The following is a 115,343-nucleotide window of genomic DNA, read 5'->3' on the forward strand; positions in this document are numbered from 1 at the left end:
ACGCAACCTGTTAACACCAACGGTTATTACAACGTGATGGCATTCCTGGCCATCGGTCGGCGCATCCAGCCCCTCAAAGCCAATGTGAATCTGACGAGCAACATCAACTTCAACCGGGGCGTCAGTCTGGTCAATAGCCAGACCAACCGGTCGCAAAACTGGACGTTCAGTCAGAGCGCCCGCATCAACTCGAATTTCGATGAAAAGCTCGAATTCGGGCTAAGCGGCAACCTCAGTTACCAGACGGCTTTATATTCCCTGCAAACGAACCAGAATACCGAGTATTTTAACAAATCGCTCAGTGGTGATCTGTATTACCAACTGCCTTTCCGGCTGGTTGTTACGACGGATGTTACGTACAATAACTACTCGGGAAAATCGGCCGGATCGGTTCAGAATTTTACGCTCTGGAACGTGGCCTTAACCCGCCAATTTTTCAAAAACCGACAGGGGGAATTAAAATTACAGGTATACGATTTATTGAATCAGAACCGCAGCATCAGCCGGAATGTGACGGAAACGTACACCGAAGAAACGCAAAGCCGGGTGCTGAACCGGTATTTTATGCTCAGCTTTACGTACAACCTGCGGAGATTTGGCAGCGGCCCCCAGCCCCGAACCGACCGGCAAAACCGGGATCAGAGTTTCCCGCAACGGGGGATGCAACGACCGGGGCGAATGAATTAATTTGGATTTCGCATTCCCCGGATGACGAATTACCGACATTCCAAATTTCCCGTTTTTGTATTACCAATACTCCACATTCCCCGCATTGCATCCGGGGCTAAGCTATTTCAGCCTTTCAGGCTGATTAGGGGTATTCATTCGGTTGATTGAAATGTAGTAAAAATGTCCCGCTCCCGGCTTTGTAGCATGGGGTGGGATTTAGGCATTTCCGCAGAATCAGGGTTATTGAATAGCAAAACCCTTGATTCTGTGTTATTTTAGCGTATAGGACAACAGGTTGATCTGTTAATTCAGCCCGCCTAAAAACCGTATGATGGTAATTCGTGTGGTAGTCTCTTTCGTATGAAAACGATTCACTTCTTTCTGTTTGTTGCGGTACTGGGTCTGGTGGGCTGTCAATCCGCTCAACTGCCCGAAGCGGTGGCGTTGGCATTGGAAAAAACGCCTGAAACGGTGGACTACAACCTGCACGTCAAACCCATCATTTCGGACCGGTGTTTCAAATGCCACGGCCCCGACAAGGCCAAAATCGAAGCGGATTTGCAGTTGGCAAACTTTGAAGGGGCCACGCAGGAAAACAAGGAAGGACGCCGGGCGATTGTGCCGGGTGACGCCGGAAAAAGTGAGTTGGTGAAGCGGATTCTGAGCCACGATCCGGAAGAAGTGATGCCCACGCCCCAGTCGAACCTGACGCTGACGGCGGAGGAAAAAGCCGTGTTGATCAAGTGGATCGAACAGGGCGCGGAATACAAGGAACACTGGTCGTTGACGAAAATCGAAAAACCGGCGGTCCCAAAAGTAGGGCAAAGTTTTCTGTCTCGCTGGGGCATTACCTCCGACGAAGAAACCGCCTGGGTTCGCAATGAAATCGATCGGTTTACGCTGGCAACAATGAAGGAGCTGGGCTTAAAACCGTCGCCCAAAGCCGAAAAAGCAACCCTGCTCCGGCGCGTATATATGGATTTGACGGGCCTCCCGCCCACACCCGCCGTGGTTGAAGCATTCCAAAACAATACCGCCCCTAACGCCTATGAACAGGTGGTGGACATGCTACTGGCATCTCCGCAGTATGGTGAACAACAAGCGGTTAGCTGGCTGGATCTGGCCCGGTTTGCCGACTCGCAGGGGTATCAGGACGACCCCATGCGGAACGCGTATCCCTACCGTGACTGGGTCATCCAATCGTTCAACCAGAACAAACCCTTCGACCAGTTTGTGAAAGAACAGCTTGCGGGGGATCTCATGCCCAAATCGGCCAATCCGACGACACAACGCGAGCGGGAACTGGCCACCGCTTTCAACCGCTTGCATTCGCAAAGTGGTGAAAACGGCATTGTGCCCGAAGAATACCGCATCGAATACGTGGCCGACCGCGCCAACACTTTTGGCAAAGCTTTTCTGGGCCTGACGATGGAGTGTGCTCGTTGCCACGACCACAAATACGATCCGATCAGCCAGAAAGACTATTATTCGCTATTTGCGTTTTTCAACCAGAACAAAGAAACCGGCCAAATTACGCACAACGGCGAAGCCTGCCCGACGGTGATGCTCCCGTCTCCGCAGGTCGATCAAACGCTGAAGTTCATCCGAACCAAAATCCAGCGACTGGAAACCCGCCTGCAACCGCAGCTTTACGAAAAAGCATTTGCCAACTGGGCCGTGAATCCGGTGCTTACCTCCACGCTCAACCGCGGTTTGCTGGTGCATTTGCCGCTGGATGCCGAGGTGAACGGCACCTACGAAAACCGGGCCGACCCTTCTTTTGTCGCTTTCTTAAGCGGTGATAAGGAGCGAAAACCGTTGCCAACCGCCGGAAAAGTCGGTCAGGCGATGGCGTTGCGGGGTGAATGCGGGATTGGCATTCTGTCGGAGACGATTGACCGTGTGAACGGAAAAATCGTGGAATCGCCGAAGCGGTTTGGCAAGGGACTCAATTTTGAACGGAATCAGGAATTTTCAGTCAGCATCTGGGTCAATCCGGCCGAAAAAGGCGTTGAAGGGGCGATTTTCCGCCGGACTAACTACGCCAATGAAGGTTATCGCGGTTATTCGGTCAAACTGAATCCGGACCAAACGCTGACGGTTTTGCTGAGTTACGTCTGGCCCGCCAATTGCATTGAACTGAAGACTGTCGATAAACTCCTGCTCCACCGCTGGCAAAATCTGACGCTCACGTATGACGGCGGAGCCAAAGCCGCCGGTGTGCGGTTTTTTGTGGATGGCAAACCCGCCCGCATGAATGTCGTTACCGATAACCTGACCAAAGGTCTGTTGCACGGGGAATTCAACTCCAACAAGCAGGGCAAATTTTTCGGGTTTGAACTTGGTCACGACTCCCAGGAAAAGACACTCCACGGGGTTGCCGTCGACGAACTCCGGATTTACAACCGGCGGCTTTCAGCCCTGGAAGTTGAGTCGCTGGCGGGTGGTTCCAATTCCGTAGCCGATCTGGTGCGCATCCCTGAAAGCCAGCGAACAGCCCGGCAACGGCAGCATCTGCTCGAACATTATCTGCTCACGGCCGATTCAACCTTCGCTCAGACGAACCGGCAACTGTCGGTCGTGCGCGGGCAGGAAGTGGCGGTTTTGTCCGACATTCCCGAAGTCATGGTGATGCAGGAATTGCCCGCCAGTCAGCAGCGGAAGAGTTTCATCCTGAACCGGGGCGTCTACGATGCGCCCGGTGCAGCCGTGTCTTCCCAGACGCCACTTCGCCTGGGGAAACTGCCCGCCGACTATCCGCAAAACCGTCTGGGCCTGGCGCAATGGTTGCTGGCGGACGATCATCCGTTGTTCGCCCGCGTGATGGTCAACCGGCTCTGGCAGAATTACTTCGGCAACGGCATTGTCAAAACGCAGGAAGATTTTGGTAGCCAGGGCGATTTGCCATCGCACCCCGAATTGCTGGACTGGCTGGCGGTTCAGTTCCGGGAGGAAGGCTGGGATACGAAGCGGTTTATCAAACGAATGGTGTTGTCGGCCACCTACCAGCAATCGTCCAAAGCCACGCCGGAAGAAATTGAACGCGATCCCGACAACAAGTGGCTGGCCCGGGGCAGCAGCTACCGGCTTTCTGCCGAACAGGTGCGCGACAATGCACTGGCGGCCAGTGGTTTGTTGGTTCGAAAAATTGGCGGACCGAGCGTATACCCGTATCAGCCTGCCGGTATCTGGGAAGCCCTGGCGACCCGCAATACGATCAGCTACCGCCAGCAACACGGCGACAGTTTATACCGGCGCAGCATGTATACGATCTGGAAACGGACCAGTCCCCCGCCGATGATGCTCAATTTTGACTCGCCCGACCGGAGTTTGTGTACGGTTCGGCGGCAGAAAACCGCCACGCCGTTGCAGGCACTGGTCACGCTCAATGACCCACAATTTGTGGAAGCCGCCCGGGTGCTGGCCCAGCGAACGATGCGGGCCAAACCGTCGGCGGACGAGCGAATCCGGTATTTTTTTCAGGCCATTGTTTCCCGAAACCCGCGTCCCCGCGAGTTGGCCTTGATGAAAGCGCTATACGCTGAAGCCTATCAGGGCTTCGCGAAAGCTCCGCAACGGGCCGAGTCGCTCCTGAAAACCGGTGAATACGAACGTGACCCGACGTTGAAAGGCCCGGAACTGGCGGCTTACACGATGGTTGCCAACACCATTCTGAATTACGACGAAGCGACGATCAAACGATAAAGTGCCATGACCAACGAATTGCAAGACCGCATCCACGATGAGATGAGCCGCCGGACGTTTCTGCAAAGCAGCGGTCTGGGTCTCGGCGCGGCCGCACTTTCTTCCCTGTTGCCCCAAAATGCCGTAGCCCGTTCGGGTTCCGGTCTGGATTTACCCAATTTTCCGGCCAAAATCAAACGGGTGATTTACCTGCTGCAAAGCGGGGCACCGTCGCAATTGGAAACCTTCGATTACAAACCGAAACTCGAACAGATGTGGGGGCAAAACCTGCCCGAATCGGTGCGGCAGGGCCAACGGCTCACGGGCATGTCGGCGGGCCAAAGTTCGTTTCCGCTGGCGGCATCGGTGTATAAATTTGCACAATACGGGAAAAGCCGGGCCTGGGTCAGTGAACTGCTGCCGCACCACAGTACGATGGTGGACGACCTGTGTTTCATCAAATCCATGCATACCGAACACATCAACCACGACCCCGCCGTGACCTTTATCCAGACGGGCAACCAGATCGGCGGACGGCCGTCGATGGGTTCGTGGGTGAGTTACGGACTCGGTTCAGAAAACAAAAACATGCCCGCTTTCGTCGTGCTGCTGTCGCGGGCGCGGAGTGGCGACCAACCGCTTTATGCCAAATTGTGGAGCAACGGTTTTATCCCTTCCACGCACCAGGGAGTGGTATTCCGGTCGGGTCCCGATCCGATTTTTTACCTGAACAATCCGGATGGCGTCGACAAAACCTCCCGGCGGACGATGCTGAACTACCTCGCCAAATTGACGGAGGATCAGTACAAACACGTCCTCGACCCCGAACTCAACAGCCGGATGCAGCAGTACGAAATGGCGTACCGAATGCAAACCTCCGTTCCCGAAACGCTCGATCTTTCCAAAGAACCGGATTACATTTTTGATCTGTACGGCCCCGAAAGCCGAAAACCGGGGACGTATGCGGCCAACTGTCTGCTGGCCCGAAAATTAGCCGAGAAAGATGTACGGTTTATTCAGTTGTATCACCAGGGCTGGGACCAGCACGGGAATTTACCGAAAGACATCAAAATCATGGCCGATTCGGTCGATCAGCCGACGGCCGCGCTGGTGAAGGACCTGAAACAACGGGGCTTGCTGGACGATACACTGGTGATTTTTGGCGGTGAATTTGGCCGAACCAATTATTCGCAGGGCAAGCTCACCAAAGACAATTACGGCCGCGACCACCACCCGCGCTGCTTCACCGTCTGGATGACCGGGGGCGGTATAAAAAAAGGAATGACGTACGGACAGACCGACGATTTCAGTTACAACATTGTGAAAGAGCCGGTCCACGTCCACGACTTGCAGGCCACGATTCTGCACCTGCTGGGCCTTGACCACGAAAAACTGGTATACAAATTCCAGGGGCGTCGCTACCGCCTGACCGATGTGGCCGGGAAAGTGGTCAAGCCGATTCTGGCCTAGACCGTTCATCTGCTTCCAAACAAACAAAAACGGACAACCGATCAGATCCGGTTGTCCGTATACAATTATCCCCACAGAATCAACTAAACTTAAGGCAGCAACACCCGGTCGATTACGTGAACCACGCCGTTGGTAGCCACATTGTCAGCAGAAACCACGTTCGAAGCCTGATTGGCGTTTCCAGTTCCCAGAAAACTCACTCCGGAAGAGGTTACGTTGCTTCGAACGGTGGTTCCCTGTGCCGTCGTCACGGCGGCTCCATCGGTTAGGTTAGTTGAAAAGGCCCGGGCGGCAATAACGTGATAGGTCAATATGTTGGTCAGCGTGGCAACCGGCGCAGCATTGATGGCAGCCGCATCCGCAAAACCGGCCGCCTGGAAAGCGGCATTGGTCGGAGCCAGCACCGTCAGCGGCCCCGCAGCCGTCAGGGCATTCAGAACCGGCGCACCTCCGCGAGTGACCGCAGCCACCAGCAAACTCAGGTTCGGATTCCCCTGCGCCAGTTGCACAATGTTCTGGGTGGGCGGCATCAGAACTTTATTGATGACGTGAATGACACCATTGGACGCGGAAACGTCGGCCTGCGTCACCCGTGCGCCATTGACGGAAACGCCCGAAGCGGTTTTGGTAATGTATACATTGCTGTTGCCCAGCGTCTGCACCGCCGTGTTGGCCGCTGTCGGAATATCAGCCGCAGCCGTCCGCTGTCCGATGACGTGGTATTGTAGAACCGCCTGAAGGGTTGCCACCGGCGCAGCATTGATCGCGGCTACATCCGCAAAACCAGCCGCCTGAAAAGCCGCATCCGTCGGCGCAAATACCGTCAGCGATCCCGTTCTCAGTGCTTCGGCCAGCCCGGCGCGCACGACGGCGGCTTCCAGCAGGGAAAAATCAGCCGTGTTGACAACGATATCAGTGATGGTCTGGGGAGCCGGTGTTTCGTCGTCGTCGTCCTTGTTGCAGGACGTCATTGAAAGTAACGTTGAACTTACCAACAGGGCTACCACAAACTTCAGGCGGGTGAATTTTCGAAAAATGGATGGATTACGTTTCATAAACAGTTTAAAAGTTGTGTGTTGAAAAATTCCGCAATCGACTTTTGGAGGTGTTTGGATTGCTTTCGAACCATAGTGCGGAGGCAAGTAGCTTTCTCACAAAACTTTTAGATTTTTTTTGAAAAATTTTCGTTCTGCCTTCAGCGTGGGACTTCCGCAGCCAACATTTTAGTTCATCAATCCGTTACAACCCGTAATCAATTCCCTGCAAACCGTTCTGCCGTATGCCCAGTCCTGTACCGGAAATTACACCATCGCTTTGGGAGGGTCTTCGCAACCGCGATGATTCCAGCCTGAGCGAGCTGTACCGGTTGACTTACAACGACTTACTGAATTTTGGCATCTACTTTGGTTTCACAGCCACCGAGGCCAAAGATGCCATCAACCAGGTGTATCTGGAATTGTGGGAACGCGGGGAGAAACTGCCGGTGGTGGGCAACATCCGGTCGTACCTCATCACGGCCCTGCGTCGGAAGCTGTTGAAAGATTTTAACCGGGAAAATCATTTTACGGAGCTGACCGGACGCGAACCCGGCTACGAACCACCTTATGAAGAGGTCATCGTGCAGGCGCAGGAACAGCAGCATCTTCAGGACACGCTCCAGCAGGCACTCAGTCAATTGACACCCCGGCAGCGGCAACTCATCGAACTGCGGTTTTTCCGAAATCAGGGAAATGAGGAAATTGCCGAAGCCACCGGCATGCACATCAATACGGTCTACAACACGCTGTCTTCAGCCCTGAAACTGTTGCGACAGACGCTGAATCGAAAAGAAAAACGGAGTCTGGTACCGCTATGGCTGCTCATTTTTTCCCTGCTGGGTTTGTGAGATTTCGCTACTTCGACGTACTATTACCTGAACTTAACACGCCCGGTCCTCTTTCGGGATGTGGATGAACCCAATGAAACACGACCTATACACGGCCGACGACTTTTTGCTGGACGATAGTTTTGTTGCCTACCGACAGGGTACTGACCCGGCGGCAATAGCTTACTGGACGGAATGGCAGCGTCGAAAACCGGACAACCTCCCGGCGTTTCGGGAAGCCGAACGGCTGCACAGTGTGCTCAGTGGCCACAAACCGGGTCTGGAAGCGTCCTTGCAGGAATTGAAAACCCTGCTGGCCGACCGCCAATCGGACACCGCCCCCACTGTCGTCGATTTTCAACCCGTACGAACCCGTTTCCAAACCGGCTGGTGGGTCGCAGCGGCTTCGGTTCTGGTTATGCTGGGATTGGGTGGTTACTGGCTCTGGCAGAACCAGACGGTTTCGTATCGCACCGACTACGGCCAGCAAAAAACGATTACCCTGCCCGATGGTTCGACCGTTACACTCAACAGCCATTCGGAACTCAGCCACCGACGACATTGGGCATCCGGCGAAAACCGGGACGTCACACTCACCGGCGAAGGCTATTTTTCCGTCCGCCATCTGGAAGCCCATGTGCCGTTTCGGGTACACAGCCAAGGCGCGTTCACGGTTCAGGTTCTGGGTACGGAATTTACCATGACCAGCCGCAGCGACCTCAACCGCGTGGTGTTGAACCGGGGCAAAGTACAGGTCAGTGGTTCAGACCGCAGTCCGGTGTTGACGCTGATGCCGGGGCAACTGGCCGAGCTTGACACCGCCACCGGCCAGCTACTCCGTCGGGAGGTATCGGCGGAACGCTACAATGGCTGGCTTCGAAATCAGATCATTTTCGACGAGGTCACCCTTCCGGAAGCCGTTCGGCAGGTGGAGGAGCAGTTTGGGATTGACGTTCAATTCGATCCGGCGGAGGCCGGTAGTCGGCGGTTTTCGGGCATTTTACCGCTGAAAGATCCCGAAAAAGTATTGAATACACTGGCGGTTTACCATCAGTTGAAAGTAAATAAAAAGGGAGATGCCTATTTGCTGAACCGGTGAAGGTGCTGCGACAGATTTTCAGGTTGGCCCACAAACCGTTCCGGGTTGGGCTATGCGGTATGTTGATCGGGTCACTGCTGACCGGAACGCAGACCCGTGCCCAGTCGGCGCAGACCCTGGAAGAGTTATTGAAGACCCTGAACCAGAAGCGCGGGACGTATTTTTTATACGATGAAAAGCTGCTGAAAACCATCCGGGTAACGGCCCCGATCCCGTGGAAAGCCGACACCCGAACCCTGCTGGAAAACGCCCTGTCGGGAACCGGCCTGACCTTCCGGCGGGTCGACGACTGTTACCTGATCGAACCCGCAACGCGCCCGTTGCCCCGCCCCCAGCCCACTGGCCAGACGCCTGTGCGACGGTTTACGATTAGCGGATTTGTGCGGGAAAAAGGGAGCCGGGAGCAGGTAAACGGCGCCAGCGTTTACGTCGACAAAACCGTCGCCACCACCAATCCGTATGGATATTACTCCCTCACGATCACAGAACGCGACACCGTGGATCTGGTGGTTTCGATGGTAGGCTACCGGCGATTTTACCGGCAACTGCCCCTATCCGGCTCGGTTTCACTCGATATTGAACTGACGGCCAACACCTTGCTGGACGAAGTGGTTTTGACCAATACGGCCGGAGCGCGGGCGTTCAGTTCGTCGCAAACGGGCCAATTGACGCTCCCGGCCCTCCAGATTCGGAACACCCCGGCTTTGCTGGGTGAAAAAGATGTCCTGAAAACGCTGCAATTCGTGGCGGGTATTCAGCCGGGACTGAGTGGTCAGGTCGGCCTGCACGTTCGCGGGGGTGGTGCCGATCAGAACCTGCTCCTGCTGGACGAGGCCCCGGTTTACAATGCCAATCACCTGTTCGGTTTTTTTTCGGCTTTCAACGCCGACGCGCTGCAAACCGTCACGCTGCAAAAGGGCGGGTTTTCGTCCCGGTATGGGGGCCGACTGTCGTCGGTAGTCGACATGTCCATGCGGGAAGGCAACAAACAGCAATGGCATGGCGCAGTCGGAACGGGCATCGTGGCCTCCCGGCTTTTGCTCGAAGGCCCGCTGATCCGTGAGAAAGCGTCGTTTCTGCTCGCGGCCCGGCGCTCCAACCTCAGCCCAATTCTGGGCGACTTCGTCGCGTCGGTCATTGAAGATTATTCCGGAACCAACTGGCGAGCCAACTTCTACGACCTCAACGCGAAAATAAATTTCGATCTAAACCGGCGTAACAAGCTCTATCTCAGCGGCTATTTCGGGCGAAACTACTTTGGCGGTGGCGACAGCCTGAACCGGTCACAACGCTGGGTGAACGTGTTGACCTGGCAGAACCAGACCGGGAATCTGCGCTGGAATCACCTCTTCTCCGAAAAATTATTCAGCAATACCGCGCTGGTTTTCAGCCGGTACAACTTTGAAACGCACCGGAAAAACATCAGCACCGAAGGCGAAACGTCCGGACAACTGACGGATTTGTGGCGGTATTTTGATGGCATCACGGATCTGACCCTGAAAACCGACTTTGACTATTTTCCCTCCGCCAACCACCACCTTCAGTTTGGTCTGATCAACACCGTTCGGGCCTACCGGCTCAATGGTGTTCAGGTTGTCACGCTCTCGGCCCTCGGCAATCAGTCGGGTCTGGAAAAAACCGAATCGGTCGAAACAGCCGCCTACGCCGAAGACCACTGGACCTTCGGCAAACGCATCAAACTCAGCGCCGGGGGGCGCATCATCCGCTACCACATCCGGCAAAAGGCCTTCCTGCGGGCCGAACCGCGCGTTTCTGCGGCCGTACAGATTCGGGAAAAGCAGGCAGTTCGGGCTTCCTTTTCCGACATGAACCAGTTCATTCATTTGCTGTCCAACACGGGCCTGGGCTTACCAACGGATTTGTGGGTACCGGCCACCGACCTCATCAAACCGCAGCAGTCACGGCAGGTCGTGCTCGGGTTCATCCACGATTTCAACCCGCGCTGGCAACTGACCGTGGAAGGCTACCGCAAGTGGATGCGCCACGTCATCAGTTACCAGGAAGGCGCGGACTTCATCGGCATCACCAGTGCCGTTCGGGCCAGTGAGGTCAGTTGGGAGCGCAACATCACCGCCGGCAATGGCCAGGCATCCGGCCTAGAAACAACGTTGCAATCCCGCTCGGGACGCCTGACCGGATCGCTCAACTATACCTGGTCCGTAACGCGCTGGCAGTTTCCCGAACTCAACAACGGCAACGCGTTTTATCCCCTGCACGACCGCCGTCACAGCGTTTCCGTCACGGGTTTGTATACCTTCAGCCCCCGGCTTCGGTTGTCGGCGGCCTGGACGTTCAGCTCCGGCAACCCGTTTTCGGTACCGGTTTCGGGCGTTCCCAGTTTCGGTCATCTGGGACTCGGCAAGGCGGATCTGGTCATTACCCCAACGGAACAACTGTTCGGCACCGAATCACCACTGGTGCAGGTCAGGACTTCGTTCAGCAACTTCCGGGCCGAAGCCAACCACCGGCTGGACGTGAATCTCCAGGCCGATTTAGGGCGTCGGCGGTTTAAACACCGGGTGGAATTGGGAGCCGTCAACGCCTACGGACGCCGAAATCCGTTTTCGTACAACCTGATGATCAATCCCGCCGGGCAGCTTTCGCTCCGTCGGGTGGCTTTGTTTACGTTTGTTCCATCGCTCAACTACCTGATTTCATTCTAAGCCGATGCGCACGCTCCTCTCCCTGGTTCTGATCATTTTGACGGGTAGCTGCATTCGCTCGGTCGATGAATTGTCCGTGGACGCCCTGCCCATCGACCGGGTGACCAAACCCAACATAATCTGTTTTATCTCCCCGCAAGACACGGTTTTGGCGGCCAAAATTGCGATGTCGGAACCCCAGATTGTGTCCTCCTTTGCGCCATCGCTGGTGGTGAAAGATGCGGTGGTGTTCCTGAGCGACAGCACCCGAACCATTCAGTTGATCTATGACGACAAGCTGAACTATTACCGTGCCTTACCGCAGGGCCGGTTTTCTATCCGGCCGGGTGTGACCTACCGGCTGACGGTGAGCATGACCGGAAACCGCCGGGTGACGGCAGAAGCCACCGTCCCCCACGCCGTTCCCGTCAGCCGGATCGCCCTCGACTCGGTGGTTACCCGGAACAGCGCCAATGCCGCTCTGACCAACTACACCACGACGATTTTCTGGAATTCTCCGGATAAAAAAACCGCTGAAAATCAAACCAATTATTACCGGGGCTGGGCGGAAATCGATCAATCAATTTGCGAAGAAGGCACCGGCCGTGTTCTGGAAAACCGGCTGGGTCGGCCCACGTTCTTTGTAGACCGCGAAACCGGCCGCGCTGGCGTTGAGCGACTGATGACGGGTTCGCATTCGCTGCTCACCGCGCCGAACACGATCACCCGGACCAACCGGATTCGGGTGGGTCTGCTGACCACGGACGAAAATTATTACCGCTACCACACCACGCTGCGGGAGCAGTTTACCAACCAGGGGCAGTATTTTGTGGAACCGACGGTGTTGTTTTCCAACATTGCCGGTGGCTACGGTGTGTTTGCCGCCTACAATGGCGCGTATGTCACCCTGAATGATCCCGCCAGTATCATCAACTAAAACAAAGTCGGCCGATCAGATTTACCCAACCGGCCGACTGTCTCGATGGCATTCTTATTTCAAATACCGGAAGTCCTCGTTTCCTTTTACTGCCAGCAGCGTTTCGTAGATCAGCTTGATCACCGCCTGAACGTCGTCCATATGAACGGTTTCAACCGTGGTGTGCATGTATTTGAGCGGCAAAGAAATTAGGGCAGAAGCACTGCCTTCGGCGGCATAGGCAAACGAGTCGGTATCGGTTCCGGTGGAACGGCTAACTGCCTGACGCTGAAAGGCAATCTCCTTGTCCTGTGCCACCTGAATGATAAAATCCCGCACCTTGTTCTGAACTGCCGGGCCGTAGCAAATCACCGGGCCACCACCGGCTTTCAGGTCGCCCTGCTCCTTTTTGTCGTATTTGGGCGACTGTGTGTCGTGCGTCACATCCGTAATAATCGCCAGGTCGGGCTTCAGCCGCCGGGCAATCATTTCGGCCCCCCGAAGGCCAATTTCTTCCTGTACGGCGTTCACAATGTAGAGGGTAAAAGGCAGTTGCACGCCGTTTTCCTTCAACTGGCGGGCCACCTCGGCAATCATGAAACCGCCCATCCGGTTGTCGAGTGCCCGACCGACGTAATACCGGTTGTTCAGCTCGAAAAGTCCTTCGGCAAAGGTGCAAACCGTCCCGACGTGAATGCCCATTGCGAGTACTTCGTCTTTCGTCAGGGCACCCACGTCGATGAACAGATCCGTCACTTTCGGAGCCACGTCTTTCGCCAGATCACGCACGTGAATGGCCGGCCAGCCAAATACACCCTGCACCTGACCGTTGGCTGTGTGCAGATTCACCCGCATCGACGGCGCAATCAGCGCGTCGGAACCGCCGTTGCGCCGGACGTAGATGTAACCGTCGTCGGAAATAAAATTAACAAACCACGAAATTTCGTCGGAATGCGCTTCGATTACCACTTTGTAAGGCGTCTGATCGGCGGGCGTTGTGCCATTGATCACCCCAACGACGGTTCCGTACGTATCGACAATGTACTCATCAATATACGGTTTGAGGTAATCCAGCCAGATTTGCTGTCCCGACGATTCGAAGCCCGTGGGCGAGGCATTGTTGAGGTAGGTATAAAGAAAATTTTTACTGGATTCGGTCATTCGATTTGAAACAAGTTAAGTGCTATTTTTCAAACCAAACAAAAACGGTCGACAATTCCCACCTTGCCGACCGTTTTTTAAAGGGGTATTTTCTAAAATGCCACCCGGTAACTCAAAACCGGAATCAGGGGCGTCATGTAACTGGTTTTGATTAAGCCGGTGCGGGGTTCGAAATACTGCCCGAAAATGTTCTGCCGGTTGGTCGCATTCTGAAGGTCCAGCGACAGCGTGCGGGTCGAATGCGGGCGGTTTCGCTTCCAGCTCAGCCGCACATCGGTCCTGAAATAATTGGGTAACTTTTGGGTATACGACTGACTGTCCACATACACCGTCTCCTGTTTACGAATGGACTCGGCGATGTCGATGGGTGTGGTCCGGTAACCGCCGTAATAAGTCAATTTCAGGTTCAGCCCCAACACATTCCGGCCCGATTCGCCCAGTACCCACTCCTTTCCGCCCTGAAAACTAAAGGCGTATTTGCCGTTAAACCGGGTGTCGCGCCAGACCCCGTCCGACCCCCGATACCGCGAATCGTAGAGCGAAGACGACAGCAGAAAATAGACGTTGTTGTGTAAAAACTGTTCCAGCGTCAGTTCCAGGCCGTAATTTTTGCCAACGCCTTTGTTCACAAGCCGGTCGGTGGTCAGGCCATCGATGCTGTTCACCATCGCGAAAGCATCCTTCGTGTCGGCACTGATCGGAATATTGAACAACGACTGGTAATACGATTCGGCTTTCACGCGGAGGTGGTCGTTGAGCAACCAGTCGTAGGCCAGCACCAGATGGTGCGAGCGCGTAAAGCCCAGATTCCGGTTGGTCGGTGCACCATTTTCCGTCGGTTGGGCCGCAAAATAGGTCGCCAGGTTCTGAATCTGACTGTGTAGCCCGTAGCCCAAACTCACCGAATGGCCCGGCACAAATGCCCAGCGCACCGATCCGCGGGGTTCCAGCGCATCCGTCTTATTGAGCATCAGCCGGAGGTAATGCAGCCCGGCGTTGAACGTCAGTTTTTCGGTCATGCGGTAATTCCACTGCCCGTAAGCCTGTACCGTAGCCGTCTCGTCGTCCGTCTGAATTTGCGTGGTGAGCGCGTTTTGCCCTTCCAGTCGCTCCTTCCGCTCCAAATTGAAACCCAGAACCGAACCCGTCACACCGGCGCGCAGCGTGTGTTGGGCGTTGAATTTATAGGTCAGGGTTGAGGAAGCGATCTGTTTCCGGATGCGGTAGGCTTCGCGCATTTGCAGCAGCGGCACATATCCGGTTTCCAGTGATTCATTTTCGTAACCGGTTTGGTAGCCCGAGAAAAGCGTAACGGTTTTCAGAAAGGCTTTTTTGCTGAGACTGATCGAATGCGTGGCACCCACGGCACCGGTTTTGGCAAAAAAATGGTCGTTGTAACGTTCATAATCATTTTCCCACTTTGTGGAATCTTTCACCGCGTCCATGTCACTGTTGCTCAGACCGCCAAAGCCGAAGACCGTAAAATTGCCCGCTTTCCCCGCCGGAAGGTACAGATTAAAGGATAAGTCCTGAAAAACATTGGCTGCTCCGCCAATATTGACCCCTATTTTTGACAACAAACCCAGGGTCGAATACCGGTAATTGAAGAGGTACGACCCTTTGTAGTTTTTGGAAAACGGCCCTTCACTCGCCACATCGAGCCCCAGAACACCCGCCTGAATGGTGTGTTCGCGTTTGGCATTGTTGCCTTTTCGCAGTCGCAAATCGAACACGCCGGAGAGTGCATTGCCGTATTCGGCCGGGAAAGCGCCCGTCATGAAGTCCGAATTGGCCAGAAGTTGGGCACTCAGGATGGAAATGCCGCCCCCGGCTGACCCCAGGTTGGCAAAGTGGTTCGGGTTCGGAATTTCGACGCCTTCCATGCGCCAGAGCAAACCCGTCGGAGCGTTGCCACGAATCACGATCAGGTTACTGCCATCGTCGGCACTGACCACCCCGGCGTAGGCCGTCGCCATCCGGGCCGGGTCGTTGACGGCGGCCGCAAACTTCTGGGTTTCTTCCACCGAGAACGTCCGGGCACTCACGGCGGCCATCTCGTTCAGCGGTTTGTCCTTCTCGATTTGCGGCCGAACCGTTACTTCGTTCACCGTCACAATGGCTTCTTCGAGGGCCACGTTGAGCACCAGTTCTTTCCCGGCATCGACCACGATGTTCGATAAAATCAGTTCTTTATAGCCCAGACTGGTGATTTTCAAACTGTGTCGCCCCACCGGGATTTGCGTCAACCGAAACGATCCGTCGGCGTCGGTGGTGATGCCTTTGATCGGATTGGCGTTTAACATAAGAACCGTTGCGCCGGGCAGGGCGGTTTGCAGGCTTTGGTCGACGACGGTTCCCCGAATGGTTTGTGTGTAAATTTGTGCGTGGGCATTTTGCAGGAAAACGCCTGTCATTAGCGCAAGAATCAGTGTCCGAACGTGCATGAGTAGTTGTTGTTGTAGGTATGCCGTCATGACAGTTACCTTGTCCACAACCCCTATTCAGTTGCTGTTTTTTTATTTCACCTGAAACCGTATTTCTTTCTCCATTAAATGCTTATTCTTTCCGAACCCGATCCCTTTCGTCCATCGATCCGGCATTTCGTTGGCTCTTTTTATTCGCATGTATATCGCCAAACGACCGGGAATACGTGAGTTTTAGGATAGGCGATTGGGTGGATTCCGTATTGACCTGAACGTGGTTTTTAATTGAGAAGGCTTCCTGCGTTAGCGTTCCGTAATAAGGATTGATTTGAAGGGTTCTTAAAATATCCGAAATCGACAATTGAAAGCTTCCGGCATCGTTTTTTAGCTCCTTTTTAACACCCACATTTAAAGCACCAAATCCGGTCACTTTTATAGACCCATTATAAGCGGTTGAGTTATACCATCCTGATAATTCAGCCGAAAAACGAGCGGGCAGTTTAAACGTTTGGCTAAAATTGACTGAACACCCGAAATACGATTTTTCGACCGGTATCCGGGTGTGTTCGACGCGAAATTGCCGCAAACCGCCTACAAAACCAGCATTCATCGTCCACCAGTTGCTAACCTTCCAGGGAAGACTGGTTTGAAACGTCAGGTTATTCTGCCAGGCCAGGTTTTGCGGGGAAACATACAGCAAATTCCGGGCTTCCCGTTCGGTGATTTGATAGCGGGCAATGGGATGCTTGTCGCGGCTGAAAAGCAGGGAAAACGAATAGCCCCGGAACGTATACCCAAGTTTCAGGTTGCTGGTAATCGTCGGTTTTAAAGCCGGATTTCCGGTGTATACGGCAGTAGGATCGCTATACAACACGAAGGATGCCAGATCATTATATGAGGGGCGGCTGATTCGTTTGGTATACGAAAGCTGCCATTCCGCGTTTGGATTGACTTTTTTGGTAAGCAACACCGTGGGAAACCAGGCTCCTAACCGCCGATTGATTGTATTTTCGCCGGTTTTCAGGTCATCCATCCGCGTATGTGAATATTCGTACCGAATCCCAGCGGCCAGTTGAATCGAGGCATTGAGTGGGGTATTGACCGATGCGTAAGCCGCCCCGATTCGCTCCTTCATCCCAATCGTAGTGGCCGTTTCAGACCGACCGATCCATACCCCATCAACCTGACTCTCGATCCCCGAAACGCTGGAACCGCCGGAATAGGTCGCTTTCAAACCGGTTTCAATTCTTAGTTTTGGAGTTATTGGTTTGGTATAATCGACTTTCAAAACGCCCACGCGGAATAATGTATGAGCGAAACTTTTCTGACGGGGAGAAAACAGACTATTATCCGTACCAACCGGTGTTCCGTCCCGGTTTTGAAATGTATTTTTCACCTCAGAAGGATTATCGTTTTTGAAATATAAATAATCCAGATCGGTCGTAAATTTTTCACCCGGTCGCAATTCCCGTTCCACATAAATCGTAGAGGTAAACGTATTCCACCGGTTAACACCTTTCACCTCGCCCTTAAACAGCAGAAGCGAATCGGGTAAAATGGTGTAGGTAGCTCCGGCATGTCGATTGGAAGATGTGGTATTCCGGTTGAAATTACTACTCCCCCCGACGCCGGTTTTTGCGTTGATTTTATAATCGATTCCTACGGTTGCATTGTGGTTATTTTGCACCGCCGTTGTGGTGTCCCAGGCCACGACATCCAGTCGTCCGCTGAACACCGGCATGTCCTGCGAACTCAGAATAAACAGGTCCGTATGCGTCCGGTCGTGGGAAAATAAATACGAGCCGTACAGACCCAGTTTTTCGGTATGATGAGAAAGCGAAACACTGCCACTTCCTTTTTCCCCCCAGCCATATCCGCCCGTTACGGCCCCGGAACCGTTCATGCCGCGTTGTTTATTTTTCCTGGTAACGATGTTGATCAAACCGGCGTTTCCTTCCGCGTCATACCGCGACGGGGGCGTGGTCAATAACTCGATCGTTGAAATCTCATTGGCACTCATGCCATTCAGCAAAGAGACCACCTGCGCCAGCGGGAGTCGCATCAATTTCCCATTCAGCATCACCATCACCCCGTTTTTCCCGTTCAGCATCAGGCTGTTGTTCTGGTAATCGATCACCACGCCGGGCGACCGCTCCAAAACGCTTAAAACCGAACTTCCTTTGCTCATCAGGCTACTTTCCACGTTGACGATGGTGCCGGCAACCTGCTGTTCGAACAGCGGTTTTTCCGCCCGAACCACCACTTCGCCCAGTTGCCGGGTATCTTCCCGCATCATTAGGGTTCCAAAATCTTTGCCCAATTGTGAAGCTGTCAGTTCAAAAACCGTCGAATGCCAGGTCTGGTATCCCACGCTCGTAAACCGCAGGAGGTAGGTTCCGGGCGTACTGTCATCCATTCGAAACACGCCCTGTTCGTCCGTTAACGAGCCTTTGACCAGGGTGGAATCGACCGGATTTAAGAGGAGAATGTTGGCAAATGGAATGGGTTGCCCCGAGGAGGTTGTGAATTGGCCGGACAGTTGACCAAAACCGTTCGCCACCAGGCAACCGGTGAACAGGCAGGAGAAAAAAAATCGCATCATCGGTAGCTGCTGTTTTCAGGGTGATCGATTTTCACCGCAACACCGTACAAACCGGGTTACCGCTTCAATCGACCGACAAGAAAGCTGTTGCAGAAACCATTCAGAAACCCCGTTGACAACCCGAAGAATCGGATTGACGAACGACAACATTTCCGGCAAAATGAATAGAAAGGCACAATTAAATGAAGCGGAAAGCCTTTCATATAGCCACGCCACCCCTTTGTCAATTAGTTCAGGCGTTTCGTATCGAAATTGACTAAATCCGCAGCGAATTGGGTATTTTGGGTATGGGTTAATCATTTCTGAAATGAACGCACTGGCACTCGGCATATCAAACCAGCACTGGTTTTTTAAATACAGACTCTACCACATTCCGTTCTGGTTTCTCTACAATTATCTCTGGTGGGCCATTGCCTTGGGCAATCCGTACAAAGCCGCTGCCAATATTTTTTTTACACCCTTTTCCGTAAAGTTTCTTTTCTACTTCATTTTTCAGGCGCTGGCAGCCTATTTCAACCTCTATTTTCTGATCCCGAAATACCTGGAGAAAAACCGGCTTCTGGCGTATATTACATTGCTGTTGCTGACCATCGTGGCTGCCTCAATATGCATCATTCCGGGGTATTATCTAAGTGCTCATCTGTCCGAAAAAACGTTAAACGAATTATACGGAGGTGGCTCCGAAGCGGACTGTTTTTACCGATTTCTGAACAATGCTTTCTCGTCTACCGTGGCGAGTATGACGCTGGCGATGAGTATAAAATTGACCAAAAACTGGGTGGAAACCCGGCAACGGCAGCAACTGCTCGAAAAGGAGAAACTGGAGACGGAACTGAAGTTTTTAAAATACCAGTTCAATCCCCATTTCCTGTTTAACACCATCAACTCCATCTTTTTTCTGATTCATAAAAATCCGGATATGGCGTCGGATTCGCTGGCTAAATTTTCGGAATTATTGCGGCATCAACTATACGAATGCAATGACCAGAAAATACCATTGGCCAAAGAAATTACGTATCTGGAGAATTTTATCGAACTGGAAAAACTCCGTCAGAACAACAACATCGAGGTCACTTTTCAGACGGATTTTCAACAAAATGAACCCCTGGAAATTGCCCCGTTCATTCTGATGAATTTTGTAGAAAATGCGTTTAAACACGTTTCGAAACAGGCCGACCAACCCAACTGGATTCGGATCGATCTCCGGCTTGAAGAACGCAGGCTATCTTTTGCGGTTTCCAACAGCACCTCTCCCGGTAGCGCCGACGATGTGCTGAACTACGGCGGTATTGGCATTAAAAATGTGCAGCGAAGACTGGATTTAATCTATCCGGATCATTACGTTCTCTCTATTCTGAACCGGGATAACCGATTCGATGTGCAACTCCAACTAACCTTATCAGAACTGGAAATCCGTCACGTTCTGGAAACGGCGACCTGAAGATACAAAAGGTGATGATAAAAGAACGATGTTTTAAAAACCGCATCCCATGATGAATTGCGTAATTATTGATGATGAACCGTTGGCCCGGGAAGGCATTGCCAATTATGTGCGGGAGATTGATTTTCTGAATCTGGTCCAGACCTGTCAAAATCCCGTTGAGCTGATTAAGCTGCTGGACGAACACCGGATCGATTTGCTTTTTCTGGATATTCAAATGCCGAAAATGAACGGGATTGATTTCCTGAAAATCGCGCAAAATCCGCCGATTGTGATCATCACGACGGCCTTTCCGAGCTACGCCCTGGAAAGTTTTCAGTTGAACGTGCTGGATTATTTACTGAAACCCATCACTTTCGACCGGTTTTTTAAAGCGGCCAACAAGGCCAAAGAATACTTTCAGCTTGTCACAAAATCAGCCTATACCGACCTTCAAAAAGCGGATCAAAATGCTGATTATTTCTTTATTAAATGTGAAAATAAATACGAAAAAATCCAGCTTGATGACATTCATTATATTCAGGGACTTCAGAATTACGTCACCATCTATACCCGAAAAGGGAAGTATGTAACGTTGCTTTACCTGAAAAATCTAGAGCAGAATTTAGACTCGAAATCATTTATCCGGGTGCATAAATCCTACATTGTTTCCATCGATAAAATTGATGCCATCGATGGAAATGAGATTGTCATTCAATCGCACCGCATTCCCATCAGCCGACATTACCGGGAGCAGATTCTACAGCAGGTCGTGAAAACGAAGCTTTGGATAAAATAGACGTTACCGGTTGCAAAACCGCAAAGCCGCCTGAAAACCGACCCAGCCCGTCGAAAACGTATTCACCAGGTTGCTGGAATTGTTGAAGAGTGGCACATCGAAGCGGGTGGCCGGTTTGGCGCGGGTGTAGTCACTCAGGTATAAATTGACGGAAGGCCCAACGGCGAGAGCAATGCCCCGGGTCAGTTTTTTCTCGATTCCCATGTTCAGGCGAACCAGTGTGTTCCACTCGCCCCAATTGAACTGATCATCCGCGCTCAGCACGTTTCCGGTCAGGTCAAAATTCAGCATCCAGCCGCGTTTCAGGTCCACCGCCGTTCCCAGGCCGTAGCCCAGACTCCAGAGCGGTTTTCCAGTCATGCCCAGATTCGAGCCGCCGGTGAAGATGTTGTAGAACCGCTGAACGCCGGTTTTGAAAGTCAGGTTGGTGGTCATTACCTCGTCCGTCGAAATCTCCAGCCGCCGGTAGCCGTTTTGGTGAACGTAACTGAACAGACCAAAAGGTGTCGTTTCCGACGAACCAGCAATGTTGACCAGGGCAATCTGGTGACCCCGAACCACCTTCGTTGCGTAGTTCAGAAAACCGCTGAGTTGCCAGCCCGCCAGTTCGCCCACAGCAATGTTGGTGAAGCCCGCCAGCTGAAAACCCGCCATGTTTCCACCGGCTATGTTTCCGTACCCCGACAACTGAAAACCGGTCATCGAGCGGGCGGCAATGTTGGTGAAGCCCGCCAGTTGAAAACCGCTCATGTCGTCGACAGCGATGTTGCCAAAACCGGCGGCCTGAATGCTTTCGGACATTTTGCCCATTGTCATGTTGTAAAAACCGGCCGCCTGAATGCCCTGCACGTTTCCAATCACGGTGTTGCCAAAACCGGCGGCCTGAATGCCCAGCACCTCGCCCCGTACCCCATTGAAGAAACCGGCCGCCTGTACCCCACTCAGGTTTTCGCCCACGACATTGGCAAAACCGGCGACCTGAACCCCACCGACATCGCCCCGAACCAGGTTCATAAATCCACCCACTTCCAGGGCCGTAACACCCAGCGAGTATCCGGCAACCAGGTTCAATGAGTACTGGTTGATGACCCGCCCGCTCAGTGTGTGGTTGGTGCCTACAAACGGGAAGAGCGAAAACTGAATGTCGCGGTAAATGGTGTCACCTGCCAGGTTGGCGTCGTGAACGGCCTGTCGGGTCGATTTAAACCAGTCGGCAAAATCGTTTGTGGTTTCTTCCAGCACCGACTTGCTGCGGTCCCAGATGGTGGGACCGGGCGTGTTGGTGCGGGGTGCGGGCGTCGAATCGACCGGAATGGTCACGGCGACCGGCTGCGCCAGGATGGGCGTCGGTCGCGTGGTGTCGATCGACGTCCGGACGGTCATGGGTTGCAGAGCCGTTTGCGAAGGCAGGGGCGTCATCCCAATGTCGAGTTTATGGGTCTGCCGGGCGTTGATGGAGACGGTTTCGGAGAAATAATATTTCCGGCGAACCTCCAGCCGCACCGATGGAATTTCGGTCGACAATTTAATACGGTAGTAGCCGTACGGGTTCGAAACGGTAGACGCCAGCGTTGTTTTTTCGTAAATACTGACCTGACTGACCCGTTGCCCGGTTTGGCGGTCGGTGATATACCCGTCCAGAATGAAACTTTTGGGTGCTTCGGCGGGCGGTTCTGCTTTTTGCAGGATGATGTGGTTCCCGCGCGATTTGTAGGTGATGGTTCCCCGAAAAATCTGGTTCAGCAAAGCCCGGACGGAGTTGGTGGTCCGCAAACTCAAGGTACTGTTGGGATTGATGAGGGCGGCATTGTAGGCAAAGGAAAATTGACCTTTGTTACTGATTATTTTCAGGGCATTATCGATTCGCTCGTTGGTAAAATCGACCGAAACAACGCGCTCCAGGGGTGGAGTCGACTGGGCAACGGTTTTATGCAGTAAACCACAGGAAATCAGCAGGAAGAGGAAGATACGGATTGGGTACATCGTCAATGGTACGTTTGGGTTGAAGACACCCTGAAAAGTCGTTACCCCTATGCAGGCAAGCATTCTTTGACTCATTCCTTGCACTCGTAGCCCGCTTTACCCTCTAAAGTAATGCGGTTGCCCTCCCGTTTAATGAGTAAACCCATCGCTTCCGCCGTAATTGACAGGACATTATCCAGTTTTTCATTCTCGAAAGCCAGGGTAGATGTAAATTCGCAACGGCCTAACCGTTCGTTTGCCAGATGAATATCAGCATGATACACCTCGTTGAGTGTCTCCACAATTTTGCTCAGGGGTTCTCTGTCAAACACCAGCCGCCCGGTTTTGAAGGCCATGGAATTGGCGTCGAACCGGAGTGCTTTGATGAGGGTGTCTTTCTTCGCGTCAAAAACCGCCTGTTCATCTTTGACCAGCGTAACTTCTTTGGTTTTGGTAGAAAATTTCACTTTTCCGGTACGAACCGCCACCCGCACGTCCGCCGTATACGCCCGAATGCTGAATGACGTTCCCAACACCTGAACGGTCGTGTTGCGAACCTGAATCCGGAAGGGTTTGGTCGGGTCGGGTTTGATATCGAAAAAGGCTTCGCCGGTCAGTTGAACCTCGCGGCTATCGTCGGCAAATGATTCGGGATAGGTGAGCTTACTGTCGCGGTTCAGCAAAACCCGGCTGCCATCAGGCAGAACTTTCTCAATTTTCTGATCGGCGGTCACGGCAGCCACCTGAGCTACCGGAACGGTTTCGGTTTCTTTCGTGAAAAACCACAGCAATCCCGACAACAAAACCACCGTTGCGGCCACGGCCCACACCGGCGATTGCCACCAGCTACGGGTCCGGTTGCTCCGAACCGGCGTAACAGGCAACGGTTTTATGACGGATTCCGGCGGGGCTTCTACCGGTTTTGTCGGGCTGAGTTTATCTTCGGTTTCGGACGAAGACCGCATTTTGCCCCGCATTTTCTGCCAGGCCGCATCGGTATTGACCGGAATCGACGGCGATTGGGCTTTCTGGCTCAGCTTCCCGGCCGTATCCCAAATCCGCTCGAAGCGGTCGAATTCCTGACGCTCGGAGTTGTCCTGATCCAGCCAGCGCTGTACCCGTTCCGACTCGGCAGCATCGGTCTCCCCGGCCAGGAATTTCCCCAGCAGGTCGTCGTCGATTCGGTTTTCGGGTTGATCAGGCATTTATTTTTTAGAGTAAAGATTCAAGACATGAGATTAGAGATAAAATGATTTTCAGTGAAATACCTGTTTTTTTAGTCTATATTCTCTTGTCTCTCCTCTACCTTCTTAATTTAAAAAAAGTACCATCAAAAGCGGCAGATAATCCGCCAGTTCGGTTCGTAAAATGCGCAGGGCTTTCCCGATCTGGTTTTCCACGGTTTTGATGGAAAGCCCGAGTTGATCGGCAATCTCCTGGTACTTCATCTCTTCAAACCGGCTCATCGCAAAAATCAGCCGGCATTGTTCCGGCAACCGCTGAATGGCCACCTGCAAACGTTCCGACAACTCGTCGGCAATCAACGTCTGCATGGGCGCTTCCGCCGACGACTGGAACATCTCGACCTCGTAAGCCGCCTGCTCGCGGTGTTCCGACTGCACCGACAAATGCCGGATGCGGTTCAGGCAGCGGTTGTGTACTGAACGATACAAATACGACTTCAGCGAAACCGTAATTTCCAGGGTGTCGCGTTTTTCCCAAACCGCCAGAAAAACCGCCTGCACCGCTTCTTCGGCATCATCCCAATCGTGCAGGAACGTGCGGGCATACTGGCACAACGATGCGTAATGGTGCCGGAACACGGCCTCAAACGCGGGTTCGTCGCCCAGTCGTATCGCATGAATTAATTCCTGATCGGTCCGTTGCACGTAGTTGCGTCCGTTTTTTCGTGGCAAATCTACTACTCTTTTTTGAACCCGTATCTACTGCAACTACCGGTATGACACCCAAATGGTTGATTCCCCCCATGAATGGTAGATTTTTTTTTCTAAACGGTAGTGAATTTTAACCCGCCAAACCCCAAAGTGCGCTAAGCGAGCCTGGGAACAGGAAAAGTGGGATTACTGGCAGGCGTTGTGTGGGTGTTGAGCGAATGAGATGCTGGAAGCAACCAGGTAAATGCCATTACAGAGCCCCGGCAAAAAACGGGTCTAAAAAGTCTTTCAGGGGTTTTAAGACAGGATTAATTGGATCAATATTCCAGTGTCTTACTTCACGATAATCTCTTTTTCGCTCTTTAATTTTCTCTTTTTGCGAATCAGAATCGTCCAGCAAGGCTTCCAGATAGGCGTAAATTTTAGTTTTTCGGGCTGGGGTGGTGAATTTGCCGGTATTTGTCATCGCGGTTTCTTTGGATTTCAAACAATCTTCATACGCTTGCCAGCAATCAAAAATCACTTGATTTCCGGGATGAATCAACGACTCAAGCAAGGTCTCTAAATCGCCATCCAACTCATTATTGGGAAACAAGAAAAATCTAAAACCGTGAATTTGACTATGTGCAAGCAAATTGGCGTGATTGACAGAAAACTCGTCCGCATCAAAAATGACCAAAGCTGATTTACCGGTTATCGCTAATGTTTGAAATATAGGGATGAGTCTTTTCAATTTATTGGCGCTATCGAATGCATCTTTACCTTCCAGTTCTAAAATGTCACCGGCTTTGTACATGCTTCCAAGAGCCATTTCCACTCCATACCATTCAAAAATCAAGTCCTGCAAAAACTTTTGATCAGCAACTCCCTCTACAAAAATCTGTACCGGACTCATAATTTTCCTCCACGGGTGTTAAAGCCAATGTTTATTGCATATTCGAATTGCTCAAAGTCATAGGTAATTGCTTTCACCTGCCCTTCTGTATCTTCAATCATTGTAATGTTGCGAGCATCAGACTGAAATTGCTTCATGTCGTCATCCTGCAAAGCTTCAATGAAAGCTTGCTGGCATTCCAGGCTATGAGTTGTGGCAAAAAGTTGGACACTATATTTGCTATGAGCATTTATTACAGCTTTCCAAAAATCTTTCAATTTACTAAAATGAATACCGTCTCCAATCTCGTCAATCATTAAACGGTGCCCCTGCGCAACTATAATTTCTAAAAATATTCTTGTTGCTTTTACAGTTCCATCACCAAACATTGATAATGGACGAATCGTATTATCATTCTTTAAACTAACGCCTAACACTTCGTGAGAGCTCGATAATTTGTGTGGTCTAAATTCCTCAAGATCAACTATAAAAAAACTAACTTCCCTTTCCAATTCTTTCCGAAGAGCTTTATTTGAATTATAAAATTTATAGTACACATCCAATACATCTCCTTTATATCCTATATTTGCCGGAATATAAGGCAAATAATTTTTCTCATTTGGCTTTAAATTAATAGATAATCCTTCAAAATACGCAGGCATTATTGATTGATCTTTTATAACATAATTATCGGAATCATAAGTACCTATCAACCAATTGTCTGGAACAATATTAATCACTCCATTTTTTAGCAAATACTTTTCATCGTCATCCAATTCACGATGAGGCTTCAACAAAAAAGTTAGATGAAAATCTTCATAGCCTTTAATAATTATCCTTACTGGCTTATTAATATCTTTATAAATAAATTGCCAGAAATCAGTTTGTTGAATATCTTGATAAGTTATATTCTTACTTTCAAGCTCAAAAGTCCCCCTAAAAGAAAAGGAATTATAGTAGTTTATGGCATGCTTAAAAATATCATTTGCATCAAACGTCAACGCTTCCAAAACCGACGTCTTCCCCACATTATTATCCCCGACAATCAAATTAAATTGCCCCAGATTGGACATTTCAAACGAATCGAACCGTTTGAAATTCTCAATCTTGAAGTAGGTTAAATGCTGCTTTTCCATTTCGCTACGTGATTCGGTTTACAACGGAATATTCCCGTGTTTTTTCTTCGGCAAGGTCGCCACTTTGTTTTCCAGCATCTGAAACGCCCGGATCAGTTTCTGGCGGGTTTGCTCGGGGTAAATCACCTCGTCGATGTAGCCCCGGTGTGCCGCCCGGTAGGGGTTGGCAAACTTGGTGGTGTAGTCCAGCACCTTCTCCTGCAAACGGGCCTGCGGATCGGCGGCTTCGGCAATTTCGCGTTTGAAAATGATCTCGGCGGCCCCGCTTGCTCCCATGACGGCGATTTCGGCAGTCGGCCAGGCGTAGTTCATGTCGGCCCCGATGTGCTTGGAATTCATCACGTCATAAGCTCCGCCGTAGGCTTTGCGGGTAATGACCGTCACGCGCGGAACCGTCGCTTCGCAGAAAGCGTAGAGCAGTTTCGCGCCATTCGTAATGATCGCGTTCCACTCCTGGTCGGTGCCGGGCAAAAAACCGGGGACATCTTCCAGCACCAGCAGCGGAATGTTGAAACTATCGCAAAACCGCACAAACCGGGCGGCTTTGGTGCTGGCGTCGATGTCCAGAACCCCCGCCAGAATCGCCGGTTGATTCCCAACGACGCCAATGCTGCGCCCCGCCAAGCGGGCAAAACCAACGACGATGTTTTCGGCAAACGCCTTATGGACTTCAAAAAAGCTGCCGACATCCACAATTTCCTCGATCACCTCGCGCATGTCGTACGGCTGATTCGGGTTTTCGGGAATGATCGCGTTCAGTTTCGGGCGGTTTTCGTCCGCCGGTTCATACGGCAGCCGAATCGGGTCGTCCTCACAGTTTTGCGGAACGTAGCTCAACAGTTTTTTGATGTATTGGATACATTCCAGTTCGTTGGCGCAGGCGAAATGCGTGACTCCGGATTTGGTGCTGTGCGTGCTGGCCCCACCCAGTTCTTCCGCCGTCACGTTTTCGTGCGTCACGGTTTTCACCACGTTCGGCCCGGTCACGAACATGTAGGACGTGTTTTCAACCATCAGAATGAAATCCGTGATGGCCGGCGAATAAACCGCCCCGCCCGCGCACGGCCCCATCACCGCCGAAATCTGCGGGACGACGCCGGAAGCCAGCGTGTTGCGGTAAAAAATATCGGCATATCCGGCCAGCGACAATACGCCCTCCTGAATCCGGGCGCCCCCCGAATCGTTCAAACCGACCACCGGCGCGCCGTTTTTCATGGCCAGATCCATGATCTTGCAAATCTTCTCAGCATGGGTTTCGGACAGAGCCCCCCCGAAAACCGTAAAATCCTGCGCAAAAACGTAGGTCAGTCGCCCGTGGATGGTGCCGTAACCCGTCACCACACCGTCACCGAGGTAGTGTTCCTTGTCGAGTCCGAAATCGCGGGTGCGGTGCATGACGAACTTGCCGATTTCCTCGAACGAACCTTCGTCGACCAGCAGGGCAATGCGCTCGCGGGCGGTCAGTTTCCCCTTTTTATGCTGAGCGTCGATGCGCTTCTGACCTCCGCCCAGTTCGGCTTCAGCATTTTTATGATCAAGAATTTCGGTTTTGGCTGACTTAATTTCTGCGTCCATGCAAGGGCTGAATTGAATGTATAGCGACAAAAATAATTTTTATTACGGAATCCAACGTTTTTATACGAATTTGAATCCTTGTTGCAAAAACCTGCACCTTCCCATGAAACAACTCTTCTGTCCTCTCTGCCTTCGCCCATTGCTGAGCCCGCTACTGCTGCTGGCGGTATTCGGCTGCGAGTTCAACCGCGAAATTGACTCCGAACAAACGTTTCAGGGCCTTCGCCCGGTGTATGCCACCTACGAAGAAATCCGCACGATCCAGACCCTGGCGCCCCAACCGCTGAAAAATCCCGGCAAAATTTACGTCAAAGGCGGATATTTGTTCATCAACGAACCGGGAAAAGGAATTCACGTTGTCGACAACAGCGATCCGGCGGCTCCTAAAAAGCTGTCTTTCGTTTCGGTTCCCGCCAATGTCGACATGGCCGTGAAGGAAAACGTGCTCTATGTCGATAACGCCGTTGATCTGGTTGCCCTCGACATCACCGATCCCCGGAAAGTAACGGTTTTAAAACGAATAAAAGACGCTTACCCCTATCCGTCCTATCCACAGCAACGCGGGGTGCAATTTGAATGCGCCAATCCCGAAAAAGGGGTGGTCGTTCGTTGGGAAACCGCCCAGCTCACCGATCCGAAATGCTACCGCTAAGCTCCTGCACCATGAAAAATCCTCTACTTTTTATCTTAATCGGACTGACTACACTGGCGGGTTGTTCCGAAATGGGAAGTAAAGACGGCGCTTCCGTCAATCCCAACGGCGGCAGCGGAACGGGCGGTTCCATGGCGCGATTTGCCGTTGCGGGCAATTTCCTGTACGTCGTCAATCAACATAGCTTGCAGGTATACGATGTGCAAAAAAGTGCCGATCCCAACAGTTTGAGCAAGGTATCGCTCGGTTTTGGCGTCGAAACGATTTTTCCGTACAACAACCACCTGTTTATCGGAACGCAAACCGGGATGTACATCATGAACCTGGAAAATCCGGCCAAACCGCAACAAACCGCTTTGTACCGGCATATTTTCAGTTGCGATCCGGTGGTGGCGCAGGGGAATTACGCGTATGTTACCCTCCGCAGCGGAACCGCCTGCAACACCGGCCCCAACCGCCTGGAGGTGGTGGACATCTCGAATCTGGCAAACCCCGTGCAGGTGAATGAGATTTCGATGACGAACCCGCACGGCCTGGGCATCGACGGCAATCTGCTGTTCGTTTGCGAAGGCGATGCCGGTTTGAAAGTCTTCGACGTCAGCGATCCGGTCAAGCTGAAACTCATCAAAACTTTCGAGGATATTCGTTCCTACGACGTGATCCCGAACCGCTCGGTGCTGATCGTCACCGGTAAAGACGGTATTTTTCAATACCGCTATAATGCGTCCCAACAACTGACGCTGCTCAGCAAATTACCGATTGAGAACTGATGAAATACCGTTTTCTGCCTGTTCTCGTCGGGTTGTGCTGGCTTCCGCTGAACGCGCTGGCTCAGTCGTTGCTATTGCCCGATACGCTCACACCGGTCCTGAATCACCCTCCGCGCTGGGTGGTCAAGTTTGCGCCATTGGCGTTGTTCGACCTGGACAATACGATTCAGTTCGGTGCCGAGCGGCTTTTTGGCGGACGACACACCGTTCAGGCGGAGTTTGGCTACGGCTGGCGGGGCATCAATCTGTATCCGGATCGTCGGAACGACTTCGAAAATTTTGAAGTCTGGCGCGGCCGCGCCGAATGGCGACGGTATTCCGGACGGTATCGCGGCTACCGCCGACCGCATTTCGCCACTCCACCCATCGGCCGGTATTTTGCGATCGAAACGTTTTTCAAACAACGGACGGTTCTGGAAAACACATCCGTCGGCCGGGAGTGCGTTGACGGCACCTGTGCCTATTTCGAACGCGGCACATTCCCGATGTACCGAACGGTTTGGGGCGTTCACTGCAAGTTCGGGCGTCAGTATGTGCTCACCATGCCGGGCGACAACCGTCTGCTGCTGGATTTTTTTGTCGGTTTGGGCTTCCGGGATGTCAGTCCGTATCGCTTTACGAATTCAGCCAACGACGATGTCATTACGCCCAACACGTTCAGCACCTGGAACACCCGCCAGGGCGGCCTGTTCCCGAGTGCAACGATGGGTATAAAACTAGGATATGTTTTGTAAGGTTTATTTGAGGGAATACGCTTTTACGGTATTGTGGAAAAACGTAGGAACAAACAGCGTTTTGGTTGCTGGATTATACCCAATGTCAGCCGAGTTGATTTTCTCTTTTGACGTGTCCAACTTCAGTTCGGTCGATCCATCCGCCTGAACGTGCCAAATTTTTCCACCCCACTCGGTGACGATATACTGCTTGTTTCCCAAAGCCACAATGCCATCGATACCACCCGATACTTTGGCGATCGTGCTCAGTTCCTTGGTTGTTGGATTCATGCTCAACAAAGAACCGTCACCGTTGCCGATCAGCACCTGACCATTTTCCACGAGAAGACCATTGGTGCCTTTGAGCGGAGCCCCTTCCAGAACCAGACTGGTTTTTCCCCCGGTCAAAGCCCACACTTTGCCGTTGCCCGAATCCGTGATGTAGACCACTCCCTTTTTGGCATCGACGGCAATATCATTGAGAAATTTGGCACCTTCGACGGGATAGCGGTTGAGAATTTTGCCGGTTGCCAGCGCGATTTCAACAACCTGGGTCATTTCAGTTACATACAGTTTATTCCCCAAAACGCCCATGCCTTTGGTTGAATTCAGGTTTTCGGTAAATTTCAACTGCATCACCTTTCCATCCAGGCCCACTTTGGCGATGTAGCTGCCTTTGTTTTCCAGTGACGGACCGCCATTGATGCAGGCAACGTACAATACTTTTTTGCCGGGTTCAAAGAAAACGCTCTCGGGTGTCCGCAGCGTCGTATCCGTTTCCCAGACGGGTGTCAGTTCGATTTTTTGCGCCTGAACAGACGACGCGGTACGGAATACCAGACCAATCAGTGCGATGACAACTATTTTTTTCATACGGGATAAGATTAAAATTAAAAACTGGCTGTTCAGCTTGACTTGCTATACCCGGCCAATGTAAATAATTTCTGGCAATTATTCTTAGGACGCTCGCTTTTTGCCCTGTACCCTGAAGGCCGGTGCCGGACCTGGACACAGCTTAGTCCGGATGCTAAAACCCCGTACCAACGTCCCTACCTTATTGATTTGAACCAAATAACCGCCGAAATCAATCTTTATTAGCAGATGACTTTAGCGGTGGGCTGATAAGCCAAAAATGTGAATCCGGCCATTCTTTGGTTAAACTATTGAGGCCGGGCCGCGATACGGGAACGGGACGATTTTGCTTGATCCCGTAAGAATTGTATTTTAGCAATCCGACGTTCAAGCGGTTCGTGAACTAAAGAATAGCCTTTGAAATCGCTTTTCCTGATTTTCTTCCTTCTGATTGGAGTCACTGCCGTAGCCCAGCCACCCGGCGGGCAGGCGGGTTTCGTTTTTCTAAACGTTCCGACACACGCCCGCGTGGCCGCTCTGGGCGGACTGGCAGCATCGAATACACAACCCGGTGCAGTGTTTTTTCTCCAAAACCCGGCTTTGCTCGATTCGTCGGGTCGCAACCAACTGGCGATGACTTTTGTCCCTTACTTTGCTGACACCCGGTTTATCACGCTGCACTACGGTTTGCCCATCAAAACCAAAGGCCAGTGGGCGGCCGGTTTGCAGTATTTAACCTACGGCACGTTCGACCAGACGGATTTGCTGGGCAACCCAACCGGAACCTTCACCTCCAGCGATTACGCCCTGAGCCTGACACACGCCCGCACGGAAGGCAATTTCACGCTGGGCGCAACCCTCAAAGCCGTTGGTTCGTCCATCGAAACCTATTCAGCTTTTGCGGTTTTGTTCGACGTGGGTGGAACCTGGCGTCACCCGAAAAAAGAACTCATTTTTGGGTTAGTGGCTAAAAATGCCGGTTTTCGACTCAAAACATATTTACCCGGACAATCGCCGGATTTACCGTTCGATTTACAGGCGGGCTTCACCGTCAAACCGGAGCATTTGCCCATTCGCGCAACCCTGACGGCCCACCATCTCCACCAGCTCGACATTGTTTACAACGACCCGGCCCTGAATGTGACCTATGACCTGAACGGTAATCCGGTTCCGCAGAAAACCGCCCTTCCCGAAAAAATCCTGCGGCACCTGGCCGTTGGGCTGGAGTTTCTGATTCACCGGAATGTCAACCTGCTGGCGGGCTACAATCACATGCGCCGACAGGAAGCGAAGTTGGCGACGGGTTCGGGAGCCGCCGGGTTGTCGTTTGGTGTTGCGGTTCAGGCCAAAGGGTTTCAGTTGACTTACGCCCGGGCCCTGGCAACGCCAGCGGTGGGCGGTAGTAGCCATTTGTCGTTTTCGGTAAACTTAAATCGAATAATGCCAAAAAAATGACCAAATCCCGGTACAAATTGCAGTTTCCTACGTTTCTTTGCAAGAACAGAGGGCATGGGATACCGGGCAAAGGGCAATGAACAATCGACATCCTTTACCCCGTACCCCATGCCCTCTGCATCATGCAACTACCTTACGAATGACGACACAGGAACTGAAAGATTTAACCCCCCGGCAGATTGTTGCGGAACTGGATCAATACATTATTGGTCAGCACGATGCGAAACGGTATGTTTCCATTGCCCTCCGCAACCGCTGGCGACGCATGAACAGCACGCCCGAAATGCAGCAGGAAATTACACCCAATAATATCCTGATGATTGGGGCCACGGGCGTCGGAAAGACCGAGATTGCCCGGCGGCTGGCCAAGATCGCCGATGCGCCGTTTACCAAAGTAGAAGCCTCGAAATTTACCGAAGTGGGCTACGTGGGTCGCGACGTCGAGAGCATGGTGCGCGACCTGGTCGAACAGTCGGTCAACATGGTGAAAGCTGCCAAAAAAGAGCAGGTGAAAACCCGTGCGCTGCAAATTGTCGAAGACATGATCCTCGACATTCTGATTCCGCCCATCAAACAACCGTCCGGTTTTATGCTGGACGAGCCGAATGATAAAAATGATGTTCCCGACACCGACGCCGAATTGAATGAACGGACCCGCGAACGGTTCCGCGAAAAAATCCGCAAGGGCGAGATGGACGAGCGGAAAATCGAGATCGACGTACAGCAGAATGCGGCCCCCAACATCGGCATGATTGGTGGCACGGTGGATGAACTGTCGATGATGAACATCCAGGAAATGATTGGCGGCATGATGCCCCGGCGCGGCAAAAAACGCAAGGTGACCATTGCCGAAGCCAAGAAAATCATGCTGGAAGAGGAAGCCGCCAAGCTCATCGACATGGACGAGGTGAAAGACGAAGCCATCCGCAAAGCCGAAAATACCGGGATCATTTTCATCGACGAAATCGACAAAATTGCCACCAGCCGGGGCAGCGGTTCGGGCGGGCCGGATGTGAGCCGCGAGGGCGTGCAGCGCGACATGCTGCCGATTGTGGAAGGAACAACCGTCAACACCAAATACGGCAGCATCAACACCGACCACATTCTGTTCGTGGCCGCCGGGGCGTTTCACGTTTCGAAACCGTCGGATCTGATTCCGGAGTTACAGGGGCGTTTCCCGATTCGGGTGGAGTTGCAGAGTTTGTCGGAGGATGATTTTTTCCAGATTCTGAAGGCTCCGAAAAATGCGTTGACGAAGCAATACGTCGCCATGATGGAATCGGAGCAGGTCGAGCTGACCTTTGACGAAGATTCGCTGCGCGAAATTGCCCGGATCGCGTTTCAGGTCAATTCCGAAGTCGAAAACATTGGCGCCCGCCGTCTCCAAACCGTCATGAGCCATTTGCTCAACGATTTTATGTTCGACATTCCGGACGTCATCGGCGCGGGTTCTAAAGTAGTCATTACGAAAGAAATGGTTTCTGAAAAACTAAACGAACTGGTGAAAAACCGGGATTTGAGCCAGTTTATTTTGTAAGTTTTTCGGAATCAAGTGCGTTGGTACGTAAAACCGCCATTTTCACTACTCGTGGGGATGGCGGTTTTATCGTTTACGCCGGGGTGGGTGCAAACAATTCATTCACCCGAATCGCAAAATCGGGCAATACCGGAGCGGCTGAACAGACATCACTTTCCAGACAAATGGTGACGTTTTTGCGGGTGTGTAGACGTAGACGACCTCAGATTCCGGAAAGATGTTCCAGACCACCTGCACACCTGCTTTGAAGTATTCGGCAATTTTTTCCTCAATTCGATACGCCTGGTCTGTTTCAGACAGCACCTCGACGACAAAAGCCGGGATTACATCTTCGCCTTTCCGACCCTGTTCAACTTGCGAATCCGTAAAATAAGCGATATCGGGTCGGCGCATTTGAATAGCTGTAAGCATGACATCAGGTTCAGCTATAAATGTTCCTGTCTGATGATATCCTTTTTCATAGAAAAGTCTACTAAGGATGTTATAGATAAATACTGCTTTTGCTTCAAACCCGAGAATCGGATCATTTCCCCATCTTTCCATTCATATTTGTAACCATCGACGGGTTCCCAGGTCAGGAATTCATCGAATGTCTGAGGAAATGCCGGAGCCGTAGTGTGTTGCATGGCGATTTTCATTTGAGCGAATATAATCAAAACGCCAAAAATCCGCCCGGCCTTTTTTACTTTTGTTCATACAACATCACATCCACCTTCCCACAGGCCCAGCTTCCGCGATGAAAACCGATCGATTAACGCTTGTTTCACTCGGTTATCTGTATGTCCCGGTTTGCCTGTTTCTACTCTTCTGGATTATTCCCCTGCTTGCCATTCCACTTTCGGTTCTGCTTGCACTGGGCGTCTGGCAATTTGTCCGCCAACCGGTTTCTTCAGCCGAAGCACCGGCACCTTTTTCCCGAACCGAGTGGCTGATTCTGGCATCGGGTGCCTTGTTCTGGACGTGGGTGAGCGGCATCGGAGCTTTCGTGCCGCAGTATGCCGATTACGACAAACACAATCTGCTTTTCCACGACCTCATCACCCGTCCCTGGCCGGTTTTGTACCAGAATTCGCGTCTCGACAATCCCTTCCTGTGTTATTACATCGCTTATTATTTGCCAACCGCAGCCATTGCCAAAGCGGCCCATCTGTCATTTCAATCGGCGGAATGGATTTCTTTCCTTTGGGGCTGGCTGGGCGTACTCCTGGCGTTTGGCTGGGCGGCCCGGTTGAGCAAACCGCTCAGGACCTGGATTGCCGTGGGATTGCCGTTTCTGTCCGGCGTCGAGGTGGCTTTTCGGTTAGTCTGGTCGTTGTTCATTGATTTTAACTGGGATGCTGCCCGCTGGCTCACCGCCATTTTTACCAACCAGATTCCGGGCTACACCCGCTACGAAACGCCACGACTGGCTTTCAGCAACCACAACTGGTCGCAGAGCCTCGACCCCTCCCCCCTCGTCATGCAGCTACAGGCGGTTCCGCAACATGCCCTCGGCGGCTGGATTGCTACGGGTCTGATCGTTCATTGGCAACGCCGGAACGCATCGCCCGTCGCGCTGGCTTTTGTCGTTGCGGCCACGCTGTTGTGGTCGCCATTTGTCAGCATTGGTCTGGGTGTGTGGCTGCTGTTTACGCAACGCAACGTGTTTACGATTTCGGCCTGGTGGCAACCGGTTTTTCTGGGCAATTGTCTGGCAATGTGCGCGCTGCTGGGCTGCTTTTACCAGGCTCATGAGCCGATACCGTATGCCGGTTTTCTGGTCGAAGCTTTCAATACACCAGCCGATGTGCTTTTGTACGTCTTGTTCTGGGGATTGCAACTCTGGGTGGGCGTCTTCCTCTACCGCTGGTATAACCGGCAAACGAACGAAAACACGGTTTGGGTAAAAGTGGCTTTCACAGCCGCCCTCGCCATTCAACTCCTCAGTTTGATCTATATGGGTCGCTGGAACGACTTCCAGAACCGCACGATCATCCCGGCGCAATTCGTTTACTATCTGGCCCTTGCCAACGGACTGGTGCATTGGTACCGGTCTTCAAAACACCCAACGGCCGGTTGGTTTTTTGCGGTGTGGGTCATGATCGGGCTGTATGTGCCACTGCGGGTTCTGGCCTACAAAGTCTGGTCTGTTCACGTTCCGCAGCCCATCGAACGTTCGATGGCCAATGCCACCACTAATTTCGGAGAAGCAGACATGAGCCGCATGAAGCCCCATGAAACTTTCGATGCCGATGCGGATTATGCACTTCAGTATGTCGGCAAACGGGAATCATTTTTTTACCGGTATTTGCTCCGGAAGTAACGGGTTACCGCTTTCTGCCGAAGCGTTTCCAGTAGCCGCCTTCCTGTGGGGGAAAATAACAGTCGGTCGGATTTTTGGGTCCCCGGCGAAAGAGTGGAATGGTGGCACCGGCGTAAAAATTCGCCCCGCGCGGATTGCCGATGTTCGCCAGCCCACCCAGGTGATCGGTACCGGCAAATACCGGCCCCGCCCGCAACGCCAGCCCTATCGTCGGCATCGAATAATTGTCCTGCAAGGCCACCGGCATCGACACCTCGGCCCAGCGGCTCTCCCACCGGGGAACCACGGCCACCATCGAGGGCGCAATCATGGCGACAGCGTTGGACGGCACCAGACTCTGGGTCCACAAAAGGCCGACATACAGGTTGTTTTTCACCTGATAATCAGCACTCACATTGAGGGCCGTTGGCAATCCGGAGCGATACGACGTCGTCTTTTCCATCAGCGGTAACATCAGCGTATTCACAATCCGTTCGTTGATGGCATCGGGTGATTTGGCCCCCTCGAAGGTCGTACTGGTGATGAGCTTGTTGGTTACCGAAACCGGGTACAGATTAACCATTTCCGGGTTTTTGAACCGGATGCCCCCCAGATCGACCAGTGAAGCCGAGATGCGATAGAGGTATTTGTTTTTGGTTGGGTCCCGGCGAAGTTCCCCTTTTTCCCGGTACGTATATTTGCGGAAGTTCGGGCGGTATTCGTAGGTCATGCCGAGGTCGAACCCCCAGCCACCACCCGCCGACTGTTTCCCGAATAGCCAGCCCGGCGAAAAGCCCGCGCGTTGAAAGGCCAGCTCACTGGTATAGCCATAAGTGCCGTTGAACTGGCGAATGCGCAGGGCCTGAAACCCGGAGAGACTGGGGTCCCGAACAATCTGGTGGGCACCGTCGTCGACCCGAACGTGGGCGTTGTAGAATCCGACTTCCCGTTTAATGGTCACCCCTGCTTTTAAAAACCGGTCGTCGTTGTCGAAAATAACCGCTCCGAACGTCGCGGCCAGTTCGCCATAGCCGTTGACATTGGCCATGCCGTGCTGGTTTTCATTCAGAACCCGTTGAAGTTCAACAATCTGTGTACCGTATAACATCAGCCGGGCGGTGGCCTCCGACGTGTTCCGGTAGGTGACGGCCGTTCTAACGCGCGTCGAAAGGGCAATCCCAAACCGGTCGTTCAGGGTGATGAGTGCCGACGGTCCCCGGACTTCCCCCCCAAATGATAAGCGCTTGTCGCGGCCATTTAACTGCTCTTTCAGGTAACCGGTTCGGCCCAGGCTCTTCCCGCGCTCACTCCGGTATTGGTCCGGAATTTGTCCGGTCATGTACCGCACCACCGAAAAAGGGGCCACCCAACGTACGTGATTATTGGAAGCATACATATCGACGGATGCCAGATTCAGGTAAAACCGGTATCGGGAATCGGCAGCCTCCGACGGATGCCGATAGATGGACTGGGTTCCGCCGTAATTGCTGTTGGCAATTCCCATCAGGTATTGGCTGTTGCCCGGAACCGAAATTCCCAGAATTGCCAACGTTGCGAGTAGTCGACCGTATCTCTCTCTCATTCAACTAGTAATAGACATGATTCAAATTTTTTATGCGTTGTTGAGCCTTTAAAGATACAGGATGTTTACGGAAATGAAGAGACAGTTACTGAACGGTAAATCCGGAATTGATTCACCGAAATAAATAATAAACTATTTCCTTTCAACGCCAACCATATATAATTTTGTATATTATTGCAATTTTAAGGGTTTATTCGCCAAAATCACCAGCCCACCTATGCAATTTCAATCGCAGTCACAAGGAAACCAAACACAGTCGCAAGCACAGGGAAATTCTTTCTCATTCACTGACTATCAGACGGATAATTTTTTTGATGAAATGTTTACGGCCGACGGTCAGGTTCGTTCCGGCTACGAACAGTTTAAACAGCGGGTGGAGCAGTTGAGCCGTGAAGATGTCATTTCCCGCCAACATGCTGCCGAGCGGGCGCTGATGTCGATGGGGATTACTTTCAACGTTTATTCGGAAGGCGAAGGAACCGAACGCATCATGCCCATCGACATCATTCCGCGGGTGATTCCGTCGGAAGAATGGAACCGGGTGGAACGCGGGTTGATTCAGCGCATCCAGGCGATTAACATGTTCATTCACGATGTCTACAACGATCAGCATATTCTGAACGATAACGTGGTGCCGCGCGACCTGATCGAGTCGAGTAAGTGTTTTCTCCCGGCCTGCATGGGCCTCAAACCGCCGAAAGACATTTGGTGTCACATTACCGGGACCGACCTGATTCGGGGTGAAGACGGGGAATTCATGGTACTGGAAGACAACCTCCGCTGTCCGTCGGGCGTGTCGTATATGCTTGAAAACCGCGAATTGTCGAAGCAGACGTTTCCCGAAGTGCTGGCCCGCACGGGCGTCCGGCCGGTTTCCGATTATCCAACGCGCCTGCTACAATTGCTGCAACACATTGCCGACCGGCCCGATCCCACGGTGGTGGTGCTGACGCCCGGTATTTATAATTCCGCTTATTTCGAGCATTCCTACCTGGCCCAGCAAATGGGCGTCGAACTGGTCGACTCCCGTGATCTGGTCGTTTCGGGCGGTTATGTCAAGATGCGCACCACCAAAGGCTTCCAGACGGTGGATGTGATCTACCGCCGGATCGACGACACCTTCCTGGATCCGCACGTTTTCAATCCCGAATCACTGATTGGCATACCGGGCATTTTCGAAGTGTACAAAAAAGGGCGGGTGGCGCTGGCCAATGCGCCCGGTACCGGCGTCGCCGATGACAAGGTGATCTACGCGTATGTGCCACGCATCATCAAATACTACCTGGGCGAAGAAGCCATTATCCCGAATGTGAAAACCTACATTTGCCGGGAGGAGGAAGATTGCAAATATGTCATGGAAAACATCGAGCAACTGGTGGTGAAAGAAGCCAATGAAGCCGGTGGCTATGGGATGTTGATTGGCCCAAAAGCAACGAAAGCCGACCACAAGCTGTTCCGGAAAAAGATCAAGGAAAATCCCCGCAACTACATTGCCCAGCCAACGATTTCGCTTTCCCGCGTTCCGACCATCGTCGGCGACCACACGGAAGGCCGCCACGTCGATTTCCGGCCTTACATCCTCTACGGCGACGGCATTAACGTGATTCCCGGTGGACTGACCCGCGTAGCCCTGCGCAAAGGTTCGCTGGTGGTCAACTCCTCGCAAGGCGGAGGTGGAAAGGATACGTGGGTGTTGTATTAGTCAAGAATAAAACCGTAAGAGTGATGCGTTAAGAATGTAGAGTTTATGGCTAACTCACCACTCTTAACGCATAACTCTTACCTTTGCATCCTGTATGCAAGCACCTACGACGCCCATTCTCTCCATCATCCTGGTCAATTACAAAACCCCGCACCTCATTGTCGACTGCCTTCATTCGGTTGAAAAACACACTTCCGGACTTTCTTACGAGGTTCTGGTCGTCAATAATGACCCGGACCCTTCCGGTCAGGCGGTCGTGTTGAACGCCTTCCCCAACACCCGCTGGATCGAAATGGGGTACAACGCCGGTTTCTCCCGCGCCAACAACCGGGGCATCGCCGAGTCGAAAGGCCGATTGATCCTGTTGCTCAATTCGGATACGTTGCTGATCGACAATGTGCTGAAACGCTGTGCCGACCTGCTCGACAACCGCCCGGAAGTGGCCGCCGTGGGCCCCATGCAGATTACGCGCGATGGTCAGGTGCATACCGAAGCCTACGACGGTTTTTCCCAACTGCGCCGGTACTTTTACATTGTACCCGGTTCCGGCTTTTTCAAAACACTACTCCACCGTCTGCTGCCCGACAACCATTATACCGATCCGAACGAAGTGGACTGGCTAATTGGCTCGTTCATTATGACCCGCCGGGAAACGATTCAGAAAGCCGGGATGCTGGACGACAACTTTTTCATGTATGCCGAAGACGTGGAATGGTGTTACCGGCTGGGCAAACAGGGCAAAATGCTGCTCCTCCGCGATGCGTTCTACATTCACCTCGAATACGGCAGCAGCACCGATTATCAGGAACGCAAGGTGACGCACATCAACCGATTCAAACCGCAAATGCACGTTTCCAATTTGCTCTGGGTACGGAAGCAATACGGCGTGGGGGCTTACCTGATCCTGATTCTGCACTACCTCACCCTGATCCCCGTGATTTTTGGCTGGAAAATCGGCGTTAACCTCCTCAAACTACGCGCGCCCTTTTCGGAGTTGGAAAATCAGCGGGAATTTGCCCGGCATGTGGGTATTTTCCTGCGTTTTTTCTGGAAAACCGTCTTCAACCAAAAGGGATTTTATAAAATTTAAAAGCCCCTCAATCCTCTGAAAGAGACCTGGACACCGTCACAATGGCTGGATAAAGTCCCCTTCAGGAGGTTCAGGGATAAAGCGGTCGCATCGAAACCCTTCAACTCCCAAACTTTATTGCTATAATTGTCCCCAGTGGCCGAAAACCGTATACACAACCCAAGCACTTGTACGTTCTTGTAGGTATAGAAATTAATTGGTTATGAAAACATATTTCCTCACGTTTTTGTGGGTCTTGTTGCTGGGAATCCTGGCAATCTCCGAAACGCAGGCTACGCACTTGCGGGCCGGTGAAATTACCACCCGGCGTATTTCCAGTACTTCCCTGACCTATGAGGTTACGATGACCACTTACCACGACGAAATCGGGGGACGAACGGCCAGTGACCAGCAGGACCCCTCTTACTTTTGTTTTGGAATCGGAAATGCCGTGGCCGTTCCCCGCCGGAGCCGGACGGTCATCAACCGGGCCACCACCGCCAATACCTACGTTGCGACCTTTACCTATCCGGGCCCCGGTACTTACCGCATTACCTGTACGATTACCAACCGAAACGAAAACGTCCGCAATATTCCATCTTCGATTCAAACCAGCTTTCAACTCCAGACGACCATCGTCGTCAATGCCGCTTTGGGGCTGAACAGTACGCCGGTTCTGTTGAACCCGCCACTGGATTCTGCCCGCATCGGCCAGAAATGGTGCCATAACCCGGCGGCTTTCGATGCCGACGGGGATAGCCTGGCTTACCGGCTTTACGTTCCTTCCGGAAGAATTGCCGATGAACAGGGGAACTGTACGCTTAGAAGTGTAGCCGGTTACTCCGACCCAACGGCCATAGGTGTCAACCGAATCAACGAAGCCGGAACCGGTCCGGCCACGCTGACCGTCAATGCCATTACCGGTGATGTCTGCTGGGATGCGCCCGCCGAACAGGGCCAGTACAACATCGCTTTTATTGTGGAGGAATGGCGTGATGGGGTCAAAATTGGGGAAATCATCCGCGATATGCAGATCATCGTTACCCCCTCTACCAACAGACGACCGGCCATCGTGGTACCTCCCGATCTGTGCGTCGAAGCCGGAACGCTCATCCAGCAAGCCATAACCGCCACCGATCCCGACAACAACCGTCTGGAGCTTTCGGCCTACGGTGGACCCTTCAATGTGGGTCCTGACGGAACAACCCCGATCAATATCATATCTCCCCAATACGCGACTTTCGCGCCCAAAACCGCCCAGAACTCACCGGCTTCCGGTACGTTCCGCTGGCAAACCAATTGTGCCCACGTCCGCGCCGAACCCTATGATGTCGTTTTTCGAGTGGTCGATCTACCCCGAACCGCCGGACAAACCCAGTTGGCCACCCTCGAGTCGTTCCGCATCAAGATCTATGCGCCCCAACCCCAGAACCTTACGGCCAGGCCAGCCGCCAATGCGGCCGGACGAGCCATTCTGCTCAACTGGGCCGCATACTCCTGTGCGGCTCAGTTGCCTGCCAGCACGAAGATGGCCATTTACCGCAAGATAGGCTGTGAAGACACCCCATTCGATCCGTGCAGCGACCCCGGTCAACTGGAAGCCAATGGCTATGTCCGGGTCGATACCGTAGGCATCAACCAGACTTCTTATACCGATAACAACAACAACCAGGGACTACAGCGGGGTGTGCAGTACAGCTACCGAATCATTGTCTTGCTGCCCCGCCCCAACAACGGGCAAAGCGTCATTTCTCAACAGGTTTGTGTGAATTTACCGCAGCAGGTACCGCTGATTACGCACGTCACCGTCGACAGCACATTCGATACGCGGGGTGTGATCACCGTCCGCTGGACCCGCCCTCCCGGCATCAACCCCAACGACGGTACCGGTCCGTTCCAATACCGCCTGTTCCGGGCTACCGGCCTGAACGGCACCGATTTTACCCAGATTGCCGCCATCAACACCACCCTGCAATCCACGGTTGCGGATACGGTTTATACCGATCGCGGAATCAATACCGTCGCCAACGCCTACCGGTATCGCATTGAGTTTTACTTCACCGATCCCGGTACGGGACAATTGCAACGGCTCGACGCAACCGAAAACGCCAGCTCGGTTCGACTCACGGCCACCCCCGGTGTTCGACGCGTCCAGCTTACCTGGCAGGCCAATGTGCCCTGGAGCAATGACAACAAGCAGCACCGGGTGTATCGCAGCAAAACCGGTCCCAACGGCCCGTTCAACCTGGTGGCCGTCGTTCCGGTTACCACGGCCAATACGTATGCCTACCTCGATCAGGGAGCCGATACGTTTGCGGGCGACGGCGTTCAGCCGGTCACGATGTCGGTGGACAGCAGCTATTGCTACCGGGTCGAAACCGTCGGACAGTATGCACCTCCGCTCACGACGATTCTGCTGAACAACTTCTCGCAGGGCGTTTGTGCGTCGCCGATCGACACCACCCGCCCCTGTCCGCCCCAACTGGCTGTCGATACGCTCAACTGTTCTACGCTGACACCCACCTCATTCTGCAACCAGACGACGTTTGCCAACAACCTGACCTGGCAAAATCCGACCACGGGCGATTGCGACCGCAACGTGGTGAAATACCGCATTTACTATAGTCCCTGCGAAGGCCAGGATCTCGTTCTGATCGACTCCGTCAGTGCCCCTCAACTGACGTATCGGCATCAAAATCTGACCTCATTTGCGGGCTGCTACGAAGTTCGGGCGGTGAGTCGGAGTGGTCGGGAAAGCGCGGCTTCCAACCGGGTTTGTAAGGACAATTGCCCCTATTTGATGATGCCAAATGTATTTACGCCCAACGGCGATGGCAAAAATGATATTTTTCAGCCCGCCCAATGCCCCCGGTTTATTGAGTCGGCGGAACTGACGGTGGTCAACCGCTGGGGGGTTAAAGTCTACCAAAGCAGCGACCTCTCCCTCCAATGGAACGGCAAGAACAACCAGGGGAAAGACGTACCGGGTGGCCTGTATCTGTATCAGGTAACCGTCAAATACAAACGGCTGAATTGTGCCGCACCCGCCGAAATTGTCAAAGGCTGGGTAGAGCTACTGCGCGAATCAGGGGCGAATTAAGAAATGGACAAGAGACGTTAGACAAGAGACCATAGACGCTTCCCGCTGTCCTCTCTTGTCTATCTTCTTTCATCTACACAAGATCTATGTGGTACTTCACCATTCGGAAGAACGATTTATCCAACCAGCAGTACCAATTGCTACAACAGAAAGCGGTTTTGACGGAGGTGGAGCTTTTTAATGAGCCGTATGAGAATATCTGCCTGTTCGAAGTGGAAGGCGATCACTACCGACATTTTGTGGATGCCCTGGATTTGGAAGGATTGGACTATGAAGTGGTCAGCGAGCGCCCCACCCGAACGCAATTGTTAAACAAGATGCGGTAAGTGGTTTTGAGGTCGCTTACCGCATCGCTTTTTGATTACCGCATGTTGTGGAAGACGTTCAGAACATCTTCGTCTTCTTCGATCTTCTCCAACAGTTTTTCCAGATCGGCAGATTCTTCTTCGGTCAGTTCCTTGGTATCGTTCGGAATGCGTTCGAATTCCGCTTGTTTGAGTTCATATCCCTTCTCTTCCAGGTGCTTCTGAATCGCTCCGAAAGCCGTGAATTCGCCGTAGATCACCAGCTGCCCGGCTTCTTCATCCAGTGAGATTTCGTCCGCACCAAAGTCGATCATTTCCAGTTCCAGTTCATCCAGATCGATGTCGCCGGCCGGAATGCGGAAGACGGATTTGCGGTCGAACATGAAGTCGAGCATCCCGGAAGTTCCGAGGGCACCCCCGCATTTGCTGAAGTAACTCCGCAGGTTGGCTACCGTCCGGTTGATGTTGTCCGTGGCGGTTTCCACCACGATGGCAATGCCGTGCGGGCCATAGCCTTCGTAGGTGATTTCCTTGTAATCCTCCTGTTCTTTCGAAACCGCCCGTTTGATCGCCCGATCAACGTTTTCTTTCGGCATGTTGGCCGCCCGGGCATTCTGGATAATGGCCCGCAGTCGTCCGTTCGTTGTTGGATCAGGACCACCACTTTTCACTGCGAGGGCAATGTCTTTTCCAATTTTGGTGAAGGTCTTGGCCATCATCCCCCACCGCTTGAATTTTCTGGCTTTCCGGTATTCGTATGCGCGTCCCATCGTAAAGAGTGATGAGTGAAGAGTGAAGAGTGAAGAGTTGGCTGACGCATTTAACTCTTCACTTTTCACTCTTCACTCTTAATTATTTTTAATGGTTATTTCTTCTTCAAAATCCACTTCAATCTGATTCCGCACCAGGTCTTCGAAGGTTTCGCGCCGGCGGATTAGGTGTGGTTTTCCGTCGTACACCAGCACTTCAGCGGGCCTGACCCGCGAGTTGTAGTTGGAACTCATGCTAAAACCGTAGGCTCCCGCATTTTTCAGCGCCAGCACATCGCCGGGGCGAACCTCGTTCAGCGAACGATCCCAACCCAGGGTGTCGGTTTCGCAAATATACCCCACGATGCTGTACGTCTGTTTTTCACCCGTCGGATTCGAAACATTGACAATTTCGTGGTAGGCATCGTACATCATCGGCCGGATCAGGTGATTTAATCCCGAATCGACGCCCACAAACGTCCGGTTGGGGTTCTCCTTCACCACGTTGACATTCACCAGCAGCACACCGCTTTCGCTCACTAAAAACTTGCCGGGCTCAAAACACAGTTCGATTTCCCGCCCGTACTGCTGACAGAATTTCTGAAAGGCCGCCGTCACTTTCCGCCCCAGATCCACCACATCCGTGCTGTGATCCCCTTCTTTGTAGGCCACCTTAAAACCGCTGCCAAAATCGAGAAACTGCAGATTGGGGTAGTCATTAGCCAGCTCAAAAAGCACTTCTGCTCCTTTGAGAAACGCATCGGCATTCTTGAAATCCGAGCCGGTATGAATGTGGAGACCGACCACCGGAATGGCATATTGCTCGACCAGCGCCCGAATCTGGCTCCGCTGCTCCATCGAAATGCCAAACTTGGAATCGGCGTGACCGGTCTGAATTTTGATGTTGCCGCCTTCCGCAATGTGGGGGTTGATCCGGATACCGACCGGTTTGCGGCTGCCATACTGCTGCCCCATGAATTCCAGCAAGGGCAGACTATCGACGTTCAGCCGCACGCCCAGCGCGAGTGCTTCCTGAATTTCAGCAAAGGAAACGCCACTCGGCGTATACATGATTTGTTCGGGATCGAAACCGGCCAGCAACGCCATCCGGATTTCATTCACCGAAACCACTTCCACATCGATTCCCCGGCTGCGCATCAACTTCAGAATCGACACGTTGGTCAATGCTTTGGCGGCATACTTGATTTTCAGATTGACGCCCTGAAAAGCCGACTGGAGCGTGCCTATTTTTTCAATAATTTTGTCGGCATCATACACATACAAGGGAAGGCCAAACGCTTCGGCCATCTCCAGAACGTTGATGCCCTGAATTTGATAACGGTTTTGATCGAGCTGCATACGCAGGGGTGTCTGCCAATTTTGAGGTGCAAATATAAACGATTTTATGCCATTTCTGGCAACGCTTCCCGACCCCAATCGGGCGCTGAATCTACTTTTTCCGAAAACAAGAGAATCCGAAATCCATGCGCTTAGCGGGAGCCCATCGAACAATTCGCCGGGATTCGGGTTAAATCCTTACTCAACGCTGATCTAAACGGTTATGAAAAAAATAGCTCTTTTTACTGCCGCCCTGCTCTGGATTGCCAGTCACGGACAAGCCCAGACACCTTCACCCAACACCCACGCGCCGGAGCAGGCAGCCCAGTCGTTCCCGCAGGGTGAACCGACGGCTAAACAGGATTCGCTGAAAAGCAAACTGATCAAAGGCACCCAATCGAGCCGGAATGCCCGGCGGTCGGAGGATGCCGTGACGACCAAAAGCACAACGGTTCGAAAGAAAACGACCAAAACCGTAAAAACGAAAAAACCAGTTGATTAGCCTTCGGGAAAATGCAGGCCTGGTTTCGAAAAAAAAGCTATTTCTGGATGAAGGAAATGGCTTTTTTTTTGAAATTCAGGACTAAATACGCATTCATTTGTTTGCCCGCATCATTTTATTCGTATTTTTGACACTGACCCTTTTGGTTACTGAATTACTCCATTACCTTGAAGCGTTCAAACCTCCCATTTACGGAAGACGTACTGGTCAAAAAGCTCCAGCAGCGAGAGGAACAGGCATTTCACTTGCTCTACGACCAGTATTCACCGGCTTTGTACGGCGTAATTCTGAAGGTCGTTCGTGATGAAGAAGCCGCCCGTGACGTTTTACAGGACTCTTTTGTAAAGATCTGGCGGAACATTCCCTCTTACGATTCTCAGAAAGGCCGTCTTTTTACATGGTTACTGAACATTGCCCGAAATACCGCCATCGACGCCATCCGCACCCGCCATTCAGGTCAGTCAATCCAAACCAGCACCGATATCGTAGATATTGTCGATCAGCATCAGCAAACCTATCAGCCCGCTGTGGAGACACTTGATTTACCCGACAAGGTCAATCAATTAAACCCGGATCGACGAATGGTCATTGATCTTGTCTACTTCTATGGATACACCCATGAAGAAGTAGCGGAGAAATTGAATTTGCCGCTCGGAACGGTCAAAACGCGGGTTCGGTCTGCTTTACAGGAATTGAAGAAGTTATTCGGCACATGAACACGAAAGAATACATAGAGTCCGGAATACTGGAAGAGTATGTGCTCGGCACCGTCAGCCCGCAGGAAAAGCGGGAGGTAGAGTGTCTGTCGAGCATTTACCCTGAGATCCGCCAGGAGCTCGACACGCTGTCGGCTGCGGTGGAACAGTATGCCCAGACCCTGCGCCGTGATCCGCCTACCGATATCAAAGATTGGCTTCTGAAAGAGCTGGAATTTGGCCCTCCGGAAGCCGAAACGGTTGAGGAAGTTTCCCCAACGCCCCCACTCACCAGCGAAGAAAGTACTGAAACGCCCATTCGTTCATTAAATTCCAGAGAAGACGCATTCGATTCAAGACCCACCTTTCGCGTTACCTGGCTGGTAGCCGCTTCCCTGGGTCTGGTTGTGTTGTTTTTTGCCTACTTCCTGTACTCCCAATTGCAGGGAAGCCAGCAAACGCTCAGTTCGCTCCGCAATTCGAATGAAGCCTTGACCGAAGAAGTTCGGGTGCTGCGGGCGCAACAGTTGCAGGCCGACCAAACGCTGGCCATCCTGAAAGAACCGGGTACGCGGGTAATCCGGCTGAATCCTACCGACACCACAACCGCCAACCTCGCAACCATCTACTGGAATGCCAGCACGGGCCAGGTTAATCTCGAAATTGATTCGCTGGTTCGTCCGCCCGAAACCCAGCAATACCAGCTTTGGGCCATTGTCGACGGAAAACCGGTCGATGCCGGGGTCTTCGATGTGGGCGACAACACCCGGGTGGTGCAGCAGGCTAAAAAATTCCTGAAAGCCGATGCCTTTGCCATTACGCTCGAACGCCGGGGCGGTAGCCCCACTCCCACGCTTTCCGCAATGGTGGTGGTCGGAAATGTGACCTCCTGATTTCTCCTTATCTGAAAAGAGAACCATAAATATTAAATGGTAAATGTAAAAGTGGCGGTTTTGCACAAACTTTTATATCTACCATTTATCATTTATAATTCTCTTTTTTTATCCAGGGTTATACGTTTTTTAAGGGATGTTTATACGTCGATTTGACCAAAAATATATAGAGTTATTATACTTTTATTCTTTCTTAAAAAAAGGCCTTGGAAACGTTTCCAGGGCCTTTTTTATGATTTATAGGCTTTTTTTTTCAACAATTAAAAATCCAAATAGAAGGCGATGGCGTAGGTATTGCTGAGAGTCGGGAACAACCCGATTCTTTTATTTTCCCATCTTCATTTAATTCGTATTTCAATCATGAAAGCCTTCATCAAAACAGGAATTATTGCCGCTATTCTTTGCGCATTTGTTACGGTTTCCTACGCTCAAAAACCGAAGAAAGTAGGTGGTGCCATGATGTATCCCAACAAGAACATCATTGAAAATGCCGTCAATTCAAAAGATCACACCACACTGGTTGCCGCCGTGAAAGCTGCGGGCTTGGTCGAAACTTTACAGGGAGCTGGTCCTTTCACGGTTTTTGCCCCCACCAACGACGCTTTTGGCAAATTACCAGCCGGCACGGTTGAAACGCTGGTAAAGCCTGAAAACAAAGCCACCCTGACCGGCATATTAACCTACCACGTGGTTGCGGGTCGTCTGGACGCCCAGGAAATTGCAAAGCTCATCAAAGCTGGTAATGGAACCGCCACGCTGAAAACTGTAGCCGGAGGTGATTTAACCGCCAAAATGAGTGGAAAAAATCTGGTTCTGACCGATGCCAAAGGTGGAACTGCCACTGTTGCCATTTCCGATGTTTACCAGTCGAACGGCGTGATTCACTCCATCGATACGGTTTTGATGCCGCTGTAACTGAAGGCAACTGAAAGACCTGAAAAGCCACACGCACAACTGCGCTGTGGCTTTTTTTACCTCGCAAACTATCCTCCCATTTCTTGCGTTAATCAGGTATGAACCGCAACCTTTTTCTTGGAGTTTTGTGTGGGCTGGTGCTCACCGGCTCCGTCGCATCCATTTCGTTGACACCACGTATCGACGATGCTATACCCCGCAAAGTGGTTAAAACGGAAGCGGAATGGAAGAAAATCTTAACACCCCAGCAGTTTTACGTTCTGCGCCAGCAAGGTACCGAGCGGCCTTTTACGAGTCCACTGGTCGATAACCACGAAAAAGGGGTGTTCAAATGTGCAGGCTGCAAAACGCCCCTGTTCAGTTCCGACACCAAGTTTGAATCCGGAACGGGCTGGCCGAGTTTTTATAAATCCCTGTCGAAACAGAACGTGGTCGAAAAGGTAGACCGCAGCCACGGCATGGTCCGCACAGAGGTCGAATGTGGCGTCTGTGGCGGGCATTTGGGACACGTTTTTGACGATGGACCCAAGCCAACCGGTCTGCGGTATTGCATGAACGGCGTAGCATTGGAATTTGAAAAGAAATAAGCGGGTGCTAACACCCTGGTTTTGAGCCAACCCGATGAACGGGCTGGCTTTTTTCATATTATATCGTCTAAATTTCCGTTATATTTGCTCTAAGGGACGGATTTTTCAATCCGTCTTTTTTGCCTATCGAATTAATTTTACTTTTTTGAAATCAGACGGACATCAGGCGCATCCTCTCAGTGGTGCGACGTCAACTGAACCCGTTCTTCAATTTTAACCGTCAAAATACCAGGCATGAGTAAATTCTGGGGGCAGCTTCGTACCCTTTGGCAAGGCATCACCGGCTTTTTCGGTCTCATAAGCAACGGCTTTAGACGACTGGTTTACCGCATGATGTCGGGTCTTCTCGGAAAAGAGCGTGTCGATTCAGCAGTCGGTTACTACCGGGGCGTTCGACAACGCTACCGAAATTGGATCAACGCCCGCTTCGACACCCGATCACTCGCTTTCCGCATCTTTTACCAGACCACCAAAACGCTTATTTACGGCTTTGTGCTGGTCCTGTTGTACATCCTTTCCATTGAATCCAATTTCCTCTACCTCAGTGGTGAAATGCCAAGCGTCGAGGATTTGAAAAACCCCAAGGTTTCCCAGTCTTCCGAAATTTATTCCTACGACAAAGTCATGATCGGCCGGTTTTTTACCGAAAACCGCACCCCCATCAAATATGAAGACTTATCGCCCTCCCTCATTCACGCCCTGATTGCGACTGAAGACGTACGGTTTTACGAGCATTCCGGGATCGATACCCGAAGTCTGGGTCGGGCCGTCTATGGCGTCTTAACCGGTAACAACTCCGGCGGAGGAAGTACGATAACGCAGCAGCTTGCCAAAAACCTCTTTAAAACCCGACGGCGGCAGTCGCGGGGATTGCTGTATAATGTTCCCCTGGTGAAAACGATCATTCTGAAAACCAAAGAATGGCTGATGGCCATCAAACTGGAGCGGAATTTTTCGAAAGAGCAGATCCTGACCATGTATTTCAATACTGTCGATTTTGGCAGCAATGCCTACGGGATCAAGACGGCGGCCCGGACGTATTTCAGCAAATCACCGGAGACGCTGAACGTGCAGGAATCCGCCGTTCTCGTGGGCTTGCAGAAAGCGACGACGACGTATAATCCGCTGATCAAACGTAACTTCGAGAAGTCGCGCAACCGCCGGAATGTGGTGATCCGGCAAATGGAAAAATACAAGTACCTCACCAAAGCACAAGCCGATTCACTGTGTGAATTGCCCCTCGTAACGCGCTACAGCCCTGACAATCCGTATTCCGGTCCGGCCAATTATTTCAAAAATGCGGTGGTCGAGGTCGTTAAAAAATGGGGCGAAGAAAACGGCTATGATCTGTATACCGATGGTTTACGAATTTATACCACCGTCGACTCCCGGATGCAGGCCCTGGCCGAAGAGGCTGTTGCGGAAAAAATGAAGCTGCTGCAGCGGACGTTCGACAACCACTGGTCGGGCCGAAATCCCTGGACAGATGAAGATGGCAAGGAAATCCCGGACTTTCTGGACAAAGTTGCCCAGCGGACGGAACGGTACAAGGCGCTCCAACTGAAATTTCCGAATCAGCCGGATTCCATCCAGTATTACATGAAGGAGAAAAAAGACAGCATGACGGTTTTCTCCTGGAACGGACCGAAGAAGAAGTACATGTCGCCCATGGATTCTATCGCCTACTACAAGCGGTTTTTGCAGGCCGGTCTGGTGGCGATGGACCCGCATACCGGTTTTATCCGGACCTGGGTGGGTGGTCTCGACTATAACTTTTTTCAGTTCGATCACGTCAAACAGGGAAAACGGCAACCGGGTTCGACCTTCAAACCATTCGTTTATGCCACGGTGATCGACGACTCAACGATCAATTTAGGCCCCTGCGACCGTCGGCGCGATGAACCGTTCCGGAAGGAATACATCAACGAAAAAGGGGAAGAAGATTTCTGGGCACCAAAAAACTCAGCCGGATCATTCTCTTATTCCAACATGACCCTGCGCCGGGCCATGGCCCGCTCCATCAATTCAGTGACGGCCCAGTTGACCAATGACGTCGCAACGCCCCAGCGGGTGGTGGAATACGCCCACCGGCTCGGTATTAAAAGCCGCTTGGCGGCTGTTCCGTCTGTCGGGTTGGGTTCTTCCGACGTGTCGCTGTATGAAATGGTAGCGGCTTACTGCACCTTCGCGAACAACGGCGTACACACCGAACCGTTGCTGGTGACGCGAATCGAAGACCGCAACGGCAAAATTATTGAAGAATTTGTGCCGGAAAAGAAACAGGCCATCCGGGAAGAGTCTGCTTTTCTGATGCTCCACATGCTGAAAGGTGGTTTGGAAGAATCGGGTGGTACATCACAGAATTTGTGGTCGTACGATTTATTCAAAAACCGCAACCAGGTGGGCGGAAAAACCGGCACCACCTCCAACAACTCCGACGGCTGGTTTATGGGCGTCACCCGCGACCTGGTGGTGGGGGCCTGGGTGGGTGGCGATGATCGCAGCATCCACTTCCGGTCGACCGACATGGGCGAAGGCGCCAAAACCGCCTTGCCGCTGGTGGGACGGTTTTTGGAAAAAGTCTATCAGGACAAGGAACTGAAGCTGTATCAGGGCCCTTTTGATAAACCGACGGTAAAAATAACGAAGGATTATCTGAATTGTCCCGGAGGAAACGATGATGACGAAGAGGATGAATCGGACTCCACAGGTGTTGACATTCCAGCCGATTCGCTGTTCATTGAACCGTCGGCTCCGGAGCAGGTCGATCCGCCCGATACCACCCAACGCGCCCAGCCTTTCCGCTAAAATTTCAGGTCAACTCCTTCCGGGTTGACCTTTTTTGTAGTCCAGTTCTGAAAACAACCCGGGCACAGCGGTGGTTATAGGGGGATACCATCAACTCAGGACTATGACACCCTCACAAAATCCGAACCTTCATCCGGTCAGGGAAACGACGCCTTTAAAGGATATTCCGTCGGATATGGACAACGATCCGAATGCCGATGAAGAAGTAATCGATCAGACCGGACCAACGCCCAGCCAGGAAGAAACGGCATTGCAACCCAGCCCGAAACCAACGGGGCGCATCCCGTCGGGCATGGACAAAGATCCGTCCAACGATGAAAATCTAAACGAAAAAATTGCCTACGCGCTGGTTGGCGCGGAACCGAATAGAAAAGAATGATGAGTGATGAGTGATGAACGATGAATGGATTAATTCATCGTTCATCACTCATCATTTAAACTAAACCATCTCCTTATACTGCATCCGGTACAGGTTCGCGTAGGTGCCCTCATGCTGCAGCAACTCTTCATGGGTTCCCTGTTCCACGATGTGGCCTTTGTCAACGACAATGATTTTATGGGCTTCGCGGATGGTGGAAAGCCGGTGGGCAATTACGATGGCCGTGCGCCCTTTCATCAGTTTTCCAATGGCATCCTGAATCAACCCTTCTGTTTCGGTATCGACCGACGACGTGGCCTCGTCCAACACCATAATGCGGGGATCGTGAACCATGGCCCGAACAAACGAGATCAACTGCCGCTGACCCACCGAAAGCGTCGAACCGCGCTCCATCACGTTGTACTCATAACCGCCCGGCAATCGCTCGATGAATTCATGAACGCCCACCAGTTTGGCCGCTTCAACAATGCGCTCCCGGCTGATGGATTTATTACCCAGGGTGATGTTGTTTTCAATTGTATCCGAAAACAGAAATACATCCTGCAAAACGACGCCAATGCTCTGCCGCAACGCTTCCAGTTTATACTCGTGTACCTCGACACCGTCGATTTTGATCTCCCCCCGATTGATGTCGTAAAACCGGCTTAACAAGTTGATGATGGACGACTTCCCGGCTCCCGTGGCACCGACAAAGGCGACGGTTTCGCCTTCTTTCACCGTAAAGTTGATGTCTTTCAGGACGTAATTGTCGTCGTTGTAGGCAAACCAGACATTTTTAAATTCCACCTCACCCCGCCAGGTTGCGGGCGCATAGGTGCCGGTGTTGGGCGTAAAATCATCACTGTCCAGCAGTTTCAGAATCCGGTCGGTGCTCACAATTCCCATTTGCAGGGTATTGAAGCGATCGGCGAGCATTCGGATGGGTCGAAAAAACAGGTTAATGAACATGATAAAAGCCGTCACCGTTCCGTAGGTAACTTCCTGGTTCAGAATGGCTTTGGCACCATACCAAACGACAAGACCCGTCGCGGCTGCCGACAGAATATCGGCCACCGGATAATAGACAGAATAGTACCAGATCGATCGGATGTTGGCTTTGCGGTGTTCGTCGTTAATCTGCCGGAACTTCTCCTCTTCAATCTTTTCGCTGCCAAAAATCTGCACGATGTTCATGCCGGTAATGTGTTCCTGCACAAACGAGCTCAGGTTGGCCACGGCGGTCCGCACTTCGTTGAACGATACTTTGATTTTTTCCTTGAAGACGTATGTACTCAGTAACATCAGCGGAATCATCGACAAACTGATGGCCGAAAGCCGCCAGTCGGTGTAAAACATGACGGCGATGATCAGCACCAATTGCAGAATATCGCCCACAATGGCGGCCATGCCTTCGCTGAAAACGTCGGAGAGCGTTTCAACGTCCGAAATGGTGCGGGTTACGAGTCGGCCAATGGGGGTGTTATCGAAAAATTTCAGACGAAGTTTCAGGACTTTCTCATAGAGCTGAACCCGGATATCCCGAATCACATTTTGCCCCAGCCAACCGGAAAGATAGGTATTGAAAAACTGAATGATGCCCTGCAAAACCAGAATTGCGATCATCAAAATCAGCATTTTGGTCAGGCCCGGATAATCGCCGGTGGCAATTTTGGCGTCGATGGTGTAGCGAATCAGCAACGGACCAACGGGAGCCAGCACCGCACTCAACAGAATAATCAGAATAAGCCCGTAAAATTGGAGCTGGTACGGTTTTACAAAGGCATAAAGCCGTCGCAGGGTAATCCAGTCAAAAATCTGACCACTCTTGGTTTCGGTATTCACAAAGAAAACAGTTGGAAGGTTTTTCGGAGTAACAGAAATATTGGGTGAAGAGTTTGCAGTGCAGAGTGAAGAATTAAGAGTGAAGCGTGTACGCGTCAGCCAACTCTCAACTCTTCACTCTTAATTCTTCACTCCTATCGCCAATTGCGCCAGTTCCTGCCAGGAAATCAAACCGATGGCGACAATGGCGAGGGCCAGCCCGATCCGGTTGATGACCAGCAGCTTTTCTTTGAAAAAGAGCAGGGCCGACAAAGCCGCCACCAGAATCACGCCGATGTTGTAGAGCGGATAAACGAAAGCGCCATTGCCGCCATATTCGGAAAGTGCCAGCAGCAGGGTGTAAAAACTCAGGAAATTCGGAATGCCCAGGGTGATGGCTCCCACGAAGGTCTGGCGTTCAATCTTTTCTCTGTCGAGAATCAGTCGGCTCGATAGCAACACCAGACCGGCAGCAATGGCACCCAGTACCATTGTCAACGTCACCTGCAACGTTTGATCAGTCGATGGAATATACCGGATGTTCATGTAATTGATCATCGTATTGGTGACTCCATAGAGCACAAAAACCGCCACCGGCAAGAGCGTATTCCAGCCCAGGGTTTTCACGGTTTGGCCTTCCTGCTTCTTGTATGTACTCAATCCGACGGCCACCACCGCCAGAATCAAACCGATGTAATTCAGCGCATCGAAGGTTTTTCCACCGGTTTGAAAGACGAAGAGACTGAAACAGACCGGAATCACCAGCGACATGTTGTTCGCCAGCGACGTGGCCGTGATGCCCATTCGCTGCGTCGACAGACCCGACAGGATGAACGTAATGATGAACGCAACGCCCAGACCCAGGGCAAGCCACGTCCAGGTTTGGGAAAAATCGATGAAAAAAGGCTGGTTGCGGGGCAGCAGCAGAAAACCGGTCAGGAAACAAACCGGATAGTTGAAGACAATTGCCTGAAAAGTATTGACCCGGTAGCGGGGAAAAAGCCGGAAATTAAGCAGCAAAACAACCGAAAGCAGAATGCTTAGGAACAGAAAAAGCATGGCAAAGGCAGAAGGAGAAATTTTCTTTTGCCGGAAAGGTAGTAATAAATGTAAAATGAAGAATGTAAAATGCGAAATGTAAAAGTTTTCGCCCGCAGCGTCTCACTTTTCCATTTCGCATTTTACATTCTTCATTTTGTATTAGCTCTTCTATTTCCCTTTTTCAGCGGGCATCAGAACCGCATCCACCGAGTGAATAACCCCGTTCGTGGCTTCCAGATCCGCGCGGTTGATGGTGGCGGCATTGCCTTGTCCATCCGTGATGGTGATGGCGTCACCCTGTTTACCGACGGTCAGTGTTCCGCCCGTAACGGTTTTCAGTTTCTGTCCATCCTGCAACTGATCGGAGGTATAATTGCCTTTGACGACGTGATACGACAACAGCTTCACCAGCTTTGATTTGGAAGCGGGCTGCAACAACCCGTCGAGTGTTCCGGCCGGGAGTTTATCAAACGCTTCGTTGGTAGGCGCAAAAACCGTGTAAGGTCCTTTTCCTGCTGCCTGTTCCGTCAATCCGGAAACCCGCATGGCCCGGAATAAAACGGTATGATCGGCTGATTTGGCCGCGCTGATGGCCAGATCGCGACCGGTGGCGCCACCGGGAGCCATGCCACCCCGCGATTCCCGGCCCGCACCCATCGGCCCGTAGGCGTTGGCGCTGCTTTGGGTTGAAACCGACGTGCTGCTTCCCAACGGGTTCGATTGCGATGCGGGGCGCGAAGTCGTGTCCTGAACCGTTTGAGCAACCACGGTTTTGTTGGCACCAACCAGCAGGCCTAGTGCCACTGCCACTGCGAAAACTGCTTTTTTCTGCATGATGAAAATTAGTTTGTTAAACAAAACGTCGAGAATTTACTATCCCTTTTTAACACATTCCGCCTTCCTTTTGTTGTCTAGATGTAGTTGGGTTAACGGGGCATGGCCGGTGAATATTTCATTTTGGGTCATCTTACGACCGTAATCTTAGCGTAGAATCGGGCAATTAGTTGCATCCTTTCTCAAACTATATCACCTTTGTTTTTCTATTCAATATTTTAAACATGCAAATTTCCAAACACAAAGTTGCCGGCATACACTACACGTTGCGCGACAACGACGGCAATATTCTCGACTCCAGCGAAGGACGGGATCCATTATATTATCTCCACGGCGAGGGAAACCTCATTCCGGGTATGGAAAACGGACTGGCCGGAAAATCCGTCGGCGACAAATTTCAGATCAAGGTGCCTGCCGAAGATGGCTACGGTATTCCTGATCCGCAAATGATTCAGGCGGTTCCCATCAGCGCCTTTGGCGGTCAGCCGGTACAGATCGGGATGCAGTTCCAGACCAATCAGGGCCAGGTAGTAACGGTTACGGAAGTGAACAACGATCAGGTGATGATCGATGCCAACCACCCGCTTGCCGGTCAGGAACTGAACTTCGATGTCGAAATCATCGACGTTCGGGACGCCACGGCAGAAGAGGTGACGCATAAACACGTACACGGACCGGGCGGGCATCATCACTGATCCTACCCGTCGTAAATAGTCTGTCGATCACCGGTATTTTTTCATAAATTTGGATGAATACCGGTGATCGATCGATTTAAGGCTGACAAACCCTCTCTTTTTAATCCCATGAAAACATTTACCTTTTTTCTATTTTCGGGCTTTTGCGCTTTCAATGCCCTGGCCCAGACGACCGCTCCGACGCCCGACCTGCAAATCAAAACCGCCGTACTGGCCGCTCCCTCCGACAAACGCGATGGTGCAACGGTTTTGGGCTATTCGGGTAAAAACGAAATGATTGTGCTGCGGAAAGGAACGAACGATTACGTCTGCCTGGCGGACGACCCGACGCAGAAAGGTCTCAACGTATCCTGCTATCACCAGGGTCTGGAACCCTTCATGGCCCGTGGTCGGGAATTAAAAAAAGAAGGAAAATCACCGGCTGAAATCATGAAAATCCGGGAGGAAGAAGAAAAAGCGGGCAAGTGGAAAATGCCCAAACAACCGTCTTCCCTTTTCGTTTATTCAGCACCGGATTCCAGCTACAATGCGGCAACGGGCGAAGTAAAAAATGGCTACCTCCGGTCAGTCGTCTACATCCCCTACGCCACCTCCGAAAGCACGGGTTTACCCCTGAAAGCCGAAGCACCCGGCATGCCCTGGATCATGGACCCCGGCACCCACCGGGCGCACATCATGATCAATCCCGCAAGGAAATAATTTTATTGTTAACTGGTTAGTATGGTTAAATGGCTCTGATGGTTAAAATGGTTGGCTGACGCGTTATTTTTCGTGCGTTAGCCAACCATTCAACCATCAAAACCACCCAATCCAGTTAACTCTCCATTCCTAACTCCCTCCTTTCCGCCCACCGCATCCGGTAGGCGTTCATGGCGGTTTTGCCGAGGGAGTCGAGCAGGCGGTAATTGGCAACCAGACCGACGGCGGCACCGATGCCGGGAACCAACTGGGCCATTTTGACCAGATCAATGTAATCCCGGTATTCCTGTTGAAAGGTTCGCCAATCGAACTGGTTGATGTCGTCGGGAAGTTGCTGGCTTTTGGCCTGCCAGTTGAGCATCTGCTGGTAAACGAACTGCCGACGCTCCTGGCTCGAAAACGCCAGTTGGAAGATATGCATGATGTAAAGCCGCTCCTTGTATTCGTTGACCGGATAGCCGTAAATGGCGGCAATTTCGAATAGCAGCTTCATTTTCAGGGCGAGTAACAAAGGAAAATCCGCCAGCCCCAGCAGAATGCCGCCCGCGCCGGTAACGCCCCCCTCAGCCGCTCCGGCGGTTTTATAGAATGCAATGCGATCCCGAACCCGCTCCTCCCGTTCTTCCAGTGACAACGGTTCCAGCAGTGGCTGCCGGGTCAGAAACTCCGCGCCGAACAACACGGCCCGCGTCATTTGCTTGATCGTCGCCGTAATGGCCTGATGCACTTTCTCGGGAATGAACTTGTTCATCCGCGTTTGCAGGTTCTTCGAAAGCCGGTTGACGGCCGACGGTCTGCGCATCATTTTCTGTCGCCAGACATTCAATTCACGCACCACGGCGTCTTCGTAAGGGGACATTGCTGTTCGTTGGTTTCAGGTTTATCGCGGTTGTCGGCGGTTTGTTTGCCGGACGCCGGTTCCCATTTTTGCGTTGTTCGACACCCGGTTGTACCCTTCAAAGGTTGTGTTATCGACCGTGGTATTATACGAATCCAGACTCAATTGAATGGCGGTTTTGGTACTGTCGGTCGTACGGAACCGACTACCGGCTGTAATCCGGCTTTGTTTGATTCGGGCACCCACAATGCCCCCGTTGATAAACTGGCTGTTTTTGACCAGCAACTCGGTCAACTGCCCGTTGTAGTACCGGATATTGCTGCCCCGAAAGGTGGCGCCATTGACCGTAATCCGGCGCGAACCGGAATTTTCGTAACTGATGTAAGCGTCTTTGTCAAAATCGCAACCCGGCCCGATAATCGTCTCCTCGTTGGTGGAAGTGCCTCCGCCGTAGTTGGAAAACGAATTGCGGGCGACGGTGTTCAGGGTGCGTACTTTGATCAGGGTAACCGGGCCGCTGAATGTCAAAACGCCATCGGTGTCGGTTGCTTCCAGCCCTTTGCCACAATTCCGGGCCGTAAAATTGGTGATCGCAATGCGGTATTGGTAATGTAACCCTTTTACGGCATTCACGCAATTTTCGGCCTCTCCGTTTTGAATGGTGGCTTTTACGCGCTCCGAAACGCCAAAACCCACCCGGTAGCCGATCGCTTTACAAGTGTTCCACGTCACGCGGTGGTCCGAATCGGTTTGCTCACCCTCCGACCAGAAACCGGCATACGGGCTGATTCCTTTCGTATTTCGGGCCACACAACGCACAAACACGGTGCCGGGCGCATTGTCGCTGTCGAAGGCATCGCCCACGCAGTCGGTCGCGGTGCAGGATTCAAAACGCGTATTCCGGGCGTAGCCCCCGGCAATAAACGGCGATTTTCCGCCGACATCATGATACCGTTTCTGGCCACTGGCCCGGCAGTTCCGAAACACATTGCGATCCGAAAGCGCGGTTGAGTTTCCGGCATTGAACAGTTGATTTTCAACGACAAACGTGCTGGCATCGGCATTCTGAATGGAAACCCGATCGGCCCCGCTGGCCGTACAGCCGCCGAAATAGATACCGCCCTCAATCGGGCTTTTGTCGCAGTCGATGGACAGATCCCGAATAAAAACCCGCTGCTTCCGGTTGGCCCAGAACGCATAGCCACGCTGGGAATCCCGGATCAGAAACGTCCGGCCCATGCCGGCCCCCTGAATGCTGATTCCCGATCCGGTGATTTCGACCGGCCCCTGCACGAACTGCCCGGCGGGGTAAGTCAGTGTGCCTCCACCCTGCCTTTGTAGATCGGCGATTGCCCGGACTGCCGCCGGTGTATAATCAGTTTCGCCGTTTTTTTTGTACTTTACAATGGAAACAACTGGCAGTGCCAAAGTCGCTGAACCCCAGAGCATAAGGAATAAAAGGAAAATGGAATGACGGGACATAAGGCAGAAATTCATGGAACTATCGAATTATTATGGCACAGTTGGCGTTAGTTACCTACATCCCTTTTTACATACTAACCAGTTAACCAACGTTTTATGAAAAAAGCGCTGCTGATTCTGCTTGCCATTCTTCCGCTAAGCCTTGCCAGTGTTGGCACCACGGTTAGTGCCAAAGCCCACACCGCGGTTGACAAAGCCAGCCTTTGGGCGGGGGTTTACGACGGGTTGAACCTGGAACGCATGGGGCTTCAAAAAGAGGTATTCGACTACGCCCTGCGTGGTATTCAGAAAACCAAGTTTACAAAATCCATTCTGAGCATCGTTGACCTGAGCCAGCCGTCGAACAAAAAGCGGCTGTATGTCATCGATCTCGATCAACAGAAATTATTGTTTCAGACCTATGTCGCCCACGGCCGGAATTCGGGCGAACTGATGGCGGCTTCGTTTTCCAACACGTTTTCGTCTTTCCAATCCAGTCTGGGATTCTACCAAACCCTCAATACCTACCAGGGCAAACACGGTTTGTCGCTGCAACTGAAAGGATTGGAACAGGGTTTTAATGATAACGCCTTTAGCCGCGCCATTGTGATGCACGGTGCGGATTATGTCTGCGAAGATTTTATTCGCAAAACCGGTCGGCTAGGCCGTAGCCAGGGTTGCCCGGCCATTGCCAACGCGGTCAGCAAAGACATCATCAATGCCATCAAAGGCGGTTCCTGTCTGTTCGTCTATTCACCCAGCCCGGATTATCTGCAAAAATCAACGTTTCTGCTGTAATTACATCGGGCGACCGTCCAGATCGTATACATCTTTGTAATAACGCAACTGCCCTTTTTCATCGACATCGACCCGGTTGTAGACCACAAAAACCGGGAACGGTTTGGGTAGTGTCAGCGTCTGCGGTTTTTGATCGACCATACAGCGGTTCATGAATCCTTCGTCCAGCACCGGCGTCCCCATCAGATAGTTAGCCAGTTCAACCGGTTTCTGCACCCGCATACAGCCGTGGCTACGCCAGCGGTTGCTGGTTTGGTCAAACAGGTCACGGGCGTTCGTATCGTGGAGGTAAATAGCCCCCGGCCCGGTCAGGTTGAACTTGATCAAACCCAGGGAGTTGTTACACCCGGAAGCCTGCCGAAACCGATAGGGAAAATTCTCGGCGGACATTTCTTCCCAGTTAATTTCGGACGGATCGACCACCTGCTCTTTTTCGTTCAGCACCTCCATATTCTGGTTCTCCAGATAGTCTGCGCTTTGCTGCACCTTCGGCAAAATTTCCTTCAGACCGATGCCACGCGGCACATTCCAGTAGGGATAGGTGATGATGTCGGTGAGATAGGTTGTAAAGAACGGCGTTTTGGTATCTTTCTTCCCCGCAATGACGTCCATCGGCAGCAGGCATTTCCCACTCCGATCGTAGATGTTCAATTGGGCGGCCGGAACGTTAACGACCAGAAACCGGTCAAAATCAAAGCGATTCAGATAGCGATAAAAATTCAGCGTCTGACGAATGTATTTCCCGGTATCGGATGGCGCGTTTTTCCTTAATTTGGCGTAGGCACTGACCAGCGTGGTATAATGTCCAAAAACCGGTGTTTTCCGCAGCGAATCCAGCGCCGATTTTCCTTCGTCTTTTTTCAGCATGGCAATTGCCCAGACGGTGTCGATTTTTTCCGGGATCTTGTTATACGTGATCCGGGACGGTTTTAGTCCGTAGCGCAGTTCCAGCAATAAGCCCGTGAACTTTTCGCCAAACTCTTTTTTGGTATCGGATTCGAGGAACGAATACCGGTTGGTGTCGATCCCGACCGAATCCGCAGCCCGGCACAACTGCCGCATAACCACTTCCGCCTGAGAGCGATCCCAGCCCTCAGCCGGAACATCGTTTTTATTCAATAATCCAAAGTGCCTGATTGAAAACCAGGCTACCAGGACGACAATAACGGCACTTCCTATTAAAATGATGATATTTCGGCGTTCCATACGTGAGTTCTATTATACGTACCCTTAAAACACCATTCCAAGCCGTGGTGTTTAACTTTTACAGGATCATTTACCGGAAAAAGCCCCGAAAGCCCTGATTGGATCAGCAGCCGTCGGGGCTTTTGGTGCTTTTGCGCCTTCATAACCAGCGCAGCGCCTTATTTCTTCCGCTTGGTGCCTAAAAGCAGCATTACCGTACCGACGATGACGCCAATACTGAGGATACGGGTAACATGGTACGAAATCGGGGCGGGCATATCGACAATTCCCTCCTCATCCGAATGCACGGGTTGCTTCACATATCGACCTCCTTTCGGCACTTCCCGGCTTTCAAAATGGAGCACTAAATCTTCCAGGAGCTGTGGAAGTTGGATGCCCTGAATCGCTTTTCCGTGCCCGGTACCGGCCGACGTCGGGTTCAGGGCCGCCAGTTCCTGAATCGAACGTTTTGCGGCTTCCCAGTCAATCGTGAAATAAGCCGGTGGCCCATGTAGCTCCTGCTTCTGGGTCATCACGGCAAACGCCGAGTTCTGATCGGTATTGGTGAATGCGTCACCCGCCACCAGACTCCGGTCGCTCTCCCGGAACAACGAAACATGGCCGGGCGAATGACCGGGCGTATGGATGACTTTCCAATCGGGCAATTCCGGGATCAGACCATCCGCCGGAATCGGCCGAATCCGATCACCAAAATTATACGGTGCTGTTGGGAACATCCACGACATGTAGGCCATTGCCCCGCCCCCAACCGATGGGTCTGGCGGTGGATAATGCGACTTCCCCTGTAAAAACGGCATTTCCAGGGGGTGGGCATAAACCGGCACCGTTCCCCAGGCTTTCAGCAAGGCTTCCAGCGATCCGGCGTGGTCAAAATGGCCGTGCGTCAGCACAATGGCCTGGGGCGGGTTGGAATCGCCAAACCATTCCCGGGCTTTTTTCAAAATCTGATCGGCACCGGAAGGTGTTCCGGTGTCAATCAGAACCCATTTCCCACCGGGTTGCGATTCTCCAATAAAATAGATGTTGACAAAGCCATTTTTTATCCCTCTCACGTCTTCGGCGACGTCATACGGACTCCGTTCTTCACGGGTTGTCAGATTTTCGAGTGTCTGCCTTTCCATACCCACGTTTGATTTGGTTTGCTTTTTTAACCTGATCTCTCCCGGATTGTTGACATTAGTTATTTACCGTTTCACATATTCAATTCAACAGTTCAGATAAAATTTGTTTTCGGATCGCAACTAACGTACAGACCTTTGTCTCAACAAACGACAACAACAACTACTGCTATGAACTTCTTGCCTACCTTCTCAAACCATTTTTTAACCCGGTTTTGCCTGCAATTCCTGTGTGCCGTGCTTCTGCTGAGCGTTACGGTTTCCTGTAAAAAAGAAACGGAAGTTGAACCGGATTCAGGCCGGGTAATTTTCTGGTCGTCCAACAATGCCATCGAAACCATTAAGGTGGATTGTTACGTCGACGGCACCAAAGTGGGAACGCTGAGCAAAGTAACGGCGTCCGCTCCATCCTGCGACGCGACGGGTTCGCCCGTAACCACCGTGAAAGCGGGGGAACACGAGCTCGAATTCCGGGCCGCCAACGGCCAGAGTTTCTCCGAAACCTTCACTGTCGAAGCGGGGAAATGTGTTGATTTTGAATTGATGTAAAAGAGGTTTACAGTTTTCGGTATACGGTTTACGGGGACTGGCGCATTCATCCTGTTCGTGCGTCAGTCTCCGTAAACCGTATACCGAAAACCATAAAACCGTAAACTAAGCCCCATCGTAATGGTCGACTTCCAAATTTGTATATCTTTGCGTGCGAAAACCGCTGTTGAGAATGCGAGTTCTGAAAGTGACCAAATACAGCCCGATTTTACACGAATTACGGGCATCGTGGGGCGTGCTCCAGGCGGGTAAATACCTCCTGGCCGAATCCATGCAAAACCGGAGCGAGGAGGACGATTTCTTTGCGTATCAGAATGCCGTTGCCGAAATCGGTCGTATCGAGCGCAAACTCGATATTCTATACGATGAAATCCAGGCCATCGAGTTGCTGCACCAGGCTGCGATTCTGACCGGGAATTACGAGGATCTATCGAGCCGAAAACGCTCGAACGGCAATACTTCCCTGAATTAATTCAACACCCGAACACCTTGTTCGCGGTACAGTTCCAGCACCTCCGGCTTGGCATTGGAGTCCGTTACGAGCACCTGAACCAGGCTCAGCGGAGCAAACTGCACATATTTGTCTTTTTCCAGTTTCGTCGAGTCACACAACAGATAAACGGTTTCGGCCTGCGCGGCCATCGCCAGCGTCATCCCGCCTTCGGTTTCGCTGTGAGCCGACAGTCCGTGCTGCGCCGAAATACCGTCGACACCCAGAAACGCTTTGTGCGCGTGGTAGCGGGCCACGTGCTCATGGGCGATCAATCCGTGAACAGCCTGCCGTTTCGGATCCACTTCTCCCCCCACCAGATTCACCCTCACTTCCGACTGCATCAGCTCGTTGACCACCGGTAATGAGTTCGTTATCACCTGAATGCGTTTATTCCGGATAAACTGACAAAGACGGAAAACCGTACTCCCACAATCCATAAACACCACCTCCCCTTCGTTGATCTCCTGGGCCGCCAGTCGACAAATGTGGTCTTTGTTCTCGGAATTGACGGCGGTTTTGTTCACAAACTGCACTGGATTGATGGCTAGCCCCACTTTCATGGCACCACCGTGTGTGCGGTAAATCAACCCGTCGGTCGCCAGTGTCGTTAAATCCCGACGAATGGTAATTTCCGAGGTTTGCAGGAGTTCGGCCAGTTCTTTCACGTCAACCGACCCTTTCTCTTCGACCGTTTGTAAAATAAGCCGCTTGCGGTTAGGAAAATTCATCGCTGAGTTTTTAATTTGCTCAAAAATAATCAAAAACAATCAAAAACAACCAATACTAATGAATAATTCTCGGGTTCAGCTCATCAGGCAGGAAGTATTATCGGACAACTGGTACACCTTGCGGAAAGTGACTTTTAACTACCAGCGTAAGAATGGGGTTTGGGAGACACAGTCCCGGGAAGCCTACGACCGGGGAAACGGCGCGACGATTCTGCTGCACAATCCGGAAAAAAACACCGTCATTCTGACGCGCCAGTTCCGAATGCCGACCTACGTCAATGGCAATGCGAGCGGTTTACTAATCGAATCCTGCGCCGGTTTACTGGACAACGACAACCCGGAAGACGCCATTCGCCGGGAAACGGAAGAAGAAACCGGTTTTGTTGTGACCAACATCCGGAAAGTTTTTGAAGCCTACATGAGTCCGGGATCGGTCACGGAGAAGCTGTATTTTTTCACGGCAGATTATTCCGATTCAACCGAAAAAAGAACCGGAGGGGGCATTGAGGAAGAAGAGATCGACGTACTGGAAATGCCCTTACCGCAAGCCATGCAGATGATTGCCGAGGGCGAAATTGTGGACGGAAAAACCATTATGTTGCTCCAGCACCTTTGTATTCAACAATTCCAGGCCGCCTGACCAGATCTCCAACCTCCCGCTGCATAGCCTTCCCACCGGAGGTTGGAGTCGTCTTTTACAAGTTACGGAGACAACGGAATCAGGCAACTATTAAATAAAATGACGTCTCGCATTCCGGCGAATCACCGGAGGTAAACCGCTCAGGTAAAAATCATCGATCGGTTGGTTCCAAACTTGCTTGAAACGTTCTTCAAGCGCCCGGTAATCGAGCTGTTCAGTCTTGGTAGAGTTCAATTTATACAGTTCATCTCCCATGATGCAGGAGAGAAAAAAGAAGGGATCGTATTTCATGAGGATAGGATAATTTATAGGCACAAAGGAAGCATAACGGCATTAAAAAAAGATGTAAACCAGATTAAGCCGTCCTTAAAAGTGGCATCGTTTGATCTGTTTATATTAAAACAAGATTAAAAATGCAAAAAACCGGAAATCTTAAATCTCACAATAGTTATACTTAGAACAGTAATACGCAGTGAAATAATTCACCAATCATGAGCCAGTTTCAATCAAATTTTGTTATCTGGATAGAACATTCAGTTTGTTTCACATGACAACGCTCACAGAACCCTACAGGGACATGCTCCGCTCGCTGATTGCGCTGCGGAAATATGTCAAGATATTCTACACCACCGACCTGAACGAATTGATTTCGGTTACGTCCATTATGACTGAAATGACGACCAAAGCCGAGGGCGATTCCGTCACCCTTGCCTCCGGTGAGTCAATCCCGGTGAATCGGCTGGTGAACGTCAATGGCGTGTATGCACCCGGTCACGAGGATTACGAAAGCTGTCTGGACTGTCGGATTTGACAGCAAAAGGGCGAAGGAGCAAACCGGATATTCTTTGCTTATTTAGGGGTAGGCCGATTCAAAACGTAGCTGAATAGACCGTTCCTGCCTAAATAAGTGGCCTTTGCCCACAAAAAAATGTTATAAAAATTTGGAAAGAAATATAAAAAAATAGTCCTTTATACAAATTCTTTCAATCACAATTCAATGCAAACAGGAGTAGTAAAATTTTTTAATGAAACCAAAGGATACGGTTTCATTAAGCCGGATGCACCAGGCGAGGACATTTTTGTTCACTCGACGGGCCTTGTCGACCAGATCCGCGAAAACGACAAAGTAAAATTTGAAGTTGAACGTGGCAAAAAGGGTCTGAACGCTGTAAACGTAGAACTGGTATAATCGAAAGATAGAGCCGTTTGAGTTTCAAGAAGAAAACATGCCTGGTGGCATGTTTTTTTTTGCCCGCTGAACCAGAACCCCTTACCGCTGTCAGCCGGTATTTCTGATTCTTTTTTGTTGACAAACCATCCTTTCGTGCTTTTTTTGCGGCTTCATTCAGTAAATCGACTCCATGAGCCCATCCCCCGACCCCAGTAATCTGACGTCGCGCATTGCTGCCCTGCTCAATCTGAACGCCCGGCAGGTTGCCCAAACCGTTCAGTTGCTCGACGACGGTGCCACTGTGCCGTTTATTGCCCGCTACCGCAAAGAAGCCACGGGACAACTGGACGAAGTGCAGATCGGGGCCATCAAGGATACCTACCAAAAAATGGTTGAACTCGACAAACGACGGGAAACCATCCTGAAATCCATTGCCGATCAGGGCAAATTGACGGCGGAACTCCGCCAGAAAATTGAATCTTCTGCTTCAGTCACCGAACTGGAAGATTTGTATTTGCCCTATAAACCCAAGCGAAAAACCCGGGCCACCATCGCCATTGAAAAAGGTCTGGAACCCCTGGCTAAATTTATTTTCAGTCAGCGCGAAAATACGGTGGAACGAAAAGCCGCGTCGTTCCTGAACGAGCAGGTGGCCACCGTTCAGGACGCCTTGCAGGGTGCCCGCGACATCATGGCGGAGTGGATCAATGAAGACGCCGACGCCCGGCAACGCATCCGGAATCTGTTTGAACGGGAGGCTATTATCCGGGCCGTTGTCAAAAAAGACAAGGAAGTCGCCGGGATTAAATACAAGGATTATTTCGACTTTGCCGAACCGCTCCGCCGGGTTCCCTCCCACCGTTTGCTGGCCATCCGGCGCGGGGAAGCGGAAGGGATTTTGGCAGTGAGTATTTCACCGGACGAACAAACCGCCCTCGAAAGGCTGGACCGGCAGTTTTTGCGACACGGCTCGTCCGAAAGCATCGACCAGGTTGCGATGTCCATCAAAGACAGCTACAAACGACTCATCAAACCGTCGATTGAAACCGAATTTGAAAACGTTTCGAAGCAGAAAGCCGATCAGGAGGCCATCAAAATTTTTGCGGATAACCTGCGCCAACTGCTCCTGTCGCCCCCACTCGGGCAGAAGCGGGTGCTGGCCATCGACCCCGGTTTTCGAACTGGCTGCAAAGTCGTTTGTCTGGATGCCCAGGGAAATCTGTTGACCAACGACGTTATTTACCCCGACAGCCGTCGTGAACAGGCGCAACAGACCTTGCTAAAACTGGTCGCTCAGCACCAGATTGAAGCCATTACGATTGGCAACGGAACTGCCGGGCGCGAAACCGAGGACTTTGTCCGAAGTCTGAATTTTGGCAAAACCATCCCGCTGTTCATGGTGAGCGAACAGGGCGCATCGATTTACTCCGCATCGGAAGTGGCGCGGCAGGAATTTCCGAATCAGGATGTAACGGTGCGGGGTGCCATTTCCATCGGTCGCCGGTTGATGGACCCGCTGGCCGAACTGGTTAAAATTGATCCCAAATCGATTGGCGTGGGGCAATACCAGCACGATGTCGATCAGAATGAACTGAAAAGCAGCCTGGACCGGGTGGTAGAAAGCTGCGTGAACCAGGTGGGCGTTTCGCTCAATACGGCCAGCAGTCATTTGTTGCGCTACGTTTCCGGCCTGGGGCCACAACTGGCGCAGAACATCGTCGAATACCGGGCGCAAAATGGCCCGTTTCAATCCCGCGACCAGTTGAAGAAGGTGGCCCGGCTGGGTGCGAAAGCCTACGAGCAATGTGCCGGTTTTCTCCGCATCGATCAGGCTAAAAATCCGCTCGACAACAGTGCCGTTCACCCGGAAAGCTACGCTGTGGTGGAACGCATGGCCCGCGATCTGAAATGCACAGTGACCGATTTGGTCAAAAAAACGGACCTTCAAAAGCAGATAAAGCCCGAATTGTACGTTACCGAAACAGTGGGGCTGCCAACCCTGCGCGATATTCTGGCCGAACTGGAAAAACCGGGCCGTGATCCGCGGGAAACGCTGGCCGTTTTCGAGTATGACGAGCGGGTCCGAAAACCGGAAGATCTGCGGGAGGGCATGCTGCTGCCGGGCGTGGTGACGAACGTGACGGCTTTCGGCGCTTTTGTCGATATCGGCGTCAAACAGGACGGACTGGTTCACATTTCGCAATTAGCCAATCAGTTTGTTTCCGATCCGCGTCAGGTCGTCAGTGTTCACCAGAAAGTGCAGGTAAAGGTGCTGGAAGTTGATTTACAGCGCAAACGCATTGCCTTAACGATGAAAATTTAATAGTTTAACCCCTTGTACCGTCATTTCCCTGACGATTGACGCTTGGGGTAAACTAAACCATAAACGATACACCTTAAACCACTACGAATGAGGACTTTACTTCGCCCTTTGTGGCCTACTGCTCTTCTGGTGCTGACGCTGTCGTCCTGTTCATTTTTCAAAACTTCGCATTACACCCCGCCCGCCCAGCGAAAACCGGTGGCAGCCAATCGCAAACCGGTCGGTAAACCGCTGAAAACTGTCGATACGCAAACCTACCAGAAAGGGTATGTGCCGCAGGTGGTAAAAATTGCCCGAACCTATACCGGGACACCGTATCGCACGGGCGGTCAGACCTCGGAAGGCATGGACTGCTCGGGGCTGATTTTTGCTTCTTTCAATACTGTTGGTCTACAAATGCCGCGGGTTTCCTGGCAACAATCCGAAGTGGGGTATGAAGTGGAAGTCCCTCAGATTCAACCGGGTGATCTCGTTTTCTTCGTACCGGATGATGGGAAATCCGGCTACGTTTCGCACACCGGGATTGTTACCGAAGTTCGCGGGGCATCCAACATCATGTTTATCCACGCATCTTCGTCGCGGGGTGTTCGGGAAGACAATTTGTTCTCGAGTTACTTCAAAGGCCGGTTTGTGAAAGCCGTCCGGCCTTTTTAGCCCCTCCCCCCTAAAGGGACTTTTTGCATCGAGATTTGCTATATCCAAGTCACCTGTAGAGGATTCAGGGGTTTAAAAAACTGGCTGCCATTTCGAGCGTCCGCAAATAGGTATGTTGCGGTGGCGTATACCGAAGCGAATTATTACCCGTGCGAAATTCTTCCAGCACGACCGCAATCGGCATAAACCGCAAATCCGCCACTTCATCCGATTGCATGACAAACTGATCGAGTGTACGGCGGGTCCGAAAGACATACACAGCCGCGTGTTCCCGGTCGATCAGCGAAGCAGCCGGGTCGATTACCTCCACAGCCACCATGCCCAGAAACTGCAATTCGCCGGTTTTGGGCCTAACGCCAATTTCCTCCTCCACCTCCCGCATCGCGCACTGCTCATAACTCTCGCCCGGATCAACGTGTCCACCGACGCAGACGTCCCAGAAATTGGGCAAAACCGCTTTGTCCGGGTGACGAAGGCTCAGCAAAACTTCGTTCCGATCATTCAACACCACGATTTCAGATGTCCGGTGCCAGTCGCCGTCGCGGTGGGCTTCTTTTTTGGGTTTGGTAAAGCCCAGCGGCTGGTTGCTGGCGTCAAATATTTCAAGTAAGTCCATAAAAAAAGCCGCATCACTGCGGCTGATTAAATTCTCCGAAGACCGGCTGGTTCTAACCGGTATGTGATGCCGTGTTACAAAGATGGCTATTTCTGGCTTTTAAGCCCCTATTCTGCCCCACAAAATCAGCTAGCCCCGACCTCGGAACCGACGCTTTACCGTTGCAACACTTCATCGATGAAACCAAACGCTTTGGCTTCTGCGGCTTTCATCCAGTAATCGCGATCGGCATTTCGTTCAATTTCTTCCGCAGAACGACCGCTGTGCCGGGCCATGATTTCGTAGAGCTCATTGCGTAGAATGACAATCTGCCGCGCCGTAATCTCAATATCGACGGACTGCCCCTGCGCTCCGCCGTGCGGCTGGTGGATCATGACGCGGGCGTGTGGCAAAGCCGAGCGTTTGCCCGGTGCTCCGGCGCAGAGCAAAACCGCCCCAAACGACAAGGCCACGCTGGTGCAGATCGTCGCGACGTCGGGCCGGACGTATTGCATGGTGTCATAGATACCCAACCCGGCATAGACCGAACCGCCGGGACTGTTGATATACAGCAAGATATCCTTTTTGGCGTCGGCCGATTCCAGAAATAACATCTGGGCAATGATGATGTTCGCAATGTTGTCGTCGACTGCCGAACCGAGGAAAACGATCCGGTCGGCCATCAAACGGGAAAATACATCGACTTCGCGGAAATTCATGGGCCGCTCTTCAATAACCGACCGGGTCATGTTCTCCACCTGGTGCAGGTAGCGGTCGACCGTCAGACCGTTCAGGTTTTGTCCGTGTACGGCGAAGCTACGGAACTCACGTTGGCTAAGTTCGGGATAATACATAATCAGGAAATGGTTGGGATGAAAAATGCTTTTATCAGGCACGACAATGCCCCCCGGCTCTGTAAAAGCCAGTTGAAGAATCTATAAAACGAGGTTGGTATTGCCGGTTTTAACCGAACAGACGGACGTAAATGGCGTCTAATTCGCGACGCAATTGCTGACGTCCGGCCAGGCGAAGGGCCTGATAGGCCAGTTTCTGGGCCGCCAGTTTCTGTTGCCAATCCGGATTCCAGAGCAGCCGGACGGAGACGTCCATCTGTTGTTCTTCAGACAGGCTTCCGCGCAGGTAGGCTTCCAGCAATTGAACTTCTTCTAATTCGGAACGCATCGCCATCAGGATTTAAAGTGACCAATTGACAGGTGGCTGACGGCTTTGCGCAGTCGTTCCAGGCATTTGAATTTCTGCACGGTGGCGGAGCGAACCGACTGGTAACCGTGTTGTGTGGCAATCTGCTCCAGCCGCTGACCGAAGTAGTAGAAGCTAACCAGAATGGATTGACAGGTTTCGCCCAACTGCTCTACAAAGGTCATCAGTTTGAGAGCCGGCAGTTCGTTTTCGTCATCCGGCTCTTCCCAAATGAGGTCGGTCTGGGTTTCATTCCAAGCCGTTTTCCGTCGCTGTTTTTCCACCTGCTGCCGCCAGAGGTTTTTACAAATCCCCATCAGATATGTACTGACCGAACACGTCAACGTCAGTTGGTCCTGAACGGTTTTCTCATAATACAGAATCATGGACTCGTGGAAAATATCTTTCGCGTCTTCCTCCGTACCACCCTGTTCCCGGATATAATGGCGAACCATCGGATAGGTTTGGGCATAGATTCGTTCCATCGTTCGTTCCCGGTCAGCAATCAGGGCGACTTCCCTCGGCAGAGTTTGGGTTGAATTCATACGCTTTTTAGTGGTTTATCGGAATAACGCGCCGGTATCACCCAAGGATACGAAAAATATTTTTCTGCCGGGAAAAGATAGGGAGAGAATGTTTGATGAGAAATGATGAATGTCGAATGTAAAACGAGTTACCCATCCGGTACTTTTACATTTAGCGTTCATCATTGCTCATTTAATATTTAAAAAAAAGCCCCAGACTCGACAAGTCCGGGGCTTCTAACGAATTTTGGTGGAGATAGTCGGATTCGAACCGACGGCCTCTACAATGCCATTGTAGCGCTCTAGCCAACTGAGCTATACCCCCTTTTTTTCGTGGTGCAAAGATGAGAAATTTTGTAGAAAAAGCAATGAAGCTTTTTATAGATTGCAAAAAAAAAACGCCACGCAATGGCATGGCGTACTGATTTTGAACCGTTTCTATCATTGCTCCACCATCTCGGCATCTGCGATGATGTAGTTCAGTTCGTAGATATTATCAGCGTTCAGTTTGAGGGTTCCCCGGAAAGTCCGGCGCTCGTCGGTTTTAAACTTGAGGCCATTTTTCTTGAATTTCAGGGATACCACCGATTCCGGGCCTGCTCCTCCGCAGAAGAAACACGCGCTGTATGGAAAGGCCGACAGAACGTACAGATTGGATTCGTAATCAACGGGTAATACGTATCCTGTCAACTCGACCGGTTTTCCGCTCAGTTTCTGAATACCGGCACCGAAGGTTGGATACAGCATGTAAACGGATTCTTCGGGATACCATTTTTTCTTGAAAGTCACATCGCGCAGTGTTTCCCACGACAGTTTGACGGGTTCAGCGACGGTGGCCACCGAACGGTTACTCACCACTTTGGCGGGGGTAAACGCTGCCAGGGTCAGCAGTCCTAAAAGAGCGATGAAGCAGACATTTTTTTTCATGATGAGGTCGCGTTCAGATAATTACAAATCTACGTCGTTTTCTGGTTTAAAAACAACACTCAGTGGGGTTTGGTTCGGGTTTTTAGTCGCGAAAGTCATAAGTTACCACCTCCATCCTGCAATTATCACAATTTTTGTTACCTTTACCTTAATCAACGTGGTTGCCTCATAAAACCGTGTCGGAAGTAGTTAACGTTATACCCCAGACCTCTCAGCCTTCGGCCCGCCATTTCAACCGCCTGTTCTTAACAACATTGGTGTTCATAGCCATGCTGTTAACGGCTGCTGAAATCGTGAGCCAGTTTCAAACCCGGCGCGAATCCGAACGGGTATTGGTCATTCGAATGGCTTCCGCGCAGCGCCATCAGAGCCAGCGACTTGTCAGCCAGGTTCTCCAACTGACCCGCTCATCCGAGTTACCCAATTTCCAGCGTACCCTTTCCGAGATCAAGAAACTGTTCGCGCAGTTTCAGACGAATCAACTGCACATTGAACAGGGCACCGTACCCGGAAATCCGGTATTGCTTCAGAACAGTGACAGCATTAAAATTCGGTACCAAGCTCTGAAACCGTATTATGCGGGTTTTCGGGACAGTATGCAGCAACTGATCCTCCAGGCCGACCGTGCCACCGACCCCGAAAAATTCATTGCCGAAGCCGATTTAACCGCTTTGCTGGCGAACGAAAAGCCCTTTTTAGACAAAATGGACGAGGTCGTTCAGCAATATACCCGCGAAACGCTGGCGAATGTGGAGGATACCCGACTCATCGGTTTTATCATCTACCTTTTTATCCTGCTGGCCCTGGTGTTTGCGGGCTGGTTCATTCTGCGACCCGCCGTGAACAAATTTGAGGGCATCATTGGCCAGTTGGTCGAAGCCGAAACCCGAACCGCCACCACCAACCGCAAACTCCTCTCGCTGAACCGCGCCCTGAAAGAAACCCGCCAGCAACTCTTCGACGCCACCCGCCAGCAATACCAGCAGCAGATGGACGAGCAGAAATTGCGGACCTCCTACCTCGTGGCCGGACAGGAAGAAGAGCGCAAACGGCTCTCGCGTGAGTTGCACGATGGCATCGGACAAATGCTGACGGCCATCAAGCTGCAGGTCGAAAGTTTTGAGAAAAGTCTGAGTGGTGAGACCAAAGGAACCAAAAATTTAACGGTTCTGAAAAACCTGATTTCGCAGACCATTCAGGAGACCCGAAACGTGTCGAACAACCTGATGCCGACGGTTTTAAGCGACTTCGGGCTGGTTCCGGCCGTGAAGATGTTGGCCGACACGCACGACAAAGACAGTACCATCGATATTATTTTTCATACTAATCTGTCAAATACACGTTTAGATAAGAGCGTTGAGATTGGTGTCTACCGCATTGCGCAGGAAGCCGTCAGCAATGCCCTTCGCCACGCCGATCCGCACCAGATCACGATCGATCTGTTCGAAAAAGACAATTATTTGCACCTGATTGTCAACGACGACGGCAAAGGGTTCCGGATCCACCGCAGTCGGAAAGAAGACAGCAAGCGGCCTTCGCAGGGCATTCATAACATGAATGAACGGGCAGCCTTGATCAACGGTAAATTTAAAATATCATCGGCGCCCGACAAAGGCACAAAAGTACAAGTCAGTATACCTTTTAAACTCGCACACCAGGAATATGAGTACACTCAAGTTGATGCTGGTTGATGACCACTCTATCGTCCGAAACGGAATACGCTCTCTGCTGGAACAAAACGATGAATTTTTAATTGTCGACGAAGCCGGCGATGGTGAGGAAGCCCTTGAAAAGCTGAAAACCCAGCAACCAGATGTGGTTTTGATGGACATCTCCCTGCCGGGCATGTCGGGGATTCAGACGACACAGATCATTTCGCGTCTGTATAAAAACATCAAGACCCTGATGTTGTCGATGCACAACAACGAAGATTACATTCTTCGCTCGGTAGAAGCCGGGGCCTTTGGCTACATTCTGAAAGACTCATCGAGCGATGAGATGATGAAAGCACTGCGAACCATTGCCAGTGGGGAAAAATATTTCAGCTCACCCGTAGCCACCATTATTTTGAATGGCTATATGCACCAACTGAAAAAGACGGAACGAAGCAGCAAAATCCGGCGCTCCAAGCTTTCGAAGAAGGAGAAAGAAATCCTGCAGTTTTTGGTCGATGGCATGAGCAGCCGTGAAATTGCCGAAAAACTCCAGCTTTCGGTCCGAACCGTCGACAACCACCGCGCCAACATGATGCGTCGCCTTCAGGTGAAGAATGCTGCCGAACTGGTGAAGATGGCCGTCGAAGAAAAATTGATTTAAAAAACCATTTTATGCAAAGGTAGTGTTATCAATCTGCGGTCTTTGTCGTTCAGAGATCCGCACTGTTGATAATTCGTTTTACATTTGTGTAACCAACACTATAGTATAACTATAGTAATAACCAAACCTCTTTTATTATGGCACTCCGATTAGGTGACATCGCCCCGGATTTTACGGCAGAGACCACCGAGGGTACGATCAATTTTCACGAATGGCTGGGAAATTCCTGGGGTATGATCTTTTCCCACCCCGCCGACTTTACGCCGGTTTGTACGACGGAATTGGGCCGAACCGCCCAACTGACTGACGAGTTTGCAAAACGTGGCGTGAAGGTGATTGCGGTCAGCGTTGACCCGCTTGAGTCGCACACCGAATGGGTGAAAGACATCAACGAAACCCAGAATACGACGGTTAACTTTCCGATGATTGCCGATAAAGACCGTCAGGTGGCCGAATTATATGATATGATCCACCCGAACGCCAGCGAAAAATCAACGGTTCGGTCGGTGTTTATCATCGGTCCTGATAAAAAAATCAAACTGACTTTGACCTATCCCGCTTCAACGGGCCGGAACTTCACGGAGATTCTGCGGGTCATCGATTCATTGCAGTTAACCGCTAACTACCAGGTGGCCACGCCCGCCGACTGGACAGAAGGCCAGGATGTGATTGTGGTTCCGGCGGTTAGCACGGAAGACGCCATCAAGAAATTCCCGAAAGGCGTTACCATCGTTAAACCGTATCTGCGGACCACCCCGCAGCCGAATAAGTAAAAATAGAACTGGATTTATAGAGCATGTTAAATGATGAATGCTAAATGTAAAAGAGAAGGACAATGAACTCCTTTTACATTTAACATTCATCATTTAACATTTTTTATTTTTTATTTATTGGATCGGGTTTACCAAAACGGTTCTATGGGTAGGTGATACTAGATTTTCCGGGGCTTCAGCGTCGGCAGTATCTGTCATAAGTTAAACCGAAACAGGAATTTTCGCTCACTATCCGGAACATTCTCCGGAGACTGTAGTTCTGACTTTGTCTAACAAAACTTAAACAATGTTATGAACGTACTAGAGCGCAATCGGGAAAAAGGTTCGGTGAAAAACCCGAATCCAGAGCACAAAGAAGGCCCAGTCGCTGAGGCCATTGAGGATCAAACCGCAAAAATACCTTCTGACGTTTTTTTGTGGGCTGCTGTGGCATCCATGGGCGTTTCCTTATTCTACAAATTTCAGAGTGAAAATGACAAGGCTTTATTCGTTGGCCAATGGGCTGCTCCCTTTTTGTTGTTGGGTTTATACAACAAAATTGTGAAACTGGAAGGACACGATTAATCCGAAAAACCGTTTCAACCGGAGTAAAGAGAAGAGGAATCATAAACAATCCTGTTCATCTTTACTCCGTTCTTTTTACCCTCCTTTCCCCCACTTCTTTTTTCCATCGTCCTTTTGTCGTTATTTTTGTCCGGTATGAGCCGGATTGTGCTATTTATCTATAGGAAGAGGAAATTACTGGTCTGGCCGTTGCTAGTGCTTTCGTTGGTTCTGGTCGGGCTCTGGTGGAATCGTTCGCTGAAGAAAGTCAATGAATTGCAATGGGAGTTTGTAAACAGATACGGGATTCGAATGCCGTTGAAGTATACGATTCACGGTATTGATGTCTCTCACCACAACAACCGCATCAACTGGCAGCGGGTTTCTCAGGTGCAGGCCCGGGGCGTTGGGCTGCAATTTGTCTTTGTCAAAGCCACCGAAGGCGCATCGCTCGTCGACCGGCGATTCAAACACAACTGGCAGGAAGCCCGAAAAGCAGGCCTGAAACGGGGTGCCTACCACTTCTTCCACCCGAAACGCGATCCCGTAAAACAGGCTCAGAATTTTATCAAAACCGTTACGCTCAAACCCGGCGACTTTGCCCCCGTGCTCGACTTCGAACGGAACGCCAAAGGTACCGTTCCGGCGGAGAAACTCATTGCCGACATCCGGGTCTGGCTGCGGCTGGTGGAAGACCATTACGGCACCAAACCAATTATTTATGTCAACCGGCACTTTTATTTACTCTACATTGCCGGTAATTTTGACGACTATCCGCTCTGGATTGCCGATTATTCTTCCGACCACCCCCGGCATTTTAAAGCGGAGCGGTTGTACATTTGGCAACACAATGAAAAAGGTTCGGTGGATGGCATTCGCGGGAAAGTCGATTTTAACGTGTTTGTCTGCGAACCAGACCGATTGAACGAAATTTCTCTTTGAACCCATTCAACATGTTACCGACCCACTCTTTTCTTCAACTTCCTGCTTATCAGGAACTCCAGAACCATTTCGAGCAACTTAAGGGACAACACCTGCGGGATTTATTTGCGGAGAACCCCCATCGATTTACGGATTTTTCACTGCGGTTTGAAGACATTCTGGTCGATTTCTCCAAAAACCGGATTACCGCCGAAACCATGCAACTGCTGCGTCAACTGGCGGGGCAGGCGGGTCTCTACGAAGCCATTGAAAAAATGTTTTCCGGCGACGCTATCAACGTTACCGAAAACCGTGCTGTGTTGCACGTCGCCCTGCGGAACCGTTCCAACACGCCGGTGCTGGTCGATGGAAACGATGTGATGCCGGATGTCAATGCGGTTCTGGACAAAATGGAGGCTTTTTCGCATCGCATCAGCTCAGGTGACTGGAAAGGGTATACCGGCAAACCGATCACGCAAATCGTCAACATCGGTATTGGCGGTTCGGATCTGGGGCCGGTAATGGTCACGGAAGCCCTGAAACCGTATGCGCTTCAGAAAGACGGAAAACCGCAGTTGCAGGTGTATTTTGTGTCGAATGTCGATGGCGTACACATTTACGAAACCCTGCAAAAGCTCGATCCGGAAACCACACTGTTCATGATTGCGTCAAAAACCTTCACGACGCAGGAAACGATGGCCAATGCCCATTCGGCCCGCGACTGGTTCCTGAGTCACGCCAATGACGAATCGGCGGTGGCGAAACATTTCGTGGCCATTTCGACCAATAAAACCGAAGTCGAAAAATTTGGCATCGATCCTGAAAACATGTTTGGGTTCTGGGATTGGGTCGGTGGGCGCTACTCCCTCTGGTCGGCCATCGGTCTGTCGATTGCCTGCTACATTGGTTTCGACAACTTTGCCGAACTGCTTGAAGGGGGCCATGCGATGGATCTGCATTTTAAGAATACCCCCATCGAAGAAAATATCCCGGTGACGCTGGCACTGCTGGGCATCTGGTACAACAACTTTTTTGGAGCCGAATCACACGCCATTCTGCCCTACGACCAGTACATGCACCGGTTTGCGGCCTATTTCCAGCAGGGTGACATGGAAAGCAACGGCAAATCCGTCGACCGCAACGGCGAGCCGACGGCCTACCAGACCGGGCCGGTGATCTGGGGAGAACCCGGCACCAACGGGCAACACGCCTTTTACCAACTGATTCACCAGGGCACGAAGCTGATTCCCTGCGATTTCATTGCCCCCGCCATCAGCCAGCGTCCACTGGGCGAACACCACAACATGCTGCTGTCCAACTTCTTCGCCCAAACCGAAGCCCTGATGAATGGCAAATCCGGGGAAGAAGTAGTAGGGGAACTGGTGAAAGCCGGAAAAAAGGAAGAGGAAGTGGCTTTACTGATGCCCTTCAAGGTGTTTTCCGGAAACCGACCTACCAACTCGATTCTGGTGAAGAAAATCACGCCAAGAACACTTGGCAGCCTGATAGCGATGTATGAACACAAAATTTTCACGCAAGGCATCATCTGGAATATCTTCAGTTTTGATCAGTGGGGCGTCGAGCTGGGCAAACAACTGGCCAATCGCATCCTGCCCGAACTCGCCGACAACCGGCCGGTTTCATCGCACGACAGTTCGACCAACGGCCTGATCAATTCCTACAAAGAATGGAGACAACTTTAAACAATCCAAGATTAGCAATGTTAATAAGGTGTATGCAATGCATACACCTTATTTTTTTACAATTTCAAAAACTATTATCATGATGAAACGCAACAGTATCCTGCTTGCGGTGTGCCTTTTGGGAACGTGGAGCGCCAATGCTCAGAATAACATTTCTTCAGACACTACCAGAAATTCAGCGACAACAGTCGCTCCAACGAACAGCGCGACCTATTCGTCGACTCCAGCTACGACCAACTCGTATTCTTCAACGTCTACTACCGCTGACTACGGAAGTCGCCAGAGCCGTGTGAAGGCTGATAAACCGTACAAAGCCTTCACCGGTGGTATTTATGTGGGTGCCAACTCGACCCGGTACCGGGGTGAAGATGTGGACGGCGACAATCCTTCAGGACGTCTGGGCTACCAGATCGGTGGTTTCGTTCGCGGTGGCGGCCGGATTTACGGACAATTGGGTGCAGAATATTTTGCTTCCAGTTCGAACTACTTCACGCCTGGCGATGGCGCTTCGGTTCAGGATATTTCGGGCCGTATCAACACCAAATGGTTGCAGATCCCGGCTTATATCGGGGTAAAACTGGCCCAGTCTGACCGTGGCATTTCTGCTGTTCGCTTCGCCGTCGGTGCTGAATATGCCAATCGGTTAAGCAGCAACAACACTGTCAATGTGGATGAAAATGAGATCAAAAGCGGAACATTTCTGGGCCTGGTCAATCTGGGCTTTGATATGGGACCAGTCCTGATCGACCTTGTGTATCACCACGGTTTCTCCGATGCCATCAGCGGATTCAACAATTCGCAGCGTCGGGCGCTGGGTGTCAATCTCGGCTTCAAGTTTTAATACGCAGACTGTCCACTATACAAACGGCGTCCCGACTTTGAGTCAGGACGCCGTTTTTGTAACCCTGACGCGGCCAAAGGTTCTGCTGTCAGCGGTTAGTTAAATGGACTTGCTATGCGTGACCTCTTCCTGTAAACGCGCCACAATCTCGTCGGCCGTCAGCTTCTCCTGCTGCCCCGTCACCATATTTTTCAATCCCAACAACCCGGTTTGCAGTTCTTCCGAGCCAATCAGAACGACATACGGAATGCGTTTTGCATTCGCATAATCCAGTTGCTTTTTCACTTTGGCGGTATCCGGATACGCTTCCGACGGGATGTTCTGTGCCCGCAACTGGCTCAGCAACGGCAAGCCAAGCGAACGCCCTTCGGTATCGAGGTGAACCACCAGCACCTGCGTCGATTGCAAACCGGTTTCCGGAAACAGGTTCAGTTCTTCCATTACATCGTAAATCCGGTCGACGCCCAGTGAAATGCCGACCCCCGACAAACCGGGCATACCGAATGCACCGGTGAGGTTGTCGTAACGGCCTCCCCCGCTGATGCTGCCGATCTGCACGCCATTGGCTTTTACCTCAAAAATGGCACCGGTATAATACGACAGACCGCGCGCCAGCGTCACGTCCAGTTGCATCCGGGCGTCGTTCAACCCATATTGGGCGACCAACTGCCAGACTTCTTCGAGTTCCGCAACGCCTTTCAGTCCCACCTCTGAAGAAGACAGCCAGCTTTTTAGTTGTTCGAAAGCCGCCTGCGCCTGATCCGGAAACTGAAACATCGGTTCCAGTTTAGCAATCGATTCATCGGAAAAACCGCGTTGTTTCAATTCCTCCACCACTTTTTCCTTTCCGATTTTATCCAGTTTATCGATGGCAATGGCCAGCAGTCCTTCCTGCCCGGCAGCACCCACTACCTCGGCAATGCCGGTCAGAATCTTGCGGTTATTGATTTTTACGGTAAAATCCTGAATACCCAGATTTCGCAGGCTTTCGTGCAGCATCAGGACGATTTCGGCTTCGCACAACAGCGAATCCGTCCCGACCACATCGGCATCGCACTGTACAAACTCCCGATAGCGTCCTTTCTGGGGACGATCAGCACGCCAGACCGGCTGAATCTGGTACCGCTTGAACGGCATCGTCAGCGCGTGTCGGTTCATCACCACATAGCGGGCGAACGGAACCGTCAGGTCGTACCGAAGACCCTTTTCCGAAATTTTCAGGGTTAATTTGCGGGCATTTTCCTGCCAGTCGGTTTCGGTCAAATCCTTGGCGAAGTCGCCGGAATTGAGCACTTTAAACAGCAACTGATCGCCTTCTTCGCCATATTTCCCCATCAGAACCGACAGGTTTTCGAGGGTGGGTGTTTCAATGGGCTGAAAGCCGTATCGCCGGAACGTTTGCCGGATGGTTTCCAGCAAAAAGAGCCGTTTGCTCATCTGTTCCGGCCCAAAATCGCGCGTGCCGCGGGGTAAACTCGGTTTTTGCATGTTGCAAAAATAGCAAGCTGGACGGAGTTTTCAGCAGGCTGTTTGCAGGAACCTGCACCTACCCCGGCATCGAGTCAGATTAGTACCAATAAAAAATTGATTTTCTGCGGTATTTCCGCTAATTTTGCGGACAATTTGGATTAAACGGACTAATTACATACAATCATGGGAGTAACAGCACTGAAACGCAAAGACCAAAAAAATAAAGCCCGGGCTAACAACAAAATTGCGCGTATCAAACAACTATTGCGTCGCCCGGACGTGAAAAACGTTGATGTAGAAGCCATCAAGGCGTCTTTTGCCGAAAAGAAAAGCCAGGCCGCAGCGTAAGTGAAAAGCGGTTATCAGTGGGTAGTATCGCACTGTTTTCTGAAAACGGAGGATCATTCGATTGCCTCGTCACGCTCGACGGACGGGGTTTTCTTTTTTAAGCCGTTCCCGCAGCATCTTTTTCAGGTACCGGCGGATAGTCCGGCGGTTTTCGATCTGCATCCGGAAAATAATGGCCTGACCAAACAGGGAAAGCCCGGCGTTGATAACCACCAGACTGTAGGTTCCCAGCAAAAACCACCGGCTGAAGGACTCGCCGGTATGTTTCAGATTGGCGGCTTCACTGAAAACGCACAAGCCATAGCCAATCAGAATCAGACTGAAAGGAGCCAGCAGAAGCCATTTGGTGCGGGTACTCATCCGCTTGATGAGTCGCCGACCGGGCGGTTTAGAGGGAGCAACAGCCATCGTAAATCTAACAACAAGTGATCAAAGCTCTAATTTAACAGACTAAATCTCATTTTATCCGTAAATCTGTTAATTATTGCGTATTCGGCCCCATCGCCGGTTGGGGTTCATCGATAAGATCCGGGTTCCGGCGGTGTTTTTCCGTGGTATGAAACATCTCATCAGCTTTATTTTAAAAACCGTACCGCGCCCGGTCCTGCAGCGGGTCAGCCATTACGCCATGAAGGTGATGATGGTTTTCTACCGGGGCAACAACGTCGAGTGTACGGTTTGCAGCAAACATTTTCGGGAGTTTATGCCCTACGGCCGGAACATTCCGCGTCCGAATGCCCTGTGTCCGAACTGCTTAGCCCTGGAGCGCCACCGGCTGATGAACCTCTACCTGCAGCGAAAAACCAATTTCTACCGCGACCCACTGAAAGTGCTGCACGTTGCGCCCGAACATTGTTTTATCGACCGGTTCGAGAAACTGCCGAATCTGGATTACATCACCGCCGACATCGAATCGCCCCTGGCGAAAATAAAAATGGACATTCACCAGATTCCATTTCCGGACAATACCTTCGATGTGGCGTTTTGTAACCACGTCATGGAACACGTCGAGGATGATGCCAAAGCCAGCAGTGAACTGTATCGGGTGTTGAAACCGGGGGGCTGGGCCATCATTCAGTCGCCGATCGACTACACCCGCGAAACCACTTTCGAAGACGCCACCATTACCGATCCGAAAGAACGGGAGCGGCTTTTCTGGCAAAGCGACCACGTCCGGCTTTTTGGCCGCGATTACGCCCAACGGTTGGCCAAAGGCGGTTTTACCGTCGTGGAAGACCGCTTTGTGTTCGAACTCCCCAAAGAAGAAGTGAAACGGTTTTCGCTGCCCGCCGGGGAAGTAATTTATCTCTGCAAAAAGTAAGTCGTTAGCATTCGACCGGATAAGGTCCCTCGGAAAAGGTTTTCGGGTGATATTTCTTCGAGCCAACCTGCCGGGCCAGCGGGCTTCGCAGGTCTTCCCCCGCTTTCAGGCGTTCAATCAAATACCTGAAATCATACTTCGGTTGCCATCCCAGTTCCGTTCGGGCCTTTTTGTTTACATACACCCGGTCAATTTCGGGGAACATTCGCCAGCCCCGGCGCCCGTATTCTGCTTCATAGCCCGGAACCAATCGTCCAACTACTTGAGGGGCAGCAGACCGTAAAGCCACGGTGTCATCCGGCAAAAAAGGGGTTGTTGCGCTGATGATGTAGGTACCAAAACCAAGCGCTGGTGCCCGTTCGGCAGCCAGCAGGTGCGCACTCACCACATCTTCCAGATCCACGCGCCGAAAGAGGTATTCGTTGGCTTTTACATTGTCGTCTTCATAGGCATCCCGCACGTCCTTGTTGTCATCGATTTCGAGAAAAAACCGGGACGTTCGCAGGATGATACAGGGCAACCCCTGATTTCGGTAAAAAAGCTGGCAGAGGTCTTCGGCAGCCGTTTTTGTTACGCCGTAAATGTTTTTGGGAACGGGCGTCACCTCCTCCGTGATCCAGGCTGCAGGCTCACCGGCGGGTGGCACCAGTGCATCACCAAAAACACTGGTGGTGCTGGTGAACACAAAACGCTCCACACCGGCGGCCACCGACTCCTGCAGCAGATTGAGCGTACCAGTAATGTTGGTGTCGATGAAATCCTGCAGGCTATGGGTTGCGACGTGCGGTTTGTGGAGGGTTGCCGTATGAAAAACCGCCTTAACCCCTTTGAGACAACGTTGAACAAACGAACGGTCGGTAATCGAGCCGACGTGCGAGGTAAAAGGCGAGTTTAGAATGTCGATACTGACGACCTCATCTCCCAAACGCTGGAACGTGCGCACCAGTGCCTCGCCCAGGTGTCCCGCGCTTCCGGTAACTAAGACTTTCATAGGCCAAAAATAGAAATTACGACGGATATTCCATATGGGCACCGGTTTCCTGATGGCCTTTGGGTTCACGGAGTCGTTTCCAGCCTTCGCTCAAAAAACCGACGCCGTAGCCGATAAGCTGCACGAAAGCCGCTACAATGCTCAAAAAACCCACTTTCAGGCTCTTCTCTTTCCGGACGGCGTCACTGAAAATTAAAATGGAGAACAGAAGCAGAACCGCTATGGCCAGACCGAACAGAACCGGGTGGATGAAATACCAGACCGGCACCGAGAAAACAAACAGGGTAAACAGCGCGGGAAAGGTGTGCACCAGCCGGAGTTCCGACGGAAAAAACCGGGCGATGTTGATGCGGGCGCGGCCAAAAAACCGGAGTTGGCGGTAAAATTGGCCAAAGTTCGTCCGACGTTTGTGGTAAATAAACGCTTCCGGGAGCAGGCCGGTTTTAAAGTCATTGTCAATAATCCGGATGGCAAATTCGATGTCTTCCCCCATCCGGCTGATTTTATACCCGCCGATTTTCTCGTAAACCTGCCGCGAAAAACCCATGTTGAAACTGCGCGGATGAAACTTGCCACCGAGGTTCTTTTTGCTGCCGCGAATGCCACCGGTCGTAAACGGCGAGGTCATGGAATAACTGATCGCTTTTTGAATGGGCGTAAAACTGGGATGCGCTGCGTCGGGGCCGCCGTACGCATCCAGCCAGTCGGTTTGCAACCGCTGTTCAACGGCGGCAAAATAATGTGGAGGTACCAGCGCGTCGGAGTCGAAAATCACGAAATAATCACCCGTCGCCCGTTCAAAACCGTAGTTGCGGGCAAACCCCTGTCCGCCGTTGGGTTTGAAATAATAGTGAATGTCCAGGCGGTTTTTGAAAGACTCAACTACCGCGTCGGCCCGGTTTACGGACCCGTCTTCCACCACCACGATTTCGTCGGGAACGCGGGTTTGCCGGCTCAGGCTTTCGAGCAGTTCGCGCAGTTCGTCCGGGCGATTGTAGACGGGAATGATGACGGAAAAACGCATCGAAATGGATTAAATAACTTCCTTCAATGCCTCTTCATTCGCCCAGCTCACCTGATCGATCAACTCGTCCGTCAGGGCTACCGAGAGAAATAGACTCTCGAATTGCGAAGGAGCCAGGTAAACACCCCGCTTCAGCATTGCCTGAAAATACCGCCCAAACAACGGCAAATCACTGGTTTTGGCATCGACGAAATTAGAAACCGGCCGCTCCGTCATGAACAGCGTATACATTGAGCCGAGGTGATTGATCGTAAAATCCAGCCCCAGCTTAACCATGCTGGCGCGGATACCGTTGGTCAGGCGTGTTCCCAGTTCTTCCAGCCGCGCGTAGACTTCCGGATGGTCGTTCAAATGCCGCAACATTGCCAGCCCGGCCGACATGGCAATCGGATTTCCGGACAGGGTCCCGGCCTGATACACCGGCCCGGCGGGTGAAACAATACTCATGATGTCGCGTCGTCCGCCATAGGCTCCCACCGGCATTCCGCCCCCGATGATTTTCCCCATCGTGGTGAGATCGGGCCGAATGCCAAACCGCTCTTGGGCACCGCCTTTGGCCAGCCGGAAACCGGTCATGACCTCGTCAAAAATCAGCAGAATAGCATGTTTATCGCACAAATCCCGCAAGCCCTGCAAAAAACCGGGTTCGGGTAACACGCAGCCCATGTTGCCCACAACGGGTTCCAGGATGATGGCGGCAATCTGATTGGCGTTGGCGTCGATCAATCGTTCGACGGCATGCAGATCATTGAACGGAGCCGTCAGCGTATCCAAAGCGGTGGCCTTGGTGACACCGGGACTGTCGGGCGTTCCCATCGTGATGGCACCACTGCCAGCCGCAATCAGGAACGAATCACCGTGGCCGTGGTAACAGCCTTCAAATTTGATCAGTTTATCGCGTCCAGTAAACCCGCGTGCCACCCGAATAGCCGCCATCGTGGCTTCGGTGCCCGAGTTGACCATCCGCACCATCTCGACCGACGGCACCATCTCGGTGATCAATTCGGCCATTTCCACTTCCTTGCGCGTGGGTGCACCGAACGAAAACGAGTGCTGAATCGCTTCCCGAACGGCGTCTTCCACCGGCTCAAACGCGTGGCCCAATACCATCGGCCCCCAGGAATTAATCAGCTCGATGTACCGGTTTCCGTCCTCATCAAAAAGGTAAGGTCCTTTTGCGGATTTAATAAAAACCGGGTTTCCGCCTACGGCCCGAAAGGCCCGAACCGGTGAATTCACCCCGCCCGGAATCAATGTTTTTGCTTTCTCGAAGAGTTGCTCGCTCGTTGTCATCTTTTAATGAGCGAATGCGTGAATGAGTGAATGAGTGAATAGGATCGAAGATCGCGCTTTTCTATTCACTTATTCGCTCATTCGCTCATTCACAATTATTTGATTAGTGTAAACCGTGTTCCGTCGTATTTTACGATGGGCACGACCTGGTTATCATTGCTGGCGGTGTAATCGTAGCCGGAAAGCAGGTAGCCTTCTTCGGGGGCGGCTTTGAGTTGCGACCGGTTTGTAATCTGGCCGCGGGTTCGGGCCAGCATCCGGCCAAAAAACAGCAGCATATCGTACCCCTGGTATGCGTACATCGACGGAATCATATTGCGCTGATCCAGGTATAGCTCCTCAAATTCGTCCGAACCGGGGCGCTCCGGGTCGACAAATTCGGGATACACCAGATATAAATCACTTTTTGAAAAAATCGACAGGGGATCCTTGTCAAAATTGAAGGCAGACGAAGTGGCAATCACCGGGACTTCCACTTTCCGTTGTGTGAGCAAGCGGAGCAATTTGGCCCCCGTACTTTCGTCGCTGCTCACCAGAAAAATGTGGCCGGGTTTGTTCGTTTCCGACAGCCGAATGGCTTCCAGATCGCTGCTGCTTACTTTCCGAAAATCCTGCACGGTATACCCAATTCGTTTCAGTTCGTTCTGATACAGGGTCGCGAGCGTCGAGTCCTTCCGGGTGTTCCCGAAATAAATAGCCGCTTTTTTCACCATCGACAAGGTTCGGGCAAAAGCGACGGTTTTCAGCGCCTGCTGGTTCAGCGACGGAGTAGCCAGAAAAGCCAGGGGTTGGTTGACGATCAGTTCACTGCTGGTTGAAATCGGATTAACGAGCAAAACGTTGTTCTGGTTGGCAAATTCCGTGGCAATCCGGTTGGGTTCGGCGTAGAGTGGGCCAATCATCAAATCGTTTTGAATGAACCCCGGATTATTGACCAGCGTCGTCATTTTGGTGCCATCATTATCGACATCGTAGGCAAACAGATTCACCGTAATGCCTTCCGACTGCAATTTCGTTTTCGCCAGCCGCATACCGTTGTACAAATCCAGCGCGTACTGATTCGAACGGGCGCGCTCCTCGGGATTGATGTCGTTCAACCGAAATGGAAACAGCACGGCCACGTTGTAATAGCCTTTGTTGCGGTTTTTCTCCGGTCTGGCAACGCTCGCCGTACTGGATGACGCTTCGGTCGTAACAGGCCGCGAAACCCCCGGTACCCCAAACCGGTTGGTCAGCCGATCCGAGAGTTCGAGGTCGGCCGGAGCCGTCGACGTTCGTTGAATCTGATCGATCAACGCCAGCGCCAGTTCACGGTTGCTGGGAAACTCTTTCTGCATCAGTTTCAACCGGTTCAAATCGTTGATCTGGCTGAAATAATAGGTTTGCAACTTACTGACGTCCGGTTTGAGGGCCGGATCGCCGATGCGGCCCAAGTTTTCGATGCCTTCTTCGTATTGCCCGTTTTCAAAAAAAGCCGCCCCCAGCAGGTAATAGGCATCGTCCATTTTTTTCCAATCCGGAAACCGGTCGATCAACTGCTTCAACATCAGTCGGCTTTCTGAAAACCGTTTCAAATTGAAATCGGCCAGCGCGTGGTAATAGTGCGCGTAGGGCGCAATGCCACTGGTTCGGATCTCGGTCAGCGGCTTGAGTTCGGCCTTGGCTTTCACGTAGTCTTTCTGCTGAATGAAGCGTACCGCATACTGGTAGCGTCGTTCAACATGATCGGTTTGGGCCATAGCCGCCAGTGCGGTCGTCCACAGAAGGACACAGAGGCTGAGTGACCTGAAACCGGTATGGAAAGCAAAAGACCTGTTCATGGGGCTGGATTAAGAAGCGTGGCACAAAACTAACAAAACCAACACAGACGTGTTGGTTTTGTTAGAAAGAAGACGGATTAGTGAGTCATCTTTTTTATTTTTTCGGTCGTTTTTTGGCCTCTTCAGCCTGCTTTTTAGCTTCCTCAGCCTGTTGGAGCGAGCGTTGCAGCAAATCCTGAAACTTCGATTTCTTGACATCGCCCTTCGCAAACTTCTTCCGGTTTTCTTCCAGCACCGCTTTGATTTTATCTTCGTCGACAAACTTGCGAATCAGCAATTGCTGGGCAATCGTCACGACGTTCGACACAAAGTAATAAAACGTCAGACCGGCCGGAAACGAATTCAGGACGAACATGAACATCAGCGGGAACACGTAGCTCATCGCTTTCATGTTAATCGGGCTGTTCGGCTGGGCGGGCGTCATCTGGTTGTTATAGTACGCGTATGCCAAACTCGACGCCGTCATGAAGATCGTAAACAGACTCAGGTGTGAACCCAGGAACGGAATCGTGAACGGGAATTTGATGAACGAATCGTAGGTCGACAAATCGTTCGACCACAGGAATCCTTTTTGCCGCAGTTCGATCAGGTTCGGAAACAGGAAGAACAACGCCATCAAAACCGGCATCGTGGCCAGAACCGGAATACAGCCACTCAGCGGACTCACGCCCACCTGCTGATACAGTTTCATGGTTTCCTGCTGTTGCTTGGCCATGTCGTCGCCCACCTTCTCACGAATCGCGTTCACTTCGGGACCCAAAACCCGCATTTTCGCCATGCTAACGTACGAACGGTACGTCAAAGGCGTTAGCAGCAGTTTCACGAAAACCACCAGGGCAATGATCAGCAGGCCGTAGTTGGAGATGAATTTCTCCAGAAAACTAAACACCGGCACAAAAAAGTACTTGTTCACCGGTTTCAGAATGGCATACCCCAGGTAGACGTTCCGGTCGAATTCGGGTGCCACTTCGTCGAGCAACTGGTAATCGTTCGGGCCAAAATAGAAGCGGTAATTGCCTTTACCCGCCTTCACATCCGCGATGGGAATCAGCACGTCGGCGATGGCGGTTTTGACCGTACTGGAATCCGCTTCGTTCACAATCGTTTTGAAAACCGGCTTTTTGAAGGGACTGCTCTCCGAAATAAAACCGGCCAGAAAGTATTTGTGTTTGATGGTAAACCACTGCACCGGCTCTTCCAGCGTCGCTTCCTGATTGGCCGCGCCTTCCGACAGGCCATCGAAATTTTCGTCGGCCGACAGGTAATTGATCGTTGCCGATTTGCGGTTTTCGGCCATGTCGTTTTCAAACTGCCGCATTTTATCCTGCCACAGGAACCGGATGTCGTTGTTGGTCAACAGCTTATCCAGGCCATTCAGCTTCAGATCGTAGTCGACCACAAAGCCTTTCGCCGGAATGGTATAGGTCTGTTCAACGGATTCGGTGGGCGACAGGGCGAGTTTAAACGATACGGTTTGGGCGTTTCCCTGAACGGTTGTCTGGGGTGGCGTGGCCGTTTCGAAATACAATTTTTCGATGTTGACTTTCCCCCGGTTGGTGGGCAGTTCCAGCACCATTTCGCTGCTTTCTTCATTCAGCAGCACGAGCGGTTTCTGGTCGTACGTTTTGTAATTTTTCAGAAGAACTTCTTTGACGCGTCCTCCCTGGGTACTGAAGGTAACCCGGATATCGGGGTTTTCGACGACGATATCCTGGCTCTGGCCCGTTGCTGCGGCTGCAAAATCGCCGTACATCATTCGGGAGGCTGCCGAGTCGAGGGGTTGTTCCGCCTGTTTGGCGGCTTCCGGCGTGGGGGCAGTGGTGGCGGTTTCCTGTTGTGGTTTTGTCTCCGGAGCGGGCTTTGGCATTAACAACTGATACCCAAGCAACATCCCCAAAATCAATACAATACCAATAATTTGATTACGATCCATTTTTTTTGTTTAAAGCGTAAGGTTTAAAGCGTAACCCCGGCGCTTCAATCCGCATCGGCGGCCCGGGTTATGCTCTAAACCTCACTCAAATTCTAGTAGTCCGCAAAAGTACGGAGAAGCAAAGGCTTAACCAAGATTCGCCGTGGTGTCGACCAGGCGTTTCTCCTGAGAGTGGCCCATCGACGCCCGCACGAAATGCACGAACAACGGATGCGGGTCCATCACGGTGCTTCTCAACTCGGGGTGAAATTGCACACCAACGAACCACGGGTGGTTTTTGAGTTCTACAATTTCGACCAGCCCGGTTTCCGGATTGATTCCGGTTGGCACCAGCCCGGCTTTCTCAAACTGGTTGATAAATTCATTGTTAAATTCGTACCGGTGGCGGTGCCGTTCGCTGATCTGCGACTTTCCGTAAATCTGGAACGCCAGCGAATCTTTCTTGATTTTGCAGGGATAAGCGCCCAGCCGCATCGTACCGCCTTTGTTGGTCACCTTTTTCTGGCTCTCCATCATGTCGATAACCCGGTGCGATGCATTTGGGTTCATTTCCGACGAATGGGCGTCGGACCAGCCCAGCACGTTGCGCGCAAACTCGATGCAGGCACACTGCATCCCGAGGCAAATGCCCAGAAACGGTATTCCATTTTCACGGGCAAAGCGGATGGCGTTGATCTTGCCTTCGATGCCACGTTCGCCAAAACCGGGCGCAACCAGAATACCGTCGAGGTCCCGAAGGCGGTCCGAGACCTGCTCGAAATCTCCCAGGGTTTCGGACTGGATCCATTCGACATTGACCTTGCACTCGTTCTTGGCTCCAGCGTGGATGAACGACTCGGCGATGGATTTGTAGGCATCCCGCAACTCGACGTACTTGCCGACCAAACCGATCGTAACCGAATCCGTCGGATTTTTGAGGTGGCCCAGAAATTCCTTCCAGCTATCGAGATCGGCATCCTGATCGTTGTAGAGATCAAGCATGTACAACGCCCGCTGGTCGAGTTTTTCTTTGCGCATCAGCAGCGGAACGTCATAAATCGTTTCGGCGTCGATGGCTTCGATCACCGAATTCACCTGCACGTTACAGAACAGCGCAATTTTCCGGCGAATGTCGGGCGGAAGCGGGTGTTCGGTGCGGCACACGATGATGTCGGGCTGAACGCCATTTTCGAGCAGCATTCGAACAGAGTGCTGGGTCGGTTTGGTTTTCAACTCGCCGGCCGAAGCCAGGTACGGAATCAGCGTCAGGTGAATGACGAGCGTATCTTTTTCGCCCAGTTCAAACTTTAACTGCCGGACAGCCTCCACAAATGGCAGCGATTCGATGTCGCCTACACACCCACCAATTTCGGTAATGATGATGTCGTATTCACCGGTTTCACCCAGCAGCCGGATGTTGCGTTTGATTTCGTCGGTAATGTGCGGCACGACCTGTACCGTCCGACCGAGGAAATCGCCCTTGCGTTCGCGGGTGATGACGTTGTTGTAGATTCGGCCCGTGGTGATGTTGTTGGCGCGTGACGTACGAATGTTCAGAAAACGTTCGTAGTGGCCCAGATCGAGATCGGTTTCCGCGCCGTCGTCGGTGACGTAGCATTCGCCATGCTCGTATGGATTGAGCGTACCGGGGTCAATATTGATATAAGGATCAAACTTTTGAATCGTGACCGACAGGCCGCGAGACTGAAGCAATTTTGCAAGCGAAGAGGCAATAATGCCCTTGCCTAACGAAGAAGTTACACCGCCCGTAACGAATATGTACTTAGCGGTTTTCTGACCGGATGGAGCCATGTCTGAAAACGAAATGTGGTTGTTACGGGATGTAAAGGTAGGGAAAGTTACGGAGAAAAGGTGGGTATGTGGATGGAAAAAGTTACGGACGGGAGTAATGGGTTGAGGGTCAGCCCGTGGTGTGTTCAGGCCACGGCGGCAACTTTGTTGTATTTGTTGCGGTATTCGATGGGCGACAAACCGGTGATTTTTTTAAAGATCGTCCGGAAGGCTTTGGTGTCGGAATAGCCCACGTCGTACATGATTTCGTTGATGTTCTTCTGGCTGATTTCCAGGTTCTTCTTGGCGGCTTCGATTTTTACCCGCTGGATGTATTCGGCGACGGTATTGGACGTGGCTTTCTTAAACCGCCGTTCCAGGTTCCGCCGGCCCAGGGCGTGCATGTCGGCCAGTTGGTCGATGGTAATTTTGTCCTGAAAGTTCTTCTCGATAAACTCCTGGGCTTTTTTCACCGGCTCGTCTTCGTGTTCTTTCTGCCCCTGAAAAATCGTAAACGGCGACTGGGTTTCCCGGTCGATTTCAATGGCAAAGACTTTGGCCGACAGCACCGCAATGTCGCGGCCCGCGTATTTTTCGATGAGGTACAAAATCAGATTCAGGTACGAGAACGCGCCCCCGCTCGAATAGATGCCCATCTCGTCGGTAATGATCCGCTCGGTGACCAGGTTCACGTCGGGAAACAACTGCCGGAAGTCATTTGTCGCCATCCAGTGCGTGGCACACTGGCGGCCTTTGAGCAAACCGGTCGAGGCCAGCAAAAAGGCGCCCAGACACAGGCTGGCCACTTCCGAACCGCCCCGGTATTGGTCGGTGATCCACGGAATAAAGTCGCGGTTTTTTTCAATCGCCAGCCGCAGGTCACCATCCAGCGCGGGAATAATGATCAAATCCGTCTTCTGCACGTCAGCTAAAACAGCATCCGCATGGGCCGTAAAAGCACCACCGCTCAGGGGCGTTTCTTTCGTCAGACCGACCAGTTGTACCCGGAACAAAGGCGGTTGGCCCTTGGCGGCAAAAAACTGATTGACCTGCGTAAACAACTGGCGGGTGCCCTCCAGGCTACCTAAAATAGCCCCTTTGGGGACTAAAATCGATATATGCTTCATGCGTCAAAAATAAGGAAAGGGATTGTCGTAATCAACCCCTTTTATTGCCGCGTTTGCCCCCTGCCGCTGTCAAATTATTCCCGTACGTTTGTACTATACGCAACGCAAAAAAACCGCATCAATCCAAACACATAACGATGGCCTTATTCAATCCATATCTGAATTTTAACGGCAATACCGAAGAAGCGTTTACGTTCTACAAGTCGGTTTTTGGGGGTGAATTTATCGCGCTCCAACGTTTCAAAGACACACCCGAAGGCGCAAAACTCTCGGCCACGGAGGCCGAAAAAATCATGCACATTGCGTTGCAGATCGGACCCGGAACCCTCCTGATGGCAACCGATGCCCTGGAATCAATGGGTCACACCATAACCATGGGGAGCAATTTCCATCTATCCATCAACGTCGACAGCAAAGAAGAAGCCGACCGCCTGTACGAAAAACTTTCGGCGGGTGGAGTAGCCGTGATGCCGATGAAAAAAGAATTCTGGGGTGCTTATTTTGGCATGTTGACCGATCCTTACGGCATCCAGTGGATGATCAGTTTTGATGAAAAACTAGCCGCCTGACCAGTCAACGAACAGGAACAACAACCTTCTTCTATTTTGAAATCAGCAGGGTCCGGTTTGAAGCCGGGCTCTGCTCCCCGGATGATTACGACCGACTGAATCATGAGAAAGGTGAAATTACAGATGCAAATGACCCTCGATGGCTTCGTGGCCGGCCCAACGGGCGAACAGGACTGGATGGTCTGGAACTGGGATGCGGTTCTGAATCAGTATGCCGCCGATCTCGCCAATTCCGCCGACACAATGCTGATTGGCCGCGTGACCTACGAGGGCATGGCGAATTACTGGCCGAATGCCGCCACCAATCCCGACGCCCATGCGGATGACCTGGCCTTTGCGCACCAGATGAACGAGATCGATAAAGTGGTTTTTTCAACAACGCTTTCAACGGTTGCGTGGAAAAATGCCCGGTTGACCCAAAAAAGCCCCGCCGAAGAAGTGGCCGAACTGAAAACCCGGCCGGGCAAAGACCTGATTCTTTACGGGGGAGCCCGCATCGTCTCGGCTTTTGTTCAACACAACCTGATCGACGAATACCATCTCTTCATCAACCCCGTCGCCCTGAAAACCGGCCTGCCGATCTGGCAGGAAATGGCCGACCGCATGACGCTGAAACTGGTGAAGACCACCGTCAGCAGCGTCGGCATTGTGGTGCTTTGTTACCAGCCTGAACCAGCCCGGTAGGCAGTCGGCAGGATTATTGTTCTCTCCGGTATGAATCCATCCGCAGGTGTTATGGTCGAAGTTTTTAAAACCAATGTGTGGGATACGCGTCACGCCAACCAGCTTCTGGATCTCATCCATCAAACGTTCACGCACTATACCGCCAATTTTGACCTGGAAGATTGTGACAGGATCCTGCGCATCCACTCGTCAACCGGTCTGGTTGAAGCGTGTTTCGTGATTTCGCTGGTGCAGGATTTCGGGTTTACGGCGGAGGTTTTGCCGGACGATGCTCCCCTTTACTCACCGGATTTTTTAGTCCGGAACCCACTCCATACCGGAACGCACGAGTAAAATCGGGCACCATTTTGTTTATGGGTACGGTACACAACCGTCACTCATCGCAGCCTCCCATGCGTCACCTCGCTCCCTTTTTAAAAAACCGGCTCGGTCTGAAACTGGGCTCTTTTTTTGCTTTGTCGGCTTTTCTGCTCCTGTCGGGTTACCAATCGAACGACGATAAAAACCGCACCTGGAGCACTTACAAAGCCGATGCCGAAAGCACCAGTTATTCCGAACTGAATCAGATTACGGTCAACAACGTCAGCCAGTTGCAACTCGCCTGGACGTTTCAGCCGAACGACGCCCAGGCCGGTGCGCGGCCCGGCAGCAGTGAGTGCAACCCCATCATCATCGACGGTGTTTTATACGCCACGTCGGCCCGGCACCGGGTTTATGCCGTCGATGCCGCCACCGGCAGGCAATTGTGGTCGTTCGATCCGTTCGATGGCGGAGTGGGCGGGGGCGTCAGCCGGGGCGTTACGTATTGGGAAGATGGCGCGGACAAACGGATTCTGGTAACGGGTGGCGATGTGCTGTTCGCGCTGGATGCCCGCACGGGAAAACCGGTTCCGGGCTTCGGAAAAAACGGGCAGGTGAGCATGAACGTCGGCTTGCGGGACGCTCCCGAAACCATTTCGGTCATACCGACATCGCCCGGAATCGTCTACCAGGATCTGCTGATCATGGGGGCCGAAGTATCGGAATTGTATGGGGCGCAACCCGGCTACATTCGGGCCTACAACATCCGCAACGGAAAACTCGAATGGACGTTTCATACCATTCCGCTGCCCGGCGAACCCGGCTACGAAACCTGGCCCAGGGAAGCGTATAAATATGCTGGTGGCGTCAACGACTGGGCGGGCATGAGCGTGGACACCCGGCGCGGCATGGTGTTTCTGGCCCTGGGCTCCCCTTCCTACGATTTTTACGGCGCCGACCGCAAAGGCAAAAATCTGTACGGCAACAGTGTGGTAGCCCTCGATGCCAAAACCGGCTACTACCGCTGGCATTTCCAAACCGTCCACCACGATTTGTGGGACTATGACCTCCCCGCCCCGCCCAATCTGGTCACGGTGGAACGCGATGGTCCCGACGGTCGGCCCCGGAAAATAGACGCCGTGGCCCAGGTGACCAAACACGGTTTTGTGTTCGTCTTCAACCGGGAAACGGGTGAACCGTTATTTCCGATTGAAGAACGAAAGGTGCCGATGTCTCACCTCCCCGGCGAGGAAGCCTGGCCCACGCAGCCTTTTCCGCTGAAGCCCAAGCCGTTTGCCCGTCAACACATGACGGAAGCGGATTTGACCCGGTATTCGACGGCGGGGCATGACTCCATCGTAAAAAAATTCCGGTCGATGCGCTACGAGGGACTCTTTACCCCACCGGATCTGAAAGGCACCTTGATGCTGCCCGGAACCCGGGGCGGTGCCGAATGGGGTGGCGCGGCCTATGACCCGGCCACGAGCGTGTTGTACGTCAAGTCGAACGATTCGCCGGAAATACAGTCGATGCAAAAAGTCGATCCGGAAAAAGAAGCCAAAGACCAGACGATTTTTGCCCAGGGCAAAACGCTTTACATGACGTATTGCGTGAGCTGCCACGGCAAGGACAAAAATGGCGATGAACCCACCTATCCGTCGCTGATCGGCCTCCGAAACCGGATGACGCGCGAGGCTGCGCTCGCCAAAATCAAACAGGGTGGCGGCAAAATGCCGGCCTTTGCCAGTGTGGTCAAAGGGAAGGAACAGGGCATCCTTGCTTTCCTGTTCGACCGGGAAAAGAATTCGAGCAAAGCCACCAAAATGGAAACCGGTCAGACCCTGGCGGGTGCCGACAAATACCTGAATCTGACGGCCTACGGCCATTTCCGGGATCCAAATGGACATCCGGCCATCAAACCGCCCTGGGGAACACTCAACGCGATTAACCTGACTACCGGCGATTACGTCTGGCAGATTCCGCTGGGAAATCATCCGGGATTACAGGAAAACGGAGCGCCGGAAACCGGACTGGAAGGCTCTGCCGGTCCCATCGTCACCGCCGGTGGGCTGGTTTTTATCAGCGGCACCCGGGATCAGAAGCTGAAAGCCTTCGACAAAGCGACGGGCAAACTGGTGTGGGAGACCACGCTCCCGGGTGTTGCCAACGCAACCGCCTGTACGTATTTCAGTGGCAACCGGCAATTTGTCGCACTCTCGGTTGGCGGAAGCAAAGAAAATCCGGCCGGTTCTATTATGGCCTATTCATTACCAAAATGAGCGCACCTTAACCTTCTGAAAAGTTATGATTACACGCACTCAATTCGACTTTCCGACCAGTTTCCACTGATACACACCACCAACCTTTTCAATGCCCCAGTAATCGAATGAGCCGCTGGCCCGGTCGCCGAAGGTGTCGAGATTCGTCGGGCCGGTTGCCCCCACATAAGCGTTGGCTTGGGTCACAAACTGGCTTTCCAGGGTGCTGAGGTCGGCCGGGACGCCATTGCTGGCTTCGATCGTTTTGGCAATAACCCACATCGCATCGTACACCGCGATGCCGAACGCATCGGCGTCGATACCGGTTTTGGTTTTTATCCGGGCAATGAGTGGCTCCCAGGCGGTTTTATACGCGTCCGGCAAACCGAAGGTCGGTGTAAAAAACTGCGTACTAATCGCAAAATCAGCAGCATCCGGGTCGCCGATCAGGGCAGCACTCAGGGCCACGCCATCCCCACCATACCAGCGCACGGAACTCAGAACCGGGTCCGAAGCCGCCTGCTTAAACAGGGCGACACATTCATCGAAGGAAGCCAGATAAACGCCGACTTTGCCAGCACCGTAAGTAGTGGTGAATGCGGTAATCTGTGCTTTAATCGCGGCAATTTCTGCGGTAAAATCGCTGATGGACGTACCGTAGGGTGTCAATGGCTGAACCACCCCGCCCAGCGTGGTAAATGAAGCACCGGTCGATGTTTGCAATCCTTTGTTTCCGGCATCATCACGGGCAATGGTCACCAGTCCGCGAATGCCCTGTTCATAGATGGTTTTGGCAATGGCGGCTCCCTCAATTTTGTCGGCCGGACAAAACCGGAAAACCGGGTCGTCGGCAATGGCCAGACTTCCCGCCGTACTGCCCTGGCTGATCACGAGGCTGTTGTTGGAACTGGTAAGAGGCAACAGGGCCGCCAGTTCGGCACTGGACTGTGGCCCGATGAAAAACCGGGTTCCGGCCCCAGCCGCTGCCGTGAAAAAACCAACCGCTTTTTCGGCTTCCAACTGGGTGTCGTAGCCCGTAACGCTGAGCCGGAAGCTGCTGCCTTTGCCCGCAAAATAGCTATTGATGTCTTCCTCCGCAATTTCCATCGCGGCCTGGGTGGTAATTCCGAGGGATGACCAGTTTCCGGTCAGCGACGAAAGTCCGCTGATGTTGATGGTAACCGGTTGCAGGTGATCGTCAACCGAACACCCGGCAAAAAGAAGTAAGCTAAAAACAAATACGGAAGCGGTCAGGTTTTTTAGGATGTTCATATGAGTTTAATTTTGCCGAAAATATACGACATATTACACTCATAATCACACCCCATACACCAATAGATTTGTCTGACAATCGACCTTTTCCGTGTATCTATTCACTCCTTTGGTCAGAGGTACAATCAGGTATTATTTTTCTGATTCCTACCCTCAACTCAGCCGATCCTTAAAACTCTCATACCCGTAGGTTTTCACCAGCCGGAAGGTTCCATCTTCCTGCCAGATGCCGATGGAGGGCAGATTTACCCCGTTGAACGTGCTCGTTTTCACCATGGTGTAGTGAATCATGTCATCGAAAATGACTTTGTCGCCAATCTGGAGCGGTTCATCGAAACTGTAATCGCCCATGAAGTCACCCGCCAGACAGGTCATTCCGCCCAGGCGGTAGGTCGGTTTACCCGAAACCGGTTCGTGGTACGAATTCAGAATCCGGGGTTTATACGGCATTTCGAGCGTGTCGGGCATGTGGGCAGCAAAGGAGGTATCAAGAATGGCTACCTGAATTCCCTGGCTGTCAACCACATCCAGAACCGACGACACCAGCACCCCGGTCTGCCAGCCAATGGCCGAACCCGGTTCCAGAATGACTTCGACCTGGTATTTTTCCCGGAACGCTTTCAGCAACCCGATCAGGTGTTCGGTGTTGTAGCCTTCGCGCGTCATGAGGTGTCCTCCGCCCATGTTGACCCACCGCGCCTGGTGAAGCAGATCACTAAAACGGTTTTCCAATGCTTCGAGGGTGCGTTCGAGCGTGTAGGAGTCGTTTTCGCAGAGCGTATGAAAATGAATGCCTTCCATCCCGTCCGGCAGCCGGTCACCGATCAGATTCCGCGTCACGCCCAGCCGCGAGCCCGGCACACAGGGATTGTACATATCCGTGGCGACCTCCGAATACTGCGGATTGACGCGAATGCCGCAGGAAACACCCGACCCGATCGCCCGGTTTTTAAACCGCTCCCACTGGCTCAGCGAATTGAATGTGAGGTGACTGCTCCGTTCGAGAACTTCGTCAAATTCATCGTCGCGGATGGCCGGAATATAGGTATGCGCCTGAACGCCCAGGTATTCGTTGACCAGCTTGATTTCGTTGAGTGAACTGGCCGTGGCACCCGACAGGTATTGCTTCACCAGCGGGAAAGCACTGTACATCGAGAAGCCTTTGAGGGCCATAATAATCTGAACCCCAGCCTGTTGCTGTACACTATCGATAAGTTCTAAATTGGTGCGGAGTTTGGTCTCTTCCAGTACAAAACAGGGCGAGGGAATTTGGGAGTAGTCGATCATCAGGGATGGAGACGCCACATAAAGGCGGTTTTTAATCACAAAAATAGCGAAAACGGCGGTTTTGTTCAGCATAAAAAATGCCCGCCGGTTGGCAACCGGTGGGCATGCAGTCAAAAGTGTGAACCGATTATTCCAGGGCAAACACTACCGGCAAGGTAAACCGGACCCGCACCGGCCGACCCGATTGCTTGCCGGGTTGCCAGGGCGGCATCTTCTTCGCCACCCGCAGCGCTTCCTCGTCACAACCAAAGCCGATGCCTTTTACGACGGAAACATCGACAATACTCCCATCCGTGTTCACCACAAATTGAAGATACACTTTTCCGGAAATGCCCGCCCGCGAAGCAGCCGGAGGATAGCGCAGGTTTTTTTCCAGGAATTCAGCCATTTTTCGCATCCCGCCCGGAAACTGGGGATCCTGTTCCACCTTCAAAAATACTTCATCCGGTTTGCGTTCCACTTCAATCGATTTTTCCACCGGTGCCGGACCTGCCGTTTCCGTGGGGGCTTCGATCACATCCAGCGCGTTGGGGTCGCCCTCCTGGGTTTTATCACTCGACACCTTGTCTTCCAGGTCCTCTACCGTCGGCACCGTTACATCATCGGGGGCTTCGGTTACCACTTCCGGGGGCAGATTTCGTACCGTAGGCAGTTGAACGGGAATCTCCACTTTCGGCGGAATGACAATCGGCGGTTCTTCCTGCGGTAATGTTCTGATGTCTTCCAGCGTCACTTCCTTCATAAACTGATCCGGGGTCTCGGCGGGTTTCAGCCGGTTATAGAGCGTCGGTGTGGCCAAAGCGGCCCAAAACAAGGCGATTCCCAACCACAGCGCCCGGTTGGCACTGCGCTGATAGACCTGGCGCAAATCGTAGGCGCCATACAATTTGTTGCGGTTTTCAAACACGATGTCGTCGAGCGATGCGACGTTTAGCTGTTCGGGTGTCATAGCCAAAGCAATGTTAGTGACTGACACAAATATATATAAGAAAACTATATATACAAGTTAGGGGTAATCTTTTTTGTTTTCTTTCCCTTATCTTACCTTTCCATACCGCTGATTCCCGTGCCATGAAAGTCGAAGGATACCGATACCGGTGTAGTTTCCCTGTATATTCCATTGTGTGGTCCCTATTTCTGTTGTTGTGCTTATGTCCAACGCTTTCGCTGGCTCAGCCCCGGGGCGTGGCCACCTCGAAGCGGTTTCTGGATTCACTGCAACGGGAAACGTTTCAGTATTTCTGGGAATTGGGTAACAATCCGAACGGGCTGATTCCCGACCGGTATCCATCGCCCTCGTTTGCGAGCATTGCCGCCACCGGCTTTGGGCTTACGGCCTACCTGGTGGGTGTCGAGCGGGGGTATGTGAGTCGCCAGCAGGCGGCCGAACGAACGCTTCGAACCCTGCGCTTTTTTAATTACGCCCCCCAATCGGCCGATGAAAAAACCGCTACCGGCTACCACGGCTTTTTCTACCATTTTCTGGATCTGAAAACCGGGCTGCGTTTCAAACAGGTGGAGTTGTCGACCATCGACACGGCCTTGCTGCTGGCCGGGATGCTGAGCAGTCAGTCGTATTTTGATCAAAACACCCGGGTAGAGAAGGAAATCCGGATGCTGGTCGACCGGATCTATCGCCGGGTCGACTGGACCTGGATGCAGGCCCGAAAACCACTGGTGTCGATGGGTTGGTACCCCGAAAGCGGTTTTATCAAATCCGACTGGAAAGGCTACAATGAAGCGATGATCCTGTATGTGCTGGCCTTAGCCTCACCCACCTATCCGATTGGGCCCGAAGCCTGGACGGCCTGGACGGCGACCTACGAATGGAAAGAATTCAAGGACTACGCCCACGTCAACTTCGAACCGCTGTTCGGCCATCAGTATTCGCACATCTGGATTGATTTCCGCAGTATTCAAGACGCTTACATGCGTCAGCGGGGAATTAACAGTCGACGGGCCACACTCGCCAACCGCGCTTATTGCATCGAAAATCCCGGAGGATTTGCCGGTTATGAAACCGACCTCTGGGGCCTGACCGCCAGCGACGGCCCGAAAGATACGCTGATCAACGGGCGATCGTTTTTCTCCTACCGCGCCCGGGGTGCAGCCGCAACACAGATCGTCGATGACGGGACGATTGCGCCCACGGCGGCCGGTGGGTCGATGCCGTTTACGCCGGAAGAAAGCATCCGGGCACTCCAGTTGATGAAATACCGCTATGGAAAAAAGATCTACGGTCCCTACGGTTTCAAGGACGCCTACAACCTTTCTTACCCCGGCCAGTGGTTCGACAAAGACTACCTCGGCATCGACAGTGGCCCGATTCTGCTGATGACCGAAAATTACCGCACCAACCAGATCTGGAACCTGATGATGCGTAACGCCATCGTCCGGCGGGGATTGTTACGGGCCGGTTTTCGGGGGGGATGGCTGAGGAATTAAGAGTTAGGAGTTAGGAGTGAAGAGTTGGCTGACGCACGAGCGGTTTCATGCGTCAGCCAACTCTTCACTCATAACTCATAACTCTTAACTCCTAATTTTCAACGCTCAGCGGCTGATTGACCTGATCCTGCACCGGCAGGCCTTGCTTGTTCATTTGTTCGATGAAGGGATCGGGGTCGAGTTCTTCGCAGTTCCAGACGCCGGGTTGCATCCAGACGCCTTTCAGCATCAGCATGGCACCGATCATGGCCGGAACACCCGTAGTATAGCTCACCGCCTGCCCGCGAACCTCCTTGTAAGTCACGGCATGGTCGCAGTTGTTCCAGATGAAATACGTTTTTTCCTGGCCGTCTTTGATGCCTTTGATCTGGCAACCGATCGAAGTCTGCCCCGTGTAGTTTTCGCCCAGTGAGTCGGGCGCCGGCAACACGGCTTTCAGAAATTCCAGCGGAACAATATCGATTCCCTGAAACTGGATTGGTTTGATGCTGGTCATGCCTACGTTTTCCAGCACCTGGAGGTGGGTGATGTAAGCCTGCCCGAAGGTCATCCAGAACCGGGCGCGTTTCAGCGTCGGGAAGTTTTTAACGAGTGATTCAAGTTCTTCGTGGTAGAGCACGTACGACTCTTTCGGGCCGATTTCGGGGTAAACGATCGGCTTATGAATCGACATGGCTTCAATTTCGATCCATTCGCCATTTTCCCAATACCGGCCGGGCTGCGTAATCTCCCGGATGTTGATTTCGGGATTGAAGTTGGTAGCAAACGCCTTGCCGTGATTCCCGGCATTACAATCGACAATATCCAGGTAGTGCATCTCGTCGAAGTGGTGTTTGGCTGCGTAGGCCGTGAACACCTGCGTGGCGCCCGGATCGAAGCCACAACCCAGCAGCGCCATAATACCGGCATCCTTAAACCGCTCCTGATAGGCCCACTGCCAGCTGTATTCGAACTTGGCGACATCTTTCGGCTCATAGTTGGCGGTGTCCATGTAGTGCGTCCGGGTTTCCAGACAGGCATCCATGATCGGCAGATCCTGGTAGGGCAGCGCGACATTGATTACTAAATACGGCTGAAACTGCTTGATCAGCTTGACCATTTCGGCCACAACATCAGCATCGACCTTCGCCGTTTTGATTTCCACGCCGTGCATTTCCCGAATTTCGGCGGCAATTTTATCGCACTTGGAAAGTGTCCGGCTGGCCAGCATAATGTCTGTGAAGACGTCCGCATTCAACGCACATTTGTGCGCAACGACACTCCCGACTCCGCCGGCACCAATAATCAGCACTTTAGCCATTTGATTTCGTATAACTGTTTAAGATTTGTTACGTTCTGCTGATTTTCATCAGTCCGATACTACCGGCAGGAACCAACAAACAGGGTTGAACAAATTCGCGCAAAGATAGCCAGCCGGGCCGCGTTGTTGACAGAATTTCCGGAAAAAGATTGAACGGGGTCATTAAAAAAGATTCCGGTTTTTGATTTGGACACCTCCGGCCGGCATAGTATATTTGGTAGATAGGCAAAAGTCTATTTTTGCAACAAAACCCTCCCCAACGCTATGAAACTGAAGAGTTCTACCGGTTCATTTGAACTATCGATCAAAGGCTACGGTGTGAAAGCAACCAACTGGCGGGAACGCAACAGCCTGCTGTGCGAACTGTCGACCGAATGGCAAAAAGAATCCTATACCCAATCGGCACCGCTACAAACCTACGAAATCAAGCGGCTGATCAATGGTCTTAAACTGCTCTGGAGCCGCGCCATCAATCACGTTACGGTTTCGTTTTCGGAACCGGGCCTGAACGTCGAAGCCTCTTCCCTGCCCAATGAACAGTATCGGCTGCAAATTCAGTTGGACGGCACCCTCACGCCATCCTGGCATCCTTACCCCGATTTCCCCCTCCTGATGGATGTTACCTTAACCCGGTTTCAACTGCGCGAAGCCATCCGGGATTTAGTCAATCAACTGGCCCTTTTTCCGGAGCGTTAAGTCAAATTATACAAATTTGATCGGGTTACCGTTTTCTAGCTTTTCCCAATATTTTGTCTGACAATTCTCAAAAACAAAAACCGTTTAGTCGAAAACACCTACCTTTGCTTCCGATACGAAATCAAGTTTAGCTTTAAAACCAAACCGAAATGGGGCCTGTTAGCCCCCGGACGTTTAAGCCTAGTGGAATGATAGAAGTTCGGAAAAGGAGTCGCACACAGACTATGGCGCGCATACTTCAGGCTGTAGGGGAAGTGATTTCTGAACGGGGCGTCAACCGGGTTGGAATCAATGCGGTAGCCGAAAGAGCGGGAGTCAATAAAGTGCTTATTTACCGGTATTTTGGAGGCTGGGAAGGTTTGATGGAACGGTTTCTGCACGAAGGCCATTTCCTGACCGACTACAACCAGCAGTTTCTGGCAAAACACCTGGAAACCGATCCAACTGTCAAAAAACAAACCCGGGTCGACTACCTGGTTGGACTGCTGCGCGAGTTGAAAGGACGGATGCCGGCCCAGGAAATGCTCAAATGGGAAATCAGCAATCCGGGTTCCTACCTGAGTCAGCAGTTGGCAATTGCCCGTAACGAATCTTTTCAGAAGGTTCTCGACCAGTTTTTTACCAACGACAAGGAAGACCAGAGCGCCGTGACCGCCATTCTGGTTTCGGGCATCACCATGCTCCTGCTCATTGCCCCCAATCAGAACCAGTTTATGACCCTTGATTTGCAATCGGATGAAGGCTGGAAGCGAATTGAACACGCCATTCACCGAATTTGCGATTCACTCACACCCTGACTTTCGCACCCTGACAGCGCCGGGCTGTCGTACAGTCGAAGACCCTGTCAGCGGTGCGAAAGTCAGGACGTGTCAAGGTTTTTGGTGCATCAAATCCTCAATTTCTTCGATTTCGATTGGAATCGAATCCATCAGGTCGATGTTCCCGGTTTCCGTTATCAGAAGATTGTTCTCCAGCCGGATGCCCAAACCTTCTTTGCGTATATAGATGCCCGGTTCGCAGGTAAATACCATTCCGGCTTCGAATTTGCGGTATTTGTTACCCACATCATGCACATCCAGGCCCAGGAAGTGGGAAGTTCCGTGCATGAAATACTGGCGGTACAGCGGATTGTCCGGGTCCTGTTTTGCCACCTCCTGCCGGTCCAGCAAACCCAGCCCGATCAATTGCGACTCCATGATGCGGCCGACTTCCTTGTGGTAATCGTCCCAGACATTGCCCGGCACCAGCAGTTTTTTCGCTTCCTTCATCACGTGCAGCACCGCCTGATAAACGGCTTTCTGCCGCTCCGTAAACCGCCCGTTCACCGGCAGGCTGCGCGTCAGGTCGGCGTTGTAATTTGCGTATTCAGCGGCCACATCCAGCAGGATGATCTCACCATCTTTACACGGGCGGTTGTTTTCGATGTAATGCAGCACGCAGGCACTGGCCCCGGATGCAATGATTGGCGTGTAGGCAAACCCCTGCGACCGTTGCCGGACAAATTCGTGGAGCAGTTCGGCTTCAATTTCGTATTCCCACACACCGGGTTTGATGAAAGGCAACAACCGCCGAAAACCGGCTTCCGTAATCCGGATTGCTTCGCTGAGCAAGGCCACTTCCTCCGGCTGTTTGATCGCCCGAAGAAAATGCATCAACGGCGCCAGACGTTCATACCGGTGAAGCGGGTATTTTTCCCGAAACTGGCGGATGCCCCGGGCTTCACGGCTTTCCACCTCCGACGAGTTCCGGGTGTGTTCGTTGGTGTTCAGATAAATGTGTTCAGCCTCAAAAACCATCTGGATAAACACACGGTCGAATTCATGCGTCCAGAAAACGGACTTCCGGGAAATGCCCGAGGTTTGCTCCGCTTCTTCCTTGGTCAGCTTGTGCCCTTCCCAGATTTCAATCAGTTCGCTGGTTTCGCGCAGAAACAGCACTTCGCGAAACTTCTCGTCCGGATGATCGGGAAACAACACCAGAATGGTTTCCTCCTGGTCGACGCCGGACAGGTAAAAGAGGTCGTTATTCTGCCGGAAACCCATCGTGCCGTCGGCATTGGTCGGCATGATGTCGTTGGCGTTTAAAACAACGACAGACTTGGGTTTCAATACTTCCGCCAGCCGTCGGCGGTTTCGGATAAACAATTCGTTGCTGATGGGTGTATACTTCATGCGGAGTAAGGTTTCAAATCGCCCAATTCGGTAATATCAATATCATTTTGTATATTAATGCCTAAAATTGATGCTTTCGTTTCAATGAAAAAAATTGTTGCGCTTCTTTTTGGGATCACGTTCTTCGGAGCCGGTATCACAAACGCCCAATCCAAATACTGGATCACCCTGAAGGACAAGCCTTCTGCCGGAAAACCGTCGCTTTCTCCCCTCACCCTTTCCAATCGCCAGTCGATGGGGCTCTCCGTCGACGAAACGGACCTGCCGCTCAACCCGGCCTACTTGCAGGCCCTCACCCACCAGGGCGTTCGGCCGCTCTTCCGCTCGCGCTGGCTCAACGCGGTTTCGGCCGAACTGACCGCCGGACAGGCGCAACAAGTGAAGGCCTTGTCGTTTGTGAAGGACCTTGTTCCCATCGATCAGCACATTGTCATCAACAGCCTCGAGCACGACATTACAAAAGTATTGATGGCACCGGTGATGTCGCAAATTCAGGCGGAGGTGTTCGGCCGCGCCGGGATGACGGCGAAGAATGTGACCATTGGTGTGATTGATGCGGGATATTTTGGCGCGGATTCCGCCAGTGCCTTGAAACACATTTTTCAGCGAAACGGGATCCGGGAAGTGCGCGACTATGTAAATACCAGTCGTCCGCGCAACGCGTTTTTCGGATCGCTCGAAACCCTCTCCGACTTCCACGGCACGGAAGTGATGGCGGCCATTTCGGGCCACGATCCCAACGAAAATATTCAGTACGGTTTAGCTACCGATGCCACCTTCTACCTCGCCCGCACCGACCACGGTGCCCGCGAGTTTCGGGGCGAAGAAGACAACTGGATTGCTGCGATGGAGTGGATGGACAGCCTGGGCGTGCGCATTATCAACACCTCGCTGGGCTATGCCAAAGGCTTTACGAACCCCAAGGAAAACTACCAGCCGAACCAGATGGACGGCCACACGAGCCTGATCAGCAAAGCCGCCCAACTGGCCGCCGACAAGAAAGGGATTCTGGTCATCGTATCCGCCGGTAATGAAGGTGACGACCGCTCCTGGCGCATCATTTCCACCCCGGCCGACGCGCAGGGCGTGCTGGCCGTGGGAGCCACCAACAACAAGGTCTGGAACCGCATTGGCTACAGCAGCATCGGCCCGGAATTCCTCCCCTATCTGAAACCGAACGTATCCTGTTTTTCGCTGTACGGCACCTCGCTTTCGGCTCCGGTCATCACCGGATTTGCGGCCTGTCTGATGCAGGCCAATCCGAAGCTGACCAACAAAGAACTGATTGCCATTATCGAAAAATCATCGCACCTCTATCCCTATGGCAACAATTACATCGGCTATGGAGTCCCGCAGGCTTCTCGCGCGCTGGCGATGGCCAAGGGGCAGACGTTGGCCGCTTCGGCAAAATCCATCAAAGTAACGGGCAAAACGTATTCGCTGCCGCTGCCCGACTATGCCGATGTGTCGGTGTCGGTTTTCCACAAAAAAGATGATACCCGCGTTCTGCAACAGGAATCGATGCGGGTTCAGAACGGCGCGATTCTCCTGCGCCGGAATCACGACGAAAAACGGACCACGGTGGATTTAAAGAAGGAAGTAGTCGAAATTATCTGGCAGTAGATGGGCAGTTTCCACGGTTTTCCAACCGTGGAAACCTTAGAGGTATTTTCCCGGCCCCAGGTAATTTTTCACGTAATCCTCAATACCGGCTTCCAGCGATCGAAACGGTTGGGAATACCCGATGGAGCGCAGTTTGCTCATCGTGGCCTGCGTATAATACTGGTACTTATCACGGATGTCTTCGGGTGTATCGATGAACTCAATCTGGGGCGTCACGCCCATGGCCTGAAAGGTATTGTTGGCTAAATCCAGGAAGGTTCGGGCTTTGCCGCTGCCGAGGTTGTAGATGCCGGAGTTCCGGCGGTGGTGCATCAAAAACATGCAGACCTCCACCACGTCCTTCACATAAATGAAATCGCGCATCTGTTCACCGTCTGCGAAATTCGGATGGTGCGACCGAAACAATTTCATCGAACCTTTTTGCTGAATCTGGCAAAAGGCGTGGTAGATGACGGAAGCCATGCGGCTTTTGTGGTATTCGTTCGGTCCGTAGACGTTGAAGAACTTCAAACCGGCCCAGAAAAACGGGTGTTTTTCCTGTTCCAAAACCCACATATCAAACTCGTTTTTGGAGTCGCCGTAGGGATTGAGCGGTTTTAGCTGCGGAATAAGAGATTCATTGTCATCGTAACCCAATTCACCCAGCCCGTAGGTAGCCGCCGAGGATGCATAGACCAGCGGAATCTGGTATTCGATGCATTTCTGCCAGATTTTCTTGGAATACTCGACATTGAGGTGTTCGAAAATACTGCGGTCGAACTCCGTCGTGTCGGTTCGGGCACCGATGTGGAATAAAAATTCAATCTCGTGGTAGTTATTGTCCAGCCAGTCGAAAAACTCTTCCCGGTCGACCCGTTCAAGAATGCGTTTTTCTTCCAGATTGGCCAGCTTGTCTTCCCGTGAAAAATCATCCACAGCAATGATAGCATTGAAATTTTCCTGATTCAGTCTTGAAATCAGGCAGCTTCCGATGAAGCCTGTAGCGCCCGTAACAATGATCATACTCCGTAGAAATTGAGCAACGATTGTTTTAGGTTAGATTAAAATTACGTGTTAACATCTTAAATAGGGTGTAAAGTTAGGATAATTCACTACACCAACCAATCCACGTTTTGATGAAAAAATAGAATTATTCCAATATTGATTTTCCTGAATGCCCGTGAAACCGCTCTGGTTTGTTCACCAATACGGAAGCGCAGTCGATCAAAATTTGGATTTTTATTAACGCTCCGAAGGCCGTAATTTTGCAATCAAATCAAGTGGTGGTAAAAACCTACCCGAAACGACGAATCGCCCCGGCGATGGTGAATAATGGTATATATTAGCAGAAAAGAGCATTTTAACGCAGCCCACCGCTTATTTAACCCGGCCTGGTCTGACGAGAAGAATAAAGAAGTATTTGGTCCGTGTGCCAATGTGAACGGACATGGTCACAACTTTGAGTTAATTGTAACCGTCAAAGGCGAACCCAATCCCGACACAGGCTTCGTGATCGACCTGAAAGTGCTGGGCGATCTGGTGAAAACCGAAGTGATCGATAAAGTCGATCACAAAAACCTTAACCTGGATGTCGATTTCATGCAGGGCAAAATGGCTAGTTGTGAGATCTTTATCGTTGAAATCTGGAAAATTCTGGATCGCGCCCTGGGTCAAATTTCCGAAGCCCGGCTTCACCGCATCCGCTTATACGAGACCCCGAAAAATTACGTGGATTATTATGGGGAATAACCGATGACGTACTACCTCATTGCCGGAGAGCGCTCCGGCGACCTCCACGGCGGCAATCTGATCAAAGCCATTCATCACCACGATCCGGATGCCCGCTTTCGGGCCTGGGGTGGTGAGCAAATGGAAGAAGCCGGGGCCACGCTCGTGCGGCACTATCGCTCGATGGCTTTCATGGGCTTTCTCGAAGTGGTTCAAAACCTGGGAACCATCCGAAAAAACCTGCGCGATTGCCAGCGGGACCTGCTTGAAACCCGCCCTGATGTTCTGATTCTGATCGACTACGCTGGCTTTAATCTGCGAATGGCCGGTTTTGCCAAAAAACACGGGATTCCGGTTTTCTATTACATCTCGCCCAAAGTGTGGGCCTGGAACCAGAAACGAGCCCTAAAAATCAAGGCGGTGGTCGACCGGCTTTTTGTCATTTTCCCGTTCGAAGTGCCATTTTACCAGCAATATGCCTACCCGGTCGATTACGTCGGCAATCCCCTGATGGACGCCATTGCCGCCTTCCGGCCCGACCCGGTTTTTCGGGAAAAGAACCAGTTGGGCGGTAAACCAATCATTGCCCTTCTGCCCGGTAGCCGCCACCAGGAAGTGTCGCTGCTGTTGCCCGCCATGCTGGAAACCGTCCGGCACTTCCCCAACCACCAGTTTGTGGTTTCCGGCGTTAGCAATCTGCCGAAATCCCTCTACGAAACCTTGCTGAAAAATACGCCGGATTTACCAGTGGTCACCGACGCAGCCTACGATCTGCTGGCCGTTGCAGAGGCCGCTTTGGTTACTTCAGGAACGGCCACGCTGGAAACCGCCCTGCTGAATGTGCCCGAAGTGGTTTGTTACAAAATGTCGTGGGTGACTTTTCAGGTTGCCAGTCGGCTCATTGCGGTGCCATTTATTTCGCTGGTCAACCTCATTCTGGGTCGGGAAGCCGTCAAGGAATTGAAGCAACATGAGGTGACCACGGAACGTCTGGTTGACGAACTGACGAAAATTCTCCCCGGCGGATCGGATCACGAGCGGCAACGGGCTGATTACGCGGAATTGCGGGAGAAAGTGGGCGGGCCGGGTGCGTCGGATCGCGCGGGGGAACTGATGGTGAGGTATTTACGAAATTAAGCCGGTCTGTTCGTACCGTTTCAGCCATTCTTTTTTCTTGCCCTGAATCTGACTGAAAAATTCATAAACCGGCCGCATGTCTTTCTGGTAGTCGCCAGTCATGTAAAGGGGTTCGCTCAGTACAACGGCTTTCCGGGGGTAGTCGATTCCGGTGAGAATGATGGGAACGTCAGCCTTCAGGGCAATGTAGTAAAAGCCGGTTTTGAGCCGCTCCACATCGCTGCGGGTGCCTTCGGGAGGAATGCAGATGTGCAGGTACTCGTTTTGAATGAAGACATCCACAATCGCATCCACCAGGTTGTTGGCCCGGCTCCGGTTGACGGGTTTGCCTCCCAGAAGCCGGAAAAACCAGCCGGCATACCACGTAAACAATTCTTTTTTAGCCAGATACTGAATCCAGACGCGCGTTGTCGCCCGCGCTCCCACGCCCACCGGAAAATCCCAGTTGGTGTTGTGTGGAGCCAGGACCCAAATTGCTTTGGGAAGATCCGGAACCACGCCGAGAAGTTTCCAACCGGCTACTTTATAGAGCCACCGGGCCAGTGCGCTAAACATATCCTCTGAAACCGTCCCTGTTGACGGCGGTAATTTTAAGAAAAAACAAACGGTTTGGGGCTAAAGCACAGGACGAAAATGAGCAAAGCGAGCCAGCCCAGCACCACCCGACCGGCCCCCAACGGCTGATCGTCCTCCGTATCGGGGTGGTAAACGCCCAGGAACCGCCCCAGAATCAGAATAAATAACAGAAAACCGGGATAGCCTTCGACCGCCGGAAAGAAGAACGAGATTAAAAACTGACCAGCCACCACACTCAGCGCCAGCGTCAGGGCTGTCATCCGGTTTTCGCTGATACTCTGAAAACTGACAAACAATCCGATAACATACAACACCAGATAACCCAGTTCGTTGGTAAAAACGCCGTCGTTGGCGACGATGAAATCGGAGGGTTTGATGAAGCCCAATCCGGCATAAAACGCAAAGCCCACCAGCAAAACCGGGGCAATCATCCGAAACGCCCGGCGGCCAATCAGGCTGTAAAGCACGTGACCACCGTCCAGTTGACCAATTGGAATCAGGTTGAGTGAGGTAAAAAACAGGGCAAAATAACCCGCCATCAGATACGGATAATGGATCATTTCGTAGGGATGGGGCAAACGGGCCGGGTCGGCAACGTAGGTTTTAAAAAACCAGAACAAGAGGTTATCCCCCAACTGAATCGCACTCTCGGGCGGCAGGTTTTTATAGACGTATTGACCGAAAGCCAATCCGTATTTCTGGTACTCGGGGTGAATCGAAAAGATGTGTTCCGGTGGCGGCAAATGCGTAAAACCGTACCAGAGAACGATGAGTGCCAGCACAAACCCCGCCAACGGCCCGGCAATGCCAATATCGAAGAATTTTTTGCGGCTGTTGATGAAATCCTGAATCCGGATAAAAGCCCCCAGCGTACCGAGCGTTTGCCCGAAACCGAACCACATCGGAATGTAGTAAGGCAAGGTGACCCGAACGTGGTGGTAGCGGGCCATAAAAAAATGCCCGAATTCGTGAACCGTCAGAATGGCCAGAAACGGAATTGAATAATGAAGACCGTCCCAGAATTCCGGCCAGCCAATACCGTGTTTCGGATCCAGAAAAGAACGGCCATACATCCATTCTGCACCAGCCGCAGTTGTTGAAATCAGGGTAAGAACAAAAAGGCTAGCTTGAATGAGGTATGTCCTCGTTGGTGGATTCATCGCGAAGATAATCAAGAATCGACAGGGGCGGTTGCACCTGCACAGCATGGATACCTAACTCAGCCGCCGAGCGAATGTTGTGCGGATTGTCATCTAAAAACAGGGTTTCTTCGGCCACCAGCCCGGAGGTAGTCAGCACATGCCGGTAAATTTCGGGCGACGGTTTGGCCATTTTCACCTCGTAGGAGTAGTAGACCCGCTCAAAAAGTTCTTCCAGCGACGGCTGCCCCAACTCCATGAAGATTTTGTTGACGCCCTGAATGTGAATGGCACTGGTGTTGCTCAACAGAAACAGCCGGTATTTTCCGTGCAGTTCCCGGATGCGATCGACCCGTTCAACGGGCAAATCGAGCAAAACCGTGTTCCAGGCGGTATCGATCACCTCGTCGGCCCAACTGTCATTTTTGAGCAGGTCGCGGACGTGCTGCCGAAAACCGGCATCGTCGATCAACCCGGTTTCGTAGTGCATCGTCAGCCCATGCTCCTTCCAGAGTGATTCCACAGCCTCTTCACTCATACCCGAAAGCGAAGCGAAATTCCGGATGGGTGCACGCAGATCGATGGGAATAATGACGTCGCCGAGGTCGAAAATGATATTTTTAATACCTGGTTTTAAAACACCTGCCATAGAATTTACCATTATTCGACCACAACCCCCATCGAGCAGAACTTCTCGATGCGCTGATCGATGCGTTCTTCGGGCGTAAACTGGTTGAGTTCCTCAATTTTCTCCAGAATGGTTTTTTTGATTCGTCGGGCCATTTCGGCGTGGTCGGTATGGGCTCCTCCTTCTGGCTCCTCGATGATGCCGTCCACGAGTTTGTTTTTTTCCATATCCCGCGCCGACAGTTTCATGGCTTCGGCCGCCTGCTCCTTATAATCCCAGCTACGCCAGAGAATGGTCGAGCAGTTTTCGGGCGAAATTACCGAATACCAGGTGTTTTCGAGCATCAGAACCCGGTCGCCAATGCCGATTCCCAGCGCACCGCCCGAGGCTCCTTCGCCAATCACGATGCAGATCACCGGTACCTGAAGCATGAACATTTCCTTGAGGTTGCGCGCAATGGCTTCGCCCTGCCCCCGTTCTTCAGCCTCCAGCCCCGGATAAGCACCCGGCGTGTCGATCATCGTCACGATGGGTTTATTGAATTTCTCGGCCAGTTTCATCAGCCGAAGGGCTTTTCGGTACCCTTCCGGGTTGGCCATGCCAAAGTTGCGCTGCTGGCGCTGCTTGGTGTTTCGCCCTTTCTGCTGACCGATCAGCATAACCGTCTGGCCATCCATTTCGACAAAACCGCCGACCATCGCGGGGTCATCCCGAACGGTTCGATCACCATGCAGTTCAACAAACTGATCGCCCATCAGGGAAATGTAATCGAGCGTGTAGGGCCGGTCGGGATGGCGGGAAAGTTGGACGCGCTGCCAGCGGGTAAGGTTCTCAAAAATTTCCTTGCGGAGTTTTTCAATACTGATTTCCAGCGACGCTACAGCACCAGTAACATCTACGTTACTGGTTTCGGCCAGTTTCTTCATTTCGACCAGTCGTACTTCTAAATCGGCTATAGGTTTTTCGAAGTCCAAATACGTCCTCATTCAAGAATAGGTTGTCTGCTGCCCATTTAAGGTGTCGTCATCCGGTTATACTTGATTCGAAACAAAAACCGGAAACGGACGGGGCAGCTTTTTCGATTGGCAAAGTTAGCGGAAAATCCGGTTCAGCAACCTTTCGCGCTTATAACTCATACGTCTGGCCTTTGGTCGGAATCTCCACATTGGTAAATCCTTCGTCCGCCAGCGTCTGCTGAAAAGCCGACATGCTGGTAAATTCGCCGTGGACCAGAAACACTTTTTTCAGCTTTTCGGGCGATTGGTGTTTGACAAACCGCACCAGATCATCGCGGTCGCCGTGACCACTGAACACGTCGGTCCGTTCGACCTTCGCCAAAACCGGCTCCTCCTTGTCCTTGATCGAAATGGTCGGTTGCCCGTTCAGCAACCGCCAGCCGAGGGTTCCTTCGGCACAATATCCAATGATCAGGATGGTGCAATACGGATTGCTGATGTTGGCCGCCACGTGTTGTTCCACGCGCCCGCCCTGAACCATGCCCGACGACGAAATGATGATGCAGGGCTGGTTGTAGTTCGAGACTTCGCGACTGGCTTTCGAGCTTTCGAGGTATTCGAAATTGACAAAGTCGAACAACGATTCATTTTCTTCCTGGTAAGCCTTCGCTTCCTTGTTCAGCAACCGCAGGTTCTTCTGGTAAACTTTCGTACTTTCCAGAGCCAACGGACTGTCGGAGAAGACTTTAATTGGCGGGAAACCCTGTTCGGTATACAAGCGGTTGAGCGTGTAGAGCAGCGCCTGCGTCCGGCCCACCGAGAACGACGGGATGATCAGCCGCCCCGGAATATCGATGCACGTCCGCTTGATCACATCGGCCAGCATGGCTTCCGGGGTTTCGCTGTTGAGGTGCAGCCGGTTTCCGTAGGTCGACTCGCAAATCAGGTAATCGACCTGCGGAATCGGTTCCGGATCGCCCAGCAGCGGGTAGTTTTTACGACCGATGTCAC

104 protein-coding genes and 1 tRNA gene (2 of these 105 only partly in view) are annotated in these 115,343 nt (G+C 52.0%); 55 read left to right on the plus strand and 50 right to left on the minus strand.

The genetic code is table 11. From position 1 onward, the window contains the following. The 3 genes from FH871_RS05825 to FH871_RS05835 form a co-directional block, all read left to right on the plus strand. A protein-coding gene (locus FH871_RS05825; protein ID WP_138990409.1) for an outer membrane beta-barrel protein crosses the window boundary here: on the plus strand, positions 1–687 show its final stretch. The gene continues 2,187 nt to the left of window position 1, outside the view; the window shows 687 of its 2,874 coding nt (coding positions 2,188–2,874); its start codon lies off the left edge, out of view; it ends in the stop codon at positions 685–687. A 342-nt stretch (positions 688–1,029) separates the two neighbouring features. Continuing rightward, positions 1,030–4,374: a DUF1553 domain-containing protein gene (locus tag FH871_RS05830; protein ID WP_138990410.1), complete on the plus strand. Its 3,345-nt coding sequence runs from the start codon at positions 1,030–1,032 to the stop codon at positions 4,372–4,374. A 6-nt stretch (positions 4,375–4,380) separates the two neighbouring features. Further along, a complete protein-coding gene (locus FH871_RS05835; protein WP_138990411.1) occupies positions 4,381–5,823 on the plus strand; it encodes a DUF1501 domain-containing protein in 1,443 nt (480 codons plus the stop codon). 89 nt (positions 5,824–5,912) lie between these two features. Here the strand turns inward: FH871_RS05835 and FH871_RS05840 are convergent, their stop codons facing one another. Continuing rightward, the gene (locus FH871_RS05840; protein WP_138990412.1) at positions 5,913–6,878 is read right to left on the minus strand and encodes a fasciclin domain-containing protein; all 966 of its coding nucleotides are present in this window, start codon (positions 6,876–6,878) and stop codon (positions 5,913–5,915) included. 224 nt (positions 6,879–7,102) lie between these two features. Here FH871_RS05840 and FH871_RS05845 point away from each other — a divergent pair, with 224 nt between their 5' ends. The 4 genes from FH871_RS05845 to FH871_RS05860 all read left to right on the plus strand — a co-directional run bounded on the left by FH871_RS05845 (position 7,103) and on the right by FH871_RS05860 (position 12,386). After that, positions 7,103–7,708, plus strand: coding sequence for an RNA polymerase sigma factor (locus tag FH871_RS05845; RefSeq protein ID WP_138990413.1), 606 nt, complete (start codon positions 7,103–7,105; stop codon positions 7,706–7,708). 73 nt (positions 7,709–7,781) lie between these two features. Beyond that, positions 7,782–8,786 carry a FecR family protein gene (locus tag FH871_RS05850; RefSeq protein WP_171062769.1) on the plus strand — a complete coding sequence of 335 codons (1,005 nt, stop codon included), beginning with the start codon at positions 7,782–7,784 and terminating at the stop codon, positions 8,784–8,786. Then, positions 8,783–11,470, plus strand: coding sequence for a TonB-dependent receptor (locus FH871_RS05855; protein ID WP_138990415.1), 2,688 nt, complete (start codon positions 8,783–8,785; stop codon positions 11,468–11,470). The genes FH871_RS05850 and FH871_RS05855 overlap by 4 nt, the downstream gene beginning before the upstream one ends. A 4-nt stretch (positions 11,471–11,474) precedes the next feature. Continuing rightward, a complete protein-coding gene (locus FH871_RS05860) occupies positions 11,475–12,386 on the plus strand; it encodes a DUF4249 domain-containing protein (protein WP_138990416.1) in 912 nt (303 codons plus the stop codon). Positions 12,387–12,440: 54 nt separating this feature from the next. On the opposite strand, the gene FH871_RS05865 is transcribed toward FH871_RS05860, so the two are convergent. The 3 genes from FH871_RS05865 to FH871_RS05875 form a co-directional block, all read right to left on the minus strand. After that, entirely contained in the window at positions 12,441–13,526 is a 1,086-nt protein-coding gene (locus FH871_RS05865) for a M20/M25/M40 family metallo-hydrolase (protein ID WP_138990417.1), read from the minus strand. Positions 13,527–13,618: 92 nt separating this feature from the next. Next, a complete protein-coding gene (locus tag FH871_RS05870; RefSeq protein ID WP_138990418.1) occupies positions 13,619–15,970 on the minus strand; it encodes a TonB-dependent receptor in 2,352 nt (783 codons plus the stop codon). Between the two features lie 112 nt (positions 15,971–16,082). Beyond that, positions 16,083–18,551 carry a TonB-dependent receptor gene (locus tag FH871_RS05875; RefSeq protein WP_138990419.1) on the minus strand — a complete coding sequence of 823 codons (2,469 nt, stop codon included), beginning with the start codon at positions 18,549–18,551 and terminating at the stop codon, positions 16,083–16,085. A 307-nt stretch (positions 18,552–18,858) separates the two neighbouring features. On the opposite strand from FH871_RS05875, the gene FH871_RS05880 reads away from it, so the two are divergent. Next, a complete protein-coding gene (locus FH871_RS05880) occupies positions 18,859–19,992 on the plus strand; it encodes a sensor histidine kinase (RefSeq protein WP_138990420.1) in 1,134 nt (377 codons plus the stop codon). Between the two features lie 49 nt (positions 19,993–20,041). After that, the gene (locus tag FH871_RS05885; protein ID WP_138990421.1) at positions 20,042–20,770 is read left to right on the plus strand and encodes a LytTR family DNA-binding domain-containing protein; all 729 of its coding nucleotides are present in this window, start codon (positions 20,042–20,044) and stop codon (positions 20,768–20,770) included. A 3-nt stretch (positions 20,771–20,773) separates the two neighbouring features. On the opposite strand, the gene FH871_RS05890 is transcribed toward FH871_RS05885, so the two are convergent. From FH871_RS05890 to FH871_RS05915, 6 genes are all read right to left on the minus strand, one after another. Next, positions 20,774–22,753, minus strand: coding sequence for an STN and carboxypeptidase regulatory-like domain-containing protein (locus tag FH871_RS05890; RefSeq protein ID WP_138990422.1), 1,980 nt, complete (start codon positions 22,751–22,753; stop codon positions 20,774–20,776). Positions 22,754–22,824: 71 nt separating this feature from the next. Continuing rightward, positions 22,825–23,937 (minus strand): FecR family protein, encoded by a 1,113-nt coding sequence (locus FH871_RS05895; protein WP_138990423.1) that lies wholly within the window; start codon positions 23,935–23,937, stop codon positions 22,825–22,827. A gap of 105 nt (positions 23,938–24,042) precedes the next feature. Further along, positions 24,043–24,648: an RNA polymerase sigma-70 factor gene (locus FH871_RS05900; RefSeq protein WP_229317087.1), complete on the minus strand. Its 606-nt coding sequence runs from the start codon at positions 24,646–24,648 to the stop codon at positions 24,043–24,045. A 229-nt stretch (positions 24,649–24,877) separates the two neighbouring features. Continuing rightward, positions 24,878–25,522, minus strand: a complete 645-nt coding sequence (locus FH871_RS05905; protein ID WP_138990424.1) for a DUF3226 domain-containing protein — start codon at positions 25,520–25,522, stop codon at positions 24,878–24,880. Continuing rightward, positions 25,519–26,637, minus strand: coding sequence for an ATP/GTP-binding protein (locus FH871_RS05910; protein WP_138990425.1), 1,119 nt, complete (start codon positions 26,635–26,637; stop codon positions 25,519–25,521). Before FH871_RS05910 ends, FH871_RS05905 begins: the two co-directional genes overlap by 4 nt. An 18-nt stretch (positions 26,638–26,655) precedes the next feature. Further along, on the minus strand, positions 26,656–28,212 hold the full coding sequence (locus tag FH871_RS05915; protein ID WP_138990426.1) for an acyl-CoA carboxylase subunit beta: 1,557 nt from the start codon (positions 28,210–28,212) through the stop codon (positions 26,656–26,658). A gap of 103 nt (positions 28,213–28,315) precedes the next feature. Here FH871_RS05915 and FH871_RS05920 point away from each other — a divergent pair, with 103 nt between their 5' ends. From FH871_RS05920 to FH871_RS05930, 3 genes are read left to right on the plus strand one after another with little or no spacing between them, the layout of a single operon-like run. Continuing rightward, positions 28,316–28,864, plus strand: coding sequence for a hypothetical protein (locus FH871_RS05920; RefSeq protein ID WP_138990427.1), 549 nt, complete (start codon positions 28,316–28,318; stop codon positions 28,862–28,864). Between the two features lie 11 nt (positions 28,865–28,875). Beyond that, on the plus strand, positions 28,876–29,634 hold the full coding sequence (locus FH871_RS05925) for an LVIVD repeat-containing protein (RefSeq protein WP_138990428.1): 759 nt from the start codon (positions 28,876–28,878) through the stop codon (positions 29,632–29,634). Next, a complete protein-coding gene (locus FH871_RS05930; RefSeq protein WP_138990429.1) occupies positions 29,634–30,368 on the plus strand; it encodes a hypothetical protein in 735 nt (244 codons plus the stop codon). The genes FH871_RS05925 and FH871_RS05930 overlap by 1 nt, the downstream gene beginning before the upstream one ends. 3 nt (positions 30,369–30,371) lie before the next feature. On the opposite strand, the gene FH871_RS05935 is transcribed toward FH871_RS05930, so the two are convergent. Further along, positions 30,372–31,220, minus strand: a complete 849-nt coding sequence (locus tag FH871_RS05935) for a hypothetical protein (RefSeq protein ID WP_138990430.1) — start codon at positions 31,218–31,220, stop codon at positions 30,372–30,374. A 396-nt stretch (positions 31,221–31,616) separates the two neighbouring features. Between FH871_RS05935 and porQ the strand changes: the two genes are divergently transcribed. Both porQ and hslU read left to right on the plus strand, forming a co-directional pair. Beyond that, positions 31,617–32,654, plus strand: a complete 1,038-nt coding sequence (gene porQ / locus FH871_RS05940) for a type IX secretion system protein PorQ (RefSeq protein ID WP_138990431.1) — start codon at positions 31,617–31,619, stop codon at positions 32,652–32,654. 139 nt (positions 32,655–32,793) lie between these two features. Then, positions 32,794–34,191 (plus strand): ATP-dependent protease ATPase subunit HslU, encoded by a 1,398-nt coding sequence (gene hslU, locus FH871_RS05945; protein ID WP_138990432.1) that lies wholly within the window; start codon positions 32,794–32,796, stop codon positions 34,189–34,191. 102 nt (positions 34,192–34,293) lie between these two features. Here hslU and FH871_RS33740 read toward each other — a convergent pair whose 3' ends face one another. Further along, positions 34,294–34,602, minus strand: coding sequence for a Uma2 family endonuclease (locus tag FH871_RS33740; RefSeq protein ID WP_229317089.1), 309 nt, complete (start codon positions 34,600–34,602; stop codon positions 34,294–34,296). 325 nt (positions 34,603–34,927) lie between these two features. On the opposite strand from FH871_RS33740, the gene FH871_RS05955 reads away from it, so the two are divergent. Then, entirely contained in the window at positions 34,928–36,493 is a 1,566-nt protein-coding gene (locus FH871_RS05955; RefSeq protein ID WP_138990433.1) for a hypothetical protein, read from the plus strand. A 4-nt stretch (positions 36,494–36,497) separates the two neighbouring features. On the opposite strand, the gene FH871_RS05960 is transcribed toward FH871_RS05955, so the two are convergent. Beyond that, entirely contained in the window at positions 36,498–38,021 is a 1,524-nt protein-coding gene (locus FH871_RS05960) for a DUF5723 family protein (protein ID WP_138990434.1), read from the minus strand. A 250-nt stretch (positions 38,022–38,271) separates the two neighbouring features. Here FH871_RS05960 and FH871_RS05965 point away from each other — a divergent pair, with 250 nt between their 5' ends. The 4 genes from FH871_RS05965 (at position 38,272) to FH871_RS05980 (ending at position 44,251) form a co-directional block, all read left to right on the plus strand. Continuing rightward, positions 38,272–39,756, plus strand: a complete 1,485-nt coding sequence (locus FH871_RS05965) for a circularly permuted type 2 ATP-grasp protein (RefSeq protein ID WP_138990435.1) — start codon at positions 38,272–38,274, stop codon at positions 39,754–39,756. Positions 39,757–39,850: 94 nt separating this feature from the next. Then, positions 39,851–40,846, plus strand: coding sequence for a glycosyltransferase family 2 protein (locus FH871_RS05970; protein WP_138990436.1), 996 nt, complete (start codon positions 39,851–39,853; stop codon positions 40,844–40,846). A 202-nt stretch (positions 40,847–41,048) separates the two neighbouring features. After that, positions 41,049–43,925 carry a gliding motility-associated C-terminal domain-containing protein gene (locus tag FH871_RS05975; protein WP_138990437.1) on the plus strand — a complete coding sequence of 959 codons (2,877 nt, stop codon included), beginning with the start codon at positions 41,049–41,051 and terminating at the stop codon, positions 43,923–43,925. An 86-nt stretch (positions 43,926–44,011) separates the two neighbouring features. Further along, positions 44,012–44,251, plus strand: coding sequence for a hypothetical protein (locus FH871_RS05980; RefSeq protein WP_138990438.1), 240 nt, complete (start codon positions 44,012–44,014; stop codon positions 44,249–44,251). A gap of 35 nt (positions 44,252–44,286) precedes the next feature. Here the strand turns inward: FH871_RS05980 and FH871_RS05985 are convergent, their stop codons facing one another. Beyond that, positions 44,287–45,000 (minus strand): YebC/PmpR family DNA-binding transcriptional regulator, encoded by a 714-nt coding sequence (locus FH871_RS05985; protein WP_138990439.1) that lies wholly within the window; start codon positions 44,998–45,000, stop codon positions 44,287–44,289. A gap of 78 nt (positions 45,001–45,078) precedes the next feature. Beyond that, complete coding sequence (lysA, locus tag FH871_RS05990; RefSeq protein ID WP_138990440.1) at positions 45,079–46,338, minus strand: diaminopimelate decarboxylase; 1,260 nt, start codon at positions 46,336–46,338, stop codon at positions 45,079–45,081. Between the two features lie 202 nt (positions 46,339–46,540). Here lysA and FH871_RS05995 point away from each other — a divergent pair, with 202 nt between their 5' ends. The 7 genes from FH871_RS05995 to FH871_RS06025 all read left to right on the plus strand — a co-directional run bounded on the left by FH871_RS05995 (position 46,541) and on the right by FH871_RS06025 (position 53,096). After that, the gene (locus FH871_RS05995) at positions 46,541–46,819 is read left to right on the plus strand and encodes a hypothetical protein (protein WP_138990441.1); all 279 of its coding nucleotides are present in this window, start codon (positions 46,541–46,543) and stop codon (positions 46,817–46,819) included. Positions 46,820–46,986: 167 nt separating this feature from the next. Then, a complete protein-coding gene (locus FH871_RS06000) occupies positions 46,987–47,535 on the plus strand; it encodes an RNA polymerase sigma factor (RefSeq protein WP_138990442.1) in 549 nt (182 codons plus the stop codon). Beyond that, the gene (locus FH871_RS06005; protein ID WP_138990443.1) at positions 47,532–48,407 is read left to right on the plus strand and encodes an anti-sigma factor; all 876 of its coding nucleotides are present in this window, start codon (positions 47,532–47,534) and stop codon (positions 48,405–48,407) included. The genes FH871_RS06000 and FH871_RS06005 overlap by 4 nt, the downstream gene beginning before the upstream one ends. Before the next feature lie 360 nt (positions 48,408–48,767). Beyond that, positions 48,768–49,322: a fasciclin domain-containing protein gene (locus tag FH871_RS06010; protein ID WP_138990444.1), complete on the plus strand. Its 555-nt coding sequence runs from the start codon at positions 48,768–48,770 to the stop codon at positions 49,320–49,322. A 98-nt stretch (positions 49,323–49,420) separates the two neighbouring features. Then, complete coding sequence (msrB, locus tag FH871_RS06015; RefSeq protein WP_138990445.1) at positions 49,421–49,909, plus strand: peptide-methionine (R)-S-oxide reductase MsrB; 489 nt, start codon at positions 49,421–49,423, stop codon at positions 49,907–49,909. Positions 49,910–50,143: 234 nt separating this feature from the next. After that, positions 50,144–52,717, plus strand: a complete 2,574-nt coding sequence (locus FH871_RS06020; protein WP_138990446.1) for a penicillin-binding protein 1A — start codon at positions 50,144–50,146, stop codon at positions 52,715–52,717. 103 nt (positions 52,718–52,820) lie between these two features. Further along, positions 52,821–53,096 (plus strand): hypothetical protein, encoded by a 276-nt coding sequence (locus FH871_RS06025; RefSeq protein ID WP_138990447.1) that lies wholly within the window; start codon positions 52,821–52,823, stop codon positions 53,094–53,096. 60 nt (positions 53,097–53,156) lie between these two features. Here FH871_RS06025 and FH871_RS06030 read toward each other — a convergent pair whose 3' ends face one another. The 3 genes from FH871_RS06030 to FH871_RS06040 all read right to left on the minus strand — a co-directional run bounded on the left by FH871_RS06030 (position 53,157) and on the right by FH871_RS06040 (position 56,771). After that, a complete protein-coding gene (locus FH871_RS06030) occupies positions 53,157–54,917 on the minus strand; it encodes an ABC transporter ATP-binding protein (RefSeq protein WP_138990448.1) in 1,761 nt (586 codons plus the stop codon). A gap of 120 nt (positions 54,918–55,037) precedes the next feature. Beyond that, complete coding sequence (locus tag FH871_RS06035) at positions 55,038–55,955, minus strand: EamA/RhaT family transporter (RefSeq protein ID WP_138990449.1); 918 nt, start codon at positions 55,953–55,955, stop codon at positions 55,038–55,040. 150 nt (positions 55,956–56,105) lie between these two features. Further along, positions 56,106–56,771, minus strand: a complete 666-nt coding sequence (locus FH871_RS06040) for a fasciclin domain-containing protein (protein ID WP_138990450.1) — start codon at positions 56,769–56,771, stop codon at positions 56,106–56,108. 224 nt (positions 56,772–56,995) lie between these two features. Between FH871_RS06040 and FH871_RS06045 the strand changes: the two genes are divergently transcribed. Both FH871_RS06045 and FH871_RS06050 read left to right on the plus strand, forming a co-directional pair. Next, on the plus strand, positions 56,996–57,466 hold the full coding sequence (locus FH871_RS06045; protein ID WP_138990451.1) for a peptidylprolyl isomerase: 471 nt from the start codon (positions 56,996–56,998) through the stop codon (positions 57,464–57,466). A gap of 108 nt (positions 57,467–57,574) precedes the next feature. After that, complete coding sequence (locus FH871_RS06050) at positions 57,575–58,165, plus strand: hypothetical protein (protein ID WP_138990452.1); 591 nt, start codon at positions 57,575–57,577, stop codon at positions 58,163–58,165. 115 nt (positions 58,166–58,280) lie between these two features. Here the strand turns inward: FH871_RS06050 and FH871_RS06055 are convergent, their stop codons facing one another. Continuing rightward, the gene (locus FH871_RS06055) at positions 58,281–59,024 is read right to left on the minus strand and encodes an EcsC family protein (protein ID WP_138990453.1); all 744 of its coding nucleotides are present in this window, start codon (positions 59,022–59,024) and stop codon (positions 58,281–58,283) included. A gap of 21 nt (positions 59,025–59,045) precedes the next feature. Next, on the minus strand, positions 59,046–60,452 hold the full coding sequence (locus FH871_RS06060) for a hypothetical protein (protein WP_138990454.1): 1,407 nt from the start codon (positions 60,450–60,452) through the stop codon (positions 59,046–59,048). Between the two features lie 129 nt (positions 60,453–60,581). Here FH871_RS06060 and FH871_RS06065 point away from each other — a divergent pair, with 129 nt between their 5' ends. After that, positions 60,582–61,262: a murein L,D-transpeptidase catalytic domain family protein gene (locus FH871_RS06065; RefSeq protein ID WP_138990455.1), complete on the plus strand. Its 681-nt coding sequence runs from the start codon at positions 60,582–60,584 to the stop codon at positions 61,260–61,262. Here FH871_RS06065 and FH871_RS06070 read toward each other — a convergent pair whose 3' ends face one another. Next, positions 61,263–62,468, minus strand: coding sequence for a L,D-transpeptidase family protein (locus FH871_RS06070; RefSeq protein ID WP_138990456.1), 1,206 nt, complete (start codon positions 62,466–62,468; stop codon positions 61,263–61,265). 158 nt (positions 62,469–62,626) lie between these two features. Continuing rightward, positions 62,627–63,589 (minus strand): MBL fold metallo-hydrolase, encoded by a 963-nt coding sequence (locus FH871_RS06075; protein ID WP_138990457.1) that lies wholly within the window; start codon positions 63,587–63,589, stop codon positions 62,627–62,629. A gap of 168 nt (positions 63,590–63,757) precedes the next feature. On the opposite strand from FH871_RS06075, the gene FH871_RS06080 reads away from it, so the two are divergent. Then, on the plus strand, positions 63,758–64,135 hold the full coding sequence (locus FH871_RS06080; RefSeq protein ID WP_138990458.1) for a DUF4397 domain-containing protein: 378 nt from the start codon (positions 63,758–63,760) through the stop codon (positions 64,133–64,135). Between the two features lie 172 nt (positions 64,136–64,307). Next, the gene (locus FH871_RS06085; RefSeq protein WP_138990459.1) at positions 64,308–64,607 is read left to right on the plus strand and encodes a hypothetical protein; all 300 of its coding nucleotides are present in this window, start codon (positions 64,308–64,310) and stop codon (positions 64,605–64,607) included. Here the strand turns inward: FH871_RS06085 and FH871_RS06090 are convergent. Then, positions 64,604–65,356, minus strand: coding sequence for a DeoR/GlpR family DNA-binding transcription regulator (locus FH871_RS06090; protein WP_138990460.1), 753 nt, complete (start codon positions 65,354–65,356; stop codon positions 64,604–64,606). The genes FH871_RS06085 and FH871_RS06090 overlap by 4 nt on opposite strands. Before the next feature lie 58 nt (positions 65,357–65,414). Here FH871_RS06090 and nudK point away from each other — a divergent pair, with 58 nt between their 5' ends. After that, positions 65,415–65,996, plus strand: a complete 582-nt coding sequence (nudK, locus tag FH871_RS06095; RefSeq protein ID WP_138990461.1) for a GDP-mannose pyrophosphatase NudK — start codon at positions 65,415–65,417, stop codon at positions 65,994–65,996. A 90-nt stretch (positions 65,997–66,086) separates the two neighbouring features. On the opposite strand, the gene FH871_RS06100 is transcribed toward nudK, so the two are convergent. Beyond that, positions 66,087–66,287 (minus strand): hypothetical protein, encoded by a 201-nt coding sequence (locus FH871_RS06100; RefSeq protein ID WP_138990462.1) that lies wholly within the window; start codon positions 66,285–66,287, stop codon positions 66,087–66,089. A gap of 256 nt (positions 66,288–66,543) precedes the next feature. On the opposite strand from FH871_RS06100, the gene FH871_RS06105 reads away from it, so the two are divergent. The 4 genes from FH871_RS06105 (at position 66,544) to FH871_RS06120 (ending at position 70,144) form a co-directional block, all read left to right on the plus strand. Continuing rightward, a complete protein-coding gene (locus FH871_RS06105; RefSeq protein ID WP_138990463.1) occupies positions 66,544–66,807 on the plus strand; it encodes a hypothetical protein in 264 nt (87 codons plus the stop codon). Positions 66,808–66,993: 186 nt separating this feature from the next. Next, entirely contained in the window at positions 66,994–67,185 is a 192-nt protein-coding gene (locus FH871_RS06110) for a cold-shock protein (protein ID WP_114404734.1), read from the plus strand. 172 nt (positions 67,186–67,357) lie between these two features. Beyond that, complete coding sequence (locus tag FH871_RS06115) at positions 67,358–69,490, plus strand: Tex family protein (protein WP_138990464.1); 2,133 nt, start codon at positions 67,358–67,360, stop codon at positions 69,488–69,490. An 87-nt stretch (positions 69,491–69,577) separates the two neighbouring features. Further along, positions 69,578–70,144, plus strand: a complete 567-nt coding sequence (locus tag FH871_RS06120) for a C40 family peptidase (RefSeq protein WP_138990465.1) — start codon at positions 69,578–69,580, stop codon at positions 70,142–70,144. Between the two features lie 64 nt (positions 70,145–70,208). Here FH871_RS06120 and FH871_RS06125 read toward each other — a convergent pair whose 3' ends face one another. From FH871_RS06125 to FH871_RS06150, 6 genes are all read right to left on the minus strand, one after another. Beyond that, positions 70,209–70,760: an NUDIX domain-containing protein gene (locus FH871_RS06125; protein ID WP_138990466.1), complete on the minus strand. Its 552-nt coding sequence runs from the start codon at positions 70,758–70,760 to the stop codon at positions 70,209–70,211. Positions 70,761–70,915: 155 nt separating this feature from the next. Continuing rightward, positions 70,916–71,593: a ClpP family protease gene (locus FH871_RS06130; RefSeq protein ID WP_138990467.1), complete on the minus strand. Its 678-nt coding sequence runs from the start codon at positions 71,591–71,593 to the stop codon at positions 70,916–70,918. 109 nt (positions 71,594–71,702) lie between these two features. Further along, positions 71,703–71,921 (minus strand): hypothetical protein, encoded by a 219-nt coding sequence (locus FH871_RS06135; protein ID WP_138990468.1) that lies wholly within the window; start codon positions 71,919–71,921, stop codon positions 71,703–71,705. A gap of 5 nt (positions 71,922–71,926) precedes the next feature. Continuing rightward, positions 71,927–72,484 carry an RNA polymerase sigma factor gene (locus FH871_RS06140; protein WP_138990469.1) on the minus strand — a complete coding sequence of 186 codons (558 nt, stop codon included), beginning with the start codon at positions 72,482–72,484 and terminating at the stop codon, positions 71,927–71,929. A 227-nt stretch (positions 72,485–72,711) separates the two neighbouring features. After that, a tRNA-Ala gene (locus tag FH871_RS06145) sits at positions 72,712–72,788 on the minus strand. 116 nt (positions 72,789–72,904) lie between these two features. After that, on the minus strand, positions 72,905–73,390 hold the full coding sequence (locus tag FH871_RS06150; RefSeq protein ID WP_114404727.1) for a DUF3299 domain-containing protein: 486 nt from the start codon (positions 73,388–73,390) through the stop codon (positions 72,905–72,907). Positions 73,391–73,659: 269 nt separating this feature from the next. Between FH871_RS06150 and FH871_RS06155 the strand changes: the two genes are divergently transcribed. From FH871_RS06155 to FH871_RS06185, 7 genes are all read left to right on the plus strand, one after another. Then, positions 73,660–75,081, plus strand: a complete 1,422-nt coding sequence (locus FH871_RS06155; protein WP_138990470.1) for a sensor histidine kinase — start codon at positions 73,660–73,662, stop codon at positions 75,079–75,081. Next, on the plus strand, positions 75,071–75,706 hold the full coding sequence (locus FH871_RS06160; protein ID WP_114404725.1) for a response regulator transcription factor: 636 nt from the start codon (positions 75,071–75,073) through the stop codon (positions 75,704–75,706). Before FH871_RS06155 ends, FH871_RS06160 begins: the two co-directional genes overlap by 11 nt. Positions 75,707–75,843: 137 nt before the next feature. Further along, positions 75,844–76,479, plus strand: a complete 636-nt coding sequence (locus FH871_RS06165) for a peroxiredoxin (RefSeq protein ID WP_138990471.1) — start codon at positions 75,844–75,846, stop codon at positions 76,477–76,479. Between the two features lie 291 nt (positions 76,480–76,770). Continuing rightward, entirely contained in the window at positions 76,771–77,043 is a 273-nt protein-coding gene (locus FH871_RS06170; protein ID WP_138990472.1) for a hypothetical protein, read from the plus strand. A 195-nt stretch (positions 77,044–77,238) separates the two neighbouring features. Beyond that, on the plus strand, positions 77,239–77,964 hold the full coding sequence (locus FH871_RS06175; protein WP_229317090.1) for a glycoside hydrolase family 25 protein: 726 nt from the start codon (positions 77,239–77,241) through the stop codon (positions 77,962–77,964). An 11-nt stretch (positions 77,965–77,975) separates the two neighbouring features. Next, positions 77,976–79,646 carry a glucose-6-phosphate isomerase gene (gene pgi, locus FH871_RS06180; RefSeq protein ID WP_138990473.1) on the plus strand — a complete coding sequence of 557 codons (1,671 nt, stop codon included), beginning with the start codon at positions 77,976–77,978 and terminating at the stop codon, positions 79,644–79,646. A gap of 79 nt (positions 79,647–79,725) precedes the next feature. Then, a complete protein-coding gene (locus FH871_RS06185; RefSeq protein WP_229317093.1) occupies positions 79,726–80,487 on the plus strand; it encodes a PorT family protein in 762 nt (253 codons plus the stop codon). A 99-nt stretch (positions 80,488–80,586) separates the two neighbouring features. Here the strand turns inward: FH871_RS06185 and hisS are convergent, their stop codons facing one another. Continuing rightward, complete coding sequence (gene hisS / locus FH871_RS06190) at positions 80,587–81,975, minus strand: histidine--tRNA ligase (protein ID WP_138990474.1); 1,389 nt, start codon at positions 81,973–81,975, stop codon at positions 80,587–80,589. Between the two features lie 165 nt (positions 81,976–82,140). On the opposite strand from hisS, the gene FH871_RS33060 reads away from it, so the two are divergent. Beyond that, entirely contained in the window at positions 82,141–82,305 is a 165-nt protein-coding gene (locus FH871_RS33060; RefSeq protein WP_165840860.1) for a hypothetical protein, read from the plus strand. Positions 82,306–82,374: 69 nt separating this feature from the next. Here FH871_RS33060 and FH871_RS06195 read toward each other — a convergent pair whose 3' ends face one another. After that, on the minus strand, positions 82,375–82,713 hold the full coding sequence (locus FH871_RS06195) for a hypothetical protein (RefSeq protein ID WP_171062771.1): 339 nt from the start codon (positions 82,711–82,713) through the stop codon (positions 82,375–82,377). 148 nt (positions 82,714–82,861) lie between these two features. Here FH871_RS06195 and FH871_RS06200 point away from each other — a divergent pair, with 148 nt between their 5' ends. Then, positions 82,862–83,626 (plus strand): methyltransferase domain-containing protein, encoded by a 765-nt coding sequence (locus FH871_RS06200; RefSeq protein WP_114404924.1) that lies wholly within the window; start codon positions 82,862–82,864, stop codon positions 83,624–83,626. A 4-nt stretch (positions 83,627–83,630) separates the two neighbouring features. Here FH871_RS06200 and FH871_RS06205 read toward each other — a convergent pair whose 3' ends face one another. The 7 genes from FH871_RS06205 to FH871_RS06235 form a co-directional block, all read right to left on the minus strand. Further along, on the minus strand, positions 83,631–84,617 hold the full coding sequence (locus FH871_RS06205) for an NAD(P)-dependent oxidoreductase (RefSeq protein WP_138990475.1): 987 nt from the start codon (positions 84,615–84,617) through the stop codon (positions 83,631–83,633). A 16-nt stretch (positions 84,618–84,633) separates the two neighbouring features. Continuing rightward, on the minus strand, positions 84,634–85,641 hold the full coding sequence (locus FH871_RS06210; protein WP_138990476.1) for a glycosyltransferase family 2 protein: 1,008 nt from the start codon (positions 85,639–85,641) through the stop codon (positions 84,634–84,636). 9 nt (positions 85,642–85,650) lie between these two features. Then, on the minus strand, positions 85,651–86,934 hold the full coding sequence (gene hemL / locus FH871_RS06215; protein ID WP_138990477.1) for a glutamate-1-semialdehyde 2,1-aminomutase: 1,284 nt from the start codon (positions 86,932–86,934) through the stop codon (positions 85,651–85,653). A gap of 95 nt (positions 86,935–87,029) precedes the next feature. Then, complete coding sequence (locus FH871_RS06220; RefSeq protein WP_229317095.1) at positions 87,030–88,754, minus strand: ABC transporter substrate-binding protein; 1,725 nt, start codon at positions 88,752–88,754, stop codon at positions 87,030–87,032. A gap of 94 nt (positions 88,755–88,848) precedes the next feature. Next, positions 88,849–90,687, minus strand: coding sequence for a membrane protein insertase YidC (yidC, locus tag FH871_RS06225; protein WP_138990478.1), 1,839 nt, complete (start codon positions 90,685–90,687; stop codon positions 88,849–88,851). A gap of 126 nt (positions 90,688–90,813) precedes the next feature. Further along, positions 90,814–92,478, minus strand: coding sequence for a CTP synthase (locus tag FH871_RS06230; RefSeq protein WP_138990479.1), 1,665 nt, complete (start codon positions 92,476–92,478; stop codon positions 90,814–90,816). A 125-nt stretch (positions 92,479–92,603) separates the two neighbouring features. Then, positions 92,604–93,584, minus strand: a complete 981-nt coding sequence (locus FH871_RS06235) for a GlxA family transcriptional regulator (protein WP_138990480.1) — start codon at positions 93,582–93,584, stop codon at positions 92,604–92,606. A gap of 137 nt (positions 93,585–93,721) precedes the next feature. On the opposite strand from FH871_RS06235, the gene FH871_RS06240 reads away from it, so the two are divergent. From FH871_RS06240 to FH871_RS06255, 4 genes are all read left to right on the plus strand, one after another. Beyond that, a complete protein-coding gene (locus FH871_RS06240; protein ID WP_138990481.1) occupies positions 93,722–94,153 on the plus strand; it encodes a VOC family protein in 432 nt (143 codons plus the stop codon). A 102-nt stretch (positions 94,154–94,255) separates the two neighbouring features. Continuing rightward, complete coding sequence (locus tag FH871_RS06245) at positions 94,256–94,837, plus strand: dihydrofolate reductase family protein (protein WP_138990482.1); 582 nt, start codon at positions 94,256–94,258, stop codon at positions 94,835–94,837. 30 nt (positions 94,838–94,867) lie between these two features. Further along, positions 94,868–95,170: a hypothetical protein gene (locus FH871_RS06250; RefSeq protein WP_212768202.1), complete on the plus strand. Its 303-nt coding sequence runs from the start codon at positions 94,868–94,870 to the stop codon at positions 95,168–95,170. Positions 95,171–95,229: 59 nt separating this feature from the next. After that, positions 95,230–97,416, plus strand: a complete 2,187-nt coding sequence (locus tag FH871_RS06255; RefSeq protein WP_138990483.1) for a PQQ-binding-like beta-propeller repeat protein — start codon at positions 95,230–95,232, stop codon at positions 97,414–97,416. Between the two features lie 39 nt (positions 97,417–97,455). Here the strand turns inward: FH871_RS06255 and FH871_RS06260 are convergent, their stop codons facing one another. The 3 genes from FH871_RS06260 to FH871_RS06270 all read right to left on the minus strand — a co-directional run bounded on the left by FH871_RS06260 (position 97,456) and on the right by FH871_RS06270 (position 100,903). Beyond that, entirely contained in the window at positions 97,456–98,667 is a 1,212-nt protein-coding gene (locus FH871_RS06260; RefSeq protein ID WP_138990484.1) for an ABC transporter substrate-binding protein, read from the minus strand. A gap of 153 nt (positions 98,668–98,820) precedes the next feature. Further along, positions 98,821–99,954 (minus strand): carboxynorspermidine decarboxylase, encoded by a 1,134-nt coding sequence (nspC, locus tag FH871_RS06265; RefSeq protein ID WP_138990976.1) that lies wholly within the window; start codon positions 99,952–99,954, stop codon positions 98,821–98,823. Between the two features lie 127 nt (positions 99,955–100,081). Next, a complete protein-coding gene (locus FH871_RS06270) occupies positions 100,082–100,903 on the minus strand; it encodes an energy transducer TonB (protein ID WP_138990485.1) in 822 nt (273 codons plus the stop codon). Positions 100,904–101,076: 173 nt separating this feature from the next. Between FH871_RS06270 and FH871_RS06275 the strand changes: the two genes are divergently transcribed. Next, the gene (locus FH871_RS06275) at positions 101,077–102,399 is read left to right on the plus strand and encodes a glucoamylase family protein (RefSeq protein ID WP_229317096.1); all 1,323 of its coding nucleotides are present in this window, start codon (positions 101,077–101,079) and stop codon (positions 102,397–102,399) included. A gap of 91 nt (positions 102,400–102,490) precedes the next feature. Here the strand turns inward: FH871_RS06275 and FH871_RS06280 are convergent, their stop codons facing one another. Further along, the gene (locus FH871_RS06280) at positions 102,491–103,699 is read right to left on the minus strand and encodes a saccharopine dehydrogenase family protein (RefSeq protein WP_138990487.1); all 1,209 of its coding nucleotides are present in this window, start codon (positions 103,697–103,699) and stop codon (positions 102,491–102,493) included. A 264-nt stretch (positions 103,700–103,963) separates the two neighbouring features. Here FH871_RS06280 and FH871_RS06285 point away from each other — a divergent pair, with 264 nt between their 5' ends. Further along, positions 103,964–104,395 carry a hypothetical protein gene (locus FH871_RS06285; RefSeq protein ID WP_138990488.1) on the plus strand — a complete coding sequence of 144 codons (432 nt, stop codon included), beginning with the start codon at positions 103,964–103,966 and terminating at the stop codon, positions 104,393–104,395. A gap of 224 nt (positions 104,396–104,619) precedes the next feature. Beyond that, positions 104,620–105,192 (plus strand): TetR/AcrR family transcriptional regulator, encoded by a 573-nt coding sequence (locus FH871_RS06290; protein ID WP_171062772.1) that lies wholly within the window; start codon positions 104,620–104,622, stop codon positions 105,190–105,192. A gap of 72 nt (positions 105,193–105,264) precedes the next feature. On the opposite strand, the gene FH871_RS06295 is transcribed toward FH871_RS06290, so the two are convergent. Continuing rightward, entirely contained in the window at positions 105,265–106,566 is a 1,302-nt protein-coding gene (locus FH871_RS06295) for an aminopeptidase P N-terminal domain-containing protein (protein ID WP_138990490.1), read from the minus strand. Between the two features lie 84 nt (positions 106,567–106,650). Between FH871_RS06295 and FH871_RS06300 the strand changes: the two genes are divergently transcribed. Continuing rightward, a complete protein-coding gene (locus FH871_RS06300) occupies positions 106,651–108,189 on the plus strand; it encodes a S8 family serine peptidase (RefSeq protein ID WP_138990491.1) in 1,539 nt (512 codons plus the stop codon). A gap of 36 nt (positions 108,190–108,225) precedes the next feature. Here FH871_RS06300 and rfaD read toward each other — a convergent pair whose 3' ends face one another. Beyond that, on the minus strand, positions 108,226–109,191 hold the full coding sequence (gene rfaD, locus FH871_RS06305) for an ADP-glyceromanno-heptose 6-epimerase (protein ID WP_138990492.1): 966 nt from the start codon (positions 109,189–109,191) through the stop codon (positions 108,226–108,228). Between the two features lie 309 nt (positions 109,192–109,500). Between rfaD and FH871_RS06310 the strand changes: the two genes are divergently transcribed. Continuing rightward, positions 109,501–109,917, plus strand: coding sequence for a 6-carboxytetrahydropterin synthase (locus FH871_RS06310; RefSeq protein WP_138990493.1), 417 nt, complete (start codon positions 109,501–109,503; stop codon positions 109,915–109,917). A gap of 3 nt (positions 109,918–109,920) precedes the next feature. Next, the gene (lpxB, locus tag FH871_RS06315; protein WP_138990494.1) at positions 109,921–111,033 is read left to right on the plus strand and encodes a lipid-A-disaccharide synthase; all 1,113 of its coding nucleotides are present in this window, start codon (positions 109,921–109,923) and stop codon (positions 111,031–111,033) included. Here the strand turns inward: lpxB and FH871_RS06320 are convergent. The 5 genes from FH871_RS06320 to FH871_RS06340 all read right to left on the minus strand — a co-directional run. Then, positions 111,022–111,588, minus strand: a complete 567-nt coding sequence (locus FH871_RS06320; RefSeq protein WP_138990495.1) for a 1-acyl-sn-glycerol-3-phosphate acyltransferase — start codon at positions 111,586–111,588, stop codon at positions 111,022–111,024. The two genes, lpxB and FH871_RS06320, sit on opposite strands and share 12 nt — an antisense overlap. Before the next feature lie 35 nt (positions 111,589–111,623). Continuing rightward, the gene (locus tag FH871_RS06325) at positions 111,624–112,769 is read right to left on the minus strand and encodes a site-2 protease family protein (protein ID WP_138990496.1); all 1,146 of its coding nucleotides are present in this window, start codon (positions 112,767–112,769) and stop codon (positions 111,624–111,626) included. Beyond that, positions 112,732–113,397, minus strand: a complete 666-nt coding sequence (locus tag FH871_RS06330; protein ID WP_138990497.1) for an HAD family phosphatase — start codon at positions 113,395–113,397, stop codon at positions 112,732–112,734. The genes FH871_RS06325 and FH871_RS06330 overlap by 38 nt, the downstream gene beginning before the upstream one ends. A gap of 11 nt (positions 113,398–113,408) precedes the next feature. After that, positions 113,409–114,362: an acetyl-CoA carboxylase carboxyltransferase subunit alpha gene (locus tag FH871_RS06335; RefSeq protein ID WP_114404686.1), complete on the minus strand. Its 954-nt coding sequence runs from the start codon at positions 114,360–114,362 to the stop codon at positions 113,409–113,411. Positions 114,363–114,501: 139 nt separating this feature from the next. Beyond that, positions 114,502–115,343, minus strand: partial view of an MBL fold metallo-hydrolase RNA specificity domain-containing protein gene (locus FH871_RS06340; protein ID WP_138990498.1) — the 3' portion only. The gene runs 601 nt beyond the window's last position; the window shows 842 of its 1,443 coding nt (coding positions 602–1,443); its start codon lies beyond the right edge, outside the window — the gene reads right to left on this strand; the stop codon is at positions 114,502–114,504.

It is taken from the genome of Larkinella sp. C7 (genome assembly GCF_006149005.1).
Taxonomy (GTDB): domain Bacteria; phylum Bacteroidota; class Bacteroidia; order Cytophagales; family Spirosomataceae; genus Larkinella.

What these genes read in the sequence shown, in the direction of transcription:
- FH871_RS06290 (WP_171062772.1), top strand. Translation starts at nt 104,620, where the DNA reads ATGGCGCGCATACTTCAGGCTGTAGGGGAAGTGATTTCTGAACGGGGC.
- FH871_RS05965 (WP_138990435.1), top strand. Translation starts at nt 38,272, where the DNA reads ATGCAATTTCAATCGCAGTCACAAGGAAACCAAACACAGTCGCAAGCA.
- FH871_RS05985 (WP_138990439.1), bottom strand. Translation starts at nt 45,000, where the DNA reads ATGGGACGCGCATACGAATACCGGAAAGCCAGAAAATTCAAGCGGTGG.
- FH871_RS05850 (WP_171062769.1), top strand. Translation starts at nt 7,782, where the DNA reads ATGAAACACGACCTATACACGGCCGACGACTTTTTGCTGGACGATAGT.
- lpxB (WP_138990494.1), top strand. Translation starts at nt 109,921, where the DNA reads ATGACGTACTACCTCATTGCCGGAGAGCGCTCCGGCGACCTCCACGGC.
- FH871_RS05840 (WP_138990412.1), bottom strand. Translation starts at nt 6,878, where the DNA reads ATGAAACGTAATCCATCCATTTTTCGAAAATTCACCCGCCTGAAGTTT.
- FH871_RS05890 (WP_138990422.1), bottom strand. Translation starts at nt 22,753, where the DNA reads ATGTACCCAATCCGTATCTTCCTCTTCCTGCTGATTTCCTGTGGTTTA.
- FH871_RS06065 (WP_138990455.1), top strand. Translation starts at nt 60,582, where the DNA reads ATGAAAAAAGCGCTGCTGATTCTGCTTGCCATTCTTCCGCTAAGCCTT.
- FH871_RS06105 (WP_138990463.1), top strand. Translation starts at nt 66,544, where the DNA reads ATGACAACGCTCACAGAACCCTACAGGGACATGCTCCGCTCGCTGATT.
- FH871_RS05975 (WP_138990437.1), top strand. Translation starts at nt 41,049, where the DNA reads ATGAAAACATATTTCCTCACGTTTTTGTGGGTCTTGTTGCTGGGAATC.
- FH871_RS05915 (WP_138990426.1), bottom strand. Translation starts at nt 28,212, where the DNA reads ATGGACGCAGAAATTAAGTCAGCCAAAACCGAAATTCTTGATCATAAA.
- FH871_RS06135 (WP_138990468.1), bottom strand. Translation starts at nt 71,921, where the DNA reads ATGCGTTCCGAATTAGAAGAAGTTCAATTGCTGGAAGCCTACCTGCGC.
- FH871_RS06035 (WP_138990449.1), bottom strand. Translation starts at nt 55,955, where the DNA reads ATGCTTTTTCTGTTCCTAAGCATTCTGCTTTCGGTTGTTTTGCTGCTT.
- FH871_RS06115 (WP_138990464.1), top strand. Translation starts at nt 67,358, where the DNA reads ATGAGCCCATCCCCCGACCCCAGTAATCTGACGTCGCGCATTGCTGCC.
- FH871_RS05865 (WP_138990417.1), bottom strand. Translation starts at nt 13,526, where the DNA reads ATGACCGAATCCAGTAAAAATTTTCTTTATACCTACCTCAACAATGCC.
- FH871_RS05895 (WP_138990423.1), bottom strand. Translation starts at nt 23,937, where the DNA reads ATGCCTGATCAACCCGAAAACCGAATCGACGACGACCTGCTGGGGAAA.
- FH871_RS06285 (WP_138990488.1), top strand. Translation starts at nt 103,964, where the DNA reads ATGAAACTGAAGAGTTCTACCGGTTCATTTGAACTATCGATCAAAGGC.
- FH871_RS05980 (WP_138990438.1), top strand. Translation starts at nt 44,012, where the DNA reads ATGTGGTACTTCACCATTCGGAAGAACGATTTATCCAACCAGCAGTAC.
- hslU (WP_138990432.1), top strand. Translation starts at nt 32,794, where the DNA reads ATGACGACACAGGAACTGAAAGATTTAACCCCCCGGCAGATTGTTGCG.
- FH871_RS06070 (WP_138990456.1), bottom strand. Translation starts at nt 62,468, where the DNA reads ATGGAACGCCGAAATATCATCATTTTAATAGGAAGTGCCGTTATTGTC.
- FH871_RS05830 (WP_138990410.1), top strand. Translation starts at nt 1,030, where the DNA reads ATGAAAACGATTCACTTCTTTCTGTTTGTTGCGGTACTGGGTCTGGTG.
- FH871_RS06100 (WP_138990462.1), bottom strand. Translation starts at nt 66,287, where the DNA reads ATGAAATACGATCCCTTCTTTTTTCTCTCCTGCATCATGGGAGATGAA.
- FH871_RS05905 (WP_138990424.1), bottom strand. Translation starts at nt 25,522, where the DNA reads ATGAGTCCGGTACAGATTTTTGTAGAGGGAGTTGCTGATCAAAAGTTT.
- FH871_RS06270 (WP_138990485.1), bottom strand. Translation starts at nt 100,903, where the DNA reads ATGACACCCGAACAGCTAAACGTCGCATCGCTCGACGACATCGTGTTT.
- FH871_RS06240 (WP_138990481.1), top strand. Translation starts at nt 93,722, where the DNA reads ATGGCCTTATTCAATCCATATCTGAATTTTAACGGCAATACCGAAGAA.
- FH871_RS06010 (WP_138990444.1), top strand. Translation starts at nt 48,768, where the DNA reads ATGAAAGCCTTCATCAAAACAGGAATTATTGCCGCTATTCTTTGCGCA.
- FH871_RS05930 (WP_138990429.1), top strand. Translation starts at nt 29,634, where the DNA reads ATGAAATACCGTTTTCTGCCTGTTCTCGTCGGGTTGTGCTGGCTTCCG.
- FH871_RS06150 (WP_114404727.1), bottom strand. Translation starts at nt 73,390, where the DNA reads ATGAAAAAAAATGTCTGCTTCATCGCTCTTTTAGGACTGCTGACCCTG.
- FH871_RS05920 (WP_138990427.1), top strand. Translation starts at nt 28,316, where the DNA reads ATGAAACAACTCTTCTGTCCTCTCTGCCTTCGCCCATTGCTGAGCCCG.
- rfaD (WP_138990492.1), bottom strand. Translation starts at nt 109,191, where the DNA reads ATGATCATTGTTACGGGCGCTACAGGCTTCATCGGAAGCTGCCTGATT.
- hemL (WP_138990477.1), bottom strand. Translation starts at nt 86,934, where the DNA reads ATGACAACGAGCGAGCAACTCTTCGAGAAAGCAAAAACATTGATTCCG.
- FH871_RS06335 (WP_114404686.1), bottom strand. Translation starts at nt 114,362, where the DNA reads ATGAGGACGTATTTGGACTTCGAAAAACCTATAGCCGATTTAGAAGTA.
- FH871_RS06295 (WP_138990490.1), bottom strand. Translation starts at nt 106,566, where the DNA reads ATGAAGTATACACCCATCAGCAACGAATTGTTTATCCGAAACCGCCGA.
- FH871_RS06300 (WP_138990491.1), top strand. Translation starts at nt 106,651, where the DNA reads ATGAAAAAAATTGTTGCGCTTCTTTTTGGGATCACGTTCTTCGGAGCC.
- FH871_RS06075 (WP_138990457.1), bottom strand. Translation starts at nt 63,589, where the DNA reads ATGGAAAGGCAGACACTCGAAAATCTGACAACCCGTGAAGAACGGAGT.
- FH871_RS06080 (WP_138990458.1), top strand. Translation starts at nt 63,758, where the DNA reads ATGAACTTCTTGCCTACCTTCTCAAACCATTTTTTAACCCGGTTTTGC.
- FH871_RS06320 (WP_138990495.1), bottom strand. Translation starts at nt 111,588, where the DNA reads ATGTTTAGCGCACTGGCCCGGTGGCTCTATAAAGTAGCCGGTTGGAAA.
- FH871_RS05875 (WP_138990419.1), bottom strand. Translation starts at nt 18,551, where the DNA reads ATGATGCGATTTTTTTTCTCCTGCCTGTTCACCGGTTGCCTGGTGGCG.
- FH871_RS06020 (WP_138990446.1), top strand. Translation starts at nt 50,144, where the DNA reads ATGAGTAAATTCTGGGGGCAGCTTCGTACCCTTTGGCAAGGCATCACC.
- FH871_RS05910 (WP_138990425.1), bottom strand. Translation starts at nt 26,637, where the DNA reads ATGGAAAAGCAGCATTTAACCTACTTCAAGATTGAGAATTTCAAACGG.
- nudK (WP_138990461.1), top strand. Translation starts at nt 65,415, where the DNA reads ATGAATAATTCTCGGGTTCAGCTCATCAGGCAGGAAGTATTATCGGAC.
- FH871_RS06325 (WP_138990496.1), bottom strand. Translation starts at nt 112,769, where the DNA reads ATGAATCCACCAACGAGGACATACCTCATTCAAGCTAGCCTTTTTGTT.
- FH871_RS06155 (WP_138990470.1), top strand. Translation starts at nt 73,660, where the DNA reads ATGCTGTTAACGGCTGCTGAAATCGTGAGCCAGTTTCAAACCCGGCGC.
- FH871_RS05860 (WP_138990416.1), top strand. Translation starts at nt 11,475, where the DNA reads ATGCGCACGCTCCTCTCCCTGGTTCTGATCATTTTGACGGGTAGCTGC.
- FH871_RS06085 (WP_138990459.1), top strand. Translation starts at nt 64,308, where the DNA reads ATGCGAGTTCTGAAAGTGACCAAATACAGCCCGATTTTACACGAATTA.
- FH871_RS05870 (WP_138990418.1), bottom strand. Translation starts at nt 15,970, where the DNA reads ATGCACGTTCGGACACTGATTCTTGCGCTAATGACAGGCGTTTTCCTG.
- FH871_RS06130 (WP_138990467.1), bottom strand. Translation starts at nt 71,593, where the DNA reads ATGTATTATCCCGAACTTAGCCAACGTGAGTTCCGTAGCTTCGCCGTA.
- FH871_RS06220 (WP_229317095.1), bottom strand. Translation starts at nt 88,754, where the DNA reads ATGAACAGGTCTTTTGCTTTCCATACCGGTTTCAGGTCACTCAGCCTC.
- FH871_RS06165 (WP_138990471.1), top strand. Translation starts at nt 75,844, where the DNA reads ATGGCACTCCGATTAGGTGACATCGCCCCGGATTTTACGGCAGAGACC.
- FH871_RS06260 (WP_138990484.1), bottom strand. Translation starts at nt 98,667, where the DNA reads ATGAACATCCTAAAAAACCTGACCGCTTCCGTATTTGTTTTTAGCTTA.
- FH871_RS06050 (WP_138990452.1), top strand. Translation starts at nt 57,575, where the DNA reads ATGAAAACATTTACCTTTTTTCTATTTTCGGGCTTTTGCGCTTTCAAT.
- FH871_RS06255 (WP_138990483.1), top strand. Translation starts at nt 95,230, where the DNA reads ATGCGTCACCTCGCTCCCTTTTTAAAAAACCGGCTCGGTCTGAAACTG.
- FH871_RS05955 (WP_138990433.1), top strand. Translation starts at nt 34,928, where the DNA reads ATGAAAACCGATCGATTAACGCTTGTTTCACTCGGTTATCTGTATGTC.
- FH871_RS06205 (WP_138990475.1), bottom strand. Translation starts at nt 84,617, where the DNA reads ATGAAAGTCTTAGTTACCGGAAGCGCGGGACACCTGGGCGAGGCACTG.
- FH871_RS06185 (WP_229317093.1), top strand. Translation starts at nt 79,726, where the DNA reads ATGATGAAACGCAACAGTATCCTGCTTGCGGTGTGCCTTTTGGGAACG.
- FH871_RS05845 (WP_138990413.1), top strand. Translation starts at nt 7,103, where the DNA reads ATGCCCAGTCCTGTACCGGAAATTACACCATCGCTTTGGGAGGGTCTT.
- FH871_RS06210 (WP_138990476.1), bottom strand. Translation starts at nt 85,641, where the DNA reads ATGCGTTTTTCCGTCATCATTCCCGTCTACAATCGCCCGGACGAACTG.
- msrB (WP_138990445.1), top strand. Translation starts at nt 49,421, where the DNA reads ATGAACCGCAACCTTTTTCTTGGAGTTTTGTGTGGGCTGGTGCTCACC.
- yidC (WP_138990478.1), bottom strand. Translation starts at nt 90,687, where the DNA reads ATGGATCGTAATCAAATTATTGGTATTGTATTGATTTTGGGGATGTTG.
- FH871_RS05935 (WP_138990430.1), bottom strand. Translation starts at nt 31,220, where the DNA reads ATGAAAAAAATAGTTGTCATCGCACTGATTGGTCTGGTATTCCGTACC.
- FH871_RS06245 (WP_138990482.1), top strand. Translation starts at nt 94,256, where the DNA reads ATGAGAAAGGTGAAATTACAGATGCAAATGACCCTCGATGGCTTCGTG.
- FH871_RS05835 (WP_138990411.1), top strand. Translation starts at nt 4,381, where the DNA reads ATGACCAACGAATTGCAAGACCGCATCCACGATGAGATGAGCCGCCGG.
- FH871_RS06120 (WP_138990465.1), top strand. Translation starts at nt 69,578, where the DNA reads ATGAGGACTTTACTTCGCCCTTTGTGGCCTACTGCTCTTCTGGTGCTG.
- FH871_RS06200 (WP_114404924.1), top strand. Translation starts at nt 82,862, where the DNA reads ATGAAACATCTCATCAGCTTTATTTTAAAAACCGTACCGCGCCCGGTC.
- FH871_RS05885 (WP_138990421.1), top strand. Translation starts at nt 20,042, where the DNA reads ATGATGAATTGCGTAATTATTGATGATGAACCGTTGGCCCGGGAAGGC.
- FH871_RS05925 (WP_138990428.1), top strand. Translation starts at nt 28,876, where the DNA reads ATGAAAAATCCTCTACTTTTTATCTTAATCGGACTGACTACACTGGCG.
- FH871_RS06090 (WP_138990460.1), bottom strand. Translation starts at nt 65,356, where the DNA reads ATGAATTTTCCTAACCGCAAGCGGCTTATTTTACAAACGGTCGAAGAG.
- FH871_RS33740 (WP_229317089.1), bottom strand. Translation starts at nt 34,602, where the DNA reads ATGCTTACAGCTATTCAAATGCGCCGACCCGATATCGCTTATTTTACG.
- FH871_RS05995 (WP_138990441.1), top strand. Translation starts at nt 46,541, where the DNA reads ATGAAAAAAATAGCTCTTTTTACTGCCGCCCTGCTCTGGATTGCCAGT.
- FH871_RS05970 (WP_138990436.1), top strand. Translation starts at nt 39,851, where the DNA reads ATGCAAGCACCTACGACGCCCATTCTCTCCATCATCCTGGTCAATTAC.
- hisS (WP_138990474.1), bottom strand. Translation starts at nt 81,975, where the DNA reads ATGCAAAAACCGAGTTTACCCCGCGGCACGCGCGATTTTGGGCCGGAA.
- FH871_RS06005 (WP_138990443.1), top strand. Translation starts at nt 47,532, where the DNA reads ATGAACACGAAAGAATACATAGAGTCCGGAATACTGGAAGAGTATGTG.
- FH871_RS06060 (WP_138990454.1), bottom strand. Translation starts at nt 60,452, where the DNA reads ATGCTCTGGGGTTCAGCGACTTTGGCACTGCCAGTTGTTTCCATTGTA.
- FH871_RS06045 (WP_138990451.1), top strand. Translation starts at nt 56,996, where the DNA reads ATGCAAATTTCCAAACACAAAGTTGCCGGCATACACTACACGTTGCGC.
- FH871_RS06170 (WP_138990472.1), top strand. Translation starts at nt 76,771, where the DNA reads ATGAACGTACTAGAGCGCAATCGGGAAAAAGGTTCGGTGAAAAACCCG.
- FH871_RS06280 (WP_138990487.1), bottom strand. Translation starts at nt 103,699, where the DNA reads ATGGCTAAAGTGCTGATTATTGGTGCCGGCGGAGTCGGGAGTGTCGTT.
- FH871_RS06310 (WP_138990493.1), top strand. Translation starts at nt 109,501, where the DNA reads ATGGTATATATTAGCAGAAAAGAGCATTTTAACGCAGCCCACCGCTTA.
- lysA (WP_138990440.1), bottom strand. Translation starts at nt 46,338, where the DNA reads ATGCAGCTCGATCAAAACCGTTATCAAATTCAGGGCATCAACGTTCTG.
- FH871_RS06140 (WP_138990469.1), bottom strand. Translation starts at nt 72,484, where the DNA reads ATGAATTCAACCCAAACTCTGCCGAGGGAAGTCGCCCTGATTGCTGAC.
- FH871_RS06125 (WP_138990466.1), bottom strand. Translation starts at nt 70,760, where the DNA reads ATGGACTTACTTGAAATATTTGACGCCAGCAACCAGCCGCTGGGCTTT.
- FH871_RS05880 (WP_138990420.1), top strand. Translation starts at nt 18,859, where the DNA reads ATGAACGCACTGGCACTCGGCATATCAAACCAGCACTGGTTTTTTAAA.
- FH871_RS06055 (WP_138990453.1), bottom strand. Translation starts at nt 59,024, where the DNA reads ATGTCCCCTTACGAAGACGCCGTGGTGCGTGAATTGAATGTCTGGCGA.
- FH871_RS33060 (WP_165840860.1), top strand. Translation starts at nt 82,141, where the DNA reads ATGGGAGTAACAGCACTGAAACGCAAAGACCAAAAAAATAAAGCCCGG.
- pgi (WP_138990473.1), top strand. Translation starts at nt 77,976, where the DNA reads ATGTTACCGACCCACTCTTTTCTTCAACTTCCTGCTTATCAGGAACTC.
- FH871_RS06025 (WP_138990447.1), top strand. Translation starts at nt 52,821, where the DNA reads ATGACACCCTCACAAAATCCGAACCTTCATCCGGTCAGGGAAACGACG.
- FH871_RS06330 (WP_138990497.1), bottom strand. Translation starts at nt 113,397, where the DNA reads ATGGCAGGTGTTTTAAAACCAGGTATTAAAAATATCATTTTCGACCTC.
- FH871_RS06110 (WP_114404734.1), top strand. Translation starts at nt 66,994, where the DNA reads ATGCAAACAGGAGTAGTAAAATTTTTTAATGAAACCAAAGGATACGGT.
- FH871_RS06160 (WP_114404725.1), top strand. Translation starts at nt 75,071, where the DNA reads ATGCTGGTTGATGACCACTCTATCGTCCGAAACGGAATACGCTCTCTG.
- FH871_RS06250 (WP_212768202.1), top strand. Translation starts at nt 94,868, where the DNA reads ATGAATCCATCCGCAGGTGTTATGGTCGAAGTTTTTAAAACCAATGTG.
- FH871_RS06235 (WP_138990480.1), bottom strand. Translation starts at nt 93,584, where the DNA reads ATGAAGCATATATCGATTTTAGTCCCCAAAGGGGCTATTTTAGGTAGC.
- FH871_RS06230 (WP_138990479.1), bottom strand. Translation starts at nt 92,478, where the DNA reads ATGGCTCCATCCGGTCAGAAAACCGCTAAGTACATATTCGTTACGGGC.
- FH871_RS06040 (WP_138990450.1), bottom strand. Translation starts at nt 56,771, where the DNA reads ATGCAGAAAAAAGCAGTTTTCGCAGTGGCAGTGGCACTAGGCCTGCTG.
- FH871_RS06195 (WP_171062771.1), bottom strand. Translation starts at nt 82,713, where the DNA reads ATGGCTGTTGCTCCCTCTAAACCGCCCGGTCGGCGACTCATCAAGCGG.
- nspC (WP_138990976.1), bottom strand. Translation starts at nt 99,954, where the DNA reads ATGATCGACTACTCCCAAATTCCCTCGCCCTGTTTTGTACTGGAAGAG.